Below are 113,796 nucleotides of genomic sequence, written 5' to 3'. Positions count from 1 at the left end.
GATCATCGCCCTGCTGGCCGTGGGTCAAGCGGTGCAGCATGTCTTCTATGAGCGGCCGGTCGCGCGGCGCCTGCTGCCGCGCCGCGACGGGCCGAAACCGGGTGGTTCGGACTTGGCGGCCCGCTTTCCGGGTCTGGTCGCCCGTGCGCTGATGACGGCGGTCGGCATGGTCCTCGCCAGCCTGATCGCATTCGGGCTCGCCACCGCGCTGATCCCGGATCCGACGCCGATGACCGAGAAGACCGTCATCCTCGTCGGAGTTGGATATCTGCTGGTCTGGGCCATCAGCCTGTTCTGGCGGCTGGTGCTGCCCCCCGGCGTCGATCGGCTGCGGCGCGCCCTGACCGCCAGCGGTGCCGTCGGCGTCGCCCTGATGACCGGCACCATCTGGCTGGAGGCGCTGGGGATGCCCGCCGATCCCCATGCGGTTCTGGTTGCGCTGTTCGGGCTGCTGACCGTGCTGGCGACGGTCGGCGCACTCTATGTCCACCGGCGGACGGTCGACAGCGTCCTCCTTGCCGGGCGCGGCGCCGAAACGCTCGCGCCGCTCGAACGGCTGGGCCTGCGCTTGTGGTTTCCCGTGGTGGTCGCCTATTTCGCCTGCGCGTGGGCAGCGCTGGTCAACCGCCTGATCCTGGGCTGGCCGACCGAACTGCCGCTGCTGCTCGGCGCCTATGCGGTCGCCGGGGCTATTTTCGCCGTCTATGCCACCGTCACCTACGCCACCCATCGGCTGTTCCACCCGCGGCGCGCCCTGCCCTCCTCTCCCCCGCCGGTCTCTGCGCTCGACAGTTACGAGGCGCTGGCCCGGCGGGTGGCGGGCATCCTGGCCGCCGCCGCCGGGGTGACCGTGACCCTGTCGGTGTGGAACATCCCGCGCATGCAGGGCGATGCGGCCGACCACCTCATCAGCATCATGACGATCTGCCTGATCGGCTACGTCCTCCACCAGAGCATCCGCATCTGGATCGACCGCCGGATCGCCGAGGAGGGGCCGGTGCCCGGCACCGTTCCGGGCGACGAGGGGAGCGGCCATGGCTCGGCCAGCCGGCTGGCGACGCTGCTGCCGCTGGTGCGCAACTTCGTCCTGCTGTCGATCGTCGGCGCGGTGCTGGTCAGCGTGCTGATGGATCTCGGGGTCAACATCGCGCCGCTGTTCGCCGGGGCGGGCATCGCCGGCATCGCCATCGGTTTCGGCGCGCAGACGCTGATCCGCGATATCTTCTCCGGCGCCTTCTTCCTGATCGACGACGCCTTCCGCAAGGGCGAGTACATCGAGATCGGAGCCATCCGCGGCACGGTGGAGAAGATTTCTGTGCGGTCGATGCAGCTTCGCCATCATCGCGGCCCCCTGCACACCGTGCCCTTCGGCGAAATCCACCAGTTGACCAACTATTCGCGCGACTGGGTGATCATGAAGCTGCCGCTGCGCATCACCTACGACACCGATGTCGAGAAGGTCCGCAAGCACATCAAGCAGCTTGGCCAAGCCCTGCTGGAGGATCCCGAACTGGGGCCGAAGTTCCTGCAGCCGCTGAAATCACAGGGAGTCATCCAGATGGAGGATTCGGCGATGATCCTCCGCGTCAAGTTCATGACCCGCCCCGGCGACCAGTGGGACGTCCGCAAGCGGGTGTTCCAGGAACTCCACGCCCTGTTCCGCCGCGAGGGCATCCGCTTCGCCCATCGCGAGGTGACGGTCCGCTTCGCCGGCGAGGCGACGGTGAACGGCCCCGCCGGTGCACCGCCAGGAGAGGATGCCCGGAGCCTGGCCGCCGGTGCCGTCCTGCACAGTCTGGACGAGGACGCGCCGGACGCCGGGGCTGCAGCCGGCCGGCACAAGAGTGCGCTGTAGGCGGCGCTCTTCCCGGTTCACGATCGCCGATCGGCCGGTTCCGGCGGAATGATCGGCAACAGGATGCGTATCGTGGTCCCCTGCCCCACGCCGCTGTCCGCAAGGATGTGGCCGCCCCAGCCGGCGACGATGCCATGCACCACGGGGAGACCCAACCCTGTGCCATGTCCCACCGTCTTGGTGGTGAAGAAGGGATCGAAAATCCGGGCCAGCGTCGCCGCATCCATTCCGCACCCGGTGTCGCGGACGGTCAGGGCGGCATAGCGGCCGGCCGGGTGCGGCCATGCCCCGTCCGTCGCCGCATCGAGCTGAACCGCGTCTGCCGCGATCTCGATCGCTCCCCTCGATTGCCCGATCGCATCGGCCGCGTTGCGGATCAGGTTTATCAGCAGCTGCGCCATCTGCGTCTCGTCGGCGCGGACCATCAAAGGGGTGGTGGCGATCCGCCAGACGAGTTCGACGTTCCGGGGGACCAGCACGTCGACCATGTCGGCCACATTGCGCAAGGCGGATCCCAGTTGCAGCGGACCGGTCGCAGTCGGATCGGAATGGCTGAAGGTCAGCACCTGCTGGGTGATCCGCTGGGCGCGCTGCGCGGCTTCGATCACCCTGGAGAGATTCTTCTGTGCCTGGCAATCCGGCGGCACATCCTCCATGACCAGTTCGGTCAAGCCGACGATCGGTTGCAGCATGTTGTTGATCTCATGCGCCAGACCGCCCGCCAGACAGCCCAGAGCCTCCAGCTTCTGGGCCTCCCGCAGTTGACCCTCCAGCTCCGCGCGGGTTTCGGCCGCGCGGCGGCGCTCTTCGGCGAAGCGCAGTTCCGCCTCCCGCAGGCTCAGCACTTCGGTCACCGCTTCCCGCTCCTCCGTCGCCTGCCGGACGGCATCCAGCAGATCGTCGACCGCGGAACCCAGCGGATCGGCGGCTTGGGTGGCGATCTGCTCGGTGTAGGCGCCGATCTGCTTGACGCGTCCATAGAGCGTGCCGGGGGCGTCGCCGCGACCGACCAGATCGCGGATCAGGCGCTGCCGCAGCCGGTTCAGCATGCGCAACCGGGTGTTGCGGGCGCGATGGAAATAATTCTGGAAGTGCCCGTAGTGGATCGGAAAGCGGGCAACGTAATCGTCACGGAATACGCCATGTCCCGCCGAATCTCCCTCGCCGTCGTCGGTGAAGAAGAAAATCGCGGAAAGCGTCTGGTTGACGTTGATGCCCAGGATTTCGCCGAAGGTTGAAAAGCCTGCCACCGGAAGATCGTCGAAAACCGTCATCCCCGTCAGGTTCGGCCCGTTGTTGATCCGCCGCAGGACACAGTCATTGAGAATGCCTCCGACCGGTCCGGGCTTGTCGCGGAGAAAAGCCGCGAAATCGCTTTTCGTCTGCCCGATGAAATCGGTGGCCTCGACCAGAAACAGCTCGTCACCGGCATTGACGTCGCAGAAAAAGGAGACCCGTCCCTTCGCCCGGTTGATTCCCGCCACCGAGCGCACGAAAAGCCCGCTGTCCAGCTCGACGGCGAAGGTGTGGGAGACCAGCAGGCGCTCAAGCTCGTCGGGCCGGCACTGGAGGCTCCGGCACAGGGCCTCGATGAAGCCGGTGACCTCCAGGTTTTCGGGATCGATGACGCTCGTCACCGTGCGCCGGATCGGATCACAGTCCAGGATGGTGAAGGACAGCCCGGTCTTGCGGAAATTCTGCGATTTGAAGACGCCGTAGCGCTTGCCTGGAGCCATCCGCAGGAAGGCGATGACCGCGTGATTGTCCAGCACCCGGCTGCCGTCATAAACCCATGTGTTGAGGAAATCCAAAGTGCCGCCGGCGGAACCGCCGACGAACAGCACCGGGAAACGGCCGGAGGCATAGATCGCCTCCATCAGGCAGCTCTCGCTGGCGGACAGCCCGTCGATGAACAGCAGCGCCACCGTGTCGTGACAGTCGAGCGGGAATGCCGGCTCGATGGCCTCCAACTCCCGGCGGATCGCGTCGACGCGCTGTTCATGGGAGAGGCGTATGCTGCCGGTGCGGATGTCCTCGCTGTGCAGGGGAACGCTGTGGATGCTGACATCGGCGAACAGGTCGCTGCTGAAGGCCTGGAGGACGATGCCGTCCCGCCGGTCTCCGGGATGGTAGAGGCCGCCGGGCACTCCCGAACACAGCTCTCCCGCCGTCGACACCAGCACCAGCCTGCTCTCCCGGGGAAGAACCGAGCGCAGGTCCTCCGCGACATTCGCGAAGGGAAGCGCCGGCGAGACGAAGCCGAGGACGAAAGCCGGCGGATCGTCATCGAAGGCGAGCAGCCTTGGAGCGTCGCAGAGATCGGCGGCATCGGTGGCAAGGGTTTTGATGAACCTGTTCGAACGTCCGATGGCACCCGGCATGGTGGAACCTCCTGTCCTGAGAGATCACCACGGAACGATTGCGGTCGGGCCGGCCGTCAGCGTGGCCGGCCGCATGTCAGCGCACGGACTCCCGCAGGAACAGGTCCTGCCAGCCGAAGCGCAGCATGTGCTGGGGGATTTCCCCGGCGCGGCCGATCCGGTCGCCGGCGATCAGCGTGGTCCCGGCCGCCCGTGCCGCGACCGCGAGGCTGGTCGAGGTGATGCCGACGATGCAGGTCTTCAAATTCGCCCGCTCCGCCGCCGCGACGAAGCTGTTCATGTCCTCCATGATCCTGGCCTCGGTGCCGCGGTCGGACGAGATCATGGTGGTGAGGCCGGTCAGGCCGGTTCCCGACAGGCTTGCAAAGCTCTGCTGCCGGCATTCCACGCGCAGGAAAGTCCAGCGGCAGAACGGCCGCACCTCGTTGACCAGCTCGCTCATCCGGCCGCTGGGCACGCCGGCGGGAAAGCGCAGGAACTCGAAGATCAGAAAGGGGCGCAGGTAATCCGGCACCGATTGGCAGATCGCCAGATACTCCTGCCGGGTCCGGCGCGCCGCCAGCGTCTCGAAACAGACGGGAACCGACACCATCAGCCGGAACTTGTTGCGGAACAGCTCGTCCAGGATTTCCACCGTGTCGGCCAGCGTGTCGATGTCGACCTTGGCCAACTGCTGCGGTTCGCTGACCCCGGACAGCGCCAGCATCCCTTCGACCGAGGTTCCATCGGGAAAGCGGCGGACCGGCGTGCACATGTAGGTGGAGATCACCTGCCGGCCGACATCCCACAGCGGGCGGTACATGGTGCCGATCTGCGCCATCTCCAACTGTGACAGCTTCAGCTTGCGCGGCTCCGCCGCACCGGCCGCGGCGGTCGGCGGGGGCGGGGCCGTCGAAGCGGCAGCCTGCTCCTCCGGGTCGTTCGCCTCCACCGTCTGCTCGACGGCCGACAGGAGATCCGCGACGGAGGCGTGTTCGAACAGCAACTTTCCATCCACCGCGCCGACGGCCGTGGAGACGGTGATCTCGGCCAGTTTGGGATCGCCCAGGAAAAGCCGGTACAGTTCTTCGGCGATCTTGGCGCAGACGAGCGACGCGGCCTGCCGGCTCAGCGTCGCGAAGACGATGATGTATTCGCCGTCACCACTGCGGAACTGGACGTCCTTGCCGTCGATGTGGCGGTTGATGATGCGGTCGGCAGAGCTGTGAACGCGGTCGCGCAATTCATCCCAGGCGGGGCCGAGGCTCGCACGCAAGGTGTCGAGGTTCAGCATATGGATGCGGCCGGCGGAGAGCAGTTGCGGCTGGGCCAGCAGAACCTTCAGCCGCCGCTCCAGCGCTCTCATCCGCTCGACATCCGTGTCGTTCGCCGTTTCGCTCCGCGACGAGGGGGCGGTTGCGGCAGGCTCCTCTTCGACGAACCAGTTGCGGAGTTTCTCCCCCAACGACAGTCCAAGCATGACCATATCCTCTCAGAGCCGCCGTCACCTGGGACGTGCGGAACGGGCGATGGGGTGTCCGGGCAGGCAGGCGGAGACCACGGTCAGCAGTTGATCCCGGGTGAAGGGTTTGCTGAGGACGTGGTCCGCCCCCATCTGCTCGGCGACCTTCAGCAGTTCCATGGCGTGACTGCGTCCACCACCGGAAATGGCAATGATCTTCATGGCCGGCATCGAGCGGCGGATGTTCAGGATCGTGCCGATGCCGTCCGCCCGCGGCATGATCAGATCGCAGATGACCAGATCGACCGCATTGGCACGCAACAGGCGCAAGCCCTCTTCGCCGTCCTCCGCCTCGATGACGGTCATCGACTGGCGCTCCAGAAACTGGCGGAGAACCGAGCGGACCATATCCTCGTCGTCGATCACGAGTACCGTGGGCATCATCGCCTCCCCTTGCAGGCGAGCGTGCAGTCGTGCTCGACAAAAGAATGCAGGTCGGGCCGTTACCAGAGCATTAACGTCTAAACTAGGGTGCTGCCGGTGGTTGCGCTCTGCCGGAGCGGTTCCGCCTGCCGGCCGGCGCGGAGCGGAACCGGTGGAGGCGAAGCCCGGCATCGCGGTGCCTGCCGGGCTCGCCACCCTCCTCGGGCCATGTGAAGATTTCCCGGACGCCGGCCGGCCCGATCAGTTGGATGCGGCGCAGAGCTTCTCGCGGGAGGTCTGCTTCGCGGCTTCGGCGGAGAAGCCGTAGGGTTCGATGATCTTGGCGAACTCGCCCGACGCCTTCATCTCGGCCAGCACCTTGTCGAAGGCATCGCGCAGCGCGGTGTCCTGCTTGCGGAAGGCGGCGCCGTCGCAATAGACCGGGGCGCCCTTGACCGGGGCGACCACCTCGATGTTCGGGTCGTTGGCCTTGCCGACCAGATCATGGATCGACAGGACCGGCAGCGAATAGACGTCGATCCGGCCGTCCTGCAGCATCTTCAGGCCGCTCTGCGGGTCGGGGACCACGATCACGCGGTCGCGCGGCACGCCGGCCTGCAGCGCCAGCTTCTCCTCGGTGCCGCCGCCGGGGGCGCCGATCTTGGCGTTGGGGTTCTTGGCGATGTCCTCGTAGGAGGTCAGCTTCAGCGGGTTGCCCTTCTTCAGGGCGAAGGATTCGGCATCGCAGAGGATCGGTTCGGAATAGGCGACGGCCTTGCAGCGCTCCGGCTTCATGAACAGGCCGGCGGTGACGACGTCGAAGCGGCGGGCCTGCAAGCCGGGGATCATCGCGCCATATTCGGAGATCGAGGCGACGACGTCGTTGACGCCCAGCTTCTTCATCACTGCGCGGGCGACGTCGGGGGCGGCGCCCGACACGGTGCCGTCCGGCTTGACGGCGGTGTAGGGCGGTTCGTTGGCGATGCCGATGCGGGCGAAACCCTGTTCGCGCAGCGTCTCCAGCGTGTCGGCGGCGAAGGCCGGCGCGGCGAGCGTGAGGAGCGCAGCGGCGATGCCGAGGCTTTTGGCGATCTTGACGTGTTTCATGTCGGCCGTCCCTCTTTCGTGATTTGGTGAGTGCCCGGCCGGCGTTCCCATCGGGGCGCCGGCCCCTGTTTCGTCGGTGTCGTTACCGTTCTTGCAACATGCCCGCCTTCTGCCGAGGCGGGTTCCAAAAGGCGGCGGTCAGTCCTCGACCGTTCCGACCACCGCGATGCAGTCGCCGGCCTTGACGAGGCCGGGGAAATGGCGGGCCGCCAGGATGCCGTCCAGCGCCGCCCGGTATTCGGAAGGCGCCAGCCCGGTGCGGCCGATGGGGTGGATGCGGGCGAGCAGATCGCCTTTGCGCACCGGATGGCCCAGATCGACGCAGGCCTCGATCAGGCCGCTGTCCTCGGCGAAGCGGAAACAGTCGGCCGACGGCATGTCGAGCCAGCGGCTGGCTTCCGCCGGTTGACCGTCCGACGCCTGACCATCCGTCAGGATACCGGCGTGGCGCAGGACGTTGCAGACGCCGCGCTTGGCGATGGCGATGGTCTCCGCCCGGCCGGTGCCGCCGCCGCCGAGTTCGGTGGTGACGAAGGTCTTGCCCAGCTCCTCCGCCGCTGTGTCGTACATGCCGACCGCGTCGATCTCCAGCATGCGCATGGAATAGGGCGCGGCGAAGGCGGCTACGGCAGCGAAACAGCGCGCCTCCTGGTCCTTGTCGGGCAGAATGTGGGCGGCGGCGAAGGGAACGAAGTCCAGCGTCCGGCCGCCGGAATGGATGTCCATCACCAGATCGGCCAGCGGCAGGAGTTCGCGGGCGAAGTAATCGGCGATCTTCTGCGTCACCGTGCCGTCCGGGCGGCCGGGAAAGCTGCGGTTCAGGTTGCCCTTGTCGATGGGCGAGGTGCGGGTTCCCGCCTGGAAGGCCGGGTAGTTCATCGCCGGGACGATGATGACGCGGCCGGCGACCCGGTCGGCGTTCAGAGTCTGGGCGAGGTCGAACAGGGCGACCGCGCCCTCATACTCGTCGCCATGGTTGGCGCCGGTCAGCAGGGCGGTCGGCCCGCTGCCGTTGCGCACCACGGTGATGGGGATCATCACGGATCCCCAAGCCGAATCGTCGCGGCTGTAGGGCAGCCGCAAAAATCCGTGCTGCACGCCGTCGCGGTCGAAATCGACCGTCGGGGTTATCGGGGACGGGGCAAGTGTGACGGGCGCCATGGTCAGGACTTCACGAACAGCTTGCGCGGCACATTGGCGAGGCATTCGACGCCGGAGTCGGTGATGGCGATGCTCTCGGTGATCTCCAGCCCCATATCCTCCAGCCACAGGCCGGTCATGAAGTGGAAGGTCATTCCGGGCTGGAGTTCGGTGCGGTCGCCGGGGCGCAGGCTCATGGTGCGCTCGCCCCAGTCCGGCGGATAGCTGAGGCCGATCGGGTATCCGGTGCGGTTGTCCTTGGTGATGCCGTAGCGTTTCAGGACGGCGAAGAAGGCGTGGGCGATGTCCTCGCAGCTGTTGCCCGGCTTGGCGGCGGCGAGTCCGGCCTCCATCCCCTCCAGCGTCGCCTTTTCGGCATCGAGGAAGGCCTGGGTTGGCGTGCCGAGGAAGACGGTGCGCGACAGCGGGCAGTGGTAGCGTTTGTAGCAGCCGGCGATCTCGAAGAAGGTCCCTTCCCCCAGCTTCATCGGCCGGTCGTCCCAGGTCAGGTGCGGCGCCGAGGCGTCGGCCCCCGACGGCAGCAGCGGGACGATGGCCGGATAATCGCCGCCGAAGCCGTCCGCCCCGCCGATGCCGCGGATGCCGGCGTCGTAGATCTCGGCGACGAGGTCGCATTTGCGCATCCCCGGCTCGACCCGTTCGACAATGCGGGCGTGCATCGCCTCGACGATGCGCGCGGCCTTGCGCATGTAGTCGAGTTCCTGCGGGCTCTTCACCGCGCGCTGCCAGTTGACCAGCGCCGTGGCGTTTTTGAAGCGGGCGTTCGGCAAATGGGTGGTCAGCGACTGGTAGGCGGCGGCGGTGAACCAGTAATTGTCCATCTCGACGCCGATGGTCAGCCCGTCCCAGCCGCGATCCGCCAGGATCGTCGACAGCAGGTCCATCGGGTGGCGTTCGGTCGACTGCACGTAGTGGTCGGGGTAGCCGATGATGTTGTCATGGGCCAGATAGGCAGTGCGCTTGGCGCCGTTTGCGTCCTGGCCGCGGCCGTACCAGATCGGCTCGCCGTGCGGCGGCACGATCACGCATTGGTGGACATAGAAGGACCAGCCGTCATAGCCGGTCAGCCAGGCCATGTTCGACGGATCGGTGACGATCAGCAGCTCGATGCCGGCCTTGTCCATGGCGGCACGGGTCTTGTCGAGCCGTGCGGCATATTCGGCCCGGCTGAAGTTCAGCGTCGGTTCCAGCATGTCGGGAGTCTCTCTCGTAAGAGGAGGGGCATGGGAAAAGAAGGATCAGGCGTCGAAGGCGGTGCCGGCGCCGGCCGCCAGGGCCCGGCCGCGCGCCAGCGTGGCGATGGCGGTGTCCTGCACCCCGGTTCCGGTGAGGTCGCAGACGGTGATGGCATCGGTGGACGGACGGCCCGCGGCCTGCCCGGCGATGACGGCGCCCAGTTCAGGGAACTCGCGGTCGGCGGCAACCGTGCCGGCGGCAATCGCGTGATGCAGTTCGCCCAGCCGGCGGGTCTGTGTCAGGCGGTCGGCGACATAGAGGTTGGCACGGGACAGGATGGCGGGATCGAGTTCGTTCTTGTGCTCGGCGTCCGACCCCATGGCGGTGACGTGCTGTCCGGGTTCGAGCCAGTCCGCCATCAGGATCGGCCGGTCGGCCGGGGTGGTGGTGACGACGATGTCGGCGCCGGCGACTGCCGCCCTGCCCTCCTCCGCGGCGCGTACGGGGAAGCCCAGCCGTTCCGACAGGCGGGCGGCGGTCGCGGCGGCGCGCTCGGGCTGGCGCGCCCAGATGCGGGCCTCGCGGATCGGGCGGACCAGGGTCAGCGCCTCCATCTGCAACGCCGCCTGCACGCCGGCGCCGAAGATCGCGGCGACGGTACTGTCGGGGCGCGACAGATGCTTGGCTGCAACCGCTCCCGCCGCGGCGGTGCGCACGTCGGTCAGATAGCCGTTGTCGAGCAGCAGGGCCTCGACCAGACCGGTCCGGCTGCTCAGCAGCACCATCAGGCCGTTGACGCTGGGCAGGCCGAGCGCCGGGTTGCCGAAGAAGCCGGGGCTGATCTTGATGGCGAAGCCGTCGAGGCCGGGGACATAGGCGGTCTTGACGTCGACCTCGCCCCGAAATTCCGGGATGTCGAGCCGCAGGATCGGCGGCATCGCCACCGGGCGGGTGGCAAGCGCCAGGAAGGCGTCCTCGACGCAGGCGACGGCATCACGGTCGAGCGGAACGATCCGCCGTAGCTCCGCCTCGGTCAGGATGGTCATGCGGGGCATGAATAGGCTCCGGTGATGATGCGGCGGTGCAGGTCCATGGCGATGTTGCGGCCGGACAGCAGCGCGATCGTGGGGCCGCGCGGCGTCACCTTGCCGGCGAGCAATGCTGCGATGCCGACGGCGCCGGCGCCCTCGACGATCTCCTGCTCGGCGGAATAGGCGTGCTCGATGCCGGCGGCGATCTCCGCCTCGGTCAACAGGACCACGTCGTCGAGCAGGCTGGCGGCGATGCGGTGGGTGTAGCGGTTGTCGAGGCTGATGCCGCCGCCGAGCGAGTCCGCCAGCGTCTCCAGCTCCTCGACCTGGACCGGGCGTCCGGCCTTCAGGCTGGCATGCATGGCGGCGCCGCGTTCCATCGAGACGCCGATCACCCGCAATCCAGGCCGCAGAGCCTTGGCCGCCAGCGCCACGCCGGCGATCAGGCCGCCGCCCGACAGCGGCACCAGCAGCAGTTCGGCGTCGGGAACCGCCTCGATGATCTCCAGCCCCAGCGTGCCCTGCCCGGCGATGACGTCGGCATGGTCGAAGGGCGGGACGGTGGCGAATCCCTCCTCGCGGACCAGCCGGTCGACCTCGACCTGGGCGTCGTCCTGGGAGCGGCCGACGATGCGGATCTCGGCGCCCAGCGCGCGGATGCCCTCGACCTTGTTGGATGGTACCAGCGCCGACATGCAGACGACGCAGCGGATTCCGGCCTGCGCGGCGGCATGGGCGAGCGCCCGGCCGTGGTTGCCGGTGGACGCCGCCGCGACCCCCGTCGCCAGCGCGTCGCGCGGCAGGGCCGACAGCGCGTTGGTGGCGCCGCGCAGCTTGAAGCTGCCGGTGGTCTGGCGGGTTTCCAGCTTGAGGAATACCGGTGCACCGCAGTGGGCGGTCAGGCTGGGCGAGGCGACGGTCGGCGTCGCCGCGATCCGCCCGGCCAGCCGCGCGCGGGCGCGGAAGACATCCTCCAGGCCGATGTCCTGCCCGCTCATGACCAAGCCTCTGCCGGCAAGGGAAGGGTCATCAGCCGCCCGCTTTCCGGCCGGGGCCGGTCGTCGCCGCACAGGCGCAGGGTGGCCCAGGCGGTGGCCTGGTTGCTGGTTACGAGGGGGCGGCCGATGGCGGCCTCGATCTCGGCGGCGACGCCGGCCGAGCGCAGGGCGGTGCAGGAGATGAACAGCGCGTCGGCATCTGGCGCCATCGCGTCGATGGCGGCGCGGACCAGACTGGCCGGCGCGACGCGCGCCATCTCGCGGTCGTCGTCCAGCCCGAAACAGGTGAAGCGTGCGATGTCGAAGCCATGCTCGGCGAAATAGGCGGCCATCGGCCGGCTGGTCTGTTCGGTGTAGGGGGTCAGCACGGCGATGCGCCGGGCGCCGAACGCCGTCAGGGCGCGGCGGGCGGCGGCGGGCGGCGTGATGACGGGAACGCCCGGCTTTGCCGAAGCAATGGCCTTCTCGATGGCGTCGTCGCCCATGACGACGCTGGCCGAGGTGCAGGAATAGCAGATGGCGTCGAGCGGCTCGTCGGGCAGGATCAGCGCCGCCCCTTCGGCGAGGCGCGGCTGCATGCGGCGCAGATTCTCCGGCGTCGTCGGGTTGGCGTAGGCAATGCGCGCGGTGTAGACGCCGATGCGTTCGCTCGCGACCATGCGGCGGAAATCCGGCTCGGTCGTGTGGTCGGTCGCCAGCACGACGAGGCCGACGCGCTTTTCGACCGGGCGGTCGTCGAAGGCCAGTGCGGTGGCCGAGCGCAGGATGGGAATGGAGGACATGGCTCGGGAACTCCAGAGTCAGCGTATCAGCGGGTCGGCCGGAACCGGCGTTCCAGCATGTGCAGGGCGGGCACGGCGATCAGGCTGATGCACAGGAACAGGATGCCGACCAGCGTCATCGGCTCCAGATAGCGGTAGTTGCTGTTGGCAACGCTGCGGGCTTCGCTCATCAGTTCGATCACCGTGATGGCGGAGAGCAGCGGCGTTTCCTTGAACATCGCGACGAAATAGTTCGCCAGCGCCGGGATCATCGGCGGGATCGCCTGCGGCAGGATCACATGCCGCCAGGTCTGGTAAGGCGTGAGATTGCAGGCCTTCGCCGCCTCCCACTGGCCGCGCGGCGTGTTGTCGATGCCGGCGCGGAAGACCTCCGACGTGTAGGTGGCGTAATGGAGCCCCAATCCGACCACTCCGGCGGTCAGCGGCGACAGCAGCAGTCCCAGTTCCGGCAGCACGTAGAACAGGAAATACAGCTGCACCAGCAGCGGCGTGCCGCGGATGAACTCCACCACGAAACCGGTCGTGCGCGCCACCGCCCGGCTCTTCGACCGGCGCAGCAGGGCGAAGCCCAACCCGGCGGCGGCGGCGAGGATGGAGCCGAGCAGCGTGGCCAGCAGCGTGATGCGCAGGCCGTCCAGCAGCGTCGGCATGATCTCGCGGACGAACTCCCAATCCCATTCCATGGCGGGTTTCCTTAAGTGCGCAGCCCGTCGAGGCCGCGGGTCATGCGGCGCTCCAGGGCCTTCATGCCGAACGAGATCAGGCTGGCATAAGCGAAGTAGATGACCAGGACGGTCAGGAAGGGCATGGCGGTGCTGCCGGTCTGCGAGCGGACGACCTGCGCCTGGAAGGTCAGGTCGCTGAGCGAGATCAGCGACACCACCGAGGTCGCCTTCAGCAACTCGATGGCGTTGTTGCAGAAGGTCGGCACCATCACCACCGCCGCCTGCGGCAGCAGCACGTGACGCAGGCTCTGCCAGCGCGTCAGGTTCAGGGCGACGCAGGCCTCGTGCTGTTCGCGGCCGATGGACTGCACCGCCGACCGCACCACCTCCGCGCCATAAGCGCCGACATTCAGCCCCAGCGCCAGCACGCCGGCCTGCAGCGGCGTCAGCGTCACCCCCATCAGCGGCAGGACGAAATAGGCCCAGAACAGCTGGACGAAGATCGAGGTGCCGCGGAAGAACTCGATATAGGCGACCGACGCGGCGCGTATGGCGGAGAAGCGCGACAGCCGGCCCAGTCCGGCGAGGAAGGCGGCCGGCAGTGCCAGCGCGCAGCCGAGCACGGTCAGCTTCGCCGTCACCAGCGCGCCGTCCAGCATCAAGCCCATATAGCCGGCCCAATCAGCCATGAAGCCGAGATCTCCTGCGTTCGGGGAAAAAGCGGTAACGGACGCCGTCAGATGCGCTGGCCGGCGGCGATGATCTTTTTCAAAAAGGCCTGGGTCCGCTCATGCGACGGGTTGGTGAAGAGGACGTCGGGCGGCCCCTCCTCCACGATGCGGCCGCGGTCGAAGAACAGCACGCGGTCGGCGAAATCGTGGGCGAAGCTCATCTCGTGGGTCACCAGCAGCATGGTCATGTCAGTGGTGGACCCCAGCATCCGCATGACGCTCAGCACCTCTTCCACCAGTTCGGGGTCGAGCGCCGAGGTCACCTCGTCGAACAGCATGATCCGGGGCTGCAACGCCAGGGCGCGGGCGATGGCCACCCGCTGTTTCTGGCCGCCGGACAGCTGGGCCGGCATGGCGCGGGCCTTGTCGGCGAGGCCGACGAGGTCCAGCAGTTCCATCGCCCGGCGTTCGGCATCCGCCTTCCTGACGCCCTTGGTCAGCATCGGCGCCAGTGTGACGTTGTCCAGCACGCACTTGTGCGGGAACAGGTTGAACAGCTGGAACACCATGCCGATCTTGGTCCGCATCCGGTGCAGATGCGCCTCGTCGGCGGGGACCAGACGGCCGTTGCGTTCCATCTGGAACAGGTGCTCGCCATCGATGCGGATGGTGCCGCTTTCGATGGTCTCCAGCGTCATCAGCGTCCGCAGGATCGTGGTCTTGCCGGAGCCGGACGGGCCGATCAGCGCCAGCTTCTCACCCGGCCGGACTGAAAAGCACAAGTCTTTCAGCACGGTGTGCGAGCCGTAGCGCTTCGTGACGCAGTCGATGTCGATGATTGTGTCGGTCACACCGGTCTTCCCTTGCAATGGTTGGCGACCGTGGATGTGTGTGAACGATGCGGGACCGCTTAAATCATGTCAATCCGGAAAATAAAATCATGACAATTCTGGAGAGTCTTACCTCTGCTCTCTTCAGATCGCCAGCAGCACCGGCTCCGGATCGCTGTTCAGCAGATTGACGATCACGCGCAGGCCGGCGTGAAGCTCCGCCTCGGTGGTGGAGCCGATGGAGACGCGCAGCGCGTCCGGCCGCGTGCCGGGGCCGATGGCGAAGGCCGATCCGGGCGCCAGCGCCACCCCCTGATGACGGGCATGCGACACGAAGGTCGCCTCCGGCCGTCCTTCGCCCAGCGGCAGCCACAGATGCAGCCCTTCGGGATGGCTGCGGTGGGGGATGCCCTTCAGGATCTCCGCAGCCAGGGCGTGGCGGCGGTGCAGCGCCTTGCGCTGCCACTCCACCATCTCCATCGCGAATCCGCTTTCGACCCAGCGGGTGGCGATCTCGGCGACGATGGGCGTCGCAATCCAGTTGGTCACCAGATGGCGGTTGGTGACGGCGGCGAGCAGCCGGTCGGGAACCACCAGATAGCCGGTGCGCAGGCCCGGCATCACCGTCTTGGTGAAGCTGGTGACGTAGAGCGTCCGTTCCGGCGCCAGGGCCGCCAGCGGCGGTCGGCGGTCGCTCAGCAGGGGGCCGAGCGGGTCGTTCTCGACGATCGACAAATTGTGGCGCTGGGCCAGCCGCGCGATCTCGGCCCGCCGGGCCTCGCCCATGTGGGTGGCGGTGGCGTTAATCGGGTTCGGCATGACGAATAGCGCCTTCGCCGTGCCGTCGCGGCAGGCGGCGTCGAGCGCGTCGGGACGGATTCCCTCCTCGTCGATGGCGACGCCGCGCAGCTTGATGCCGAGATAGGAGGCGAGCGGCAGCAGCGTGTGGTGCCCGACCTCCTCCGTCACCACGGTCGATCCCGGTGGGGCGGCGGCCATCAGGGCGATGGTCATGCCGGCGGTGGCGCCGTTGGTCAGGGTGACGTTGGCCGCCGTGGTCTCCACCCCGCAATGGCGCAGCCAGGACACCGCCGTCGCCCGGTGGCGGGCGAACAGGGTGTTGGGACGGAAGGACAGCACCACGGCGGGCGGCAGGCTGGCGGACAACTCCACCAGCGCCTGCCGCATCGCCTCCACATGCAGCGGCTCGCACACCGGCTTCAGGATCGACAGGTCGATCACCTCGTCGGTGCGCTGAGGGATGTAGGGCGGATCGACTTCGGTTTGCGCGGCGCGGATGAAGGTGCCGCGCCCGGTCTCCCCGCTGATCAGGCCGCGCCGGATCAGCTCCTCATAGGCGCGGCTGACGGTCTGGACGGAAATGCCCAATTCGTCGGCAAGCTGCCGGTGGGTGGGCAGCTGGTCGCCGACCGCCAGTTGGCCTTGCGTGATCGCCCGCTGCACCTGATCGGCCAGCGAGAGATAGACAGGCCTGCTCAAAGCCGATGCATCGGGGTGCCACTTTGTCATGCAACATTTCTGCTGGAAATCATCACATTTGACAATCCCGGAAAGCATGGACATCGTCGGTTGTCACTTTTCCAGAGGCGGCCGGCCCCATGCCTGACCTGAAGCTCGATCCCATCGACCTGCGCATCCTGTCGGAAATCCAGCGTGACGGCCGCATCACCAAGCTGGCGCTGGCCGACCGGGTGGGGCTGTCGCCGACGCCCTGCTGGGTGCGGCTGCGCCGGTTGGAGGAGGCCGGCATCGTCACCGGCTATCACGCCCGGCTGGCGCTGCGGCAGGTGACACCCTTCGCCATGGCGCTGGTGGAGGTGACGCTGGGCAGCCACCGGCAGGCCGATTTCGACCGGTTCGAACGGGCGGTGCGGGCGGAACCCGGCATCGTCTCCTGCTGGTCGGTCGGCGGCGGGCTCGATTACGTCCTGCGGGTGGTGGCGCGCGACGTCGATGCCTATCAGCGGATCATCGACCGGCTGCTGGAGGGCGATGCCGGGATCGACCGCTATTTCACCTACATCGTGACGCGGACGGTGAAGGACGATGCGGCGATGCCGCTTGAGGCGCTGATGGAGGAACCGGGCGGGTCCGTTTCGCCCTGACGGAGACTTTCTCTTCCACCCTGCCCCGGCAAAGAGACACTCTCCGCCACACCGGCCCAGTTCGGACACAGTCTCCACCGCATCACCGCTAGACTCCGGAACACCGGCGCTTCGGCGCCCAACCTGTTTCCCGGAGGTGTCCATGACCGCGCAGCTGTCCCGCCTGGACCGTCACGACGCCGTCAGCCGCCTGACCGACCGCCGGCTGCTGCGCGAGCTCGCCTATATCGGCGGACGCTGGACCGCGGCACCCGACGGCGCCACCTTTCCGGTGACCGATCCTGCCAGCGGACGGACGCTCGCCCAGGTCGCGGCGCTGGACGCCACCCAGGCCACCGCCGCCGTCACCGCGGCATCGGCGGCGTTCCCGGCCTGGAGCGCCCGGCTGCCGCAGGACCGCGCCGCCCGCCTGCGCGACTGGTTCGACCGCATCACCGCCGCCAAGGAGGACCTCGCCCTGCTGATGACGCTGGAGCAGGGCAAGCCGCTCGCCGAATCGCGGGGGGAGATCGACTATGCCGCCTCCTTCGTCGAGTGGTACGCGGAGGAGTCCAAGCGGGTGGGCGTCGAAAGCATCGCCAGCCACCTGCCCGGCGCCGAAATGCTGCTGCGGCGGGAAGCGCTGGGCGTGGTCGGCATGGCGACGCCGTGGAACTTCCCGTCGGCCATGCTGACGCGCAAGGCGGCGGCGGCGCTCGCGGCGGGCTGCACCGTGGTGGCGCATGCGTCCTCCGAGACGCCGCTGTCGGCGCTGGCGCTGGCCGAACTGGCGGAGCGGGCGGGCATCCCGGCCGGCGTGTTCAATGTCCTGACCGGCGATCCGGAGCCGCTGGTCGGCGCGCTGTGCGACGACGCCCGCGTCCGCGCCATGAGCTTCACCGGCTCCACGGAAATCGGCAGCCGCATCGCCGCGCGTTGCGCCCCGACCATGAAGCGACTGGTGATGGAGTTGGGCGGCCATGCGCCGCTGCTGGTCTTCGCCGACGCCGACCTGCAGCGGGCGGTGGACATCGCCATCGACGCGAAGTTCGCCACCTCCGGCCAGGACTGCCTCGCCGCCAACCGCATCTATGTGCAGCGCCCGCTCTACGACTCCTTCTGCGCCGCCTTCACCGCCCGCAGTGCCGCATTGCGCGTCGGGCCGGGGCTGGAGTCGGAGGTGCAGATCGGACCGCTGATGAACGAGCGTGCGGTCGTCAAATGCGCACGCCACGTCCGCGATGCGGTGGATCGCGGCGCCCGCTGCCTGACCGGCGGCGAGGTTGATCCCGCCGGCCCGCTGTTCTATCGCCCGACCGTGCTGGCCGACGTGGCGCCGGACTCGCTGATCCTGCGCGAGGAAACCTTCGGCCCGGTTGCCGCGATCCTGCCCTTCGATGACGAGGCGGAGGTGGTGGCCCGCGCCAACGACACCGAATACGGCCTCGTCGCCTATCTGGTGACCCGCGATGCCGGCCGGATCCTGCGCCTGTCGCGGGCACTGCAATACGGCATGGTGGCGGTCAACCGGGTGAAGATCACCGGCGCGCCGGTTCCCTTCGGCGGCATCAAGCAATCCGGCCTCGGCCGCGAAGGCTCGCGCCATGGGCTGGAGGCCTTCACCGAGCTGAAATACGTCTGCCTCGACGCCGCCTGAACCAAGACTCATATCGGGAAAGAAACGTCATGACCGACCTGACCAACGAGCTGACCGCCTGGGACCGCGACCATTTCTTCCACCCGTCGACCCACATGGCGGCACATGCCCGCGGCGACACGCCGACCCGCGTCGTCACCGGCGGCGAAGGCGTCTACATCTCCGACCGTGACGGCAAGCGCAGCCTGGACGCCTTCGCCGGCCTCTATTGCGTCAATGTCGGCTATGGCCGCCGCGAGATCGCCGACGCCATCGCCGAGCAGGCCGGCAAGCTCGCCTATTACCATGCCTATGTCGGGCATGGCAGCGAGCCGTCGATCACGCTTGCCAAGATGATCATCGACCGCGCGCCCGCCGGAATGTCCCGCGTCTATTTCGGCCTGTCGGGATCGGACGCGAACGAGACCAACATCAAGCTGGTCTGGTATTACAACAACATCCTCGGCCGGCCGGAGAAGAAAAAGATCATCTCGCGCTGGCGCGGCTATCACGGGTCGGGGGTGATGACCGGCAGCCTGACCGGGCTGGAGCTGTTCCACAAGGCCTTCGACCTGCCGCGCCCGCCGGTGCTGCACACCGAAGCCCCCTATTACTTCCGCCGCACCGACCGCAGCATGAGCGAGGAGCAGTTCTCCCAGCATTGCGCCGACCAGTTGGAGGCGATGATCCTGGCGGAGGGGCCGGAGACGGTCGCCGCCTTCATCGGCGAACCTGTGCTGGGCACCGGCGGCATCGTCCCGCCGCCCGCCGGCTATTGGGAGAAGATCCAGGCGGTGTTGAACAAGTACGACATCCTGCTGATCGCCGACGAGGTGGTGACCGGGTTCGGCCGGCTCGGCAGCATGTTCGGCTCCGACCATTACGGCATCAAGCCCGACCTCATCACCATCGCCAAGGGCCTGACCTCCGCCTATGCGCCGCTGTCGGGCGTGATCGTCGGCGATCGGGTGTGGAAGGTGCTGGAACAGGGCTCCGACCAGCTTGGACCGATCGGCCATGGCTGGACCTATTCGGCCCATCCGCTCTGCGCCGCCGCCGGGGTGGCGAACCTGGAACTGATCGACACGCTCGATCTGGTGACCAACGCGGGCGAGACCGGCGGCTATCTCCGCGCCGCGCTGACCGACGCGCTGGGCGGACATCCGATGGTCGGCGATGTGCGCGGCGAGGGCATGCTGGCGGCGGTGGAGTTCGTCGCCGACAAGGATGACCGCCGCTTCTTCCCCGCCGAGGCGAAGGTCGGGCCGCGCCTGTCCGCCGCACTGCTGGAACGGGGCGTCATCGCCCGCGCCATGCCGCAGGGCGACATCCTGGGCTTCGCCCCGCCGCTCTGCCTGACGCGGGAGGAGGCCGACATCGTGGTGTCCGCCACCGCCAAGGCGGTGAAGGCGGTCGCGGCCGAACTCTGACGGAAAAGATCGGGGGGCTACTTCCGCCGGGCGAGCCCCTCCATCTCCTTGGCCCATCCGCTGTAATTGCGGTGGTAGTCACGCAAGGCCGGATCGTCCTTCGTCCGCTCCGCCATCGCCCGGAACAGCGGGGCCTGGGCGGCGGCGATGTCCACGGCATCCGGCCGGCGCGTGGCGGTGAGGAAGGAGGACAGGCTGGTGACCAGATTGCCGCCGGTCGGCTTGCCCGCCAGCTTCGCCAACTCGTCGACGATCCACGGCATGTATTTCAGCATATAGTCGGCGTAACGCTGGATCGCCGGTGCCTGGTCGAGCAGATCGCTCCGCTCGCGGTCGAAATCCGTGCGGTCGAGGATCGCGTGATCGGCATAGACGACCGGCGCCGTGGCCGAGGTGTCGCACTGCCAGCCCTTGCGCGGGATCAGCAGGTCGGCCTGATCCTTCTCCTCGCGGTAGGGGTAGAAGGGCATGGTGCGGCAGCGCGACGGCTTGGTCTCATGGATGCCGCACAGCCCATCGTCCTGCAGTTCCGGACAGGGGAAGGAGGTCGGCAGATAGGCGGTCGGCACGATCAGCACCGCCACCGTCTTGCGGTTGGGCAGCCGCACCGTGGCGCCCAGCCGGGTCGCCAATTCATAGGACCGGGCGTTCGACCGCACCGGCGTCCACACCATCGCCAGCGGGAAGCGGCCGGCATGGGCGACGGCATCCGACAGCGTCAGCGGCAGCCAGCCGTGGCAGCATTTGCCGCAGGCGGTGCAGGAGAAACGCGGTTCCATGGCGGCGCCCCTCCGGTCACTTGCCGCAGCAGGCTTTGTATTTCTTGCCGGATCCGCAGGGGCAGGGCTCGTTGCGCCCGACCTTGACCACGCGGCGCGGTTCGCCCTTCGGGTTGACCTCGCCACTGACATAGAGCCACCGCCCATCCTCCCGGCGGAAGCTCGCCCGCTCGTGGTGGCGCATGTCATTGCCGTCCTTACGGAAATGGATCTGGAACTCCACCACCCCGCTGTCGCCCTCCTCGCTGGCGCGCAGGATGTCGAGCCGCTGCCACTCCGACTCCTCCGCCACCCGCTCCGCCTCGCCGCGGTTGAAGTCGTCGCGGATTTCCGGAGCATGGGTGCGCTCGACATGGTCCAGCTCGTGGCGGACGAAGGCGGTGTAGCGGGACCGCATCAGCGCTTCGGCGGTCGGCGCCGGCTCCCCGGCCAGAATGGGGCCGCAGCAGTCTTCGAAGGAACGGCCGGAGCCGCAGGGGCAAGACGACATCGTTGGTCCTCGGTTAAAATGCAGCGAAGCTATCAGAAGGCGACCACCAGCGCCACGTAACGGGCCGCCTTGCCGATGGTCACCAGCAGCAGGAACACCCAGAAATTCTCCCGCAGGATGCCGGCGACCAGGGTCAGCGGGTCGCCGATGAAGGGCGCCCAGGCCAGCAGCAGCGACCACACCCCCCATTTCTGATACCAGGCGGTGGCGCGGTCGATCAGCGAGGCCTTGACCGGAAACCAGCGGCGGTCGCGGAAGTGGATCAGGTAGCGGCCGAGCAGCCAGTTCACCACCGACCCCAGCACATTGCCGGCGGTGGCGACCAGCACCAGCGTCGACGCCGAATGGGTCCCGGCCATATGCATGCCGGCCAGAATCACCTCCGACTGGGCCGGCAGGATCGTCGCCGCCACCAGCGCGGCGCTGAACAGGCCGGCCAGACCGGCGAAATCATCCATAAGACCTCCGTCGGATCGGCGGGTGCGGATGCCCGGCCCGCGCGTCACCGAGGCGATCCTATCCAGGGGGATAGAGCAAGATCAGGGGCGCGGTCAACTCCGCCCGACATGCTGCGCCATCAAAGCACAAGCAGCGGATCGGCCGGCGCCGTCATCGGCCTTGCCATATCCTATCCGGGGGGATACCATTTCGGCATGAGCACTCACCACAGCCACCCCGACATCTTCAAGCGCCTCAAGCGGGCGGATGGGCATCTGCGCGGCATCATCGAGATGATCGAAGCCGGCCGGCCCTGCCTCGACCTCGCCCAGCAACTGCATGCGGTGGAAAGCGCCGTGCGCGAGGCCAAGAAGGTGCTCATCCACGACCATCTGGATCACTGCCTGGACGCGGCGGTCGACGCCACGCCCGCCGAGGCGCGGGCATCGATCGCGGAGTTCAAGGCGATCACGAAATACCTGTAGAGACCCGCGATGCCCGAGTTCTCCGCCCTTCTGCAGCAAGGCGCCGCCAATGCCTGGCTGTTCATCCCCAGCGCCATCCTGCTTGGCGCGCTGCACGGGTTGGAGCCAGGCCATTCCAAGACGATGATGGCGGCCTTCATCGTCGCCATCCGTGGCACCGTCGGCCAGGCGGTCCTGCTCGGTCTGGCCGCGACGGTGTCGCATACGGCGGTGGTGTGGGCCGTGGCGCTGGGAGGGATGTGGATCGGCCGCGGCTGGAATGCCGAGACGACCGAGCCCTATTTCCAGCTCGCCTCGGCGGTGCTGATCGTCGCGGTGGCGCTGTGGATGGCTGCGCGGACATGGCGGGACCAGCGGCACGAGACGGCCGGACATGCTCACCATCATCATGGCCATGACCATGAGCATGCTCATCACGGTCACAGTCACAGCCACGGCGGGCATACCCATGCTCCCGCCGGCGCACTGGACCTCGGACAGTCAGGCTATCAGGACGCGCATGAACGGGCGCATGCCAGCGATATCCAGCGCCGCTTCGCCGGCCGGCACGTCACCACCGGACAGATCGTGTTGTTCGGCCTGACTGGTGGACTGATCCCCTGCCCGGCGGCCATCACCGTTCTGCTGCTGTGCCTCCAGTTGAAGGAGGTCACGCTCGGCGCCGCGCTGGTCGTCTGCTTCAGCATCGGTCTGGCCCTGACCCTGGTGGCCGCCGGGGCGGTGGCCGCGCTGGGCATGCGCCATGCCGAACGGCGCTGGTCGGACGCCTTCGGCAAATTCGCGCGGCGTGCCCCCTACCTGTCCAGCGCCGTCATCATCCTGGTCGGGATCTATGTCGGCGTCCATGCCCTGCAGGGGCTCGGGCTTACGCTGGCCTGGGCCGGGGGATCGCACCTGTCGTGACGTCCTCTACATCGCCCAGCCGCCGTCGATGATGTGGATCTGGCCGGTGGTGTAGGTCGCGGTCGCGAGGTGAAGCGCCAGTTCGGCGATCTCCTCGGGCTGGCCGATGCGGCCGATCGGCTGGCGGGCGATGAAGGCGGCGCGGGCGGCCTGGTAATCGCCCTGGGCCGACAGCCGCTCCTGCAGCGACGGTGATTCGACCGTGCCCGGACAGATGGCGTTGCAGCGGATGCCCTTCGCCACATAGTCGGCCGCGACCGACTTGGTCAGCCCGATGACCGCCGCCTTGGTGGTGGTGTAGGCGAAGCGGTTGGGCACCCCCTTCACGCTGGATGCCACCGACGACATGTTGATGATGCAACCGTCGCCGTGTTCCAGCATGGCGGGCAGCACCGCTCTCGTGGTGCGGACCAGCGCCTTGACGTTGAGGTCGAGGGCGAATTCCAGCTCATCGTCGGTCATCTCCAGAATCGTGCCGTTGTGGACCACACCGGCGCAATTGAACAGGATGTCGACGCGGCCGATCTCGCCCAGGACCGACCGCACCGCCTGATCGTCAAGCACGTTCAGCACCCGCGTTTCGATCCCCTGCCCTGCCAGTTCGGCGAGCTTGGCGCCGTTGACGTCCGTGGCGACGACGTTCGCGCCTTCGCGGGCGAACAATTCGGCGGTCGCGCGGCCGATCCCCTGGGCCGCGCCTGTGATGACGGCGGTCTTGCCGGTCAGCTTTCCGGTCATGGTCCAACTCCTGAAAACGGGACGTGATGCGTGGGGTAACGATTCTTGTGGAAGGATGGTCGCGGCGTCAGTCCACCGGTGTCGCCCCGACCGGCATCAGCGGGGTGTCGGCACGGTTCGTCTCCGCCAGTCCCTGGCCGAATCGCTTGTACCAGAGGCCGGTGATGATCGGCACGGCGACGGAGGTGACGATGATGCAGATCGCCACCAGCACGGTGGCATCGGCTGCCGCGGGGGCGAATTGCGGGGCGACGGCGGCGATCGCCACAGGGTTGGCGGCAGCCGCGCCGGCGGTGGAGGAGGCGGCGATGCCGGCGGTGCCGGTGCCGCGGCCGATGATCTTGTCGGCCAGGATCAGCGGAATGCCGGTCAGCACGATGACGCCGAGCGCCAGCAATACGCCCAGCCCGAGCAGCGGCGAGAACAGCGTGCCGAGATTGATGGTGTTGCCGAGCGCAAAGGCAAAGAACGGGATCATCAGCTGGCCGCCCGGCGCGAACAGGGCGCGCAGCTTCGGATCCAGATTGCCGAGCGCGAAGCCGACCAGGAAGGGCAGCACGGCGCCGATGAAGATCTGCGGTTCGAAATGCGCGGCGCCGGACGCGCCGAGGATGATCATGCTCATCAGCGGACCGGATTCGATGGAGGTCAGCACGAAGGCGCCGGCCTCCTCCTTGGTGCCGTAGGTCTGCATCAGCGAGGCGTAGAGCCCGCCGTTGGTCATGTCCATGGCGCAGACGATGGCCAGGATCGACAGTCCGGCGAAGAATCCGGTGTGAATGCCTTCGGGCGGGATGAACTGCGACATCACCAGCACGATGATCCAGGCGGCGATCAGCTTGGTCAGGACCAGCGTGCCGGATTTGCGCAGCACCGTTCCGGTGGCGCTCAGCTTGATCGACGCGCCCATGCAGAAGAACCACACCGCCAGGATCGGCACCACGCCGGTCATGATCCCCTGGGTGAAGCCTTTGAAATAGGCGGGCGCCTCCGGCACGAAGGTCTTGCACAGTGCACCGAGCAGCAGCGGCACCAGCATCAGGCCGCCGGGAATCCGATCCATTCTGTCTTTTATGTTCATGGGGCGTGTCCTCCACAAATCCCGGCCACAAACCTTGGCCACAAATCTCGGATGGATGAGCGGGCGCAATCCCGCGCTACGGCGAGTTCCCGCTTTCTGCATTGACTGGAATGGCGGCGATGGGACGCCGAAAGGCCGGGACGGGCGGGGTGGCCGAACTGGAGACCGAACCCGCGCGTCGCCGGAAAAGAAGGACCGCGACGGATCGCGGCCCGGATGTCAGGTCAGGTGGCGGCGACGCGCTGGTTCTGCACGCCCAGCCCCTGGATTTCGACGCGGATGCTGTCACCCGGCTTCAGGTAGCGCGGCGGCTTCATGCCCATGCCGACGCCCGGCGGGGTGCCGGTGGTGATGACGTCGCCCGGCATCAGCGTCATGAACTGCGAGATGTGGGAAACCAGGAACGGCACCTGGAAGACCATCGTCCGGGTGGAGCCGTTCTGCATGGTCTGGCCGTTGACCGACAGCGTCATAGCAAGGTTGTGGACATCCTCCACCTCGTCCTTGGTGACAAGCCAGGGGCCGAGCGGACCAAAGGTCGGACAGCCCTTGCCCTTCGTCCATTGCCCGCCGCCGCGCTCCAGCTGATAGCCGCGCTCCGACACGTCGTTGCACACGCAATAGCCGGCCACGTAATTCAGCGCGTCGGCCTCCGACACGTAGGAGGCGCGCTCGCCGATGACGATGGCGAGTTCGACCTCCCAGTCGGTTTTCTCCGACCCCGGCGGGATCAGCACGGTGTCGTCCGGGCCGACGATGCAGGACGGCGCCTTGTTGAACAGCACCGGCTCCGCCGGGACCGGCATGCCGCTTTCCGCCGCATGGTCGGCATAGTTCAGGCCGACGGCGATGAAGTTGCCGACACCGGTCACGCACGGTCCCAACCGCACCGCGCCCGAGACCAGCGGCAGGTCATCGGCCGCGATGGACCGGAGCCTCTCCAGGCTGCTTTTATTCAGAGAAGAACCGTCGATGTCCTTGACAACCGACGACAAGTCCCGGATGGAACCGTCCTTGTCGATCAGGCCCGGCTTCTCTTCTCCCGGAGCCCCGAAGCGAACGAGTTTCAAAACGTCGTCTCCTTGCGCCGACCAGCTTTGTGGTCATCTTTTCAGGATTGCTGCGTTAACATACAGTTTCCACGGATCATATATGCTGTCAATGGTTTTCGAATGAGGATAGGATTTTCGAAAATGTGGGTGCCGGTTTGGAGGGAGCAGTCATGAAGGACCGTGCCGAGGCACGCACACTGGCGGGCGATGCCTATGCCGTCATTCACCGGGCCATCCGGTCCGGCGTGCTGCAGCCCGGCCAGCGCCTGCGCTTCGCCGAATTGCAGGCGCTGTGCGGCATGAGCGTTTCGCCGGTGCGCGAGGCCCTGGTCCGGCTGACCGCGGAAGGCTTCACCGTCTCGGACGATCACCGCGGTTTTTCGGTGGCCCCGCTATCGGTCGCCGATCTGCTGGACATCGTCGCCACCCGCAAGCTGCTGGAGGGCGAGGCGCTGCGCCTGTCGATCGAACTGGGCGACTCGGAATGGGAAGGCCGGCTGCTGGCGGCACACCACATGATGTCGCGCCTGCCCCGCGAACGCGACGACCTGCCGACCGTCATCCGCGAGGATTGGGACCTGCGGCATGCCGATTTCCACCGCATCCTGATCTCGGCCTGCGGGTCGCCGATCCTGATCGAACTGTGCGAGAAGCTGTTCGTCCGGGCCGACCGGTACCGCCGCCTGTCGGTCAGCGTGCCCAAACAGGACCGCGATGTGGTTCGCGAGCATGAGCGGATCATGACCTGCGCGATAGACCGCAATGCCGAAGAGGCGGTGGCGGCCCTGAGGGATCACTACCAGCGCACTGCCGACGCCGTTCAACAGCTGTTCGAGATGCAGGAGGCGCTCTGAGCCGTCCCATGTTCAAGTGACAGGTTCACGTGAAAGGCAAGGAGACCATGGCCATATACAGCCACCACATCCTGCCCCGGCTGATCAACTGGGTCATGGGGCAGGCGCTGCTCGCGGAGGCCCGCTCCAGGGTCGCCGGGGAGGCGCGCGGGCGTGTTCTGGAGATCGGCATCGGGTCCGGCCGCAACCTGCCCTTCTATGGCGCGGCGGCCGAAGAGATCGTCGGAGTCGATCCCTCCGCCGAACTTCTCGCCATGGCCCGCCACGCCGCGGCGCAGTCGCCCCGTCCGGTGAGTTTGGTGGAACAGACGGCGGAACGCTTGCCGTTCGAGGACGACAGCTTCGACACCGTGGTCGTGACCTGGTCCCTCTGCAGCATACCCGACCCGTCCGCCGCCCTGACGGAGGCGCGCCGGGTGCTGAAGCCGGCCGGGGAGTTGCGCTTCGTCGAGCATGGCCTTGCCCCGGCTCCCGCCGTTCGGCGCTGGCAGCATCGCCTGACGCCGCTGTGGTCGCGCTGTTCGGGCGGCTGCCATCTGGACCGCAAGATGGACGACCTGATCCGCGCGGCCGGTTTCGAGATCACCAACCTGACGGAAAGCCATCTGCCGGGCCCGAAGATCATGACCTTCATGTATGAGGGAACGGCGGTGCCGTCAGGCGGCGCAACGCCTCCACCGCCGCCGCGGGCGTGGTGAGCACCGGGACGGCCAGCAGCGGCTGCAGCCTCGCCTGGGCACGCGCCATCGAAAACTGGCCGAGGATGACGACATCGCAGCCCGCCAGCTGCCCGGCGGTCTGAGCCACACGGTCGTCATGGTCGTCGCCGTCACCGCTTTTCAGTGCGGCCAGCGCGCCGTCGGCGATGGCGACGGTGACCTCGATCCGGCGGCCGGCGGCTTCGGCCATCGCCAGCAGCTCGGTGCGCAGCGAGTCGGCGGAGGGGCCGAAGCTGACGACGATGCCGATCCGGCTGCCGATCGCTATCGCCGCCTCGAATGCCGACTCGTTCGGCCGCAGAACCGGGATCGGCAGGCGCGGCTTGACCGCGTCGATGGCCGGGGCGAAGGCGGAGCAGGTGAACAGAATCCCCGCCGTCCGCCCGCCCGCTCCCACCGTGCCGGCCGCATAGTCGGCCAGCGTCCGGAAGCGCTCCATCATCGCCTCGTCGAGCCGGCCGGCCTCGGCCAGATCGACGGCGAGCGAGGTGTCGAGAAAGTCGAAGATCCGCGCCTCCGGCCAATGCGCGCGGAAGGCGGCCCGCGCCGGAGCCACCGATTCCTCCAGCGCATGGATCAGCGCGATGCGCGGCCCTTGCGAGCTTGCCGTCCTATCGGCGGTCGTCTCGGCATTCATGCGCTCTCTCCCTCTTGTGCCTTCCGTCGGGCAGGTACGGACATGACGTGCGACGGCACTTGACCTCAGCCCGCTCTCGTCTCAATATGATGCATCATACAGCAAAAGCGGACGACGGGTGAAGGGCAGACGATGAGCGGGTTCGACCTCACCCTTCTTGAACACGACAATCTCGGCAGCACGATTTACCAGCGGCTGTGCGAGGCTCTGATGAAGGGCGTGTTCAAGCCGAACGATCGGCTGAAGATCCGCGATCTGGCCGAACGGCTGGGGACGAGCGTCACCCCGGTGCGCGACGCCATCCTCCGTCTGGTGCAGGATCAGGCCCTGGTGCTGCGCTCGCCGCGCGACATCCGCGTTCCGATGCTGACCCGCGCCGCCTATCTTGAGATCCGGGATATCCGCGTCAACCTCGAAGGGCTCGCCGCCGCGCGCGCCGCGGAAAAGGCCACGCCGGCCGAGATCGCGCTGTTGGAAGCCCTGCTGAAGCACAATGAGGATGCGATGACCGCCGGCGACACCGCGCGGGCCACCGAACTCAACCAGATCTTCCATTTCAAGCTGTCGGAAATCGCCGACATGCCGGTGCTCGGCGACATTCTGCGGCGGCTTTGGCTCCAGATGGGACCGCTGATCGCCGATGTTTATGGCGGCGCCGGACGCACGATGATCGACCACCATTACCCGCTGATGGAGGCCATCCGCCGTCACGACGGCTTGGCCGCCGCCCACGCCATCCAGGCCGACATCCTGCTGGCCAGCGGCCCGATCCTGGAGCGGATCGACGGCGCGACCGCCAATCCCGCCCCTGCCCCTGCCCCTGCGCGCAGGGCGCTGGTTTCCTGAAGCCTTTCCCCATTTATCGGTTACCGAGGCCGGTTCGTTCATGACGATGATGCATCAAACATTGAAAGCTTCGAGCAACGAGGAGAGTGCGGTCATGACGCAGCCTGATGTTCTGACCACCGCCGCACCGCCGATCTCCGCGATCGAGGCCGGCGCCATGATGCAGCGGTGCTTCGGGGTGACCGGCAGCATCCGCGAACTGAGCAGCGAGCGCGACCGCAACTTCCACATCATCACCCCCGATGGGAAAGGGTATGTGCTGAAGTTCACCAACCCGGCGGAACCGGCGCTGGTCACCAGCTTCCAGACCGGGGCGATGCAGCATGTGGCCGTCCGCGACCCGGCCCTGCCGGTGCCGCGCGTCGTGCCGACGCTGGATGGAGAGGCGCAGGCGACGGTCCGGGTCGACGGCCACGCCATGATCCTCCGCCTGCTGACCTATCTCGACGGCACGCCGCTCCACGCGGCGCCGGCCTCACCGGGGCAGATGCGGGCGCTGGGCACGACGCTGGCCCGGCTGGATCTGGCGCTGGCCGACTACGAGCATCCCGGCTCGGAGCGCGACCTGCTGTGGGACATCACGCGCACCGCCAGCGTCGCCGACCGGCTGCATTATCTGGCGGACGGCCCGCGCCGCGGGATGGTGGAGCGCTTCATCGCCCGCTTCGCCGATCAGGTGGCGCCGCGGCTGCCCACCCTGCGGCATCAGGTGATCCACAACGACCTCAACCCGCACAACGCGGTGGTCGATCCGGTCGGGCATGAGGAGGTCACCGGCATCATCGACTTCGGCGACGCGCTGAGGGCGCCGCTGGTCAACGATCTGGCGACGGCCCTCGCCTACCACGTCACCAGCGGCGAGACGCCCTTCGGCTCCGTGGTCGAGATGACCGGTGCCTACAGTGCCGTGCTGCCGCTGACGGCGGACGAGGTGGAGTTGCTGCCCGATCTGGTGGCCGCCCGCCTTGCCCTCACCATCGCCATCACCGGCTGGCGGGCTGCCGAATATCCGGCCAACGCCGCCTACATCCTGCGGAATGCCGAACGCGCCTTCGCCGGCCTGGAAAAGCTGACCGGCGACGAGGCCGCCACCGCGCGTCGTCTGCTCCATCGCGCCTGCCAGAGAGTGTGACCCGTCATGACCATGATCAACGCCTATGCGCCCGACTCCGCCGGTTCCCTGCCGGAGCGCGAGCGCGCCCTGATCGCCCGCCGCGAAAAGCTGCTCGGCCCGGCCTACCGGCTGTTCTACGCCGACCCGATCCATGTGGTGCGGGGGGAGGGTTCGTATCTGTTCGACGCGGACGGCAACCGCTATCTCGACGCCTACAACAACGTCGCCTCGGTCGGGCATTGCCGACCGGAGGTGGTGGAGGCGATGGCGAAGCAGGCGGCCGTGCTGAACACCCACACGCGCTATCTGACCGACGGCATCCTCGACTTCGCTGAAGCCTTCCTGGCTGAGTTCCCGGCGCCGCTGTCGCATCTGATGCTGACCTGCACCGGCAGCGAGGCCAACGATCTGGCCCTGCGCGTCGCCCGCCATCACACCGGCGGCACCGGTGTCGTCATCGCGCACAACGCCTATCACGGCGTCACCTCGGCGCTGGCGGAGATGTCGCCGTCGCTGGGCGGTGCGGTGAAGCTGGGCGACCATGTCCGCGTCGTGCCGGCCCCGGACAGCTACCGCATCCCGGAGGCCGAGATCGGCGCCGCCTTCGCCCGTTCGGTCGAGGAGGCCATCGCCGATCTGCGCGAGAAGGGCATCGCCCCGGCGGCGCTGCTGGTCGACACCATCTTCTCCAGCAGCGGCGTCTTCACCGATCCGGCCGGCTTCCTCGCCCCGGCGGTGGAGGCGATGCGCAAGGCCGGCGGCATCTTCATCGCCGACGAGGTCCAGCCCGGCTTCGGCCGGCTCGGCACCCACATGTGGGGCTTCGCGCGCCATGGGCTGGTGCCCGACATCGTGACGGTCGGCAAGCCGATGGGCAACGGCCATCCGGTGGCGGGGGCGGTGTTCCGGCCGGAGGTGATCGAGGCGTTCGGCCGCAGCCAGCGCTATTTCAACACCTTCGGCGGCAACCCGGTGTCCTGCGCCGTGGCGCTCGCCGTGCTGCGCGTCATCAAGGCGGAACGGCTGCAGGAGAACGCCCTGACCGTCGGCACGCAGATGATCGAGGGCCTGCGCGCGCTCGCCGCCAAGCACGAACTGATCGGCGACGTGCGCGGCAGCGGCCTGTTCATCGGCGTCGAGATGGTGCGCGACCGCAAGCTGAAGACTCCCGCCCCGGAGGAAACCGCCCGCGTGGTTAACGACATGCGGCGCCGCCGGGTGCTGATCAGCGCGACCGGACAGGAGGGGCACATCCTGAAGATCCGGCCGCCGCTGGTGTTCTCGGCCGACGACGCCCGGCTGTTCCTCGCCACGCTGGACGAGGTGCTGGCGGCGCTTTAGCCGGCCTCACTCGCGGTTGCGGTATTCAACCGGCACCCAACGATAGGCCTCGCCGTCGCGCCGCAGACGGCCGAGGCCGGGGAAGCTGAGATGGGCGGCGGCGGTCAGTTGGCCGCTGTCCGCCTCCTGGGCGAAGCGCTTCAGACGCTGTGCGCGTGCGGCGTCCTGGTCGATGTCGAAGGCGACGGTGGCTTCCGGATGCGGGAACTGCACCGGGCCGACATGGATGATATCGCCCCAGAACTCGATGGTCTCGCCGCGGCTGGTCACCCGGTAGAAGGCATGGCCGGACGTGTGGCCGGGGGTGGGAATCGCCGTGACCCCCGGCAGGATTTCGGATTGCCCGGTGAAGGGCTTGACCTTGCCGGCCTTGACATAGGGGCCGACGGTGGCGACCGCCTCGTCATAGTGTCGGGGCTGCAAACCCTTGGCCGTGTTGTCGCGGTTGAGGAAGAAGTCCAGATCGGCCTGCCCGACATGAAGGGTGGCGTTCGGAAACACCATCCGCCCGTCCAGCGCCAGCCCGCCGGAATGATCGGTGTGGATGTGGGTGAGGAGGATGTCGGTCACCTGATCCGGTCGGTAGCCGGCCGCGGCCAGACTGACCGGAAGCTTGCCGCCATAGGGTCCGAACAGCTGGCCCGCCCCAGTATCGACCAGCAGCAGGCGCGACCCGGCGTCGATCAGGAAGGCGTTGATGGAGGTTTCCAACGGATCGCGCTCGAACCGTTCAGCCAACAGCGCGTCGATGCGCTCCAGCGGCAGCCCCTTGACCAGCGGCTTGATGCCGAGAGGTAGCGTGCCGTCGCTGAGCGCGGTGATGCGGAGATCGCCGACGGTAAAGCGGTAGACGCCGGCCGCGGCGGGTTGGGCTGCCGATTGGGTGACCGACTGTGTGGCTGCCGTCTCGGCGGCATGGCCGGTAGGGATGGCGGCGAACAGCAGGCCGGCGGCCAGCAGAAGCATTTTCGAATTCATCGTGGCTGTCCTTGGTGCGATCCGGGTGTCTGGTGCTGCGGCGGCGTTCATTTCCACCGCTGCACAGGACCATCACCTAGCACCGGCCGGACGGCTTGATTACCCGCCGGCTTTGGGCAACATTGTGCCGAAATCCTATCCAATCGGCAGGCGCGGATGCAGGACCTGGGCGACACCATCGCCTTCGTGAAGGTGGTGGAGGAAGGCAGCTTCACGAAGGCCGCCCAGCGGCTGCGGCTGCCCAAGACGACGCTGAGCCGCAAGGTGCGCGACCTCGAAAGGCGGCTCGGCATCCAGCTTCTGCACCGGACCACGCGCCGCATCGGGCTGACCGAGGCGGGGACCGTCTATTTCGAGCGCTGCCGGCGCATCGCCGACGAACTGGAACAGGCCGAGAGCGCCGTCGCCCAGCTTCGCGACGCGCCGCGCGGCTGGCTGCGGGTCACCACCCCGCCATCCTTCGGGATGAAGGTCATCGCACCGCTTCTCCCCGCCTTCCGGACCCGGTATCCCGATGTCCGGATCGATCTGGTGCTCAGCCACCTGAATTTGGATCTGGTGGCGCGGGACATCGATCTGGCGATCCGGATGGGGGCGCTGCAGGACTCCGCCATGGCGGCCCGCAAGCTGGGCGTCCTGCCGCGCCATGTCTACGCCGCCCCATCCTATTGTGCTGCCCATGGCACGCCGGCCCACCCCGAAGAGCTGGTCCGGCATCTGACGCTGGCGAACATGACCGCCCGGCGCTCCTCCGGCTATGGCTGGCGCCTGTTCCGAACCGAAGGGGGCCGCGATGCGGAGGAGCTTGATGTCGTCATCGATCCGGTGATGGCGGCCGACGATCCGGAAATGCTGGTCCCGACGCTGCTGGCCGGTGGCGGGCTGGCGCTCGCCACCGACTTCGCCATGCGGCCGTACCGGTCGGCCGGGCAGGTGGTGCGGGTGTTGGACGGCTGGAAGGGATCGGATGTCGACCTGCACGCGGTCTTTCCCGGCGGGCGGATCCAGCCGCCGAAGGTGCGGTCCTTCCTGGATTTCCTGGTCGAGCGCATCGACCTGGAGGACGGCAGCGGTCAGGGCTGAGCGCTGCCCGTCACTCCCTCACCACATAGGTGAAGTAGCGGATCACACCCTTCGCGTCGGTCTCGCGGTACAGGCCCTGGATTTCGTTGTCGAAGCCGGGGAAGCGGTTGGCGCTTTCCTGGAAGACCTTCAGGTAGTCGATCATCGGCTTGGCCCGCTCGTCCAACCTTTCGCCGGGAACGATGGTGGCGATGCCCGGCGGGTAGACGACCCACAGGGTGGTGGCGATGCGGCCGGCGATCTCGTCGATCGGCAGGTAATCGACAGTGTTGCGCACCAGATGGCGCGTCGCCTCGCGCGGCGGCATCGCCATGGTCGGCAGATGCTCCGGCCGGAAGATGGCGCGCTGCAGGGCGCTGGTGTTCTTCTCCCGATAGAAGGCGTGCATCTCGGCGCAGAGGTCGCGCAGGCGCCGGCCCAGATAATGGGCGCGCCGCTTGGCGACGAATTCGGGGATGACCTCCTCCAGCGGGGCATTGTCGTCGTGCAGTCGCTTGAAGGCGACCAGACCGCTCAGCAGGGTGCCGGCCTTGCTCGATTCCACGCCCGGCGTCAGCAGGAACAGCAGCGAGTTCAGGTCGTTCTTTTCCGGAACGATGCGGTTCTCGCGCAGATATTGCGCCACCACCGGCGCCGGAATGCCGTGGTCGCCGTAGGCACCGCTGTGACGGTCGAAGCCGGGGGTCAGCAGCGTCAGCTTGTTGGGGTCGGTCATGGCATAGCCCGGCCCGACATGCTGGAAGCCGTGCCAGTCGGCGCCGGGGGCGAATTCCCAATGGCGCACATCGGTCGCCAACTCGTCGGTCGGCACCTCCTCCCACGCGGTCGGGACGCCGTTGCGGGTGACGCGGTCGGGCACGAAGGGATCGAAGAACCAGCGCTTGGCCGGGTCGCTCTCGCGCTCTTCGAACTCGCGGCGGATGGCGCGGATCTTCTTGCGCAGCTCGATGCCCAGCCGGATCGTGTCGTCCCACAGCACCTCGCCCGACCGCCCCTTCATCATCTGCGCGCCGACATCCAGCGAGGCGAACAGCGGGTAGAAAGGTGAGGTCGAGGCGTGCAGCAGGAAGGTCTCGTTGAAGCGGCGATGCTCCACCCGGCGGCGCTGGCCCTTGATGTGGTTGTCCTTCACATGGATCTGCGAGGCCTGCGAGAAGCTGGCCAGCTGCTTGTGGGTGGACTGGGTGGCGATGATGCCGGGATGGCCGTCGTTCAGCCCTTCCAGCCCCATGGCGAAATGGCCCTTGAACAGCGGGTGGAATTTCAGGAACCCGGCCCAGGCCTCGTCGAACAGGATGTAGTCGCAGAGCTTGCCGATCCGCTCCAGCATCATCTGGGCGTTGTAGATGGTGCCGTCGTAGCTGCATTGCTGGATCACCGCGGCGCGGAAGGGGCGTTCGCGCTTCCAGGCGTCGGGGTCCTTGACCAGCGGGTTGCGGCGGATGCGCTCGCGGATCACCTCTTCGTCCAGCGCCTGCGGGTCGATCGGGCCGATCAGGCCATGGGCGTTGCGCTCGGTCTCCAGGAAGATCGGAATGCCGCCGCCCAGGAACAGGCCGCCGTGATGGGCCGCCTTGTGGTTGTTGCGGTCGAACAGCACGAGGTCGTCTTCCGCCACCAGCGCCGACAGCACGATCTTGTTGGAGGCCGAGGTGCCGTTCAGCACGAAATAGGTGCGCTCGGCCCCGAAGATGCGGGCGGCCTCCTTCTGCGCCTGGAGCGCCGGCCCCTCATGGACCAGCAGGTCGCCCATCTCCAGCACCGAATTGTCGATGTCGTCGCGGAACACCGCCTCGCCCAGATGCTCGACGAAGATGCGGCCGATCGGGCTGCGGCTGTAGAAGATGCCGCCATTGTGGCCGGGGCAGGTCCAGAGCTGGTTGCCCTCCTCCGCGTAATCGACCAGCGCGCCGAAGAAGGGCGTCTTCAGCGTGTCGGCATATTGCTTCAGCCGGCTGACCAGATTCTTGGCGATGAACTCCGGCGTTTCCTCCGCCAGGAAGATGTAGCCGTCGACCTGATTGAGCACGTCGACCGGGATGTTCTCCAGCCGCTGGCGGCGGACCAGCAGGATGATCGGCATCTCCAGCCCGCGCTGGCGGGCGAAGGCGATCAGCGAGGCCTGCTTGCCGTCGGCGCCGCGCTTGCCCCAATCGACGATCATGCAGCCGATGGCGGCATCGGTGCGGATCGCCAGCTCGGCATCCTCGACCCGGCGGGCGCGCACCACCTCGAAGCCCATCCGCTCCACTTCCGACAGGATCTGCTGAAGCCGCATGCCCTCCAGTTCGTCCACCTCGAAGGCGGGGGCACAGACAAGGAAGTTGAAGCGGCGGAAGAAATCCATGCGACGGGTCTCCGGAAGGACTTGGCGGATCGGCCCCGCCGGACGATCGTCCGGCGTGGGCCGCCTCGCGCCGGCGCGTCACGCTACAGCAGCACCGTGACAGATGTATGACGCCCGGACCGGATGGACCGCTCAGGCAGCCCGGATGGAGGAGAGGAAAGCGGCGACCTGGGTATGCAGCGACGACGCCTCGCCGGACAGGGCGGCGGCTGCGGTCTTGACCTGATCGGCCGCCGCCTCGGTGTCGCGGGCCGCCGCCTCCACACCGCCGATGTGGGTGGACACCTGGCTGGTTCCCTGCGCCGCCTCCTGGGTGTTGCGCGCGATCTCCCGCGTCGCCGCGCTCTGCTGCTCGACGGCGGCGGCAATGGTGGCGGAGATCTGGCTGATGGAGCGGATCGTCGTCCCGACATTGCGGATCGCCGCGACCGTCTCGCCGCTCACCGCCTGGATTTCCTGGATCTGCGCGGTGATCTCCTCCGTCGCCCGCGCGGTCGAGGTGGCGAGGTTCTTCACCTCCTGGGCGACGACGGCGAAGCCCTTGCCCGCCTCTCCCGCCCGCGCGGCCTCGATGGTGGCGTTCAGCGCCAGCAGGTTGGTCTGGCTGGCGATTTCGGTGATCAGATGGGCGACCTCGCCGATCCGGGCGGCGGCGGCGGACAGTCCCTCGACGGTCGTGTTGGTCTGCATCACCTGCTGCACGGCCTCGCCGGCGACGCCGTTGGCCTGCTCGATCTGGCGGCTGATCTCGGCAATCGACGCGGTCAGTTCATCGGCGGCGGCCGCGACCGTCTGCACGTTACCGGACGCCACCTCGGAGGCGTTGGCTACGGCGGCGGTGCGCTCGTGCGTCGACTCCGCGGTGCGGTTCATCAGCTGGGCGGTCTGCTGCATCTGGTCAGCGGCATTGGTCAGCACCGTGAGCTGCCCGGTGATTCCGTTCTCGAAATTGGCGATCAGCCCGTCGACGGCCTGCCGGCGCCGGTCCTTCAGCGCCGCCTCCTCATGCTGCTGCGCCTCCAGACGGCGCATCTCGCGCGCGTTGTCGCGGAAGATGTGGAGCGCGTGCGCCAGCGTGCCGACCTCGTCGCCGCGCCCCTGGTCAAGGGCCTCCAGCTCGACCTCCAGATCGCCGCGCGACAGCCGCTCGGTCGCCGAGGTCAGGCGGGTCAGCGGGCGGGAGACGTGACGCTGGACGATCCAGACCAGCAGACCCAGAGACAGCGCGATGCCGAGCACCGATCCCAGCGATTGCCAGAACAGGGCGGCGTCATAGACCGCATCGCCGCTCCGTTGGGCGGCCTGCATCTCCTCCTTGGCGGCGGCGACCAGCTTGTCCGACTCGCCGTTGATCTTGAAGCGCACGTCGCGCATCTCGCCGAAGATCACCTGGAAGGCCTCGTCCTTCTTGCCTTCGGCCGACAGGGCGATGGCCCGCTGGGCCAGCCGGTCGTAATCGCCCGACAGGTCCTGGATGTCCTTTGCCGGCTTTGCGATGGCCGGCGTCGGGTTGGTCTCCAGAATCCGCTTCGAATAATCCAGCACGGCGGCCAGACGCTGCTGGTAGCGTCCGCGGATGGTCTTCACGTCCTCCGCCTTGGTGGCGAGCACGGCGTTGGATGTGGCGATCGCTGTGACGTTCAACTCGCTGTTCAGGCGCAGCGCCATCTCCAGACGTGCCGCATCACGCTCGACCAGCTGAACGTTCCGTTCATGCAGGGTGGAGAGCGACGCCAGGCCATACACCGCGATCCCGACGGCGATGGCGGCCAGCAGCAGCGACGGCCCCATGATCTTGGTGACGAGGCGCGTGCGGATGGGCGACACGGAGGTTAGCGACACGGACATGGGGGTGCACCTTTTTGAACTCGATCGACCGGACGATTGCCGTGCGGGCTACGCACTCTGATGTCAGTGTCTAGTCCAATTATTGCGGCCCGGTTTACATATGGCGGTATTTTAGGAAATTTGGGTGCGGTCGCTGCAGATGGAAGGCCGGACGACGCTGGTCCTGCGCCAACAAGCCGCACATTGGACAGGAGCCGCGCCGGGAGGGCCGCGTGACGTCGCATGGACGCCCAGCCCGAATGATCGGCACCACACGCGGAGTCGGGCCGATTCGATCAGCCCGAGTCCAAGGCCCGTCCTCGGGTCAGCGAGACGGGTTCAGCGTCGGCATGGTCAGTTCGGGCCCCTTCGCGGCATCGGCGATGGTGATGGCGGCCGGCCCCTGGGGTCCCAGCGTCACCGTCACCGGACGGCCGTTGTTGTAGTTCTTCCACATCTGGTACAGGGCCAGCACCGCATACATCTTGGCGTCGCGGCCGGTGTTGTAGGACCATTCCTGGGTCGGCACGACCCGAAGGGCGCCGTTGCCGGCCTGGTCCACCTTGTCGGCGAAGTGGTAGCCGAGACGCTCGCCGATGGTCGCGACCAGCCCGTCAAAACCGGGCGACAGCCGCTCGAACCCGGCCTGCGCCGGTGCCGCCTCCCCACCACCCAGCGTGCTGGCGGTCTGCCGCTTGACGAGGTCGGAGAACAGCCAGCCCTCTTCCCCGGTGCGCAGCACCCGGACGCCCAGCCAGTTGCCTTCCCGCCGCAGCTCGACCACCTCGCCGCCGCGCGCAACGGTGGACCGCACCGCCGCATCATCGGAAGGGCCGGCGCGCAGGTTCACCTTCTCCCCCACCACCGCATGGACGTCGCCGGATGCGGCAAGCGCCGGCATTCCCGCCAGTCCGAGTGCCGCAACCAGGACCATGATCGTCTTGCGTGACATGACCGTTCCTCCCGCTGTTGTGCCGGTACGCTCCGTTTCGCGAACAACACCCGGCAAGGCGCGGATGATCCATTGGCCGTTCGCCGGTGAGGTCCGCAAGCCGCGGAATTCGCGGCGGCGTTCCGGCATTTTCGCTTGACCTGAAGTTCACTTGAGGTTTTATGCTGGTTGCGTTGGATCTGGTATACCAAGCGCCAGAACCCTTCCCCACCGACGAACTTTTCAGGCAGGTAGATGATGAACACCCTTCAGCCGGAGACACTGCAGCGCCCGCCTTCGAAGACACGGACGCTGCGCGTGCATCGTCTGGAGCGGGTGGCGCCGCAGGTCATGCTGGTGGAACTGCGCGACCCTGACGGGCAGGTCCTGCCGCCGGCGGAGCCGGGTGCGCACATCGACATCCATCTGCCGGACGGGGCGGTGCGGTCCTATTCGCTGTGCGGCAATCCGGCGGACTGGCAGGCCTACAGCATCGCCGTTCTGAACGTCCCCGGGGGGCGGGGATCGCGTTTCGTCCATGGCGAACTGGAACCCGGCGCCGCCGTCGCCATCGGCCTGCCGCGCAACAATTTCCGCTTCGACGAGGCGCCGCGCTATCTGTTCATCGCCGGCGGCATCGGCATCACGCCGCTGCTGCCGATGATCCGCGCGGCGGCCGGCCGGGGCGCCGACTGGACCCTGCATTATTGTGTGCGCAGCGCCGCGGCGGCGCCGTTCCTCGGCGAACTCCGGGCCCTGCCCCATGGCCATATCGAGGTCCATGCCGCCGACGAGGGGCGGAAGCTGACGGTGGACGCGCTGCTCGCCGCGACTCCCGTCGATGTCCCGATCTACTGCTGCGGTCCGCAACGGCTGATGGAGGCGGTTGCCGCAGCGGCCCGGCCGGCGCAGGATGTCCGCTTCGAATGGTTCACGCCGCGGGTCGAGCCCGTTCGCGAAGATGGAGCCGCCGACAGCGTCAAGGACGACAGCTTCGAGGTGGTCTGCGCCCGGTCGGGCGTGACGGTTACGGTACCGCCGGGGACCAGCGTGCTGGAGGCGCTCTATGCTGCCGGCGTCACGGTCGACTCGTCTTGTGAACAGGGCATCTGCGGCACCTGCGAGACGACGGTGCTGGAGGGCGAACCCGACCACCGCGACAGCGTGCTGTCCGACGCCGAACGGGCCGCCGGCAAGACGATGATGCTGTGCGTGTCGCGTGCCCGCAGCGCAAGATTGGTGTTGGACCTGTGAGTCCGGGACACTCAACGACGACAATTCAACGATGAAGGGGAGAGCACGCATGACCGAGAACGACCTGCAACGGCTGGGGCTGGCGCTGCTGAACAGCCCGGCCGAGGCCATCGCCTATTCCGACCGCGAGGGCATCATCCGCTTCTGGAACGCCGGTGCCGAGCGGGTGTTCGGCTTCACCGCCGAAGAGGCATTGGGCCAGTCGCTCGACATCATCATCCCCGAACGGCAGCGCCAGCGCCATTGGGACGGCTATGACGAGGTGATGAAGTCGGGGGTCAGCCGCTACGGCAGCGGCGACCTGCTGTCGGTTCCGGCGACCCGCAAGGACGGCAGCCGCATCTCGGTGGAGTTCACCGTCGTGCCGCTGAAGGACGCGGACGGCGCCATGCTGGGAATGGCCGCCGTCATGCGCGACGTCTCCGCCCGCTTCGAGGAGCTGAAGGCCCTGCGCCGTCAGGCGGCCGGCCGCTGACCGGCCTTCCCCTGCACTACGCGCCGCCGGCCAGACGCGCCCGCAACTCGCGCTTCACCACCTTACCGTAGTTGTTTTTCGGCAGCGCCTCGACGAACAAGTAACGCTTGGGCCGCTTGAAGCGGGCGATGTTGGCGTTGCAATGGGCGTCGAGGCTGTCGGGCGAAATCTCGCGGCCGGCCTCGGCGACGATGAAGGCGACGACGATCTCGCCCCATTCCGGATCGGGCTGGCCGGTGACGCAGACCTCGGCGACGTCCGGGTGGCGCAGCAGCACCTCCTCGACCTCGCGCGGGTAGATGTTGGTGCCGCCGCTGATGATGACGTCCTTCGAGCGGTCGCGCAGGGTCAGGTAGCCGTGCCGGTCGAACGACCCCATGTCGCCGGTGTAGAGCCAGCCGCCGCGCAGCGCCTCGGCCGTCGCCTTGGCGTTGTTCCAATAGCCCGCCATCACCACGTCGCCGCGGCAGACGATCTCGCCCACCTCGCCGGGCGGCAGCGGGCGGCCGTCGGCATCCACCACCGCCACCTCGACGCCGCTGCGGGCGAAGCCGACCGATCCCAGCACCGCATCGTCGTCCCCGGCATGATCGCGGCGGAGCAGGGAGGTGATGGTCATCGGCGCCTCGCCCTGGCCGTAGATCTGGACGAAGACCGGCCCGAAGACCGCCAGCGACCGCCGCAGTTCCTCCACATACATCGGCCCGCCGCCATAGACGATGGAGCGCAGATTGGCCGGCCGTCGCCCGCCGCGCTCCGCCTCCAGCCGCAGCCTCTGCACCATAGTGGGGGCCAGGAAGGCGCCGCAGCCGGGGTGGCGGTCGCAGAGATCGAGGAACTCCGCCGGTTCGAAGGCCGACGAGGCCGGAACCACCTGCCGGGCGCCGCGGGCGACATAGGCCGCCATGTAGAGGCCGGAGCCGTGCGACATCGGCGCCGCGTGGAGCAGGCTGCACTCCTCGTCCACCGCCTCGACATCGGCGAGATGGGCGATGGTCATGGCCAGCAGGTTGCGGTGCGACAGCATCGCCCCCTTGGACCGGCCGGTGGTGCCGCTGGTGTAGAACAGCCAGCCCAGCGCCTGCGGATCGGGATCGACCGGCCCGGTCCACTCCTCCACCGCCGTCAGCGCCGCGTAATCGCTCCCGCCGATGACGATCCGGCGGCAGGAGGCTGCCGGCGATCCGTCAAGCGCCTGTTCCAATCCGGGGGCCAGCTTGGGCGAGACGAAGACGGTGGTCGCGGCGGAATCCTCCAGGATCTGCACCAGCTCGCGCGGATGCAGCTTGGCGTTCACCGGCGTCGCCGCCATGCCGGCCGCCCAGATGGCGAAGAATAGCTCGACATATTCCGGCACATTCTCCGTCGCGATGGCGATGCGGTCGCCCGGCTGCCCCGAGGCCCGCAGCCCGGCGGCGATGCGCAGCGCGCGCGAGCGCAGCTCCGCGAAGCTGTGGACCGGCTCGGTGCCGCGGAACACCGCCCCGCGGTCGGGGAACCGGGTTGCCGCCTGATCCAGAAGGGAGAAGAGATTCACCGGGGCTGTTCCTTTTACGGCTGATCCGCTTGAACAGCCGATTGTAGGATATGGGAACCGGTTCGGGCAGCCCCCGTTATCGACCGGCTCCCATGACAGCCTCGATGCCGCCGGGTCTATTGGACCAAGCGATCCAACAGCTCCAGGGCATCGGCGGGCAAATCCAGTTCCGCTGCCGCCAGATTTTCCCGCAGGTGACCGACCGAAGAGGTTCCCGGGATCAGCAGCACATTGGGCGCCCGCTTCAGCAACCAGGCGAGCGCCACCTGCATCGGTGTCGCGCCGAGCCGGCGGGCGACTTCCGACAGCTGGTCCGACTGCAGTGGCGAGAAGCCGCCGAGCGGGAAGAACGGCACATAGGCGATCCCCTTGCCGGCGAGGTCGTCGATCAGCGCGTCGTCCGCCCGGTGCACGAGGTTGTAGTGGTTCTGCACGCAGAGGATCTCGCAGATGCGTCGGCCTTCCTCGACTTGGCCCGCCGTGACGTTGCTGAGGCCGATGTGCCGGACCAGCCCCTGCCGCTGCAGGTCGGCCAGCACGCTCAGTTCCCGTTCGAGCGAGCCCTCGGCAGGGGAGTGGCCATGGTCGCCCCACAGCCGCAGATTGACGACGTCGAGCACGTCCAGGCCGAGATTGCGCAGATTGTCGTGCACGGCCTGCCGCAGCTCGTCGGGCGAGGCCGCCGGCAGCCAGGACGCATCGTCGCCGCGCCGGGCGCCGATCTTGGTCACGATCAGCAGATCGTCCGGATAGGGCGCCAGCGCCTCGCGGATCAGGCGGTTGGTGACATGCGGACCATAGAAGTCGCTGGTGTCGATGTGGTTCACGCCAGCTTCTATTGCATGCCGAAGCACGGCAATCGCCGCGTCATGGTCCTTCGGCGGGCCGAACACGCCGGGACCGGCAAGCTGCATGGCGCCGTAGCCGAGCCGCCTTACGGTCTTGCCGCCGAGGGTAAAACTGCCGGATTTATCGAGCTTGGATTTGTCTAGGATGGACATGATGGCCTCCGTTTTGGTCTCGGCAAATCTAGTCGCCATCGCCCTGTTCGATTAGTCTGCACAGTGTGGACGGCCTGTGCGGATCGGCGAACAATGCAGCATGACCTGGGGGACCTGAACGCCTTCGTCGCGGTGGCCCGCGCCCGTGGCTTCCGCGAAGCCGCCCGCGCCAGCAACGCCAGCGCCTCGGCCCTCAGCGAGGCCGTGCGGCGGCTGGAGGCGCAGCTGGGCGTGAGGCTGCTCAACCGGACCACGCGCAGCGTGGTGCTGACGGAGGCGGGGGAGCGTCTGCTGGCCCGGCTCGCCCCCGCATTGCGCGAGGTCGATGCCGCGCTCGACGTGGTGAACGGCTTCCGCGACCGGGTGGCGGGGACCCTCAGGCTGAATGTGCCGGTCAGCGTGGCGCGACTGGTCCTGCCGGCGATCCTGCCGCGCTTCCTCGCCGCCTATCCCGAAATCCGGGTGGAGGTGATGGCGGAAGACAGCTTCATCGACGTGCTGGCGGCCGGCTGCGACGCCGGCATCCGCTATGACGAGCGGCTGGAACAGGACATGATCGCGGTTCCAATCGGCCCCCGCGTCCAGCGTTTCGCGACCGCGGCCTCGCCCGCCTATCTCCGAGCGAGAGGACGGCCGGAGCATCCGCGCGACCTGATGGCTCATGCCTGCCTGCGCGGGCGCTTTGCCAGCGGCGCCTTTCCGCTGTGGGAGTTCGAGCGCGATGGGGAGGTGATCCGGCTCGATCCGCCCGGTCCGCTGGTGGTGGGTCCGGGAGGTGGCATGGAACTCGCGATCGACGCGGCGGTGTCCGGCGTCGGGGTGGTCCATCTGTTCGAGCAATGGCTGCGCCCGCATCTGGACAGCGGCGCGCTGGAGCCCGCTCTCGAACCCTGGTGGCAAAGCTTTTCCGGCCCCTTCCTCTATTATGCCGGGCGTCGTCTGGTGCCGGCTCCGCTTAGGGCCTTCCTCGATTTCATCAAGACCGCGGACGGGACCCGCTGATGGCTCCCCGGATGGTCAGCTTTCTTGGAACCGTCGCGGCGTGCCAGGGTTAAGCTGGAAAGCAAATGCAGGGAGCGAATCACTCATGCCGAACGAAAGGACCCGTGCGCTGCGTCTCGCGGCGATGTTGGGCGGATGCCTGGCCCTGGCCGGCTGCGGCGGTGGGGCGACGGGGCTCGGCCTCAACCTCGTCTCGCAGGAACAGCTCGCCGATCTGGGCAAGCAGGACTGGCAGCGCCTGGTCTCCTCCACGCCGGCCACCACTAACCAATCCTACCAGCGCCGGGCCGAGGAGGTGTCGGCGCGCCTGCTGCGTGCCGCCGGCCTCGACGCCTCGAAATGGGAGGTCCGCGTCTTCCAAGGTGAGGAGGCCAATGCCTACGCCCTCCCCGGCCAGAAGATCGGCGTCTATGAAGGGCTGTTCCGCTACGCCAAGAATGATGCGCAGCTGGCCGCGGTGGTCGGGCACGAGATCGCCCACAATCTGGATGCCCACGCCGCCGAGCGGGTCAGCACCCAGATGGCGTCGGAGGCGGGAGCCGGCATCGTCGGTGCCGCGCTGGGCGCAGGCGGCGTTCCCGGCAGCCAGCAGATCGCCGCGGCGCTCGGCACCGGTGCGCAATACGGCCTGATCCTGCCCTACTCGCGCAACCAGGAGTTGGAGGCCGACCGCGACGGGCTGATGCTGATGGCGCGCGCCGGCTACGACCCGCGCGAGGCCGTGGCGCTGTGGGGCAACATGCGGCAGGCCGGATCGGAACCGCCGGTGTTCCTGTCCACCCACCCCGGCATCGACGACCGCATCGGCCAAATGAACCGCCTGATGCCGGAGGCGCTGAAACTCTACGCGCCGAAATGACGACCCATCCGACGCGTCATTCCGGCAGCATGACCGTCAGGCAATCGGCGATCTGTTGGGGGGAGAAGGGCTTGCGCAGCAGGCGCACCGCCTCCCCAAAATCCGGCGTGTCGGCATAGCCGGTGACGATCAGCGCCGGTATTCCGGGGCGCAATTGCCGGGCGCCCCGCACCACGGCGGCGCCGTTCATGCCGGGCATGGCGAAGTCAGTGACCAGGGCGTCGATCTCCGCCCCGTCGCTGAGAACCGCCAGGGCCTCCTCGCCGCTGTCCGCCTCGATGACCCGGTGCCCGAGGTTCTCAAGCAGCGCCATCGTCCCCATCCGCACGATCGCATCATCCTCCACCAGCAGGATGGTGCGCCCGGCGCCGGGTTCGACCTCGGCAGCGGGCGCATCCGGCATGGCGGTGCCGGTGGAAGCGCTGGGCAGGTACAGGGTGATCGCGGTTCCGGCGCCCGGCGTGCTGTCGATGTGGATGCCGCCGCCGGACTGCGTCGCCATGCCATGGACCATCGACAGGCCGAGCCCCGATCCCTTGCCGATCGGCTTGGTGGTGAAGAACGGCTCGAAAACATGCGGCATCACCGTCGGATCGATCCCGCTGCCGGTATCCTCCACCCGGATCGCCACATAGGTCCCGGACGCCAGTTCCACCGGTATCGTCCCATTGCCGTCACTGCCGATCTCAGCGACGAATGCCGTCATCGACAGCCGCCCACCCGCAGGCATCGCGTCGCGTGCATTGATGACGAGGTTCGGGATGGCGGATTCGAACTGGGCCCGGTCGATCAGCGCCGCGGGAAGTCCGGGCGGCACCTCGATCATGACGGCGATCTGGCCGCCCAGCGTGCGCTCCAGCAGCGAGCCCATGCCGGAAAGCAGCTTCCCCAAATCGGTAGCCTCGGGCATCAGCATCTGGCGCCGCGCGAAGGACAGCAGCGACTGCGTCAGCCATGCCCCCCGCTCGATCGAGCGGTTGGCCGCCTCGAACAACTGGCGCGGAGTGCCGTCGGGCACCGTGGGCTCCAGAGCGGCAAGGCAGCTGACGATGCCCTGCAGCAGGTTGTTGAAATCATGCGCCACACCGCCGGTCAGCTGCCCGAGCGCCTCCATTTTCTGGGCCTGGACCAGGGCCGATTCGGCCCGCCGCCGGTCGGCCATCTCAGTCTGCAATGCCCGTGTCCGGTCGGCGACCCGCTCCTCCAGATGACTGGTGGCCTTGGTGATCTCTTCCAGATGGCTGCGGGTCCGGTACTGGCGCGTCCGGCTGCGCAGCGCGGCCTGGGCAGCACTCTGCAGCGCCTCACGGTGCAGCGGCCGGTCGAGCAGCGTGACGTTGCCGAGCGATTGAAAGAACTCCTGACGGCCGCGGCCGGCCCTCCGGCTGCCGCGCGAGGTCAGGATCACGATAGGCAGGTCCGACCAGGGGGATTGGTCCTCCAGCCACGCCGCCAGGGGATCGACATCGCCGAGCGCCCCTTCCGACAGCATCAGCGCCGTGGTCCGATCGCCAAGGCTTCGGCAAAGCGCCGCCATGTCCGCGCAGGATTGCGTTTCCATGCCGATCTCGCCGAGGACCGAGCCGATCACTTCGGCATCCCGCCCTTCCGGGGCCAGGACAAGGATGGATGTGCGCATCGGCGTCGATCACCCGCCCTCTGCATGGCCGCGGAGCAGAGGTTCCACCGGGCCGTCATAGTGCGGCACCCCCGTCAGCACGCCGCGGAATTCCATCAGCTGCGGGCCGACCTGCATGCCGTCCGGGAACAGCCGGAACTCGCGGATCGACAGTTCGTGGATGCCAGTGCGCTTCTTGACCACCGAAATCGCCTTGCGCACCTCGCCCCCGGCTTCGAAGAAGCGCAGCAGGACCACGGTGTCGCTCATGAAGGAGAGGTCGACGGGGTTCTGCACGTCGCCGATGATGCCCTGCTGGGCCAGGACCAGGATGGTCACCACGCCCTTGTTGTTCAGATAGGTCAGCAGTTCGTGCATCTGCAGGATCAGCGCCTGCTCCTCCGGCATGGTGCTGAGGTAGGAGTTCAGGCTGTCGATCACCACGATGCGGGCATCGCGATCCTCGACCTCGCGGCGGACCTGCCAGACGAACTGGCCCGGCGACAGGCGGGACGGGTTGGCGCGCTGCCAGCCGACGTGCTTCCGGTGCACGGCCTCGACGATGTCGATCCCCAGCGCGATGCTGCGCAATTCCAGCGTCTTGAAATTCTCGTCGAACGAGAAATAGGCGGCATGTTCGCCGCGCCTGACCGCCGCCGCGACATATTGCAGGGCGATGGAGGATTTCCCGACCCCCGACGGCCCGACCAGCATCGTTGTGGTCCCCTGAGTCAGCCCGCCGCCCATCAGCGCGTCCATGGCCGGCAGTCCGCTTTCCATCCCCTCCGGCTCGAAGTCGCTGCGATGCTCCTCCGCGATCAGGCTGGGGAAGACCAGGACATTGCGTTCGGTGATGGCGAAGTCGTGCCAGCCGCTCTGGTACTCGGCGCCCCGCATCTTGGCGATGCGCAGGCGGCGGCGAGCCGCGCCGTAGGAGCGTTCGCTCTGCTCCAGCGCGATCACGCTGTGCACCAGACTGTGCAGTTCCGTGGTGCTTTCCTGATGGGTCAGGTCGTCGAGGATCAGGGTGGTGCAGCGGCGGCCCTGCAGGTACTGCTTGAGCGCGAGGATCTGCCGGCGGTAGCTGAGTTGATCCTGGGTGAGCAGCCGCAGTTCCGACACGGTGTCGATCACCAGCACTTCGGGGTTCTGCTCCTCGATACGGTCGATGATCAGGCTCACCGTCTCGCCCAGTTCCACTTCGGACGGGTAGAGCACGCTCTGCTGGCGATCCAGCTGCGCTTCGATCGGCACGATGTCGAATACCGGGATGCCGTCCAGCGACCAGCCGTGGCTGGCGGCGGTCGCCTCCAGTTCCGGCGCGCTTTCCGACAGCGTGATGTAGAGACCCTTCCTGCCCTCTTCCCGCGCCTGCAGCAGAAGCTGCAAGGCGATGGTCGTCTTCCCGGTGCCCGGTGCGCCTTCCAGCAGATGTATTCGGCCGCGCGGCAGACCACCGCGTAAAATCAGGTCGAACTCCGGAATTCCGGTCTGCACTTTATCAATCGGGATCGGCTTAGGCACCAACGGCTCCTTCACTTTCATGTCTGCAGACAAACACGGCGCAGGCGAAATGTTCCGTCGGTTCTAATGTACGGCTCGAAAATTGGCTGGGAGTGTCATTGCTCCCACCGATAACTCAGAGGTCCGCTGACGGTCGACCGGCGCCGTCGGCGACCGCTGTTCGGTCTTCGCCATCGCTCCCCGCCAGATGCCGGTTGAGCGCCGCGGCCAGCGTGCGCGGGGTGACCGGCTTGTGTAGCAGGTGGAAACCGTATCTGAGCGCATCGTTCTGCGGTTCGGTGCCGATCTCCCCGGTGACGATCAGGCCGGGAATGCCCGGATCGTGCATCGCGCGGATGCGCAGGATCGCCTCCGTGCCGATGCGCTTGTCCCGCAGGCGATAGTCGACGATGAGGATGTCCGGCCGCCGCCCGTCCCGTTCCAGGCTCTCCACTGCATGGTCGGTGGAATCGGCGGCGATCACGTCGAAATTCCAGGCGTGAAGGATGCTTTCCATTCCGGCCAGGACGATGGGGTCGTCGTCGACGACCACCGCCAGCCGCGTTTCCCCCCGCTCCGGCGGTGCTGGCGCCGCTTCGGCGGGCTGGGGTTCCGCGGCGCGGTCTTCGGTGGCGAGCGGCACGGCGATGCTGAACAGCGACCCCTGCCCGGACTGTGAATGCACGGTGACGGGATGATCCAGCAGGTCCGACAGGCGGCAGACGATCGCCAACCCCAGCCCCAGCCCCTGGTTGCGGTCCCGCTCGGGATTCTCGATCTGATACAGTTCTTCGAAGACGCGGTGGATCTGATCGGCCGGGATGCCGCATCCGCTGTCGCGAACCCCGATCAGCAGATGATCGGCCTGCAGGGTGCATTCGACCGTGACCCCACCCCGGTCGGTGTAGCGGATGGCGTTCTCCACCAGATTGCGCAGCATGCGGCCGAGCAGGACGCGGTCGCTGCGGATCGCCGTGTGGCAGGGCACCACCCGCCAGTCCAACCCCTTTTCCTGGGCGAGCGGCGCATAGGCGTCGTCCAGGCTCCTCAGCAGATCCGACGCGCGGAACTCCTCCAGCTGCGGCGCCACGATGCCGGCGTCCAGACGGGAGATGTCGAGCAGCCCGTCCAGCAGCCCCTTGAGAATTTCCAGACCATGCTGGAGACGGCCCAGCGCGTCTAGTCCGGGGCCGTCGGTCAGGTGCGGGCGCAGCACCTCGGCGAACAGCAGGATCGACTGCATCGGCTGGCGGAGATCGTGGCTGGCGGCGGCGAGAAAGCGGCTCTTGCTGCGGCCGGCTTCCTCCGCCGCGTCACGGGCGCGGTGGATGTCGTGGATGTCGACCGCGCCGCCATACCAGGCGACGATCCGTCCGCCCTGGTGGATCGGATGGGTGCGGCTGAGATGCCACCGGTAGGCTCCGTCGGCCCGGCGCAGTCGCAGTTCGTATTCGTGCGGCGCGCCGACGGCGATGGCGCGGGCGCGGATCGCCTGGACATGCCCGACATCGTCCGGATGGAGGTCTTCCATCCGGTTGGCCTCGGTCGTCATGCGGCCGGTGTAGGCGCGGAAGGCAGCGTTGACGAACTCCAGCGTGCCGTCCGGATGGTTCACCCACATCATGTGCGGCGCGTTTTCGACCAGGGCGCGGAGCCGTTCCTCGCTGGCGCGCAACGCGACGGACGCCGCCTCGTTGGCTTGCATCTGCCGGTCGAGGTCTTCGGCCAGCGCATCGAACGACAGCCCGAGCCGGCTCATTTCCGGGCCGTCCACCGCGCCGACGCGGGCGGAGCGGTCACCGGAACGCCAGCGTTCGGTCGCTGCGATCAACGCCGTCACCGGCTGATGGATATGGCGTTTGGCGATCAGGTACGCCGCCAGCAGGCCCAGCACCAGCGTGGCGGCGATCCAGATCAGCGACCGTTCCAGCGCGTCGTCGATGCTGCCCATCGCAGCGTCATGGTCGATGCCGATGGCCACGAAGATATGCCGGACCCCGGCGGACAGCGGCACATAGGCGAACACCCGCTCGACGCCGTCGATCCCCATCATTTGGGCAGTGCCCACGGCATCGGCGTCCAGCAGGGGGCGGAACCGCTGCGGAAGTACGGTGCCGACAAGTCCGGTACTTGCCGGCACGTGGGCCAGCACGGTGCCGTTGCCGTCGGCCACCAGCAGCGACGCATTGTCGGGAAGGGGATGTTCGGAAAGATAGCGTTCGAGCCAGCCGAGATCGATCAGCGCCGTGACCACGCCGATCGGCGGACCATCGGCGCTGTTGCGGCGGATCGGCAGGCCGAACGGCATGGCGGGCTTGCCGTTGTGCCGCTGCCGGATGAACTCGCCGACGGTGAAGCCGCCGCTTTCCAGGGCGGCGCGCACATGCATCCGGTCGGCGATGGTCCGTCCGGCCAGGGCCGCGTTGGTGGAGCAGAGGATGACCCCGTCCGTGCCGGTGAGGTTGATCGACAGGTAATCCGCGATCCGTGCGCCGGTGCGCGTCAGCAGCGCCTGACAGGCCGACGCATCGAGAGCCTGCGCGGCCGACGTCTCGGCCAGCAGTTCCAGCATCTGGCGCACGCCTTCGACGAGGCGCTGCTGCTCGCCGCCGAGCAGGCTGAGAAGCTGCAGCGCATGCTCGTGGATTTCCTCCGAACGCTGGCGGCGCAGGTCGATCTGGTTCCAGACCTCCAGGGCGCAGACCGGTACCAGGGCCAGGAACACGAGCAGCAGCAGGCGGATCAGGAAGCTCATGGCGCTCCAATCCCGGCCTTGGTGCTGTGGGTTGCGACCGTCATTGCTCCGTCTCCCGTCCGGCCCCGCTCAATCCTTAACCGTCAGGGATTGCCGAACGCTGCCATGCGATCGCCATTTGCGGCCCGGCAGGTTCGTTGGGAAATCGACGGAGCACAACAGATCAGAAGAGGGAGCGATCGGGTTGCCCCGCACACGCGCAGGCCGCCCCCGGCCGTCACCCCGCCGCGATGGCGCTGTTCAGCGAGGCGATCAGGATGTGGGCGTCCACCGGCTTGCCCAGCACGTCGCGGGCGCCGCCGCCGATGGCCCGCGCCCGCGTGGTCTCGTCGGCATAGGAGGTCATGAACAGGATCGGCGGATGTCCACCGCCGTCGGCGTTCAGCCGCTCCTGCATCTCCAGCCCGGACAGGCCGGGCATGCGGACGTCCAGGATGATGCAGTCGATATCGCCGCGGTCGGCGCTGGTCAGGAATTGCGCCAGGAAATCCTCGGCGGAGACGAAGGACCGGCAGCGGAAGCCGACGGACCGCAGCAGGTCGTCCAGCGCCTCGCGGATCGCCTCGTCGTCATCGACCACCGCTATCAGGGGTGCGTTGGACAATTCGTGATGCCTCGACCGGATGGTGGCGCCGTTCCCTGGCGCCACGCGCATCCTAGCCGGACGGGACCGCGGGGAGATACCACACCTAGGTCTACCCGTCGGGGGCCTATTCCTCCGGGTCCAGCACCTCCGCCTTGCGGACGAGGTCGGCGACCGAGCGCACCTGCATCTTCCGCATCACCTTGCCGCGGTGAAGCTTCACCGTCACCTCGCTGATGCCGAGATCGCCGGCGATCTGCTTGTTCAGCCGGCCCTTGACCACCTCGGCCATCACCTCGCGCTCCCGCGGGGTCAGGGTCGCGGCCAGCGATTCCACCGTCATCGCAGCGGCCCGATCGCGCCGCCTGGACCGGTCGCGGGCGATCGCGGCCTCCACCGCGTCCAGCATGTCCTGGTCGCGGAAGGGCTTGATGAGGAAATCCGTCGCCCCCGCCTTCATCGCCCGCACCGACATCGGCACGTCGGCGAAACCGGTCATGAAGACGATGGGCAGCGCGATGCCCAGGCTGTCCAGCCTGGTCTGGAACTCCAGCCCGCCCAGGCCGGGAAGCCGCACGTCCAGGATCAGGCAGCCCAGCCGGTCGGGAACCGCCGCCGCCAGCAGTTCGGCCGTGCTGCCGAAGGCGAGGCTTTCGATGCCGACCGACCGCAGCAAATCGACCACCGCCTCCCGCATGCCGGCATCGTCATCCACGACGAGAACCAGCGGGTCGTTCGTGAGAGGGGATGGGGCGGGGCTTTGTGGCATGGCGGTCAGTCCTCTCGTGCCGGCGCCGGCGGAACGGCCGGCGATGCGGAAAACGCGGGCAGCGGCCTGGAAGATGCCGGGGGCTCGGGCAAAGCCGCGGGTATGGTGAATTCGAACACCGCCCCACCTTCCGCATGGTTGTGCGCGGTAAGCGTGCCGCCGCAGGATTCGACGGTGGACCGGCAGATCGACAGCCCCATGCCCATGCCGTCCGGCCGGGTGGTGAAGAAGGGATCGAACAGGCGGGCGCGGCTGGCCTCGTCGATGCCCCGGCCGCGGTCGCGGACAGCCACCCTCACCTCGTTGCCGTCCCCCGCACGCTCGACAGTGACGGTCAGTTCGCGGCGCGGGCTCCCCGCCTCCGCCATGGCGTGCAGGCCATTGGTGACGAGGTTGACCAGCACCTGCTGCAAGCCGACCCGATTGCCCCGCACCGTCGGCACGTCGGGCGCGAACCCGGTGACCAGCACCGTCGCGGCGGCCGACAACTCGCGCTCCAGCAGCAGCGCCACCTCCTCCACCAGTTGGCGCAGGTCGATGGTCTCGTCGCAGCGGGTGTTTTTGACCAGCATGCCGCGGGTCCGCTGGACGATGTCGGCGGCGCGCTTGCCGTCGCGGACGATGCGGTCCGCCGCCTTGACGGCGGTCTCGACGTCCGGCGGGTCTCGGCGCAGCCAGCGCAGGCAGGCCTGCGCGTTCAGCACGATGGCGCCCAGCGGCTGGTTCAGCTCGTGGGCGATGGAGGCGGACAAAGCGCCCAGCGTGGCGGCGCGCGCCGCGCGGGCGAGTTCCGCCTGCGCCGCCAATAGCGCCTCCTGCGTGCGTTCGCGCTGGGTGATGTCGACGACGCCGACCACGACCCGGTCGAAGCCGACACCGTCGTCCGGAAAGCTGATGCCCAGCAGCACCGTCAGGGTGCGCCCGTCGGCGGCGATCAGCTGCGCCCGCCCCTCGAAGCGGTCGCGCCGCTCCCAAAGCGCCAGGAGTATCTGCGGCAGCGCCGGATCCTCGGCGGGAAGGAAGCGTTCGAGCGGCCCCAGCACCTCCGCCCGTGCGGTGGCGCCCAGCAGTTCCAGGGTGGCGTCGTTGACGTTGGTGGTGACGACCGACGCCCCCATCTCCCGCGCCCAGCCGGGATTGGCCTGCGCATGGGCGGCGATGTCCGTCACCCCGTCCGCCCGCAGCGCGTCGAGCGCCGCCGTCACGGCGGTGAAATCCTGTTCCCACAGCGAGATGCGCGCCTGCTCGAACATGCCGCGATAACGCCGTTCGCTGCGCGCCAGCGCGTTGTTGGCCCGGACCAGCAATGCCCGCGAGTCATGGTCCCGCACCAGCAGCGCACCGGTGATCAGGATGGCCGCCAGCGAAACGCCGCAGCGCAGCACCGACGACAGGTCCATGTCGTGCCAGTGCGACAGGAAGAAGGACAGCACCGCCAGCAGCGCGCAGCCGGCCGCCACCCGCAGGATCCCCCGCCGGGACAGCGCGGTGGCCGCCAGGAGAAGCACCAGGACATACAGGACCGCGATGGCGCTTTCGATGTCGGTGAAGGTGTCGATGACGAACACGGTCAGCGCCAGCGGAATCGCCAGCACGCCCAGCCGCCGCTCGGCCGCCCGGCCCGCCGCCTGCGAACCGCTCCACTCCGCGCCCGCCCAATCCGCGCCCATGCGCCCGTCTCCAACCTCGGGATGTGCCGTTCCCATTCCCGCAGCTTGCCTGCCGATGCATCCCGCTTCTTGAACGATCTGGACGTGCCGGCACCAGTCATACCTTGGGTTGGTTGAGAAGGCCGCGGAACCGGCGCTACCATCCTTCCCCACGCCTTTCCCCAACGAACGCATCAGGCCGCAGGAGCCCGCCATGGTCGACGCCATCATCATCGGAGCCGGCCAGGCCGGACCGCCGCTCGCCGAACGCCTCACCGCCGCCGGCATGAGCGTGGCCGTCATCGAACGCAAGCTATTCGGCGGCACCTGCGTCAACACCGGCTGCACCCCGACCAAGACGCTGATCGCCAGCGCCCGCGTGGCGCGGATGGCCCAGCGCGCCGCCGAATATGGCGTGATGCTGGACGGCCCGTTGCGCATCGACATGGCGCGGGTCAAGGCGCGGAAGGACGCCGTCTCCGGCCGCTCGCGCCAGAATGTCGAGCGCTGGCTGCGCGGCATGCCGAACTGCCGCGTTCTGCAGGGCCATGCCCGCTTCGAATCGGCCAACAGCGTGCGCGTCGGCGACGAGCTGCTGACGGCCGAGCGCATCTTCCTCAATGTCGGCGCCCGTGCCGCGGTGCCGGACATGCCGGGCATCCATGACGTCGATATTCTCACCAGCGGCACCATCCTCGACCTCGACCATGTGCCGCGGCATCTGGTGGTGGTCGGCGGCAGCTACATCGGCCTGGAATTCGCCCAGATGTACCGCCGGTTCGGCGCCGAGGTGACGGTGGTGGAGAAGGGGGAGCGTCTGATCGCCCGCGAGGACCCCGACGTCTCCGACGCCATCCGGGAGCTGCTGGAGAAAGAGGGGGTGACCGTCCGCCTGTCGGCCGACTGCATCCGCTTCGCTCCCCACGCCGACGGCATCGAGGTCGGGGTGAATTGCACCTCCGGCAGCCCGTCGGTGGTGGGAAGCCATGTGCTGCTGGCGGTCGGGCGCACGCCCAACACCGGCGACCTCGGCCTCGACCGCGCCGGGGTGGCGATGGATTCCCGCGGCTATGTCACGGTGGACGACCGGCTGCGCACCAACGTGCCGGGCATCTGGGCGATGGGCGACTGCAACGGGCGCGGCGCCTTCACCCACACCGCCTACAATGATTTCGAGATCGTCGCCGCCAACCTGCTGGACGAGGATCCGCGCAGCGTCGACGACCGCATCCAGGCCTATGCGCTCTACACCGACCCGCCGCTCGCCCGCGTCGGCATGACCGACGAGGCGGTCCGCCGCTCCGGCCGGCGGGCGCTGGTCGGCCAGCGGCCGATGACCCGCGTCGGCCGCGCGGTGGAAAAGGGCGAGGCCGACGGCTTCATGCGGATCGTCGTCGATGCCGACAGCCAGGAGATCCTCGGCGCTGCGATTCTCGGCCCCGGCGGCGACGAGGCGATCCACGGCGTCCTCGACATGATGTACGCCAAGGCGCCCTACCCCACCCTGCAACGCGCCGTCCACATCCACCCCACCGTAGCCGAACTGCTGCCGACCCTGCTGGGCGAACTGAAGCCGCTGGAGTGACGGAAAGGCTCAGGCCGGAAAGCCGGCTGCCGTCATCCGCTCCTGAAACACCTCGTGCAACAGGGCCAGGAAGGCGCGCACCGCCGGGTTGGTGTGGCGGCTTTCCGGCCAGAGCGCCGTGATGTTGTTCCGCTCGACCGCGAAGTCCGGCAGGACCGGGACCAGCTCGCCGCGCGCCACCAGAGGGCCGGCGATGAAGGTCGCGGCCATGCCGATGCCTCCGCCGGCCGCCAGTGCTGCGACCAGCGCGTCGCTGACGTCGACAACGATGCCGGCCGGCGGCACGACCTCCACCAGCCGTCCGCCGATGAGGAAGGGCCAGCGCAGCGCCTGCCCCGTGCTCTGAAAGCGCAGAAGGACGGTGTCATGCCCGTCCAGCTCGTCGGGGTGCATCGGCATGCCGCGCGCCGCCAGATAGTCCGGCGAGGCGAAGCAGCAGAGCCGGTACGGCGCCAGCCGGCGCGACAGCAGCCCTGAATCCGCCAGCTCGCCGATACGCACGGCGACGTCGATCCGCTCCTCGACGATGTCGACCATGCGGTCGTTCAGGCGCAGATCGACCGTCACCTTTGGGTGAAGCTTGCGGAAGGCGGGCAATGCCGGCGCGATCACATGGACGCCGATCGGCAGTGGAGCCGCGACCCGCAGGGTGCCGGACGGCTCGGATCGCGCCGCCATGGCCGCCTGCTCGATCTCCTCCGCGTCGCGCAGCAGTCTTACCGCGCGTTCATGCAACTCACGCCCCTCCGGCGTCAGGCTCAGCGAGCGCGTGGTGCGGGTGAACAGCGAGACCCCGAGCCGCTGCTCCAGCCGCTGCACGCTCTTGCTGACGGCGGAGGGTGAGATCGACAGAGAGCGGGCGGCGGCGGTGAAGCTGCCCAGCGATCCGGCGCGCGCGAATGCGATCAGCCCGGTCAGCCGTTCCAGGCCAATTTGTTCCTTCATGGCATAATTGAACCGATATCCAGGCCGATTATCAATCACGAACCGCCGATCATATGCTCGTCCAGGTCCGATCCTCTCCCAAGGAGTCTGAGATGAGCGAAATGATGAAAGCGGTGCGGCTGCACGCCTTCGGCGGTCCGGAGGTCCTGGTCTATGAAGACGCGCCGAAACCCCGGGCGAAAGCGGGCGAGGTCCTGGTCCGTGTCCACGCGGTGGGCCTCAATCCCCCCGACTGGTATCTGCGCGACGGCTACCGGATGCTTCCGTCCGAATGGCGGCCGAAGGTCTCCTTCCCCATCATCCCCGGAACCGACATTTCTGGCATGGTCGAAGCGGTCGGCGATGATGTCGGGACCGTCGCGGTCGGCGACGAGGTCTATGCGATGGTCCGCTTCCCCGTCGGCCTCGCCGGCGACAGCCGGGCGTATGCCGAGTATGTCAGCGTCCCGGCATCGGAGGTCGGGATCAAGCCGCCGGGCATCGACCATGTGCATGCCGCCGCGGCGCCGATGTCGCTGCTGACCGCATGGCAGTTCCTGGTCGATCTCGGCCATGACCAGCCGAATCCGCTCCAGCCGGATCAGCATCGGCCGGTGCCGCTCGCCGGCAGGACCGTACTGGTGAACGGCGCCGGCGGCGGCGTCGGGCATCTGGCTCTGCAGATCGCGAAATGGAAGGGTGCGCACGTCATCGCCGTGGCTTCCGGCCGGCACGAGGCGCTGCTGCGCGATCTCGGCGCCGACGAGGTCATCGACTACACCAGGACCAGGCCCGAGGACGTCGTGCGCGGGGCCGATCTCGTCATTGACGCGGTCGGCGGCCCGGCCAGCCGCCGTTTCCTGCCGACGCTGAAGCGCGGCGGCGCCCTGTTCCCGATTTTCCCGCTGGGCTTCGACGCCGGTAGGGAAGCGGCGGAGCTGGGCGTCACCGTGTCGGCCACCCAGGTCCGGTCGAACGGCGCCCAGTTGACGGAAATCGGAAAGCTCCTCGACGACGGCACCATCCGCGTGGTCATCGACAGCGTCTTCCCGCTGGCCGATGCACGGAAGGCGCACGAGCGCGCCGCCGATGGCCATGTCCAGGGCAAGATCGTCCTCACCGTCGGCTGACTACGCAGCACGGCAGCCACGCCCAAGCTGGCCTTGCAACCTCCTCCCCATCCGGACCATCCTGCCGACGGGACCGGAACAAAGAGGAAGAATCGTGCAGCCGGAGATCATCGAGATTACCGAAGAAAATACGGCGTCGGCGGTGCCGGCCCTGCAGGTGCTTTGGCCGAAATACGATGCGGCCGAGATGACCCGCATCATCGACACGATGCTGCGGCCGAACGGCTATCGCCTCGCCGGCATCATCCCCGAAGCGGGCGGGCCGGCCGCCTGCGTCATGGGATTCCGCCTGCAATATTCCCTCTGGCTGGGCAAGTCCTTCTACATCGTCGACATGGCGACCCTGCCGGAGCATCGTGGCCGGGGCTATGCCTCCCTCATCCTCGACTGGGCGAAGGCCGAGGCCGAAAGGCTGGACTGCAAGGCGCTGCACCTCGATTCCGGCGTCGGTCCGGAGCGCAGCGATGCCCACCGTGTCTATATGGGCAAGCGCTATCGGATCGGCTGCCACCACTTCGTCCACAAGCTGGACTAGCGGTTCTGCCCCGCCGCCGCGCGGTAGGGGGCGAACCAGCGCAGCCCCTCCAGCGTGGCGGCCCTCGGCCGGTACTCGCAGCCGACGAAGCCGCCATAGCCCAGCCGGTCCAACTCCCCGAACAGGAAGGGCCAGTTCAGCTCCTCGCCGTCCGGCTCGTTGCGCGACGGAACCGAGGCGATCTGGACATGGCCGGTCAGCGGCATCAGCCGGCGCAGCGCCATGGTCACGTCGCCATGCAGGATCTGACGGTGGTAGAGGTCGAACTGCAACCGGACATTGGGCAGGCCGGAGTCGGCGATCAGCCGCTCGGCAAGACCGAAATCGTTCAGGAAATATCCCGGCATGTCGCGGCCGTTGATCGGTTCCAGCAGCAGTTCGATTCCGCGCGCCGCCAGCGCCTCGCCCGCGTAGTCCACGGCGCGCCGGTACGCCTTGACCGCCACCGGATCGGCGGGATCGGCCAGCCCGGCCATCATGTGCAGCCGTCGGCAGTCCGTCGCCGCCGCATAGTCCAGCGCCTTGGCGACCCCGGCGCGGAACTCCTCGAACCGCTCCGGCAGGGCGGCCAGCCCGCGGTCTCCGGCGGCCCAGTCGCCGGGCGGCATGTTGAACAGCGCCTGGGTCAGCCCGTTGCGTTGCAGCCGCCGGGCCACCTCGTCCGGCGCATGGTCGTACGGGAACAGATACTCGACTGCCCGAAATCCGGCATCGGCGGCGGCGTCGAAGCGGTCCAGGAACGGCCACTCCGTGAACATCATCGTCAGGTTGGCGGCAAAGACGGGCATGGTGCGGCTGGGCTCCCTGATGGCACGGACGGCCCGAAACTGATAAGGGACGGCAGGCGAAACGAAAAGACCGGAGAGAACGGCCAATGACGAAGCCCATGATGACGAACGCGGTGCTGAATGCGGTACTGACCGGCAAGGCGGTGCCGTTCGGCCGGCCGGACACGCTCAGCGCAATCGGCAAGCATCCGACCGACGCCGCGGTCGCCATCGGTCCGATCGGGCTGGAGGGCGACGAGCAGGCCGACCGCCGCAACCATGGCGGGCCGGACAAGGCGATCCACCATTACCCCTTCGACCATTATGCCGCCTGGCGCGCCGACCTGCCCGCCCCCACCCCGCTGCTGGATGCGGTCGGCGCCTTCGGCGAGAACCTGTCGACCATCGGCCTGACCGAGGAGACGGTCTGCGTCGGCGACGTCTTCCGCATCGGCACGGCGGTTTTGCAGGTCAGCCAGGGCCGCCAGCCCTGCTGGAAGCTGAACCACCGCTTCGGCGTGAAGGACATGGCGCGGCGGGTTCAGTCCACCGGCCGGACCGGCTGGTATTATCGCGTGCTGGAGCCGGGCATCGCTGCCGCCGGCGACGAAATCTCCCTGATCGAGCGCCCCTTGCCCGACTGGCCGCTGGCCCGCATCCTGCGCGCCTTCTACCACGACACCGGCGACCTCCCGACGCTGGCCGGCATCGCCGAGCTGGAGCCGCTGGCGGCCGGCTGGCGCACCCTGGCTCAGCGCCGGGTCGAGAGCGGCCGGGTGGAGGATTGGACCAACCGCCTCGGCGAATGATCCGCCACGTTCGGATTTCCGGACGCTCAATGGCGGGCGCATTCGGAAATCCGAACGATCGCGGCTCTCACCAGCAATCATACGCAGAAAGATCAATGGCTTAGACCGCGACGTCATGCCCGCCTGCGCTGGCATGGCGGTTGCTCCTTACCGGTTGCGCCCCGCGAAGACGGGGCGGTCTCAACCAAGGGAGCGAAACGTCCGATGTCTGCAGCAACAACGCGCACTGAACATGACCTGCTGGGTGACCGCGAGGTCCCGGCCGACGCCTATTACGGCGTCCACACCCTGCGCGCTGTCGAGAATTTCCCGATCACCGGCACGCCGATTTCCCACTATCCCGATCTGATCCGCGCGCTGGCCGAGATCAAGATGGCAGCATCCCGCGCAAACCATGAACTGGGTCTGCTGAACGGCGAGCGGGCCGACGCCATCGCCGCCGCCTGTCGCGAGATCCGCGCCGGCAAGCTGCACGACCAGTTCGTCGTCGACGTGATCCAGGGCGGGGCCGGCACCTCGACCAACATGAACGCCAACGAAGTGATCGCCAACCGGGCGCTGGAACTGCTGGGCCATGGCCGCGGCGACTACGCCCAGCTGCACCCCAACGAGCACGTCAACATGAGCCAGTCGACCAACGACGTCTATCCGACGGCGCTGAAACTGGCGACCTACACCGGCATCTTCCGGCTGGTGGAGGCGATGGGTCATCTGCGCGCCGCCTTCCAGCGCAAGGCCGACGAGTTCCGCGACATCCTGAAGATGGGCCGCACCCAGCTGCAGGACGCCGTGCCGATGACGCTGGGCCAGGAATTCTCCACCTACGCCGTCATGTTGGCCGAGGACGAGGAGCGGCTGAAGGAGGCCGCCCTGCTGATCCGTGAGATCAATCTGGGCGCCACCGCCATCGGCACCGGCATCAATGCCCATCCCGACTATGCGGCGCTGGTCTGCCGCCGTCTGGCCGAGATCAGCGGGGTCCCCGTCGTCACCGCCCCCAATCTGGTGGAGGCGACGCAGGATTGCGGCAGCTTCGTCCAGCTGTCGGGCGTGCTGAAGCGGGTGGCGGTGAAGCTGTCCAAGACCTGCAACGACCTGCGCCTGCTGTCCAGCGGCCCGCGCGCCGGCTTCGGCGAGATCAACCTGCCGGCGCGGCAGGCCGGCTCCTCGATCATGCCGGGCAAGGTCAACCCGGTGATCCCCGAGGTGGTCAACCAGATCGCCTTCGAGGTGATCGGCAACGACATGACCGTGACCTTCGCCGCCGAGGCCGGACAGCTGCAGCTGAACGCCTTCGAGCCGATCATCGCGCACAGCCTGTTCAAGAGCATCACCCACCTGCGCCAGGGCTGCCTGGTGCTGGCCGACCGCTGCGTCGACGGCATCACCGCCAACCGCGACCATCTGGAGGCCGCCGTGCGCAACTCCATCGGCATCGTCACGGCGCTCAACCCCTACATCGGCTACGCCAACGCCACCGAGGTGGCCGCCGAGGCCCACCGCACCGGCAAGGGCGTCGCCGAGCTGGTCGAGGCGCGCGGCCTGATGACCGCCGCCGCGCTGGCCGAGGTGCTGCGGCCGGACGTGCTGACCCGGCCGCGGCTGCTGGCGACCGCCGGCTGACCCGTTCCGCCACCCGGTCCCGACCCGTTCGGGGCCGGTCTTCCCATCGACCGCAACCCGGCCGGCGCATCGAGGCGGGCGGGAAAGGTGAGGTAACAGGACCATGAACAAACAGACGACGCTGATCATCGTCGCCATGCTGCTGGGCATCGTCACTGGCTATGTCTGCAACAGCCTGTTCGACGCGGCGGCGGCCAAGGAGATCGCCGGCTATTTCGCGATGGTGACGGACATCTTCCTGCGCCTGATCAAGATGATCATCGCGCCGCTGATCTTCGCCACCCTGGTCGCCGGCATGGCCGGCATGGGCGATGCCCGCACAGTCGGCCGCATCGGCGGCAAGGCGGTCGGCTGGTTCCTGATGGCGTCCTTCGCGTCGCTGTTCATCGGGCTGATCTTCGCCAACCTGTTGCAGCCGGGGGCCAATGTCGGCGTGCCGCTGCCCGATGCCGGGGCCAGCGCCGGCCTGAAGACGTCCGCCCTGAACCTGAAGGATTTCCTGACCCACCTGTTCCCGCGCAACTTCTTCGAAGCGATGGCGAACAACGAGATCCTGCAAATCCTGATCTTCTCGGTCTTCGTCGGCCTCGCCATCGGCCAGCTGCGCGACACCAAGGCCGGCCTGCTCGCCCGCTCGATCGAAGAGGTCGTGCCGGTGATGCTGAAGGTCACCGACTATGTCATGCGCTTCGCTCCGATCGGCGTCTTCGCCGCGGTCGCCAACGTGGTGACCACCCAGGGACTCGGCGTGCTGGCCGTCTACGGCAAGTTCATGGGCAGCTTCTATCTGACGCTGGCGGTCCTGTGGGCGACGCTGGTCTTCGCCGGCTTCGTCGTGCTGAGGGGCGACGTGTTCCGCGTCGTGAAGGCGATGCGCCAGCCGATGCTGCTGGGCTTCTCCACCGCGTCCAGCGAATCCGCCTATCCCCGCGTGATGGAGGAGTTGAAGACGCTGGGCGTGAAGGAGCGGGTGATCGGCTTCGTCCTGCCGCTCGGCTATTCCTTCAACCTCGACGGCTCGATGATCTACACGACCTTCGCGTCGCTGTTCATCGCCCAGGCCTATGGCATCCCGCTGACGCTGGAACAGCAGATCGTCATGCTGCTGGTGCTGATGGTGTCGAGCAAGGGCATCGCCGGTGTTCCGCGCTCCTCCCTGGTGGTGGTCGCCGCCGTGCTGCCGATGTTCCATCTGCCGGAGGCCGGCGTGCTGCTGATCATGGGCATCGACCATTTCCTCGACATGGGCCGCACCGCCACCAACGTGCTGGGCAACGCCATCGCCACCACCGTCGTCGCCAAGTGGGAGAACGCCATCGGCACCGAGCAGGACGAGGAAGAGACCGGCTCCGCCCTGCCCGCCCCGGCCGCTGCCGAGTGACGGGCTGACATCCTGACCGATATCCCGAGGGACCAGTCCGGAAGACGGGCGGGCCATTGGACGGGGGTTTCTGCTATGATGCAGCGGCCCCCGTCCCTGCCCGCCTTTTTCATGCCATTAGCCAGACGCCTCCGCACCATCGGCCTTCTGCTGCCGGCGCTCGCCGGTCTGGCCCTGCTCGCTGGTGTCGTCGGCTTCCGGGTCAGCGAGGGAATGGGGCTGACCGCTCTGCAGGAGACCGGGCACCACCGGCTCGACCTCTATGCCGAGAGCCTGGAACGCGAGATCGACAAATACGCCTATTTCCCGGCGACGCTGGGGCTGGAGCGCGACGTCCTCGACCTCGTCACCGGCAGGGCGCCGCTGGCCTGGGGGCTGAACCGCTATCTGGAGCGGCTGAACGAGCGGGCCGGCACCCTGTCGATCTATGTGCTGAACCGCCAGGGCCGGGTGCTGGCCGCTAGCAACTGGAACCGCCCCGACAGCTTCATCGGCGAGGATCTGTCCTACCGCCCCTATTTCGTCGAGGCCGCCGCCGGCCGCCAGGGCCGCTTCTTCGGCGTCGGCACCACGCGGGGGCAAGCCGGCTATTACCTGTCCTCGCCCCTGTCGGAGGATGGCGCCATCGTCGGCGTCGCGGTGGTGAAGGTCAGCCTGGAGCAGTTGGAGCAAAGCTGGTCGACGGTGGAGGCGCCGGTGCTGGTCACCGACGAAAACGGCGTGGTGATCCTCGCCTCCGTCCCCTCCTGGAAATTCACCACCCTGCGGCCGATGGACGAGCCGACCCGCCGGCATTTCGACCAGACCCTGCAATACAACGCCCGACCGCTGCCGCCGCTGGGCCTGACGTCGGTAATCCGGATCGTCGACGACGCCGAACTGGTCCGCCTCCCCCGCCCGGCCGAGGGGAAGCTGGAGGAAACCGTCTTCCCGGTGTCCGGCGGCTTCCTGGCCCAGACCGCGCCGCTGCACGGCACCGGCTGGACGATGACCGTGCTGTCGCCGGTGGATCAGGTGACCGGCATGGCCTGGACCCGCGCCGCGCTGGCCGCGGTCGGCAGCGCCTTCCTTGGCATCCTGCTGCTGATGTGGGTGCAGCGCCGCCGCCACCTGCACGAGCTTGAACGCAAGGTGGAGGAGCGCACCCGCAACCTGCGCGCCGCCCAGGATGAGCTTGTCCATGCCGGCAAGCTGGCGGTGATCGGCCAGCTCTCCGCCGGTCTGGCGCATGAGCTGAACCAGCCGCTGGCGGCGCTCCGCACCCTGTCCGGCAACAGCGTCAAGTTCCTCCAGCGCGGCAATCTCGACGCGGCGAAGGGCAATCTGGAGCGCATCGCCAGTCTGGTGGACTCCATGGGCGCCCTGACCAGCCAGCTGAAATCCTTTGCCCGCAAATCCTCCGGCGCTCCTCGCCCGGTGGCGGTGCGCCGGCCGATCGACAATGCGCTGTTCCTGCTGGATCAGCGGCTGCGGCGGTCCGGTGTCGGCGTTCATCTCCACGTGCCGGAGGAGGTCGTGGCGCTGTGCGACCCCAACCGGCTGGAGCAGGTGCTGGTCAATCTGGTCGCCAATGGCCTGGACGCGCTGGCCGGGCGCGAGGGGGGCATACTGACGCTCACCGCCCGGACCGAGGACCGCCGGGTCCGCATTCAGGTGGCCGACAACGGCCCCGGCCTGTCCGCCGACGTGCTGCCCCGCCTGTTCGAGCCCTTCTTCACCACCAAGGAGGCGGCGAAGGACGGAGCGAAAGAGGGCGGTGGCGGGCTCGGCTTGGGACTTGCCATCTCGGCCGGGATCGTGCGTGACTTCGGCGGCGCCCTGACCGGGGCGAATGGTGCGGATGGCGGAGCGGTCTTCACCATCGACCTTCCCGCCGCCACCCTGCCCACCGACCAGACCGCCGTCCAGGCCGGAGAGTTTCCATGTCCGACGCTGCCGCCAACGCTCTGAAGGTCCTCATCGTCGAGGATGACCCGAATGTCAGCCTCGGCTGCCAGCAGGCTTTGGAGCTGGAGGACATCCCGACCCAGGCGGTGGACAGCGCGGAGAAGGCCCGCCGGCTGGTGGCCGACGGCTTTCCCGGCATCGTCGTCACCGACATCCGCCTGCCGGGCATGGACGGGATGGCGCTGCTGGCCGAGCTGCTGGCTGCCGACCCCGACCTGCCGGTGGTGCTGATGACCGGCCATGGCGACGTGGCGATGGCGGTGCAGGCGATGAAGCTCGGCGCCCACGATTTCATCGAGAAGCCCTTCTCCCCCGACTATCTGGTCGAGGTGGTGCGCCGCGCCCTGGAAAAGCGCCGCCTGACCCTGGAGGTGCGCGACCTGCGCGCCCGCCTGCAGAACCGCGACAGCATCGAGGCGCGGCTGGTCGGCGGATCGCCGCAGATGGAGCGGGTGCGCCGACTGATCGGTGAACTCGCCAACTCGGCCGCCGATGTGCTGATCCACGGTGAAACCGGCTCCGGCAAGGAGCTTGCCGCCCGCTGCCTGCACGACGCCAGCCCGCGCCGCGCCGGAAACTTCGTCGCCATCAACTGCGGCGGCCTGCCGGAAAGCCTGATCGACAGCGAGATCTTCGGCCACGAGGCCGGCGCCTTCACCGGGGCCGGCAAGCGCCGCATCGGCAAGGTGGAGCACGCCAACGGCGGCACCCTGTTCCTCGACGAGATCGAGAGCATGCCGATGCCGGTACAGATCAAGTTCCTGCGCGTGCTTCAGGAGCGCACTCTGGAGCGGCTGGGCTCCAACACCCCCGTTCCTGTCGATTGCCGGGTGATCGCCGCGACCAAGGTGGACTTGCGCGAGCTGGCCGACCGCGGACAGTTCCGCGCCGACCTCTATTACCGCCTGAACGTCGCCAACCTGCCCTTGCCGCCGCTGCGCGACCGGCGCGAGGACATCCCGCTGCTGTTCGAACAGTTCACCCTGCAGGCCGCCGCCCGCCACGGCCGCCCGGTCCCGCCACCGGATGCCGAGCGCATGCGCCGCCTGATGGCTTACGACTGGCCGGGCAACGTGCGCGAGCTGCACAATGTCGCCGACCGCTGCGTCCTGGGGATCGAACAGGGCTTCCCGCCCTTCGCCAGCACCCACCCCGCCACCGGCCGCCCGCTGGCCGAGGCGGTGGAAGCCTTCGAACGCGCCCTGATCGCCGACACCCTGCGCCGCACCAACCACAGCCTCGCCCGCGCCGCAGAGGAACTGCAGGTCGCCAAGACCACGCTGCACGACAAGATCAGGAAATACGGGCTGTCGTGAAGCCGGTGTTCGGGAGCCGTAACTCTACCCGTTGGATGTTCTGAGGTCCGGCGGAATGGCAGCGAGTGCCCAAGCGGGAAGATCTGAGGCCAGCTTGGTTGTCCGGTCCATTTCGCGCTTCAGCAGCAGGCGCCGTTGTCCGCCGGAATTGTCGAAGACCCAGGTTCGATGGGCGATGGCAACCGCTTCTGCCAGAGCCGCCATGCTGCGCCCATAGCGACGAAGAATGGCCTCCCTCGGTACGTCATGACCGCCCAGGAGAACGCGCGTCCGAACGCGCGCGACGGAGATCGCAACATTACCGATGCCGACAAAGATGAGATTGACTTTATAACCGGCTTCCCGCGCTTGGCGCATCAAAGCCAACTCGCTGTTGCCGGTCAGCGTTGTTTCCATGGCGAAGGTTTCATTCCGACGCAGGAAACCTCCGCGAAGCTCCAAGGCAAGACGGCCGGCCCGCATGTGAGCCGAGATGCTGTTCACATCGTCCCGATTGAGATCGCGCGCGATGTCGTCGGCATTCACGAACGGAATTCGTCCGATAACGAAGCGACGGGCGATGGTCGACTTGCCCGCACCGTTCGGCCCGGCAAGCACCCAGATCTGCGGTCGGATCATGCCGTGAGCAGTGAAACCAAGCGTTCGTCGCCGGTCGAGAAGTCGACCAGCTCTTTCCGCCCTCCCGGATATTCCTTGATGACGCAGCCCGGCGGCGTGTCGTCCCGGGTATAGTAGACCGGAACACCGGCGCGGAGCACCCGCCGCATTTCCGTCCCGTCATCCTGCTCCAGTTGGGATTCGAAATGACGTTCCTGTTCGGGCGTCATCTTGTCCAGCATGCCGGGGGTAGAGTCCATCGATTGCTTATCCAAGCCAGTCCTTCATCGATACCGAACAGTAGGACCGTTGGGGCAGGATGACAAATCACATTCTGAAAAGGCTGCGCCCTCCCATCAGATGGAAGGGCGCAGCACCGGTCAGGCGGCAGTGCCGAGATGAGCACCGTCGGCACCGCCATGGTCATGCATCTGTCCATGGCCGTGGTCGAGGTGCAGCGACTGGACGGTGTCGGCGAATTCGTCGACCGCCGCGACCACGCCGGCGTTGCTGGTGACCGCGCTGTCGCCGGAGGCATAGTGGTTCAGGAAATGCTGCCAGATGGCACTGCCGCTGTCGGCCCCACCCTGGCTGCCGGCGGCATCCGTCGAGCCTGCGGTGCCGGAGCCGTCATGCTGGGCGATCAGACGGTCGTGCCAATGCGGGGCGTTGCCGGTCTTTGCGTCGTCCGTCGCCGTGGAGGTGTTTTCCGTGACGGTGGAGGTGCCCGTGGACGACTTGGCGTCGGCCGTCGTGTCAGTCGTCCCGGCATGGCCGGAATTATGGCCGGAGGCGTCGGTCAGGTGTTCCTGGTGCAGCACGGCGCGAACCTGCTGCAGCACGCCTTGAACGGTGGCGGTGGTTTCGCCGGTGGCGTCGGCCAGAACCTTCACCAGCGGACCGGCCGGCGGCTGGTGCGTGGACGAGTCGGCGGTCTTATGGCTGGCCGCATCGGTGGGCGTCTTGTCGGTCGAGGCAGTATCCGTGGCTGCCGTATCCGTGACCGCCTTGTCCGTACCCGTCGTGTCGGTCGTGCTGCCGGTCGTGCCGCTCTTGGCCTCGGCAATGGCGTGTTCGACCGCGACATAGGCGGCCTTCAGTTCGGCGATGGCGCTGTCGGACAGCGTCGGCGTGCCATGCTGGGCGGTGGTGTCGGTGGTGCCGCCGGTGGAGGCGTCGCCCTGGGTATCCTGGTGCAGAGGCTGGTGGGCTCGGAACTCGGCAACTGCGCTGTCGGAGGTCGCGACGGAAGAGGTCGGGCCGGTGGCAGCCTTGGACATCACGGACTTGAGCGAATCAGTGGCGAAGTTGTTAGCCATAAGTAGTCTCCAAGCATTTCAGCTGATTGCCACCCGGGATTTCAGCGCCAATATTTCCAGCACAACCGGATGGCTACCGGCCGTCATCATTGACGGCGTTCAGCTCTCGTCTGCAGTCGTCATCGGACCGCCTGGAGACAATAGGCAGCGACTTTATGCGAAATGAACTGGATTCTGTCCTGTACCCACTCTTTGCCACCGCCTGTGACGATGAATGGTCATTTGGGAGTCACGAAGCGGTTATTTATGAATTTTATTTCATACTCTTCAGCAACGACACACGTCCTCACCAGTGATACGTGCGGGACCGGGATTCCTGCGCGTAAAATTCCCGGCCCCACGTTGGTCACATCCTCGCTTTGGGATCACCCCCGCAGCGCAGATTCGATCCCGGCGGCGATGCCCAGCAGGCTGCGATCGCTGCCGCGCCGCCCCATCGCCATCAGCCCGACCGGCAGGCCGTCGGTCGGCACCGGCAGGGAAATGGCCGGCAGGTCGAACAGGTTGGCGATGCGGGTGTTGCGCAGCAGCGCCAGATTGACGCGGTGGAAGGTCGCGTCGTCCAGCACGTCGGCAATGGCGGGGGCCGTCATCGGCACGGTCGGCAGCAGCAGGACCGGATGCCGGGTCAACCGCTCGTCCATCAGCCGGATCAATTCGGCGCGGCGGCGTTGCATCCGGACAAAGTCGGCGGCGGGTGCCTTGCCGCCGGCCTCGATCCGCGCGCGGGTCTTCGGATCGATGCCGTCGAGCGCCGTGATGCCGAGATCGGCCAGCGTCGCCGCCAGCTCGATGGCAGTGAAGACGCCGATGCGGTCCAACTCCGCCAGCGCCTCCAATTCCGCCTCGATGGACCCGTCCGCGATGTGGGCACCGGCCGCGCGCAGCCGGTCCAGCGCCGCCTCGAAGGCAGCGGCGACCGCAGGCTCGACACCGTCGAACAGCCGGCCGCGCGGCACCAGGAAGGACTGTCCGGCAACCGGCAGCGCAGCCAGCGGCGCCGGGTCGCCGTCGGAAAGCACGCTGTCCAGCAAGGCCGCATCGGCGACGGTCGCGGCAATCGGCCCGATGACGTCCAGCGTCGGCGACAGCGGGAACGCCCCCTCGGCCGGCAGGCGCCCGGCCGAGGGCTTGAAGCCGAGGGCGCCGGACAGCGCTGCCGGAATGCGCAGCGAGCCGCCGGTGTCGCTGCCCAGCGCGATCTCCGCCATGCCGTCCACCACCGAGATCACCGCCCCGGAGGAGGAGCCGCCCGGCACCCGCGAGCGGTCATGCGGATTGCCGGGATTGCCGTAATGGGGATTGATGCCGACGGCGGAAAAGGCGAATTCCGTCATGTGGGTCCGGCCGACGATCACCGCACCCGCCGCGCGTAGCCGGGCCACCGCCCGGGCGTCGCGCGCCGCAACCGGCCGGCCGCGCAGGATGGCGGACCCGGCTGCCGTGGTGTCGCCCGCCACGTCGAACAGCGTCTTGACCGAGACGATGCGCCCGTCGAGCGGCCCCAGCGGCCGGCCCTGGGCGGCGCGGTGGTCACTGGCCATGGCGGCGGCGCGCGCCTCCTCCGCATAGACCTCGGTGAACACCAGGGAGCCCTGCCGCTCCGGATCGGCAATCCGGGAGAGAGCCGCCTCCAGCCGGTCGGAAGCGGAAGAGCGGGCGGTGGACGGCACGGGCATGGCAGCCTCCTGACGGGACATGGGACGACGTGCGCATCGGCGGTGCGCGCCATCGCATGTGCCACATCCGCGCCGGATTGGCGACCTCGATGATGGCGGCGGGGTGGAGGCCATGGCAAACGCCGCGGCCCCCTCCCCAGGCCACATCACGCCGCGGCGGCGTTCGCGTGGACGACCGAGCGGGAGAAGCTGCGGCGTCCGCCGACCGCCACGGGGGCCGCGCCGGCGACCGTCACGCGGCGGACGACGCGCGGCTGGTCGTCATAGTCGTCGACGGCGCGGTGCTGGGTGGTGCGGTTGTCCCACACAGCCACGTCGCCGGGGCTCCAGCGCCAGCGCACCACATTCTCCGGCCGGGTTGCATGACCCTGGAACAGATCCAGCAGCAGGCGGGAATCGGTGCTGGTCAAGCCGACGATCCTCTGAGCGAAATGGCCGAGAATGAGCGCCTTCACCCCGCTTTCCGAATGAACATGGACCAGCGGATGCTCCGTCTCGTAGCGGGTGGAGGTGAAGACGGTCTGGTAGCGATGCAGCGCCTGCTCCGACCGGTTCTGGCGGTCGCCGACATAATCGTAGACGTTGGAATGCACCACCCACAGCTTCTCCGCCAGTTCGCGCAACGGCTCCGGCAGTTCGTTGTAGGCGGACACGTTGTCGGCCCACATGGTGTCACCGCCGCGCCCGGGCGCCACGACGCTGCGCAGGATGGAAATGGACGGGTAATCCGGCACGAAGGTGACGTCGGCATGCCAGGAGCTGGCGCGCTCGCCCCGGCTGCCGTCGACGTCCAGCACATGCTCCGTCCCGGCCAGCGACGGCACCGTGGGGTGGGAAACCAGATCGCCGAACAGCCGGCCGAAGGCCTCCTGCTCCGCCTCGTCCAGATGGGTCTGGCCACGGAAGAACAGGACCTTATGCTCGGTCAGCGCCTGCCGGATGGCACGGACGGTGGCGGGCTGCAGGTCGCCGGACAGGCGGAAGCCATGCACCTCCGCGCCGATGCGTCCGCCGATGGGACGGATGTCGAGGCCGAAACCGGCCGGCGAGGTCTCGGAAAGGGTGGCGATGTCGGCCGTCAGAGTCGTCATGATGAGATGATCCTTGTGGTTGGTTGTCTGTCTTGTGGTTCGGACTTGTGATTGGGCGGGAATTACGCGGGTCAGGCGGCTCGCCGGACGGGCGTCTGTGCATGTCCGGCGCCGAGTTCGGCCAGCACGGCCTCGCGCAGGCGGACGAAGGTCGGATCGGCGCGATCGTGCCCATGGCCATGGTGCGGGCTGCCGCTGCCATCCTCCGCCGCAGGCAGGCGGCCGGACGGGATGATGCTGGCGATCCGGCCGGGACGCGGGTGCATGACCACCACGCGGTCGCCCAGATACAGCGCCTCCTCCACGTCGTGGGTGACGAGGATGGCGGTGATGCCCTCCGCCCGGACGATGCGCAGAAGTTCGGCTTGCAAGTGGCTGCGGGTCAGCGCGTCGAGCGCGCCGAAGGGCTCGTCCAGCAGCAGGATGCGCGGGCGGTTGACCAGGGCGCGGGCGATGGCGACCCGCTGCGACATGCCGCCGGACAACTGCGATGGATAGGCCCCGGCAAAGGCGCCCAGCCCCACCAGCTCCAGATGTTCCCGCACCAGACGGCGCTTGTCCGCGGCAGGGCGGGGCGATTTCAGCAGACCCAGCGCGACATTCTCCTCGGCCGTCAGCCAGGGGAACAGGCGGTGTTCCTGGAAGACGATGGCGCGGTCCAGACCCGGTCCGGCGATGGGACGGCCGTCCAGACGGATGTCGCCGTCGAACTGCCGCTCCAGCCCGACGATCAGCCGCAGCAGGGTCGACTTGCCGCAGCCGGACGCGCCGACGATGGAGACGAACTCACCCGGCGCCACCGACAGGTCGATGTCCTGCAAGGCGGTGAACGGAGTGCCGGACACGCGATAGCGCTTGGTCAGTCCGCGGATCTCCAGCGCGCCGCGTGCCGTGGCGTGGTGGACGGAGTGATGGCTTGGTCGAATGATGTCGGCCATGACGGGAACGCTCCTTATCAGGCTCAGGGACTTAAGCTCGGCGGCGCCAGCGCAGGGCGCGCGCTTCCAGCCGGGTGGCAAGGGTGTTGAGGGCGAGGCCGATCAGCCCCAGCAGCAGGACGCCGAGCAGGACGAGGTCCATGTGGAAATGCTCGCGCCCTTCGGTCATCAGCCCGCCGATGCCCGGACCGACGGTCATGAAATATTCGGCGCCGACGGTGGCGAGCCAGGCATTGATCAGGCCCAGATGCAGCCCGGCGAAGATGGCGGGCTGCGCCGCCGGCAGCGTGACCAGCCGCAAGGTCCGCCAGCGGCCGAACTCCAGCACGCGGGCGACCTCCGCCAGCTTTGGCGGCGCGGCGCGGGCACCTTCCCATGTGTTGACCACGACGGGCGTGAAGGCGGCGAGCGCGATGAAGGCGATCTTCGCCTCCTCCCCCACCCCGAACCACACCGAGATCAGCGGGATCCAGGCGAAGATCGCGATCTGCTTGACGGCGTTGAAGCTGGGGCCGATCAGCCGGTCGGCCAGCCGCGACAGGCCGAGCAGCAATCCGACCAGGATCCCGGCGAGGCTGCCGATGGTGAAGCCGGCGATGTCGCGGGCCAGGCTGGCCGCCACATCGACGACAAGCCGCCCCTCGGCCAGCTCCTGCCCCGCACGCCCGGCGACGGTCATCAGCGACGGCAGAAGCTTCGGATCGACAAGGCCGCTGCGGCTGGCGGCTTCCCACCCCGCCAGCAGGGCCAGCACGGGCATCAGACCATGGAGACGGCGCGAGACGCGGGAAGCGGCGGGATGGTCGAGCGTGCTCATGATCCGGCCAGCTCCCAGCGTTGCAGGCGGCCTTCGACCCAGGAAAGGGTCCAGTCCAGTGCAAAGCCGATCAGCCCGACCACCAGCATCGCGGCGATCACCATGTCCAGCTGGAACAGCTGGCGGCCCCACACCATCAGGTATCCCAGCCCCTCCGACGAGGCGAGCAGCTCCACCGCCACCAGCGCCAGCCACGCGCTGGTCAGGCCATAGCGTATGCCGGTGAAGATCGACGGCACCGCCGCCGGCAGGACGATCCGCGTCAGCGTCGCCCAGGGGCCGAAGGTCAGGACCGACCCGACCTCACGCAGGCTGTCGGGAACGTTGCGGATGCCCTTGTGGGTGTTCAGCGCCACGGGGATCAGCGCCGCCTTGGCGATGATGAGCAGCTTCAGCCCCTCGTCGATGCCGACCAGCAGCATCAGAACCGGGATCCAGCCCAATGGCGGCACCTGGGCCAGCGCGGTGAAGAGCGGCTCGACGGTCCAGCGCACCCGCTGCGACAAGCCCATGGCGATGCCCAGCAGCAAACCCGCCGCTCCGCCGAGGGCGAAGCCCTCCACCACGCGCAGCAGGCTGATCCGGGTGTGGAACCACAGGTCGCCGCTGTCGGCGAGATCGGCCAGCGTGGCGGCCACCTGATCCGGTGCCGGCAGGATCTGGGCCGGCAGCCAACCGAAATGCGACGACAGCGTCCACATTCCCAGCAGGGCCGCCGGGAAGACCAGGGCCGAAAGGGCGGTCAGCGTGGGCCGCAGGACGGCGGCGGCCGGCTTCGGGTTACCATTCACCCGCAGGTCGAGGCGTCCGTTGCCGGCGATCCGGGCGGCTTCATAGGCGCCGCGGCTCATTTCGAGGTTCGTCATGGGGCGAACTCCTTCGATCGGTGGGGCGTTACTTCGCCGCCGTCTGCTGATGCCCCTTGGCGTCGTAGCGCTTCCAGGTGCCGGCCAGCCCCAGCTCGGCCACGGCGCGGTCGACATAGGCGGGCTCGAACCAGCCGTCGATCTGCACGTCGCCGCGCACCAGCCGGTAGCCCTTGGCCCGTTCCGCCTGATCGCGGTAGGCGGCGACGAGGAAGTCGTCGATCAGCGGGCTGTTGCGGTAGCCCAGCGCCTGTCCTTCGAAATCGGCGCGGAAGGTCTCGGCCGGAACGCCTGATTTGGCCCATTCCCCGAACACCGCCTCGCGGTTGGCCTCGTCCGACGCCCAGGCCGCCGCCTTCACCAGCGCCTTCACCACGCGGTAGGTGATATCGGGATGCGCCTTCTCGAACGCCTCCGTCACCAGCAGGTGGGAATGGCGGGTGAAGGTCGGATCGTCGCCGCGGGTGCTGTAGACGACCTTGGCGACGCCCTGGCCGTCGAGCGCCAGAAAATCGGCCTGCCCGAACGCCGCGTCGATGTCGCCGGTGGCGAGCGCGGCCGTGGCTGTGGCGAAGTCCATGTTGATGAATTTCACGTCGCGCTCGGTCAGGCCATGGGCGGCCAGCACCTTGTCGGTCGCCAGCTGCAGGTTGGTGCCGCGGAACTGCGCCACCTTGTGGCCTTTCAGGTCGGCGATGGACCGGATGCCTGCTTTCGGCGTCACCGCCAGATAGAGGTTCGACCGCAGGCCGCTCGCCGCCAGAATCCTGGTCTTCAGCCCGTTCGATCGGCCGACCAGCGACGGCAGGTCGCCTTGCAGGGCGAAATCGAGCTGATCATTGGCGATCGCCTCGTTCACCGCGGGACCGGCGCCCTTGAAGAAGGACCAGTCGAGTTTGACGTCGGGATCGTTTCTGAACTCCTCCGCCAGGAGTCCTCTGGAATGCAGGATTGCCGCGGTGTTGCCGCTGCCGAACTGGCGGTTGCCCACCCCGACCTGGGCGAAGCCGAAGCGGATGGTGACCGGTTCGGCCACGGCGCTTCCGGCGACGGTGACGGCCGTCAGCACGGCGGCAGCGGCCAGGACCGAGCGGGCGATCCGTTTTGTGAATTGTTTCATGGACTGACCACCTTTAAAATCGGTGCAGGTCTCCCGGTGCGGCGCAAAGGATCGCGCACGCCGTCACGGCAAAAGCCGGGGGTAAGCACAGCCGCGGGAAGCGGGGCTGCGTCCGGGAACCGGGAAGGATTGGATCGGCGGGGCGCCCGGCGTCAGGCGCTCACCATCAGGCCCGTCGCGTCAGGCGCGACAGGTACAGCGCGCCATCGGCGCGGCCGAAGCGACAGGCGGCATGATGGAAAACTGGAATGCGACCATGGACATATCCGGTCACTCCTTCGACGAATCCACGATCGGGATCGTGGCGCTTTAGCGTTTGGTGACGCGGCGCAAGCTGCGATTCAAATTGCCGCGGCGGCTCCGGAAGCGGGCTCGCCCCTATTCTCTACATTTCTAGTGGACTATGAGTCAACGCGGAAAACTCGATCTGTGTGAAAATAAATTGAATCCTACTTTGGTAATGGTATTTGCCGTTCGGCCGATGGCGCGTGTCCGGACCCTGTGATATGCAGGAGGGAACGAAGCGGACCGAGCAGACACACGGCCGACGCGAAACCCCACACCCGATCACGGATTGACGGACCTGGGGAGCAGCCGCCAACGGCCGGCCTTTTCCGGAATGACTCACGGAAGGACGGACTTCGATGCCTGCAACGCCTCACTTCCCTCCGCCCGGCGGCGGCGCGCCGGACAGCCTCCACCAGCCCCGCCAGATCGCTGTCGTCGGCGCCGGCTTCACCGGCAGCCTGCTGGCGGCCCATCTGCTGCGCGGCGCCCGGGCGCCGCTGGTGGTCCATCTGATCGAATACGGGCACCGGCCGGGAACCGGGGTCGCCTATTCGACCCCGAACGGCACGCATGTGCTGAACGTCCGCGCCTACAACATGAGCGCCTATCCCGACGACCCGCGCCATTTCCTGCGCTGGCTGTGGAGCCGGGCGGATGGGCCGCTGCCGGACCAGCCGCCCAGCGGCCATGCCTTCGTCTCCCGCGCGCTGTATGGCGCCTATATCCAGGATGTCCTGGCGGAGGCACAGGCAGAGGCTCCCGCCCATGCCCGCCTGAACCAGATCCGCGGCGAGGCGGTGGACGTTCGCACCGAGACCTCCTCCGGCAACCGGCCGGCGGTGCATGTCCGCCTTGGCGACGGACGGGTGGTCAGCGCCGACACCGCGGCCCTGTGCATCGGCAATTTCCCGCCCTCTCCGCCCTGTCTGGCATCCCCGACGGCGGCGGAGGCCTTCGCGTCGGACCGCTTCATCGGCGACCCGTGGGATGCCGCCGCCATCGCCAGGATCGACCGGGAGGCCACCGTCGCGATCCTCGGCACCGGCCTGACCATGGTGGACACGGTTCTGACGCTGCTCGACCAGGGGCACCGCGGTCCGATCACCGCCGTGTCGCGCCGTGGCCTGCTGCCGCTGCGGCATGAGGAGACGCGGCCCTACACCTCGTTCCTCCATCCCGACGTGCTGCCCAGCACGGTTCTGGACGTGCTGATCGCCCTGAAGGCCGACGCGCGTCGGGCTGCGGCTGCCGGCTATGACTGGCGGTCGGCCTTCGACGCGCTGCGGCCTCACCACCACCGCATCTGGGCGCATCTACCGATGGAGGAACGCCAACGCTTCCTCCGCCACGCCCGTCCCTTCTGGGAGGTGCACCGCCACCGCATGGCGCCGCAGGTCGCCGACCGCATCGCCGCCGCCCGTGCCGGCGGACAATTGAGCATCCTGCCCGGCCGTTTGAAGGACGCGGCACCCACCGCCGAGCGGCTGGAGCTGACCGTCGTCGAGCGCGGCGGCGGGAGGGAGCGGCTGCTGGCGGCGGGCGCGCTGATCAACGCCACCGGCACCAACTGCGACTACACCCGCATCCGCCATCCCCTGGTGCGCTCGCTGCTCGACCGTGGCATTGCGCGGCCGGATGCCTTGCGGCTGGGGCTGGACGTGACGGAAGGCGGTGCGGTGATCGCCGCCGACGGCACCCCCTCCCCGCGCCTGCTCGCCTTTGGTCCGGTCGCCAAGGCCCCCTTCTGGGAGATGACCGCCGTGCCGGAACTGCGCAGCCAATGCGCCGAAGCCGCCCGCCGGATTCTGGACGGGCTGGATACCGGAGCGATGGCCGGCCAAGCGGCTCTGCCCGGCATGACGACGCCTGAGTTCCCGGAACCGCGACGGGTTTGAGCGGGCGGAAGAGGGTCACCGGCGAGTTGCTCGGCACTGTCCGCCACGGATAAAGCCGGGCGATTGAGCAAAGCATGAAAAAGCCCCGGCCTCATCGGAGGACCGGGGCTTTTCGTCAGACCGGCTTCCTTGGGACCAGCGGTCAGACCCGCAATCCCGCCGAGGCGTTCAGCGAGTCCTGGATCTCGCCGGCCAATTGATCGGCGATCGGGCCGACGATGACCTGGACCGAGTTGGCCGTCGGCTTCACCACGCCGCGCGCACCGATCCGCTTCAACGCCGCCTCGTCGATGCGGCCGGCATCGGCAACGCTCAGGCGCAGGCGGGTGGTGCAGGCCTCCACCGAGCGCAGGTTGCCGGCACCGCCCAGTGCGGCGACATAGGCGCCGGCCCGGTCGCTGGTCACCGCGACCGGCGCGACGGCGGGACGGACGCCCTCGGCGGCCGGCGGCTGACCGGCGGGAACGGCGACATCGTCGCGGCCCAGCGTCTTCAGATCGAAGCGCTGGATGACGAAGCGGAACAGCCCGTAATAGACGGCGAAGTACACCGCCCCCACTGGCAGAAGCAGGATCGGGTTGGTCGCCTTGCCGTAATTCAGCACATAGTCGAACAGGCCGGCCGAGAAACCGAAGCCCAGCTTCACGTTCAGCACGTCCATCAGCACCATCGACAGGCCGGCCAGCACGGCATGGACGGCGAACAGCACCGGCGCCAGGAACATGAAGGCGAATTCCACCGGCTCCGTCACGCCGGTCAGGAAGGCGGTCAGCGCCATCGACAGCAGCACGCCGCCGACCGCGGCGCGGTTCTCCGGCTTGGCGGTGTGGTACATGGCGAGGCAGGCGGCCGGCAGGCCGAACATCATCACCGGGAAAAAGCCCGCCATGAAGGCGCCGGCCGTCGGATCGCCCTTGAAGAAGCGGTTCAGGTCGCCGGTGACGCCCTGGTAATCGCCCAGCAGGAACCATGCGATGTTGTTGATGATGTGGTGCAGGCCGGTGATGATCAGGATGCGGTTCAGCACGCCGTACAGGAACAGGCCGAACTCGCCCAGCCCCAACACGCCGGTGGTCAGCGCACTCAGGCCCGAATCGACGATGGGCCAGCCATAGCCGAAGACCAGCGCGATCCCCAGCGCCGCCAGACCGGTGACGATGGGCACGAAGCGCCGCCCGCCGAAGAAGGCGAGATAGTCCGGCAGCTTGATGTCCTTGTATTTGTTATAGAGCTGGCCGGCGATGATGCCGATCAGGATGCCGACCGGAATGCTGATGCGGCTCGACATCTTCGCCACCAGCTCCGGCGCGACGCCGCTCAGCACCACGGCACCTTTCACCGCCACGAAATACCCCACCGCGCCGGCCAGACCTGCGGCGCCGTGGTTCTCCCGCGCGAAGCCGATGGCGATGCCGACGGCGAACAGGACGCCCAGGTTGGAGAAGACGGCGTCGCCCGCCGCGGCGATGAAGGCGATGTTCAGCAGGTCGGGCTGGCCGATGCGCAGCAGCAGCCCGGCGATGGGCAGCACGGCGATCGGCAGCATCAGCGCCCGCCCAAGCCTCTGGACGCCCGAGAAGCGGTCGCCCGGCAAACGATCAGCAGACATTCGGACGTCTCCCAGTGAAGCGGGCTCCGGCCTCAGGGTGCCGGGCCTGTCGTGTTGGTCATCATCAAGTGGTCGATTTGGCACGCTCCATCGCCCGGCGCAGGTTGCCGCCGGTCTCGCTCAGCAGCCGGTCGATGTCGGCCCCATCCAGCCCGGCCAGCCCCAGCACGGCGCGGCGCACGTCGCCATGCCGCTCCAGCGCCCCACCGGCAGCATCCTCGTCAACGCCGACTATGCGGGCGACCATGACGGTGCAGCGGCGGCGGAGCTTGGCGTTCTCCGGCCGGACATTGATCATCAGGTTGTCGTAGACGTTGCCGAGCGCCGTCATGACGCCGGTCGAAAACAGGTTCAGCACCACCTTCTGCGCGGTGCCGGCGCCGAGCCGGGTGGAGCCGGCGATCACCTCCGCCCCCGTCGCGGTCAGCACCGGATGCTCCACCGCTTCCAGCAGGGGCGATCCGGCGCTGCTGGCGATGCCCATGGTCAGCGCCCCCGCCTCCCGCGCGGCGCGCAGGACGCCGACGGTGTAGGCGCTTGCCCCGCTGGCCGACAGCCCGACCACCACGTCGGCGGCGGAAAGCCCCGCCCGTCCGGCATCGGCCCGCCCGGCCCCTTCGTCGTCCTCCGCCGCCCCGGCCAGCCCGCGCGACAGGTCGAGCCCGCCGGCGATCAGCAGCAGCAGACGTTCCGCCGGCCAATCGAAGGTCGGCCCCAGGTCCAGCCCGTCGAGCGCCGCCACCATTGCCGACGATCCAGCTCCGGCATAGACCAGCCGCCCCTGTCCGCCGGAAAGACGTGCCGCCGCGGCCTCCACGGCAGCGGCGACCATCGGCAATACCGGAACGCAGGCGGCCAGCGCCCGCGTCTGCCCTTCCCATAGCGCCGTCATCAGTTCGGCGGCCGGCCACACGTCCAGCCGGCTGTACCGGTTCGCCGCATCCTCGGTGCCGCCTGCCATTCCTCCGGCTCCGCTGTCGCTCCGGCGCATGGACCGGAGGTTGGTGGTATTAGATTGGACTGTATGTGCAGAATACCAAAATCCGGACATTCCGCAATCTGAAACTGGTCATAATCGTGCGCGGCAGCGCCGGCTGCCGTCCGGCCCTGTTGCCCAAAGGCCTTTCAGTGGTATCATGCCGGTCCCGGAGCACTGGAGTGGTTGCCGATGTCCACCGCCGCCGCCGCGGCCCCGTTCGACCCCGCCGCCCTGTCGGATGCGCTGCCCCTGCCGCTCTATCTGCAGTTGGCGCGGCATCTGCGGACGCTGATCGTCGAAGGCCGGCTGACCGACCAGGACGCCCTGCCCGGCGAACGGGAACTGGCGGAAGTCTTTGGCGTGTCGCGTGTCACCGTGCGCAAGGCTCTCCGCGAACTGATCGCGGAGGGACTGCTGCATCAGCGCCAGGGCGCCGGCACATTCATCAACCGCAGCCCCCATGTGGAACAGCGGCTGTCCGCCCTGACCAGTTTCACCGAGGATATCGGCGGGCGCGGCCTGAAGCCGGATTCACGTTGGCTCAGCCGCTCCGTCGCCACCGCGACCCCAGAGGAGGCGATGGCGCTGGGTCTGCGGCCGGGGGCGGAGGTGGTGCGGCTGCACCGGCTGCGGCTGGCCGACGGCACCCCGCTCGCCATCGAGCTGAGCGCCCTGCCGACCAGTTTCCTGCCCGACCCGGATCTGGTGCAGGGATCCCTGTACGAGACTTTGCGCGCGCGCGGCTATCCCCCCTTCCGGGCGCTGCAACGCTTGTCTGCCATTCGCCTGCCGACGGATCAGGCGACGCTTCTGGGGGTTCCGGACGGCGCCCCCGCCCTCTACATTGAGCGCCGCACCTTCCTGGAGAACGGAACCCCGCTGGAGTTCGTCCGTTCCCACTACCGCGGCGATGCCTATGACTTCGTCGTGGAGCTGTCGCTGGTCTGATCCCTCCAGACCAATCCTCCCGCAAAGTAATATCCGACGAGAGCGCGCGATGAAGCCTGCCCTTGATACCCCGTTCCGTGTCCGCGCCATCCTGTTCGACATGGACGGCACCTTGATCAACACCAAGGGTCCGGTGGAGCGCTCCTGGCGCAGTTGGGCCGCCCGGCACGATCTGGACCCCGACGCGATCCTGGCCGTCTGCCACGGCGTCCGCAGCATCGAGACCGTCCGCCGCTTCGCCCCCGCCGGCGCCGACATCGAGGAAGAGGTCCGGCTGGTGGAAGACTGCTACACCAACGACACCGAAGGGGTGCGCGCCGTCCCCGGCGCGCTGGAGATTCTGCAGTCGCTGCCGCGCCACCGCTGGGCGGTGGTGACCTCGGCTCCACAGGACATGGCGAGGAAGCGCATCGCCCAGGCCGGCCTGCCCCTGCCCGACCTGCTGATCGGCGCCGACATGGTCACCCACGGCAAGCCCCACCCCGAAGGCTACCGCACCGCCGCCGAAAAGCTGGGTTTCGACCCGCGCGAAACCGTGGTGTTCGAGGACGCCCCGGCAGGGCTGGAAGCTGGCCGTGCCGCCGGCGCCCTGGTGATCGCGCTGACCACGACGCTGCCGGCGCATGAGCTGGACGGCAACCTGTGCCTGCCCGACCTGACGGCTCTGCGGGTGCGGGTGGAGGAAGATGGGCTGGAGATCGTGGCAGTGGGGGGCTGAGAAGGGCTTCCCCTACAAGGCAATCCGGGTGGAGATCGCGTCGTATGGCGCGCTCAGCCCGGTGCCGTCCTCCTCGCGGTCGACAAGGCCGGCGGCGACCAGCGCCTCGACATCCTCATGCACACGGCGATAGTCCCGGCCCACTGACTTGGCAAGCGCATTGATGCTGGCTGCCGGCGTTCGGTGAAGATGCCGAAGCAACTCCAGCCGCTTCGGAGTCAGCGCGCGGGCCAGCGTCTCGAAGCTGTCGAACGACAGATGCCGCTCGTTCACCGCTTCTCCCCGCTCGGCCCGGTGCCATGCATCCGCGAAGCGGGTGGCGAAGTCATCGGCAGTGTCGCCGACATGGATCTGTAGGTCGCTCATACCTCGCCTCCCGCAGCCCTGACATCGGCCAGAAAGTCCATGACCAGCTGTTCCGGCGAGGTGAAGGAATAGGGTTCCTCGCGCGGACCGTAATGCCGATGGTCACCCTTGCCCCGCTCATTGTCGTAGCCGACCACCCGCTCACCGTTCACAATGTAGACGAGCGAGTATTTCAGCGGATGCCGGGAGGGCGGAACTGGCGTCGGGACTTTCCAGATCTTCGCCTCCATGACGGCGCCTCCGGCCAGCTCACGGCGGTCCTTGTAGAGCAGTTCGGCCTTCGGCACGGAGCGGCACGTTCCCGTCATTGTGGCAACAAACTATGGCATTGAATGACATATGCCGTCAAATGCCATAATGCGAGAAGTGTGGTCGGCCTCACTCAGCCGCCCGCCATCCCCCCTCGACCCAGGTGCCCTTCACCGTGAGATCCGACCGCAGCAACACCAGATCGGCCCGCCAGCCCGGCAAGATTCTTCCGCGCTCGCCGTCCATCCCCAGGAACTGCGCCGGATAGAGCGATGCCATCCGCAGCGACTCCTCCAGCGGCAGGCCGATCAGCGTACCGGCATTGCGCACCGCCGTCGCCATGTCCAAATCCGCTCCGGCCAGCGTCCCGTCGGCCAGCACCAGCCGCCCATCGCGCCGATAGATCGTCCGTCCGTTCAGCTCGAAGCTGTCGGCATCGGTCCCCGTCGGCGGCATGGCGTCGGTCACCAGCATCATCCGCCCGCGCGGCCGGGCCGCTAGCGCCGCGCGCATCATCAGCGGATGGACGTGATGGCCGTCGGCGATCAGCCCACACCAGGGCCGCCCGTCGCCCAGCGCCGCACCGGCCGGACCCGGCTGGCGGTTGGCGATGCCGGGCATCGCATTGTAAAGATGCGTCACCCCGCGCACGCCGAGATCGAAGACCTCGATCACCCGCTCGGCGCTCGCCATCGTGTGGCCGACCGACAGGATCACCCCGGCCGCCATCAGCCGCGACAGCGCCGCATCCTCCACACATTCCGGCGCCAGGGTCAGCAGCACCCGCCCGCCCGGCATCCGCGCCGGCAGCCCGCAGATAAAGTCCAGATCGCCCTCGTCCGGCGCGCGGACGAAGCGCGGATCATGCGCACCGACCCGCTGCGGGCTGATGAACGGCCCTTCGAAATGGATGCCCAGTATGCCGCTGCCGGGCTGAGCCACCGCTTTCACCGCCGCCTCGGCGGCGGCGCGGTGGCAGTCGGGGGTGTCGGTGATGATGGTCGGCAGCAGCCCGGTGGTGCCGAAGCGCCGGTGCGCCGCGGCGATGGCCAGCGCCCCCTCCGCCGTCGGCCGCTCGTTGAACAGCACGCCGCCGCCGCCATTGACCTGGATGTCGAGGAAGCCGGGGGCCAGTAGGTCGCCCGTCTCCAGCGCCACCGTCCGGTCGACCTCCGGCGGGGTGCGGCCGGGGGCGACGATGTCGAGGATGCGGCCATCGCCGACCAGCAGGCTGCGGCCGTCGAGGATGGTCTCGCCCGTGAAAATCCGGGCACCGGTCAAGAGCTGTCGCATCAGACGGTCTTCGTCACTTTGGCAAGGTTGGGCGGGCTGTCGGGGTCGATGCCGCGGGCCAGCGCCAGTTCATAGACCGCGCCATAGAAGCTCTGCAACGCCGCCAAGGGTGCGGCCTCCGGCGCGATCCCCGGCAGGCTGGGCAGCAGGGTGGTTCCGGCAAGCCCCGCTTCGGTGGTGGCGACCGCCGCGCCCAGCCCGACGATGCGTTCCACCACCGCGCGGGTGTGGGGTTCCGCCGCATCGGCCTGGGTCAGGGCCAGCACCGGAAAACCGGGGCCGACCAGCGCCAGCGGACCATGCACGACCTCCGCCGCACTGAAGGCCTCGGCATGCAAACGGCAGGTCTCCTTGAACTTCAGCGCCATCTCCAGCGCCGCCCCGAAGCCGACTCCGCGCCCCAGCACATAAAGGTTCTGCGCGGTGGCGAGCGGCATCAGCGCCGGTTTCCAGTCCAGCGCCTGGGCTGCCGCCAGCGTGCCAGGCAGGGCCGCCAGAGTCGCCTTCAGCGCCGAGTCATCCTGCCAATGCGCCACCAGCTGCAGGTAGGCGGCCAGCGAGGCGATGCAGGATTTCGTCGCGGCGACGCTGCGCTCCGGCCCGGCCGCCAGCGGCAGGAAGTGGTCGCACATCTCCGCCAGCGGCGAGTCCTCCGCATTGACGAAGCCGACCACCAGCGCGCCGCCGGCCTTCGCCGCCTCCACCAGCCGCAGCAGGTCCGGGCTGCGCCCCGACTGCGAGACGGCGACGAACAGCGCCCCCTCCAGGCTCAGATGCCCGCCATAGACCGAGGCGATCGACGGCCCGATGGAGGCCACCGCCCGGCCGATCCGCGTTTCGATCAGGTATTTGCCGTAGGCCGAGGCATGGTCGGAACTGCCGCGGGCGCAGGTGACGACGAAGCGCGGCGGCTCGCGGCGCAGGCGCGCGCCCAACTCGGCGAAGCCGGCGCCGCAACGCGCGATCTGCCGGGCCACCGCGGCGGGCGCCTCCGCCGCCTCCACCGCCATCAGGGGAGTGGTGCGGGACGGCTTGAAATCAGGATTGCCCGGATCGGTCATGGCGGCGCTCGCGATTGGCTGATATAGATACCAATGTAAGACCTTCTTGCGCCGGAGGCCAGCGTCCATTGGTGGAATCGCATCACGACGACAGCCGCAATGCGGAAAAGAAAAGCGGCACAACCCGGATAAGGTCGTGCCGCCCGATAAAACCAGTCGAATACCATGCAGAGAGTGGCCTATTCCGCGGCGCGCCGTCCGCCCGGCAGCATGCCGGTCATCGCACCGGCCAGCGCGTCGGCGTCGTTGCCGACGATCAGGTCGATGCCGTTGGCGCCCAGCCCCATCACCGCGCGCACGCCGGCCCGCTTCAGCGCCTCGCTATTCGCCTTGCCGGCGTCGCCCAGTTCGACCCGCAGGCGGGTAGTGGCGAAGGCGGCCAGCGTCTTGATGTTGCCGGCCCCGCCCAACGCCTCGGCGATGTGGGTGGCACGCTCGGTCGGTACGGGCGCCGCGGTCGATGCGGCAACCGGCGCCGCCCCGACCGGTGCCGCCACGGCGGCCGGCCCGTCGGCTTCCGAACCGGCGGAGTGCAGATACTCCTGCATCTCCGTCTTCAAATTCTCCGACAGGGTGCCGAACACCGCCTGCACGCTGTCGCGCACCCGCAACACGCCCGACGCGCCCATGTTGCGCAGCTTGCCCTCATCGACGCGCCCCGGATCCTTCACCACCACGCGCAGGCGGGTGATGCAGGCGTCCAGATTGCTGATGTTGCCCCGCCCGCCGAAGGCCAGCACGAGGTCGCGAGCCCGCTCGCTGCCGGTCGCGGTGCTGACGGCTTCCTCCGTCGCATCCTCGCGGCCGGGAGTCTTCAGGTTCAGCGCCTGGATGGTGTAGCGGAACACGACATAGTAGATCGCCGCATAGACCGGCCCCAGGATCAGCACCAGCCACCATTTCTGCGAATAGGGGCTGAGCACGTTGAACAGCACGAAGTCGATGCCGCCCTGGGAGAAGGTGAAGCCCATATGGGCGCCCAGCGAGTTCATGATGAACTGCGAGGTCGCCGCCAGCACCGCATGGATCAGGTACAGAACCGGCGCCAGGAACAGGAAGCTGAACTCGATCGGCTCGGTGATGCCGGTCAGGAAGGAGGTCAGCGCCGCGGAGATCATAATGCCGCCGACCCGCACCCGGTTCTCCGGCTTGGCGGCATGCCACATGGCGATGGCCGCGGCCGGCAGGCCGAACATCTTGAACAGGAAGGCGCCGGACAGGATGCCGGCGGTGGGGTCGCCGGCGAAATAGCGGTTGATGTCGCCATGGACCACCTGCCCCGTTGCATCCTGGAAGGAGCCGATCTCGAAGAAGAAGGGCACATTCCAGATATGGTGCAGGCCGAAGGGGATCAGCAACCGTTCGACGAAGCCGTAGATAGTCGCGGCCAAGCGCGGGTCGTTCACCGCAGCCCAGTGCGAGAAGCTGTTGATGCCGCCCTGGATCGGCGGCCAGATCACCGACAGGACGACGCCGAGCACGATGGCGGCCAACGCGGTGATGATCGGCACGAACCGCTTGCCGGCGAAGAATCCCAGATAGGCCGGCAGCGCGATCTTGTAGAAGCGGTTGAACATCGCCGCCGCCAGCCCGCCGGCCAGAATGCCGCCGAACACGCCGGTTTCCATCGACTTGATGCCCATGATGGTCTTCGGCTCCATGCCCCAGACCCCGGTCATCACGCCCAGCGTGGCGAGCATCACCACATAGCCGATGGTGGCGGCGATGGCCGACACGCCGTCATTCTCGGTATATCCCAACGCTACGCCGATGGCGAAGATCAGCGGCAGATTGCCGAAGATCACGTCGCCCGAATTCTTCATCAGCATCGACAGCAGCGGCGGCATCCATTCGAAATTCGCCGCGCCGATGCCCAGCAGCAGACCGGCGACGGGCAGAACCGCCACCGGCAACATCAGCGACTTGCCGATTTTCTGTAGAAACGCAAAGGGGTTCAATGCCATGGCGGCTCTCCCGCAAATTGTCCGGCGGCGGCGACATCGTTTGCTCAGGACGGAATTACAACCTGACCCATGCTCTGGTTTCACGACATAGGCGACATAGTGAATCGGGCAAGCTTGCGGCTTATCCCCGATGCGTCGGCTGGGGCGCGGATTGGCCGCAGGCTTCCGCCTTTCCCGGACAGGATCTTTCGATAACATATGATGAGAATTCCGCTTGGGCTATGCGGCGTCTGCGCACAGACGGCGTCCGACATGGTGACGCCCGCTCCGGTCCAAGCGATAAGAAAAGAGGATCGAACCATCATGACCGCGATCACGCTTGCAGCCCCGCTGGCCGGATGGGCCATGCCGCTGACCGAGGTGCCCGATCCCGCCTTCGCCCAGGGGCTGGTCGGAACCGGCATGGCCATCGACCCGACGGTGAACGAGCTGCGCAGCCCCTGCGACGGCGTCGTGCTGTCGGTCCACCGCGCGCGCCACGCCTGCACCGTCCGCACCGCCAGCGGGGCGGAGGTTCTGCTGCATCTGGGTGTCGACACCGTCGGCCTGAACGGCGAGGGCTTCACCGCCCATGTGCAGGACGGGCAGTCGGTGAAGACCGGCGACCGCCTGATCAGCTTCGACATGGATCTGGTAGGAAGCCGGGCGCAGAGCCTGGTCAGCATGATGGTCGTGGTGAATGACGGCTACACCGTCGACGGCCAGTCGGTGAACCGCGAGATTGCGGCCGGCGACGCCGCAATGACCGTCCATGGCGGCAGCGGCGTCGATGCCGTCCCCACCCCGACTGCGGCTCCGGCCGAGTCGGGCGAGACGGCCGAGCGCACGGTGGCGCTGCGCATCGCCCACGGCCTGCACGCCCGCCCGGCCGCCGCCCTGGTCGCCGCCGCCAAGGCGCATCCCGGCACCGTCACCATCCTCTGCCGCGACCGCAGCGCCAATGCCAAGAGCGTCGTCGCCCTGATGGGGCTCGGCACCGTGCTGGGCGACCGGCTGACCATCCGCGCCACCGGCACCGGCGCGCAAGGCGTGGTGGAGAGCATCGCCGGCCTGATCGACAGCGGCCTTGGCGACCCCGTCGTCGAAGGCGTCGCCGCTCCGGCCCCCGCTCCCGCCGCCGTCACGACCCCGGCCCAACCGGCCGCCGAGGAAGACATCGGCCCGCCCTTCGCTCCCGGTCAGGAGGCGCTGTTGAAGGGCACCATCGCCGTGCCGGGACAGGCGGTCGGCAGCGTCGTCCGCCGCTTCCGCAGCGGCATGCGCGTGACGGAACAGGGCGCCGGACCCGAGGTCGAAGAGCCGCGATTGCATCAGGCGCTGGAGCGCGTGATCTCCAGGCTGGCAGAGTCGGCCAAGCGCATGCCGGACCACGCCGCCATCTTCCAGGCCCACCGCGAAATCCTGGACGACCCCGAACTGCTGGACGCCGCCCTGACCGACATCCGTGCCGGCAAGAGTGCGGAATGGGCGTGGCAGCGCACGGCGCAGATGCAGGCCGACGCGCTGGCCGGTCTCGCCGATCCCCGCATGGCCGAACGCGCCGCCGACCTGCGCGACCTGGAACAGCAGGTGCTGACCGCCCTGTCCGGCAAGGAACCGTCGGCCGGGCTGGCGGACCTGCCGGCCGGCAGCATCGTGCTGGCCGACGAGATCCTTCCCTCCGACCTCGCCGGGGTTCCGGCCGGGCGGCTGGCCGGCATCGGCATGGCGCATGGCGGCCCGACCTCCCACGCCGTCATCCTGGCCGCCGCGCTCGGCGTGCCGACCGTGGTGGCGCTGGGCCGGCAGGCGGAGCGGGTGCCGGACGGCGCCCCCGTGGTGATCGACGGCAACCGCGGCGAGCTGCTGGTCTTCCCGCCGGAGGACATGCTGGCGACCACCCGCACCGCCGTCGCCGCCCGTGCCGCCCGGCGCGAGGAGAACCGCCGCACCTCCCGCGAGGACTGCCGCATGGCCGACGGCACCCGGATCGAGGTGTTCGCCAATCTCGGCCGGGTCAGCGACGCCCCCGGCGCGGTGGTGGAGGGGGCGGAGGGCTGCGGCCTGCTGCGCACCGAATTCCTGTTCCTGGAACGCCAGTCCGCCCCGACCGAGGATGAGCAATACCAGCAGTACCAGCAGATCGCCGACGCGCTGGAAGGCAGGCCCCTGGTGATCCGCACGCTGGATGTCGGTGGCGACAAGCCGCTGTCCTACCTGCCGCTGCCGAAGGAGGAGAACCCGGTGCTGGGCCTGCGCGGCGTCCGCGTCGGCCTTCGCGAGCCGGAGCTTCTGCGCGCGCAGATCCGCGCCATCCTGCGGGTGAAGCCGGCCGGCATCTGCCGCATCATGGTGCCGATGATCGCCTCGCCGTCCGAACTTTCGGCGGTGCGGACGATGGTGGACGAGGAGCGGGCCAAACTCGGCCGCGCCGAACCGGTCGAGCTGGGCGCGATGATCGAGGTTCCGGCCGCCGCCCTGATCGCCGACCGCATCGGCGCGGTGGCGGATTTCCTGTCGATCGGCACCAACGACCTGACCCAGTATGTGCTGGCGATGGACCGCGGCAACCCGCATGTGGCGGCCCAGCTCGACGCGCTGCATCCGGGCGTGCTGCGGCTGATCCGCCTTGCGGTGATGGGGGCAAAGACCCACGACCGGGTGGTGGCGGTGTGCGGCGGCTCCGCCTCCGATCCGATGGCGGCGCCGCTGCTGATCGGGCTTGGCGTGACGGAACTGTCGGCCACCCCGGCGGTGATCGCCGACCTGAAGGCCTTCATCCGCACCCTGCGCCTGGAGGATTGCCGCCGCGTCGCTGAAGCCGCACTCGGCACCGACAGCGCCGCCGAAGTCCGCCGTCTGGTCGCGGAGGCGTGGCCGGGGCTTTGAGCGATTGATAGCCGCATAAGACTCCCTCTCCCGCCCCGGGAGAGGGCGCTTATCGCATCACACCCGCCCGACCCTGAGCATCACCGCCGCCTGCCGTCCACCGTGCCAGCGGGCGGCGGCCCGTCCCGCGGCACGCATCGCCGCGATGCCGATAAGCGACGCAGCGACGAACAGTCCCGGCTCCAGATCGCCACGCACCAGCAGCGCCGCCCCCATCCCGACGATCAGCACCCGGTAAACCGTCTCGCAGAAACCCAGCCCCGCAAGGAATCCGTCGGTGCAGCCGAAGCTGTCCGCGCCGGCCAGCCGGGCGAGTTGCAACCGCCCGCCGATGACGCTCGCCGGCCCGGTGGCGCCCACCGCGATCATCGCCGCCAGCGCCGCGACCCCGGCCAGTGCCATCGCCCCAATCAGCGGGTTCAGCAGCACCAGCACCGCCAGCTGCACCGGCGCCCAGACCGCCTCCAACACCCACAGGCGCTCCAGCCATCCGGCCGCCGCACCTGGCACCACACCCGGAGCCACCAGCCGCGCCAGTTCGCGCGATTGGCCGAAGTCCAGCAGTGCATGCAGGGCGAACAGCCCCAGCGCAACGGCGACCAGCAGAAGCAGGCTGCCCTCGTCGGCCCCCACCCACAGGGCGTCCTGCAGCGGCCGGGCATAGAGCGCGGTGCCGGCCACCAGCAGGTTGGCCGCCGCCCCGAACAGGATGTTGCGGATCAATGCCGACCGGGTGATGGCGGCGTAACGGGCGATGGACGACGCCATGTCGGACGCTCGCGTTCGAAAGGGAAGGACCGAAGACGGGTTCCGCTTTCCATGCCCCCCGACAGGGTTGGGAGCATCCCCGCGGGCGGGCTGGCAAGCAGGCTGGTCGATCGATGACAGGCTCATGCGGGCTACGGCCGGACGGCCGCTCCTGACCTTGGGGAAAGCTTGGGGACCTTGGTGGTCCTCGTGGAACTGCGCAGCGACGGCGGCCGTCACATGCCCGGCATCATGCGTGGGAAAATTTCCCACATCAAGCGAAAAGGTGATTCCCTTTCGGCCCCGCCGCGCTATTGTCGCATCGGCAATAGAGACAGCCCCAACCGCCGGAGTGTCAGGCGCGTGCCCACCCGCAGCCCCCAGTCAGACCGCCCCAGCGAGGCGGGCGTCACCGGGGCGGCGCCGCCGCCGGCGCTGCTGTCGGCGGTGCGCCGTGTGCTGGTCCCGCTGGTGCGGACGCTGATCGGCTTCGGCATTTCCTGGCCGATGCTGGCGACCCTGCTGAAGTCGGTGTATGTCGAGGTGGCGGAGCGTGGCTTCGCGCTGCCCGGAAAGCCGATGACCGACAGCCGGATCACCCTGCTGACCGGCGTCCACCGCAAGGACGTCAGCCAGATCCGGGGCGCTCCGCCGGCCGCGGAAGCCGCCGCCGCCGCTGCGCCGTCGCTGGGGTCGCAGGTGCTGAGCCGCTGGCTGACCGATCCCGGCTTCCTCGATCCCGACGGCCGCCCGCGCGCCCTGCCCCGCGCTTCCGCTTCGGACGGCGCGCCCAGCTTCGAGACGCTGGTGACCGGCATCAGCAAGGACATCCGCCCGCGCGCCCTGCTGGACGAACTGCTGCATGCCGGGCTGGTGACGGAACGGCCCGACGGCCTGCTCGACCTTGCCGAGGCGGCACATGTGCCGCGCGGCGACCTGGACAAGCTCGCCTATTATTACGGCCGCAACCTCGCCGACCATCTGGCGGCGTCCGGCCACAATCTGGCGGGCGGCACCCCGCCATTCCTGGAGCGGGCGCTGGCCTATGACCGGCTCAGCCCCGACTCCATCACCGCCCTGCGCCGCGAGGCCGACCGGCTGGGCATGGCGATGCTGGTCGAGCTGAACCGCATGGCCGCCGACCTCGCCGACGGCGATGCCGGCCGCGACGACGCCAGCCACCGCTTCACCGCCGGCCTCTATCTCTATGACGAGGACGAGGCGCCCGTTCCTGCGCCGCAAACTGCCGGCTCCGGCGGGGGAGCAGGCGCATCGTGACCCTCCAGCCCCTCGCCCGAATCCTGCTGCTGACGCTGCTGCTGGCCGCCGGCTGCGGTCCCACCCCCTCCCCTGGCCGGGATGACGGGCTGGCGGACCGCGGCATCGGCGGCACCGGCGTGTCCGTCGCCGACCGCGGCATCGGCGGCACGGGTATCGTCGGCACGGTCACCGCGTTCGGCAGCGTCTGGGTCAACGGCCTGCGGGTCGATCTGCCGCCGACCACCGCCGTGCGGATCGAAGGCCGTCCGGCGCAGACCGGCGATGTCCGCATCGGCCAGACCGTCGCCATGACCGCCGCGCCCGGCGGGCCGACCGGCCTGACCGCGCAAACGCTGGACGTGCGCTTCGCCGTCGCCGGTCCGGTGGACCGGACGACGGCCGGCGGCGCGCTGGTGCTGGGCCAGAGCATCGACCTCGCCGAGGCCGAGGGCACCACCGCGCTCACGCCCGGACGCTGGGTTGCCGTCTCCGGCCTGCGCCGTCCCGACGGCGTGATCGACGCCAGCCGTGTCGATCCCTGGGATCCGGCGCGCGGCTGGGTTCTGCGCGGCCGGCTCGATGCCGTCACGCCGAAGACGCTGACCGTCGCCGGCCTGACGCTGTCCCGCGGCCGGGGGCTCGACGGAGCTTTGCCGGAGGTCGGCGGTATGGTGCGCGTCACCGGCGCTGCCGCCGGAAAAGCCGATGGCGGTGCGGCGCTGACGGTGGAGCCCGATCCCTTCAACCCCTTCGGCACCACGGTCAGCGCGCTTTCGGTCGAAACCTATGTGGACGGCTCCGGCCAGACCGTCGCGCCGGAGGGACCGCGCATCGACCGGGCAAACGGCATCGCCGCGCCGGCACGGGTGGTGATCGACAGTGTGGTCACCTCCAGCGGCGGGTTCGGCGGCGGACGGGCCTTCGGCGCGCCGCATCTGGGCGGCCGGTCGTTGCCCGGCACCAATCCCGCCGCCCGCGCCGCCGGTCTGGGCGCGGGCATGCGGCCGGAAGGCATGCGCTCCGACGGAATGCCGGGACCGGATGCGCCCGGCATGGAGGGGCCGGATGGTCCGGTCGATGGCATGCGCTCCCGCCCCGGAGCGGCGCCGCCTCCCGGCCCCGTTGGCGGTCCCGCCGGTCCGGGCGGTGCATTCAGCGGTCCCGGCGGTTCTCCGCACAGCGGCCCCCGTGGTGGATTCGGCGGCGGCTTTGGCGGCGGGCCGGGCGGTGGTTTCGGCGGCAGGGGCGGGCATCTCTGACCGCGTGCGGAAGCCCCGACGTGTCAACATAAAGCTGCACATCCACCGAAGTTCTTCGTTTCATCAATTTTTATTTTAAAATCCGATCAAATACTTCCAAAATTCTCATGCGGCATTTTGATCCATGCTTCGAATTTATCTGCATTCTCAAATCACACGGTCTTAGCATATTAATATATCAACGCCGGAGAGATGCCGCCACGGACCATGCTGACCGCTGTCAATAAGGGCTGAGCCGAACGCACGATTCGGTTTCCATCAATGTCTTTGGCCCAGATCCCGTCCGGCTTCCAAACAGCGCCCGTTCCACACGGTTCGAACTCTTCGCACAAACAGGAATCGACCATGATCACGCTCCTCTCACGGCTGTCGATCCGCGCCACCCTTGGACTCGTCGTCGCCGCGCTGGGCCTGCTGCTGATCGCCACCAGCAGCCACATGCTGGTCGACGTCGTGGACCGCACCCGCAACGCCCATCGCGTCGCCACGCTCAGCGAAACCAGCCGCAACCTGCTGCGCACGCTGCTGGCGATCCGTCTGGAGCGCGGTCTGGTCGGCCCGGCACTGGGGGCGGAGGAGCCGGCCGGTGATGCCGAACTGCGCGACATTGCCGCCAACCGCGCGGTGGCGGAGGCTGGTTACGCCGCCATTGCTGCCAAGCTCGCCACTCTCGATCTGCCCGGCCTGCCCTCCGCGGCCGACAGGCTGCGCGCCACCCACGACACGCTGACCGCCCTGCGCCAGCAGGCCGATGGCGCGGTGCGCCAGCGCAAAGGCACGCGCGATCCAGCGGTGGCGGAGGCCTGGGCAACGGCGCCGGTCGCCTATCTCGACGCGCTGACCGCCGCAACCGACCTGCTCGACGGCTCGCTGAAGCTGGCCGATCCGGTGGTCGACCATCTGCTGGGCATCAAGCGCGCCGCGTGGAACACCCGCCTGAACGCCGGTGGCATGGCGCTGCGCATCCAGACCGCCGTCGCCACCGGTCAGGCCTGGACGCCGGCCGACGCGCAGGCGGTGGCGGAGGCCATCGGCCGCACCGTGCAGGCCTGGGCCCTGGTCAAGGAATCGGCCGCCCGCCCCGACACGCCGGACTCCATCCGCGAGGCGGTCGAGAAGGCCAAGGTGAATTTCGAAGGCCCGCTGGTCGACCAGCGCAAGGCCGTGCTCGCCGCGCTGGCCGAAGGCCGTCCCTCACCGGTGGAGATCGGCACGCTGCGCCGGCAGGACACCGCCAGCCAGGGCTACATCGTCGATGCCGCGCTGGCGGCGGTGGACCGGATGGTCGCCCGTTCCGAATCGCAGGCGGCGCGCGCGACCCGCGACGCCGTCATCGCCGGCCTGCTGGTGCTGGCCGCCGTGCTGCTGACCGTCGCCGGCCTGATCGTCGCCAAGCGCCGGGTCAGCGACCCGATCCGTTCGATGACCGAGGCGATGCGCCGTCTGGCCGACCGCGACATGGCGGTGGCGATCCCCGGCCTGGGCCGCGCTGATGAGATCGGCGGCATGGCGGCTACCGTCACCGTCTTCCGCGACAGCATGATCACCGCCGACCGTCTGGCGGCAGAACAGGCTCGCGAACAGGTAACCAAGGAGGCGCGGGCCGCCCGGCTGGAAGCGCTGATGCGCGATTTCGACGCCAAGGCGATGCACATCGTGGAGACCGTCGCCTCCGCCGCGACCGAGATGCAGGGCACCGCCGGCGCCATGTCCACCACCGCCACCCAGGCGAGCGCGCAGGCGACCGCCGTCGCCGCGGCCTCCGAACAGGCGTCGGCCAACGTGCAGACGGTGGCCTCGGCGACGGAGGAGCTGTCGGCCTCCATCCTGGAGATCGGCCGTCAGATCGCCGCCTCCACCCGCATCTCGGGCGAAGCGGTGACCCAGGCCGAACGGACGAACAGCACCATGCGCTCGCTGGTGGAAGCGGCCGACCAGATCGGTCATGTGGTGGAGATGATCAACACCATCGCCGCGCAAACCAACCTGCTGGCGCTGAACGCCACCATCGAAGCCGCGCGTGCGGGTGAAGCGGGCAAGGGCTTCGCCGTCGTGGCGGGCGAGGTGAAGGCGCTGGCCAGCCAGACCGCCCGCGCCACCGACGAGATCCAGGCCAAGGTGAAGGAAATCCAGCAGGCCACCGGCGGCGCCCAGGACGCCATCGCCGGCATCGGCCAGACCATCGGCCGCATCAGCGAAATCACCACCACCATCGCCGCCGCCATCGAGGAGCAGGGCGCCGCCACCCGCGACATCGCCGGCAACGTGACGGAGGCGGCGCGCGGCACCACCGAGGTCTCCTCCACCATCGTCGGCGTCAACCACGCGGTGCTGGAAACCGGCTCCGCCGCCACCGAGGTGCTGGACGCCGCCAGCAGCCTCGCGCGCGAGGCCGAAACCCTGCGCGGCGAGGTCACCAGCTTCATCACCGCCGTTCGCGCGGCGTGACGCCCATCCAGGAGACCATGCTGGCCGGAGCGGGTCAGGGACGGCCCGCTCCGGCCAGCATGGTCTCCTGCACCGCCATCACCGCCGCCCCGATCACCCCGGCGCTCTCGACTTCCGGCACATACTGGATGTCGAGATGCCGGGTGGAGAGGGCGAGGGAGCGCTGATAGACGCTCTGCCGAATCGAGGCCAGCAACAGCGGCCCGATCCGCGCGACGCCGCCGCCGATGAAGATGTGCGACGGGTTGAAGAAATTGACCACCGCCGCCAGCATCCGCCCGATATGGCCCCCGGCCTGCTGGACGATGGCATTGGCCGCTGCATCGCCCGCCCGGCTGGCATTGCCAAGATCGACGGTGGTCAGCGTGCCGTTGCGCTCCAGCATTTCCATCAGCCGTGGACTCTCGCCGGCGCGCGCCGCGTCCTCCGCCATGCGGGCGATGGCCGGGCCGGCCGCCATCGCCTCGACGCAGCCGGCATTGCCGCAATGGCAGACCGGCCCCTGCGGATCGACGCAGATATGCCCGACGTCGCCGGCCGAGCCGTCCCGCCCGCGATAGACCATGCCGTGGCAGATGATGCCGCAGCCGATGCCGGTGCCGATCTTGATGACCAGAAAGTTCTGAAGCTGGCCGCGCAGGCGCCAATGGGTGCCCAGCGCCATGATGTTCACGTCGTTGTCGACGAAGACCGGCGCGGCATACTCCTCCGCCAGACATTCGCGGATCGAAAACGTCTCCCATCCCGGCAGCAGCGGCGGGTTGACCAGCATGCCGCTGCCGAAGGCGACCGGCCCCGGCACGCCGACGCCGATCCCCAGCACCCGCGCCGGCCCGATCCCCAGCCGCTCCCGCGCCTCGCGCAGCAGCGTCCGCACCCGCCCGAACACCGCCGCCGGCCCGTCGCGCACGTCCGCCGGTTCCGACCGGTGGTCCAGCACCGTCATGTCGGGGGCGAGCAGCGCCACGTCGATGCTGGTGGCGCCGATGTCGATCCCTGCCAGCACCCCCATCCGGTGGCTCAGTCGCAGCACCTCCGGCCGCCGCCCGCCCGAGGACGGCTGCACCCCGCCCTCCTCGATCAGTTCGCGGCCGATCAGGCTGGAAATGGCGAGGTTGGCCTTGCTCTTGGAGAACTCGACCGACGCCGCCAGTTCGCCACGCGACAGCCCGCCGGCCCAGAACAGCCGCTCCAGCAGGGCGCGCTCGCCGTCCGACAGACGTTGCCAGTCAACCATCCAGGGGTGCCTTTCCGATGTGCTTTGCCCCCTCCCTAACCCTCCCCCACCTTTGGTGGGAGAGGGAACTGCCGCCGCTTCGCATTAAGCACCCTCTCCCGCGAAGCGGGGGAGGGTTGGGGAGGGGGCATCGGAGTGGAAGCCACCCCACCTAATCCCTACCACACCTCGCCCACTTTCTCCAAATTATGTTCGAAGTCGTCCATTGTCTGTCCAAAGCGGCGGGCTTACCATCCGCTCAACGGACGAAGCGGCGTCTTACGGGACGACACGCTCCGCAGTGGGAGAAACGTCATGGACGGCATCCGCCCCGCCGCAGGCTTGCGGCCGGTGGAAAGGCCGTCAGGGGGTGCGGAGCCATGAGCCTGCATGTTGCCTTCGACGGCATCACCAAGGAATTCGGGTCCGTGCGCGTCCTGCACGGCGTCGGCTTCGACCTGCATCCGGGCCGGGTGCATGGGCTGCTGGGCGAAAATGGCGCCGGCAAATCGACGCTGATGAAGATCCTCGCCGGCTACCACGCGCCGACCTCCGGCACGGTGCGCATCGACGGCGAGCCGGTGACTTTTCGAAACTCCCGCGACGCGGAAAAGCGCGGAATCGTGCTGATCCACCAGGAACTCAGCCTCGCCGACGACCTCACCGTCGCCCAGAACATGTTCCTCGGCCACGAGATCAAGCGCGGCTGGCTGCTCGATGACCGCGCCATGCGCGACCGGGCGGCCCAGGCCCTGCGTCAGGTCGGCTTCGACGGTGACCCCGACACCAAGGTGCGCGACCTGATCGTCGCCGAAAAGCAGCTGGTGGAGATCGCCAAGGCGCAGCTGCGCAACGCCCGCCTGCTGATCATGGACGAGCCGACGGCCAGCCTGACCCCGTCCGAATGCGACCGGCTGTTCGGGCTGATCAAGCGGCTGCGCCGGGACGGCGTCACCATCGTCTACATCTCCCACAAGCTGGACGAGGTGGAGCGCATCACCGACGAGGTGATCGTGATGCGCGACGGCCGCTTTGTCGCCCGCGCCCCCACATCGGAAACGCCGCGCCAGCGCATGGCGACGCTGATGGTCGGCCGCGAACTGACCGACATGTTTCCGGAAAAGCACATCCCGGCTCTCGGCAAGCCGCTGATGGCGGTGCGCGGCCTGACGGTTCCCGGCTGGGCGGAGGATGTCAGCTTCGACCTCCACCCCGGCGAGATCCTGGGCTTCGCCGGTCTGGTCGGCGCCGGCCGCACCGAACTGTTCGAAGGCATCCTCGGCCTGCGCCCGCGCAGCGCCGGAACCATCGAGATCGACGGCCGCCCGCTCCGCTTGCGCAACCCCCGCGAGGCGATGCGCAACGGGCTGACCTATCTCAGCGAGGACCGCAAGGGCAAGGGCCTGCATGTCGGCATGAGCCTGCGTGACAACCTGACCCTGATGACGCTGCGCCACCACGCCCACCCGCTGCTGTCGCCGTCCTCGGAGGACCGGGCGCTGGAACATGCGGTGACCAGCTTCGGCATCCGCGGCGATCCGCAGGGAAAGGCGTCGTCGCTGTCCGGCGGCAACCAGCAGAAGCTCGCCATCGCCAAGTTCCTGGAGCCCGACCCGCGCGTTTTCGTGCTGGACGAGCCGACGCGCGGCGTCGATGTCGGCGCCAAGCGGGACATCTATTTCCTGATCGCGCGGCTGGCCGCCGAAGGGCGCGGCGTGATCGTCATTTCATCGGAACTGATCGAACTGATCGGGCTCTGCCACCGGGTGATCGTGATGCGCGGGCGCCGGGTGACCGCGACCGTGCCCGCCGACCGGCTCAGCGAAGAGGAGTTGATTGCCCATGCCATCGGGACAGATGCCAGCGGGACCGACATCAGCACCCACACCCGCCACTGAGGTTCGGGGCGAACGCGCGGCGCCGCGCAAGGCGAACCGCCGTTTCGACCCGCACCGCTTCGGCCCGGTCGTCGGACTGGTGCTGCTGCTGGTGATCGGCACGGCGCTGAACCCCGATTTCGCCACCTGGGGCAACCTGATGAACGTGCTGACCCGCACGGCCTTCATCGGGATCATCTCAATCGGCATGTGCTTCGTCATCATCTCCGGCGGCATCGACCTGTCGGTCGGGTCGATGGCGGCGCTGATCGCCGGCAGCATGATCCTGGTGATGAACGCGCTGGCCGCGTCGGTCGGCTCCCCGGTTACGGTGGTGGTGCTCGGCGTTTTGTTCGCGCTGCTGCTCGGCGGCGGCTTCGGGCTGGCGCACGGCTACCTGATCACGCGCGGCCGGATCGAGCCCTTCATCGTCACACTGGGCACGCTCGGCATCTTTCGCGCGGTGCTGACGTGGCTGGCCGACGGCGGCGCCATCACGCTGGACAACGACCTGTCCGACGCCTACGGCCCGGTCTATTACGGCAGCCTGCTGGGCCTCCCGGTTCCGGTGTGGGTCTTTCTGGTGGTTTCGATCGCCGGTGCCGTTCTGCTGAACCGCACCGCCTTTGGTCGCTATGTCCAGGCCATCGGCTCCAACGAGCAGGTTGCGCGCTTCGCGGCGGTGGATGTCGACCGGGTGAAGCTGCTGACCTACGGCCTTCTCGGCGTCTGCGTCGGCATCGCCACGGTGCTGTATGTGCCACGCCTGGGTTCCGCCTCCCCCACCACCGGACTGTTGTGGGAGCTGGAAGCCATCGCCGCGGTGATCGTCGGCGGCACCTCCTTCAAGGGGGGAGAGGGCCGGATCGCCGGGACGGTAATCGGTGCGGTCCTGCTGTCGGTCATCAGCAACATCCTGAACCTGACCAGCATCATCAGCGTCTATCTGAACGCGGCGGTCCAAGGCTGCGTCATCATCGCCGTCGCCTTCCTGCAGCGCCGGCGCCCCTAAAAAACGATAAGGAGGAGAAACGTCATGTCGGAAGTTGCGCGTTACACTCGACGTGTTGTGCTGGGCACGGGCTTGGCCATGGCGGCGACGGTGGCCCTCGGCGGCGGCTTTGCCTTTGCGGCTGAGACGGTGAAGCTGGGCGTCAGCATCCCGGCCGCCACCCACGGCTTCACCGGCGGCATCGTCTGGTGGGCCAATCAGGCGAAGGCGGAGCTGGAAAAGGCCCATCCCAACCTGAAGATCACCGTCAAGACCGCCAGCGGCGCGCCGGAACAGGCGAACCAGCTTCAGGATCTGGTGACGGTGACCGGCATCAATTCGCTGGTCATCTTCCCCTTCGAATCCGCCGCCCTGACCCAGCCGGTGATGCAGGCCAAGAAGAAGGGCGTCTATGTCACCGTCGTCGACCGCGGCCTGACCGACACCAGTGCGCAGGACGCCTACATCGCTGGCGACAACACCGCCTTCGGCCGCATCCCGGCCGAATACATCGCCAAGAAATACAACGGCAAGGCCAACATCGTAGCGCTCCGCGGCATCCCGACCACGCTCGACAACGAGCGGTGGGAGGCCTTCACCGGCGTGCTGAAGCAGTATCCCGACATCAAGATCCTCGACGGCAAATACGCCAACTGGAACCGTGACGACGCCTTCAAGGTGACGCAGGACTTCCTGACCCGCTTCAAGGACATCGACGTCATCTGGGCCGCCGACGACGACATGGCCTTCGGCGTGCTGAAGGCCATCGAGCAGGCCAAGCGCACCGACATCAAGGAGGTGTTCGGCGGCGCCGGGTCCAAGACGATGGTGAAGACCATCCTCGACGGCTCCAACCCGCTGATCCACGCCGACGTGTCCTATTCGCCGAAGTTCATCTACGACGCCATCAAGATGACCGCCGAAGCCCGCCTGAAGGGCGACAAGCTGCCGGCGACCCACATCATCCCGTCGGCGCTGATCACCAAGGAGAACGCCAAGGAGTTCTACTTCCCGGATTCGCCGTACTGAGCATCAGCGTCGGCGGCCCCCTCCCCGACCCTCCCCCGCTACGCGGGAGAGGGCGCCTTCTGCGAAGCGGCGGCAGCCCCCTCTCCCTCGAAGAGGGGGAGGGTTAGGGAGGGGGCATTCGCCAGCCAACACCTCCCCCCATCAGGGAGCCCAAACCCATGAAGACCATCAAAGGCCCCGCGATCTTCCTCGCCCAGTTCGCGGGCGACGCGGCCCCCTTCAACTCGCTGGACGCCATCGCCCGCTGGGCCGCCGGCCTCGGCTTCAAGGGCGTGCAGATCCCCAGCTGGGACCGCCGCCTGTTCGACCTGCACAAGGCCGCGACCAGCCGCACCTACTGCGACGAGGTCAAGGGCACGCTGGCCGATGCCGGGGTCGAACTGACCGAGCTGTCCACCCACCTGCAAGGCCAGCTGGTCGCGGTCCACCCCGCCTACGACGCGCTTTACGACGGCTTCGCCCCGGCGGAGGTCCACGGCCGCCCCGACGCGCGCCAAGCCTGGGCGGTGGAGCAGTTGCACCTCGCTGCCAAGGCATCCACCAACCTCGGCCTGACCGCCCACGCCACCTTCTCCGGTGCGCTGGCCTGGCCCTACCTCTATCCCTGGCCGCAGCGCCCGCCGGGCCTGATCGAGACCGCCTTCGACGAGCTGGCGAAGCGCTGGCGCCCGATCCTCGACGCCTTCGACGAGGCCGGCTGCGATCTCTGCTATGAGATCCACCCTGGCGAGGACCTGTTCGACGGAACCACCTTCCAGATGTTCCTCGACCGGGTCGGCGGGCATGAGCGCTGCAACATCCTGTACGACCCCAGCCATTTCGTCCTGCAGCAGCTGGACTATCTCGGCTACATCGACGTCTTCCACGACCGCATCCGCATGTTCCACGTCAAGGATGCGGAGTTCAATCCGACCCCCTGGCAGGGCGTCTATTCCGGCTATGCGCCGTGGAAGGACCGGGCCGGGCGTTTCCGCTCGCTGGGCGACGGGCAGGTCGATTTCCGCGGCATCTTCTCCAAGCTGACCCAGTACGGCTTCGACGGCTGGGCGGTTCTGGAATGGGAATGCTGCATCAAGCATCCGGAGCAGGGGGCCGCCGAGGGCGCCCGCTTCATCCAGGACCACATCATCCGCGTCACCGACCGCGCCTTCGACGATTTCGCCGATGCCGGCACCGACGAGGCGGCCAACCGCCGGATTCTCGGTCTGGGGAAAGGGGCAGCATGAGCCCGGATCAATTGCCACCCCACCCACCGGCCTCCGCGAGGCGCTTGCGCCTGGGCATGGTCGGCGGCGGCCAGGGCGCCTTCATCGGCGCCGTCCACCGCATCGCCGCCCGCATCGACGACCGCTATGAACTGGTCGCCGGCGCGCTGTCCTCAGACCCAGAGCGGGCGCGGGCCAGCGGCGCGGAGCTGTTCCTCGCCCCCGACCGCTGTTACGACGATTTCCATGCCATGGCGAAAGCGGAGGCCGCTCGCCCTGACGGCATCGACGCCGTCGCCATCGTCACGCCGAACCACCTGCATTACCCCGCCGCCAAGGCCTTCCTCGAGGCCGACATCCACGTCATCTGCGACAAGCCGCTGGTCCATACCGTGGAAGAGGCGGAGGAACTGGCAGTGCTGGTGCGCAGCCGCGACCTCGTCTTCGTGCTGACCCACAATTACAGCGGCTATCCGATGATCCGGCAGGCCCGCGCCATGGTCGCGTCCGGTACGCTCGGCAAAATCCGGGTGGTTCAGGCCGAATATGCGCAGGACTGGCTTGCGACCGATCTGGAGGCCAGCGGCCAGAAGCAAGCCTCCTGGCGCACCGATCCGGCACGGAGCGGCATCGCCGGCTGCATCGGCGACATCGGCACCCACGCCTTCCATCTGGCCGAATTCGTCACCGGCCTCCGCTGCACTGACCTCGCCGCCGACCTGACCGCCTTCGTGCCCGGCCGGCGGCTGGACGACAACGCCCACATCATGATGCGTTTCGACGGCGGCGCCCGCGGCATGCTATGGGCGAGCCAGGTCAGCCCCGGCACCACCAACGGCCTGCGCCTGCGCGTCTTCGGCGAGGCCGGCGGCCTGGAGTGGCAGCAGGAACAGCCCAACGAGCTTCGCTTCACCCCGCTGGGCGAGCCGACCCGCACCCTGCTGCGCGCCGGTGCCGGCAGCCTGCCCGCGGCGAGCGGCATCGCCCGCACCCCGGCCGGCCATCCGGAGGGCTATCTGGAAGGCTTCGCCCAAATCTACCGCGACGCCGCCGACCGCATCGCCGCCCGCCTGGACGGCCGCCCGGCCCCCGCCGACGTGCCGTTGCCGACGGTGGAGGACGGTGTGCGCGGCGTGCGCTTCATCCACGGCGCGGTGGAGTCCAGCCGGCGCAATGCCGCGTGGGTGTCTTTGGCGGGATAGTTCCCTCTCCCGCCCCGGGAGAGGGAGGGGACCCGCGCCGAAGGCGTGGGGAGGGTGAGGGGTGATCCAAAAATCCCGAAGCGCATGGCTTCGTGCCCACCCCCTCACCCTTCCCATGCTCCGCATGGGCCCCTTCCCTCTCCCGGGGCGGGAGAGGGAGATTAACCGCCCTCAAAAAGCCGGTCCTCTCGCAAGAGGGCCGGCTTTTTGCGTTCGCAGCGGCGCAATGCGCAGAACCGGCAAAAGCCGTTCCGAAGAGGCAATCTCCCTCTCCGCCCTTTCCGTACCATCCGTTCATCAAGACAGCCGGAGCCGGTCCCGCCGGCCCGGCCAGGAACGGACTACGCATGACCATCCAGGACTTCCATCCCTCCCGCCGGACGGTCCTTTCCGGCAGCGCCGCCCTCGCCATTGCGGGCAGCGGCCTGCTGGGCGCGCTCCCCGGCACCGCCGCCGCGGCCGAAAAGACGGCCACCCGTCAAGACCCGACCAAAGGAACGAAACCGATGCTCCAGGGCAGCTACGTCACCACCAAGGACGGCGTCCAGATTTACGTCAAGCAGTGGGGTCCGCAGACCGGCCAGCCAGTGGTCTTCAGCCATGGCTGGCCGCTGACCGGTGATGCATTCGAAGACCAGATGATGTTCCTGGCCCAGCACGGCTACCGCACCATCGCCCATGACCGCCGCGGTCATGGCCGCTCGTCGCAGCCGGGCTTCGGCAACGATCTCGACCATTACGCCGACGATCTGGCCGCGGTGACCGAGGCGCTTGACCTGAAGAACGCCGTCCATGTCGGCCATTCCACCGGCGGCGGCGAGGTCGCCCGTTACATCGGCCGCCATGGCGTCTCGCGTGTCGCCAAGGCCGCCCTGATCGGCGCCATCCCGCCGATCATGGTCAAGACCGACTGGAACCCCGACGGCGTGCCGATGGAGGTGTTCGACGGCATCCGCGCCGGCGTGAAGGCCGACCGCTCGCAGTTCTTCAAGGACCTCGCCCTGCCCTTCTACGGCTTCAACCGTCCGGGCGCCAAGGTTTCGCAGGGTGCGATCGACAGCTTCTGGATGCAGGGCATGATGGGCGGCCTGCTGGCCGAGTACGAGTGCGTCAAGGCATTCTCCGAGACCGACCAGCGCGAAGACCTGAAGAAGATGATCGTCCCGACGCTCGTCCTGCACGGCGACGACGACCAGATCGTCCCGATCGCCACCTCCGCCAAGGCCGCCGTCAAGCTTCTGCCGAAGGGCACGCTCAAGGTCGTCGCCGGTGCGCCGCACGGCATGTGCACCACGCACAAGGACGTCGTGAACGAGGAACTGCTGGCCTTCATCCGGAGCTGAGCCATGACCTACCTGTCCCGCCTCGACCTGCACGACGTGGTGCGCAAGGAAGCCGCGGCGCTGCTCCAGGCCCGCCTGTCCGACGCGCTCGATCTGGAAGCCCAGACCAAGCAGGCGCACTGGAACGTCAAGGGGCCGCATTTCCTGCAACTGCACGAGCTGTTCGACCGCGTCCATGACGAGGTCGAGGGCTTCGTCGACCTGATCGCCGAGCGCATCACCACCCTGGGCCACATCGCCGACGGCCGGGTGCAGACCACCGTCGCCCGCAGCGCGCTTTACGAATATCCGCTGCAGGCGGTCGACGGCGTGGCGCATCTGAAGGCGCTGGCCGGCGCGCTGGCCCAGTTCGGCGCCCGCGTGCGGGCCGACATCGAGACCGCCACCGGCGTGGGCGATGCCGACACCGCCGATCTGTTCACGCAGGTCTCGCGGGAGTGCGACAAGCAGCTGTGGATGCTCGAAGCCCATCTGGTGACCGGCGACTCCGCCGCCTGATCCTCACCATCATTGTCTTTTACACCGCAACAGTCATGTTCAATCACACATGATTGTTGACCATCCTTCACCATGAGAAGGTCCCTGTCAGACGGCGCCGACGACGCACCGGCGGCAGGCGACCCAATCCCTTGAAACCCACACCGAACAGGAAAAGATCATGACCTTCCCGGCCAAGTCGCTCATCAATGCCGACGACACCGCCTTCATCTTCATCGATCACCAGCCGCAGATGTCCTTCGGCGTGGTCAACATCGACCGCCAGCAGCTGAAGAACAACACGATCGCTCTGGCCAAGACCGCCAAGCTGTTCGGCGCCCCGACCATCCTGACCGCCGTCGAGACCGAGAGCTTCTCCGGCTACATCTGGCCGGAGCTGATGGACGTCCTGAAGCAGGACCCGATCGAGCGCACCTCGATGAACAGCTGGGATTCGGAAGAGCTGGTGGCCGCCGTCAAGGCGACCGGCAAGAAGAAGCTGGTCATCGCAGCATTGTGGACCGAAGCCTGCCTGCTGTTCCCGACGCTGTGCGCCATCGAGGAAGGCTTCGAGGTCTACATCGTCACCGACGCCTCGGGCGGCACCTCGCAGGAAGCCCACGACGCCGCCATCCGCCGCATGGAGCAGGCCGGCGCCCATTCCATCACCTCGGTCAACGTCCTGCTGGAACTGCAGCGCGACTGGTCCAAGCGCGGCACCTATGACGGCGTGATGAACATCGTCCGCGAGCATTTCGGCGCCTACGGCATGGGCGTCGATTACGCCTACACCATGGTCCACAAGGCCCCGCAGCGCGGCGAATATGCCCACAAGGTGGTCGGCGCCGCCGCGCATGAGCACGCCTGACGGGCACGCCTGACGACCACACCGGCGCCCGCTCCATCGCGGGCGCCGGTCCCCCAGTCCAGAGCGGGAGACGGCACCATGATGCCCTATCTTCTTTCGGCCGGCGCCGGCATCCTGGTCGGCGTGATCTATGCGCTGCTCGGGGTCCGTTCCCCGGCGCCGCCGACCATCGCCCTGATCGGTCTGCTCGGCATGCTGGTGGGCGAACAGGTGGTGCCGGTCGTCAAGCGGCTGGTGGCCGGCGAGCCGGTGCTCGCCTTCATTCAGACGGACTGCGCCCGCCATGTTCTGGGGCCGCATGCCGCTGCCGAGCCGCCCGAGCCGCCTACGCTCGCCAAGGCCGAGACCACCGGAGGGGAAAAGGCGTGAAGCCGGTCACCCGCCGGAAGGCCATGGCGGGAAGCGCCGCCGCGTCGTTGCTGGCATCGATGCCACTGTCCACCCTCGCCACCAGATCCGGGAATGCCGCCATGCCCAACACCGCCGCCCAGACGTCAGCCGCCGGCGACCTGATCCTCGTCAACGCCAAGGTCACCACGCTTGACCGCGCCAATCCGCAGGCCAGCGCCATCGCCATCCGCGACGGCCGCTTCCTCGCCGTTGGCACGGAGGCCGAGGTGCGCGCCGCGGCGCCGCAGGCGACGGTGATCGACGCCAAGGGCCGGCGCGTGATCCCCGGGCTGATCGACAGCCACATGCACATCATCCGCGGCGGCCTGAACTACAACATGGAGCTGCGCTGGGACGGCGTGCCGAGCCTCGCCGACGCCATGGCGATGCTGAAGCAGCAGGCGGCCGTCACCCCGGCGCCGCAATGGGTCCGCGTCGTCGGCGGCTTCACCGAACACCAGTTCGCCGAAAAGCGCCTGCCAACCATCGAGGAGCTGAACGCCGCCGCCCCCGACACGCCGGTCTTCATCCTGCATCTCTACGACCGCGCCCTGCTGAACGGTGCGGCCCTGCGCGCCGTCGGCTACACCAAGGACACCCAGAATCCGCCCGGCGGCGAGATCGTGCGCGATGCCGCCGGCAATCCGACCGGCCTGCTGCTGGCCCAGCCCAACGCGACGATCCTCTATTCGACGCTGGCCAAGGGGCCGAAGCTGCCGCCCGAATATCAGCTGAACTCCACCCGCCATTTCATGCGCGAGATGAACCGGCTGGGCGTGACCGGGGTGATCGACGCCGGCGGCGGCTTCCAGAACTATCCCGACGATTACGCCATCATCGAAAAGCTGCATGCCGACGGCGAGTTGACCCTGCGCATCAGCTACAACCTGTTCACCCAGAAGCCGAAGGAAGAGCTGGCCGATTTCGCCGGCTGGGCCTCCAAGGTCAAGCCCGGCGACGGCGACGACAGCTACCGCCACAACGGCGCCGGCGAGATGCTGGTCTATTCCGCCGCCGACTTCGAGGATTTCCGCGTCGCCCGCCCCGACATGCCGCCGAACATGGAAGGCGATCTGGAGCCGGTGATCCGCCTGCTGGCCGAGAACCGCTGGCCCTGGCGCCTGCACGCCACCTACGACCAGACCATCAGCCGCGCGCTTGACGTGTTCGAGAAGGTCAACCGCGACATCCCCTTCGACGGGCTGCACTGGTTCTTCGACCATGCCGAGACGATCAGCGACCGCAACATCGACCGCATCGCCGCGCTCGGCGGCGGCATCGCCATCCAGCACCGCATGGCCTACCAGGGCGAATATTTCGTCGAGCGCTACGGCACCAAGGCGGCCGAACGCACCCCGCCGATCGCCAAGATGATGGCGGCCGGCCTGCCGGTCGGCGCCGGCACCGACGCCACCCGCGTCGCCAGCTACAACCCGTGGGTCTCGCTGTCCTGGCTGGTGACCGGCAAGACGGTCGGCGGCCTCGGCCTCTATCCTCAGGCCAACCTGATGGACCGCGAAACCGCTCTGCGGCTGTGGACGGAGGCCAACACCTGGTTCTCCAACGAGCAGGGCAAGAAGGGCCAGATCAAGGCCGGGCAGCTGGCCGACCTCGCCGTGCTGTCCGACGATTTCTTCTCGGTCTCCGAGGACCGCATCGCCCACCTGAACTCGGTCCTGACCATCCTCGGCGGTGCCGTGGTGCATGGCGAGGGCGATTTCGGCCCGCTGGCGCCGCAACTCCCCAAGCCGATGCCGGACTGGTCGCCGGTGCGGACCTTCGGCGGCTATTACAAGTCGGCCGACAACGCCTCGGGCGACCAGCGCAAGGCGCTCGCCTCGGCCTGCGGCTGCGCCACCGGCTGCGGCGTCCACGGTCACGACCATGCCGCCGCCTACGCCACCGACGTCCCGGCCGCCGACGTGCAATCCTTCTGGGGCGCGCTCGGCTGTGGCTGCTGGGCGGTGTAACCGCCTCTCTCCCCTAAAGCGGATCCCCTCTCCCCCCTGGGGAGAGGGTTAGGGTGAGGGGGTCGCGCGGCGAGGTTCTTCAAGAATCGCGCACTCTCCGCTCCCCACCAAATCCACCCTGTGCATCCCCCTCACCCCGCCCCTCTCCCCGGGGGAGAGGGAGAATCCCGCTATTCCCCCCAACCCGGAACTCCCCCGCCATGACCCTCCGCTCCTTCGAACGCCCGGCAGAGCGCATCGTCGACCGCATCCTCGACTGGGACGGCACATGGCTGCTGGCCCGTCTGGCGCTGGTGGGTGCCTATCTGCTCGGCGGACTGGTGAAGCTGACCGACTGGCCGGGCGCCGTCGCCGAACAGGCGCATTTCGGCCTCACGCCCCCGGCGCTCTGGGCGGCCCTGACCATCCTGGTCGAACTGGTCGGCCCGCTGCTGATCCTGCTGGACCGCGCGCTGTGGCTTGGTGCCGGCGCGCTCGGCGTCTTCACCGTTCTGGCCGCCCTGATCGCCAATGATTTCTGGACGATGGCGGGACAGGAGCGCTTCATGGCGACCAACGCCTTCTTCGAGCATGTCGGGCTGGCCGGCGGCTTCGTCCTGGCGGCGATCATCTCGCGGATGCGCCGCCGCCTCGGCCCGAACGACTGAAAAAGGGGAAGCACCATGCCCCCGTCCTCTCCCCCCGTCGCGGCCCCGCTGCCCTGGCTGCTGATGCTGCTGTCGGTGACGACCGGTCTGGTCGACGCCACCAGCGTGCTCGGCCTCGACAAGGTGTTCACCGCCAACATGACCGGCAACATCGTCTTCCTCGGTTTCGCCGCCGCCGGCACACCGGGTTTCGACGTCGCCCCCTATCTAACGGCGATCTGCGCCTTCCTGATCGGCGCGCTGGTCGCCGGCCGCACCGGCAAGGCCCATGCCGGCCGACCGCTGCGCCGCTGGCTGCTGAGCGCCGCCGCCATCGAGGCCGGACTGCTGTGGCTGGCGGCCCTGCTGGCATGGCTGCGCCAGACCGGGGAAACCTCACCGGCCAGCCACTCGGCCAGTTTCTATGGCATCATCCTGCTGACCGCGCTGGCGATGGGCTTCCGAAACGCGACGATCCGACAGCTGAAGGTGCCGGACCTGACCACCACGGTGCTGACCCTGACGCTGACCGGTCTGGCGGCCGATTCCCGGCTGGCCGGCGGGTCCGACACCAACTGGATCCGCCGCATCGGCAGCGTCATTGCCATCTTCATCGGCGCCGCCATCGGCGCCGTGCTGGTGACGCACAGCAGCCTCGCCGCACCGCTGCTGCTGGCCGGCGCGCTGGGACTGATCGGCACCGCCGCCTGCGCCCTGCATCCCGCCGCCGCCACCCCGGCCGCCGCCTGATCCCCACGACCATTCAGAAACAGAACAGCGGACTCCCAGCATGTCGCCATCCGGTCAGTTCGAACTCGTCCTTGGCCTGATGGCGGCGATCATCGTGCTGGAATTGGCGGCCAAGCGTCTGCGCATGCCGCCGTCGGCCGTCCTGGTGCTGGGCGGCATCGCGCTCGCGCTCATCCCCGGCCTGCCGGAGATCACGCCCGATCCCGACCTGACGCTGCTGCTGTTCCTGCCGCCGCTGCTGTTCGCCAGCGCCTATTTCACGGTGTGGAGCGATTTCCGCGCCAACCTGCGCATCATCCTTCAGCTGGCGGTCGGCGCCGTCGCCTTCACCACGCTGGCGATCGGGGTGGCCGCCCATCTGGTGATGCCGTCGCTGCCCTGGGCGGCCTGCTTCACGCTGGGCGCCATCCTGTCGCCGCCCGACGCGGTGGCGGCCAAGGCGGTGCTGAAGGGTTTGCCGCTGCCGCCGCGCATTGTCACTTTGCTGGAGGGCGAGAGCTTGGTGAACGACGCCACCGGGCTGGTGCTGTTCCGCATCGCCATCGCCGCCGGGATGACCGGCACCTTCGACGCCGCCGACGCCTCGCTGGAGTTCCTATGGCTGGCGATCGGCGGGGTGGCGGCCGGCGTGGTCTTCGGTCATATCGCCGCGCTGCTGCTGGGTCGCCTGCGCGACGTGCCGCTCAGCATTGTCGGCGGCTTCCTCGCCGCCTGGGCCAGCTATCTGGGCGGCGAGGCGCTGCTTGTGTCGGGCGTGCTCGCCACCGTCGGCTGCGGTCTGGTGATGGGCCGGCGCCAGCACGACCTCTTCACCGCCCAGCTGCGCACCCACGCCAACGCGGTGTGGGCGGTGGCGGTGTTCCTGATGGAATCGATGGTCTTCATCATCATCGGCCTGTCGCTGCGCGGCGTGTTGGGCCGGCTGGCGGAGGCCGGGACCGGCCTGTTCGACCTATTGCCGATGATCGTCGCCGTTACCCTGGCGATGATCCTGTCGCGCTTCGCCTGGCTCTTCCCCTCGACCTACCTGCCGCGCTTCCTATTCCCCGCCTTGCGCCGCCGCGATCCCTACCCGTCGGTGGCGGTGCCGGTGATCATGGGCTGGGCGGCGATCCGCGGCGTGGTCAGCCTTGCCGTCGCCCTGTCGGTTCCCGTGGAGTTCCCCGGCCGCGACATCATCCTGGCGACCACATGGGCGGTGATTCTGCTGTCGATCCTGGGACAGGCGACCACGCTGGCCCCGCTGATCCGCAAGATGCGGCTGGGCGGCTTCACGCTGGAGCGCCGGCCGACCCTGTCGGACTCGGAAACCCGCATCCGCATGGCCCGTGCGGCGCTGGAGGCGGTGCGCAAGCGCTCCGGCACGCCGGACGGCCGCCAGCGCCACCCCCGCCTACTCGAACAATACGCCCACCGCGCGACGATGGCCGAGCGCTTCCACGAGAGCGAAGGCATGCTGCAAGAGGACCGGCGCGAGCATTTCGCCGCCGTCCTGGCCGCCAACCGCGCCGCCCGCGCCGAGATCTTGGGCCTTCACCGCGGCGGCCGCATCCACGACACGGTGCTGCACCGCCTGGAAGCGGAACTGGACCTTGAAGAACTCAGCGCGGAGCAAGCGCTGGCGGAGGGGGAGGCCGGGGGGTGAGTGTGCTATATATCCAAACGGACGATCTCCGGCCGTCATCCCCGCGAAGGCGCACTGCTGTCCGGGATTTTCAGGGCTCCGCCAGGGGCAGACTAAGTTGACGGTCTGGCGGTCTTTTTTGCGGTGGCCGTGGTCTTGTCGGACAATGATTGGTGGTGTCGAAAGGTTCGAAGAGTGCAACCTTGAGCCTGATCTTCAGGGCCTTCGCACCGCCGACATGGTTTTTGGCGTAGGTGTTCTGGAACAGCCGCAACAAGCAGAAGGCAATCAATGCCGTGTAGATCTGAATTCTGACGGCATTCTCCGAGCGACCGAAGAATGTCTTCAGCTTCAGGTTCTGTTTGATCCACTTGAAAAACAACTCAATCTGCCAACGCTCCTTATAAAGGTCGGCGATCTCCTGAGCAGTCCGGTCAAGATCATTGGTGATCAGATGGAGTGGCTCCTTATCCGGACGCGCCACCACCACTTCACGAAGTTCGGCGTCGTAGAGTGGGTTGGTCGCGCCGCCACGCGGCTTTTTGTGGCCGACCTTCACCCGGCGGTCCGCCACGATGTTGTCGCCAACCGCCTCCACGGTTCGCTCTACACGGCGGTGTGCATTGGCCTTCAGCCGGGTCACGAACAGCGCCTGCGCCATGGTGATCTCATGCCACCAGCGGTAATCCGTGTATCCCTTGTCAAAGACATAGGTGGCCCCGGCAGCGAACGGCAGGCGTCGCGCCATCTTGATTTCGCTGAGCTTGGGCGTTTCCACGGCAAAATGCACCGGCGTGGCTGTCCGCGGATCGTAGACCAGATGGAGCTTCAGGCCACGGCAGCGCGAATCGGCTTCGGCCCAGTTGAAGCGGCGGTCCCGCAACATGATCGCAGAGCCGTCGATCAGCCGCACCAACTCCCGGCTTTCCTGACGCGCCGATCGGGCCAAGCCGCCCATGACCTGTTCGGCAATCTCCCGGAACACCGCCGCAGGCCGGGCCGCCGAGGCATCGCTGAGCGTGCTCTTGCTAACCGGCCGCAGCCCGGTGTGGTAAAGCCCTGCCGGTTGGGCCGCCAACCCCTCCGCAATCTCGCGAAGGCTCTTCAGCCCGGCGAACTGGGCGAAAAGCATCGCCTTCAGGTGCCGCTGGCACGTCCAGCCCTTGTCACCACTCCCAACCCCATGATTGCCACGGTGCCGCGCCACAATCCCGTTCACCACACGACGGTCCAGAGGTTCCACAAGGCGCAAAAATCCGCTAGCTTGGAACGGCACGGCAGACCTCAAAATCTATGTTTGGCGACTGCGATTTTGGGCCAGAACTCTGGCTTTGTCTGCCGTGCAGCTTCAATCCATCCAAAAATCCCGGACAGCAGTGCGCGAAGGCGGGGATCCAGGCTACCAGTCCAAGCCCTTGGAAATGTTGGATTCCTTGGACTCACGGCACAAGCGCAACACCTGCTAAGGTGTTGTTGCGATGGGAAAACAATACAATCAGCTCAGCCTTGTCGAGCGGATGAAGATCGAGCTTTTGCGGGAGCAAGGGCTGTCTTTGAGAGAGATCGGCGCGCAATTGGGGCGGTCGGCGTCGACGATCAGCCGTGAGATACGTCGGAATGCGCAGCCGACCAACCAGTGGCGGGGGTGCTACGATGGGGAGCGGGCCGATCAATTGGCAGCCCGGCGGCGACGGTGGGATGCACGCTTCAAGCTGGCGTGCCAGCCTGGCCTGCGTGCCACGGTGCGAAAACACCTTGCGATGGGATGGTCTGCCAATCGCGGCCATTGTGGGACTCTGGAACATCGCCCTGGAGCTTGATGAGCTGGGCATGGTCCACGTCCCCGCCGAAGGCTCCTTCCACCGCTTCCGGATATGCTTCGTGCCCGTCCGTGGTGATCTGCACCCGGTTGTCAGCCGGCTGCGCAGGTCGTCCATGAGCACGATGGCGGACTGCCTAGGGGCCCTTTGGGCATGGCTCAATTCTCTTCCCGGCCGCCGTCAGGCAACGGCTCTTTGACAACGTCTCCCGTCTCGATATCAATGATCTGCACTTCGTTATAGATGCCTTGTTGGCGGAGTTCGTTGGCCTTCTTAAGCGCACCTTCGAGGGTGTCCCGCTTCAGGCCCAAAACGCCAACTTGAGAACTCCCAGTGATGTGATAGCGCATTCCCGCATCCTCCACCGTTATGCTTCCCGTTAAGCATACAGGAACGTGCAGCCGGATGCGAACGCCCTTCGCGCCACGTTCGCCTACGAACGAAATTCAAACTGAGACACTACCGGGCATCGCAGGGGTCCCTTCGCGCCGGGATCGCAGCCTGCCCGAATAGCCCCTCCTCCACAAACAGCCACCCCCGCCCCTCCCCGATTGTTCGTCCCGGCTGAATTCTGTTCCCAGCCGCAGCGGCTTTATCCCACCCGGACGCTTGCACATTATTGCTCTTGCCGCATTGCAGGAGGGGCGCCAGGGCGCCGGGTCGAGATGGAACGTTCACGCACGTCGCTGAAGGTGGAGGGCCGCGAGGTCCCGCTGTGCCTGTATCGGCCGGCGGATTCCGGGCCGTTGCCGGGCGTGCTGTATTTCCACGGCGGCGGCTTCACCTCCGGGTCGGTCGAGGATGTCGAGGTGCCGGCCATGGCGCTGGCGGAGAGCATTCCGGCGCTGGTGGTGGCGGTCGGTTATGCGCTCGCTCCCGCCCATCCCTTTCCCGCCGCGGTGGAGGATGCCCATGCCGCAGCCCTCTGGCTGGCGGAGCGGGCTGGGCCGCTGGGCGTCGCCGGGCATGATGCCGGCGGGCATGTCGCGGTGTCGCTCACCCTGCTCGCCCGCGACCGCGGTGGGCCGGAGATCGCGGCGCAGGCGCTGCTCGGGCCGATGCTCGATCCCAGTTTGACGCGGGTCGCCCATGGTGAAAAGGGCGGAGAAGGCAGCGTGACGGACTGTGCGCGCTGTTACCGCGCCTATCTGCCGGAAGCGGCGCTGCGGCTGCATCCCTATGCGGCGCCCCTGGAGTCGCGCCGGCTCGGCCGGCTGCCGCCGATCATGATCGCCACGGCGCAGAACGACGTGCTGCGGCCGGAGGCGGAAAGCTATGCCGCCCGCCTGATCGACGCCGGGGTGCCGACCGAGGTCACCCGCTTTGCCGGCGTCACCCATGCCGGCCTCGCCCAACACGCGCCGGCGCTGGCCGCCGCCGCCGATTTCTTCCGGCGCCGCCTGACCGGCGCCCATCCCGACACTTCGAGCCACAGGTAAAGCCCCATGTCCCGCAAGACACTTTCCCTATTGATCGCGGCCGGCGTTTCCGTGGCGGCACTAACCGGCGCCGTCACTCTGCGCAGCCCGGCCGAGGCGCAAACGGCCTCCGAAACTCCCGCCCCGCCGCCGGCCGAGGTGGATGTCGCCACCGTTCTGGCCCAGCCGGTGACGGACTGGCAGTCATATTCCGGCCGGCTGGAGGCGGTGGACCGCGTCGATATCCGGCCGCAGGTCCCAGGATCCATCGTCGCCGTGCATTTCCGCAACGGTGCTCTGGTGAAGAAGGGCGACGTGCTGTTCACCATCGACCCCCGCCCCTATGAGGCGGAGGTGGCGCGGGCCGAGGCGCAGGTCGCCGCGGCGCAGGCGCGGGTGCGGCTGACCGCGGCCGACCTCGACCGCGCGCAGAAGCTGGTGCGCGACGACACGATCTCGCGCAGCACCATGGACCAGAAGGACAATGCCGCCCGCGAGGCGACCGCCAACCTGAAGGCGGCGCAGGCGGCGCTGGAGATCGCGCGGCTCAATCTCGGCTACACGCGGGTGACGGCGCCGGTGTCGGGCCGGGTGTCGCGAGCGGAACGGACGGTCGGCAATGTGGTGGCCGCCGGGGCCGCCGCGGAGCCGCTGACGACCCTGGTGTCGGAATCGCCGATCTACGCCTCGTTCGACGTCGATGAGCAGACCTATCTGCGCCACATCGCGCCGATGCGCGATTCAGGCAAGATCCCGGTCCGGCTCGGCCTCGCCAATGAGGAGGATTACTCGCGCGACGGCATGGTGGAGTATGTCGACAACCGACTGGACAGCGTGTCCGGCACCATCCGCGTGCGCGCCCGCTTCGACAATGACGATGGCGTGCTGGTGCCGGGGCTGTATGCGCGGGTGAAGGTGGGGGGCACCAAGCCCTATGACGCGCTGCTGGTCGATGACCGCGCCATCGGCACCGACCAGGACAAGAAGTTCGTCCTGGTGGTGACGCAGGAGAACAAGGTGGAGTACCGGCCGGTGAAGCTCGGCGCGCTGCAGAACGGGCTGCGCGTGGTGACCGACGGGCTGGCGGCCGGCGAGCGCGTGGTCGTCAACGGCACCCAGCACGCCCGGCCGGGCATGGCGGTCACGCCGAAGATGGTCGCCATGGGGACTGAGAAGACCCAGACGGCGGCACGGTAAGACACGAACAAGGGGCATGCGCGTTGGCTGGCCCTCCTCGCCTAGTGCGGGGAGGGA

101 protein-coding genes and 1 pseudogene (1 of these 102 running past the window's edge) are annotated in these 113,796 nt (G+C 68.1%); 47 read left to right on the top strand and 55 right to left on the bottom strand.

What is annotated here, in order from left to right; translation table 11 throughout:
- A protein-coding gene (locus M5E06_RS27560; RefSeq protein WP_252140975.1) for a mechanosensitive ion channel domain-containing protein crosses the window boundary here: on the top strand, positions 1 to 1,855 show its 3' portion. It extends 356 nt beyond the left edge of the window; 1,855 of the gene's 2,211 nt are visible here — the last part of the coding sequence; its start codon lies beyond the left edge, outside the window; its stop codon occupies positions 1,853 to 1,855.
- 17 nt (positions 1,856 to 1,872) lie between these two features.
- Here M5E06_RS27560 and M5E06_RS27555 read toward each other — a convergent pair whose 3' ends face one another.
- From M5E06_RS27555 to ehuR, 13 genes are all read right to left on the bottom strand, one after another.
- Positions 1,873 to 4,236 carry an FIST N-terminal domain-containing protein gene (locus tag M5E06_RS27555; protein WP_252140974.1) on the bottom strand — a complete coding sequence of 788 codons (2,364 nt, stop codon included), beginning with the start codon at positions 4,234 to 4,236 and terminating at the stop codon, positions 1,873 to 1,875.
- A gap of 76 nt (positions 4,237 to 4,312) precedes the next feature.
- Entirely contained in the window at positions 4,313 to 5,695 is a 1,383-nt protein-coding gene (locus M5E06_RS27550; protein WP_252140973.1) for a hypothetical protein, read from the bottom strand.
- 24 nt (positions 5,696 to 5,719) lie between these two features.
- A complete protein-coding gene (locus tag M5E06_RS27545; protein WP_252140972.1) occupies positions 5,720 to 6,103 on the bottom strand; it encodes a response regulator in 384 nt (127 codons plus the stop codon).
- A gap of 258 nt (positions 6,104 to 6,361) precedes the next feature.
- On the bottom strand, positions 6,362 to 7,207 hold the full coding sequence (ehuB, locus tag M5E06_RS27540) for an ectoine/hydroxyectoine ABC transporter substrate-binding protein EhuB (protein WP_252140971.1): 846 nt from the start codon (positions 7,205 to 7,207) through the stop codon (positions 6,362 to 6,364).
- 138 nt (positions 7,208 to 7,345) lie between these two features.
- On the bottom strand, positions 7,346 to 8,368 hold the full coding sequence (doeB, locus tag M5E06_RS27535) for a N(2)-acetyl-L-2,4-diaminobutanoate deacetylase DoeB (RefSeq protein ID WP_252140970.1): 1,023 nt from the start codon (positions 8,366 to 8,368) through the stop codon (positions 7,346 to 7,348).
- A 2-nt stretch (positions 8,369 to 8,370) separates the two neighbouring features.
- Complete coding sequence (gene doeA / locus M5E06_RS27530) at positions 8,371 to 9,561, bottom strand: ectoine hydrolase DoeA (RefSeq protein ID WP_252140969.1); 1,191 nt, start codon at positions 9,559 to 9,561, stop codon at positions 8,371 to 8,373.
- A 45-nt stretch (positions 9,562 to 9,606) separates the two neighbouring features.
- Positions 9,607 to 10,599, bottom strand: a complete 993-nt coding sequence (gene eutC, locus M5E06_RS27525) for an ectoine utilization protein EutC (protein WP_252140968.1) — start codon at positions 10,597 to 10,599, stop codon at positions 9,607 to 9,609.
- Positions 10,587 to 11,573 (bottom strand): hydroxyectoine utilization dehydratase EutB, encoded by a 987-nt coding sequence (eutB, locus tag M5E06_RS27520; protein ID WP_252140967.1) that lies wholly within the window; start codon positions 11,571 to 11,573, stop codon positions 10,587 to 10,589. Before eutB ends, eutC begins: the two co-directional genes overlap by 13 nt.
- Positions 11,570 to 12,355: an ectoine utilization protein EutA gene (gene eutA / locus M5E06_RS27515; protein ID WP_252140966.1), complete on the bottom strand. Its 786-nt coding sequence runs from the start codon at positions 12,353 to 12,355 to the stop codon at positions 11,570 to 11,572. The genes eutB and eutA overlap by 4 nt, the downstream gene beginning before the upstream one ends.
- Positions 12,356 to 12,381: 26 nt before the next feature.
- The gene (gene ehuD, locus M5E06_RS27510; RefSeq protein ID WP_252140965.1) at positions 12,382 to 13,038 is read right to left on the bottom strand and encodes an ectoine/hydroxyectoine ABC transporter permease subunit EhuD; all 657 of its coding nucleotides are present in this window, start codon (positions 13,036 to 13,038) and stop codon (positions 12,382 to 12,384) included.
- An 11-nt stretch (positions 13,039 to 13,049) separates the two neighbouring features.
- On the bottom strand, positions 13,050 to 13,709 hold the full coding sequence (gene ehuC, locus M5E06_RS27505) for an ectoine/hydroxyectoine ABC transporter permease subunit EhuC (RefSeq protein WP_252140964.1): 660 nt from the start codon (positions 13,707 to 13,709) through the stop codon (positions 13,050 to 13,052).
- Between the two features lie 47 nt (positions 13,710 to 13,756).
- Positions 13,757 to 14,542 (bottom strand): ectoine/hydroxyectoine ABC transporter ATP-binding protein EhuA, encoded by a 786-nt coding sequence (gene ehuA, locus M5E06_RS27500; RefSeq protein WP_353654368.1) that lies wholly within the window; start codon positions 14,540 to 14,542, stop codon positions 13,757 to 13,759.
- Positions 14,543 to 14,665: 123 nt separating this feature from the next.
- A complete protein-coding gene (ehuR, locus tag M5E06_RS27495; RefSeq protein WP_252140963.1) occupies positions 14,666 to 16,051 on the bottom strand; it encodes a MocR-like ectoine utilization transcription factor EhuR in 1,386 nt (461 codons plus the stop codon).
- Positions 16,052 to 16,140: 89 nt separating this feature from the next.
- Between ehuR and M5E06_RS27490 the strand changes: the two genes are divergently transcribed.
- From M5E06_RS27490 to M5E06_RS27480, 3 genes are all read left to right on the top strand, one after another.
- The gene (locus M5E06_RS27490) at positions 16,141 to 16,647 is read left to right on the top strand and encodes an Lrp/AsnC family transcriptional regulator (RefSeq protein WP_252140962.1); all 507 of its coding nucleotides are present in this window, start codon (positions 16,141 to 16,143) and stop codon (positions 16,645 to 16,647) included.
- A 142-nt stretch (positions 16,648 to 16,789) separates the two neighbouring features.
- A complete protein-coding gene (locus tag M5E06_RS27485; protein WP_252140961.1) occupies positions 16,790 to 18,283 on the top strand; it encodes an NAD-dependent succinate-semialdehyde dehydrogenase in 1,494 nt (497 codons plus the stop codon).
- A 29-nt stretch (positions 18,284 to 18,312) separates the two neighbouring features.
- Entirely contained in the window at positions 18,313 to 19,692 is a 1,380-nt protein-coding gene (locus M5E06_RS27480; RefSeq protein WP_252140960.1) for an aspartate aminotransferase family protein, read from the top strand.
- Positions 19,693 to 19,709: 17 nt separating this feature from the next.
- Here the strand turns inward: M5E06_RS27480 and M5E06_RS27475 are convergent, their stop codons facing one another.
- Genes M5E06_RS27475 through M5E06_RS27465 form a run of 3 tightly spaced genes read right to left on the bottom strand, consistent with a single transcriptional unit; the run spans position 19,710 to position 21,419 of the window.
- Complete coding sequence (locus M5E06_RS27475; RefSeq protein ID WP_252140959.1) at positions 19,710 to 20,471, bottom strand: YkgJ family cysteine cluster protein; 762 nt, start codon at positions 20,469 to 20,471, stop codon at positions 19,710 to 19,712.
- A 16-nt stretch (positions 20,472 to 20,487) separates the two neighbouring features.
- Positions 20,488 to 20,961, bottom strand: coding sequence for a YchJ family protein (locus tag M5E06_RS27470; RefSeq protein ID WP_252140958.1), 474 nt, complete (start codon positions 20,959 to 20,961; stop codon positions 20,488 to 20,490).
- A 32-nt stretch (positions 20,962 to 20,993) separates the two neighbouring features.
- The gene (locus tag M5E06_RS27465) at positions 20,994 to 21,419 is read right to left on the bottom strand and encodes a YqaA family protein (RefSeq protein ID WP_252140957.1); all 426 of its coding nucleotides are present in this window, start codon (positions 21,417 to 21,419) and stop codon (positions 20,994 to 20,996) included.
- A gap of 195 nt (positions 21,420 to 21,614) precedes the next feature.
- Here M5E06_RS27465 and M5E06_RS27460 point away from each other — a divergent pair, with 195 nt between their 5' ends.
- Entirely contained in the window at positions 21,615 to 21,884 is a 270-nt protein-coding gene (locus M5E06_RS27460) for a metal-sensing transcriptional repressor (protein ID WP_252140956.1), read from the top strand.
- Positions 21,885 to 21,893: 9 nt separating this feature from the next.
- Positions 21,894 to 22,787, top strand: a complete 894-nt coding sequence (locus tag M5E06_RS27455; protein ID WP_252140955.1) for a nickel/cobalt efflux transporter — start codon at positions 21,894 to 21,896, stop codon at positions 22,785 to 22,787.
- Positions 22,788 to 22,793: 6 nt separating this feature from the next.
- Here M5E06_RS27455 and M5E06_RS27450 read toward each other — a convergent pair whose 3' ends face one another.
- From M5E06_RS27450 to M5E06_RS27440, 3 genes are all read right to left on the bottom strand, one after another.
- Positions 22,794 to 23,525: an SDR family oxidoreductase gene (locus M5E06_RS27450; protein ID WP_109156305.1), complete on the bottom strand. Its 732-nt coding sequence runs from the start codon at positions 23,523 to 23,525 to the stop codon at positions 22,794 to 22,796.
- A gap of 67 nt (positions 23,526 to 23,592) precedes the next feature.
- Positions 23,593 to 24,588: a 2-keto-3-deoxygluconate permease gene (locus tag M5E06_RS27445; RefSeq protein ID WP_252140954.1), complete on the bottom strand. Its 996-nt coding sequence runs from the start codon at positions 24,586 to 24,588 to the stop codon at positions 23,593 to 23,595.
- A 242-nt stretch (positions 24,589 to 24,830) separates the two neighbouring features.
- On the bottom strand, positions 24,831 to 25,676 hold the full coding sequence (locus tag M5E06_RS27440) for a fumarylacetoacetate hydrolase family protein (protein WP_252140953.1): 846 nt from the start codon (positions 25,674 to 25,676) through the stop codon (positions 24,831 to 24,833).
- A 152-nt stretch (positions 25,677 to 25,828) separates the two neighbouring features.
- Here M5E06_RS27440 and M5E06_RS27435 point away from each other — a divergent pair, with 152 nt between their 5' ends.
- Positions 25,829 to 26,512 carry a GntR family transcriptional regulator gene (locus M5E06_RS27435; protein WP_252140952.1) on the top strand — a complete coding sequence of 228 codons (684 nt, stop codon included), beginning with the start codon at positions 25,829 to 25,831 and terminating at the stop codon, positions 26,510 to 26,512.
- 47 nt (positions 26,513 to 26,559) lie between these two features.
- Complete coding sequence (locus M5E06_RS27430) at positions 26,560 to 27,210, top strand: class I SAM-dependent methyltransferase (protein WP_252140951.1); 651 nt, start codon at positions 26,560 to 26,562, stop codon at positions 27,208 to 27,210.
- Here the strand turns inward: M5E06_RS27430 and M5E06_RS27425 are convergent.
- Entirely contained in the window at positions 27,143 to 27,868 is a 726-nt protein-coding gene (locus M5E06_RS27425) for an aspartate/glutamate racemase family protein (RefSeq protein ID WP_252140950.1), read from the bottom strand. The two genes, M5E06_RS27430 and M5E06_RS27425, sit on opposite strands and share 68 nt — an antisense overlap.
- Before the next feature lie 132 nt (positions 27,869 to 28,000).
- On the opposite strand from M5E06_RS27425, the gene M5E06_RS27420 reads away from it, so the two are divergent.
- The 3 genes from M5E06_RS27420 (at position 28,001) to M5E06_RS27410 (ending at position 31,169) form a co-directional block, all read left to right on the top strand.
- Entirely contained in the window at positions 28,001 to 28,714 is a 714-nt protein-coding gene (locus M5E06_RS27420) for a GntR family transcriptional regulator (RefSeq protein ID WP_252140949.1), read from the top strand.
- A gap of 94 nt (positions 28,715 to 28,808) precedes the next feature.
- On the top strand, positions 28,809 to 29,846 hold the full coding sequence (locus M5E06_RS27415) for a phosphotransferase (RefSeq protein WP_252140948.1): 1,038 nt from the start codon (positions 28,809 to 28,811) through the stop codon (positions 29,844 to 29,846).
- A gap of 6 nt (positions 29,847 to 29,852) precedes the next feature.
- Complete coding sequence (locus M5E06_RS27410) at positions 29,853 to 31,169, top strand: aspartate aminotransferase family protein (RefSeq protein ID WP_252140947.1); 1,317 nt, start codon at positions 29,853 to 29,855, stop codon at positions 31,167 to 31,169.
- 6 nt (positions 31,170 to 31,175) lie between these two features.
- Here the strand turns inward: M5E06_RS27410 and M5E06_RS27405 are convergent, their stop codons facing one another.
- The gene (locus M5E06_RS27405) at positions 31,176 to 32,147 is read right to left on the bottom strand and encodes an MBL fold metallo-hydrolase (RefSeq protein ID WP_252140946.1); all 972 of its coding nucleotides are present in this window, start codon (positions 32,145 to 32,147) and stop codon (positions 31,176 to 31,178) included.
- Between the two features lie 156 nt (positions 32,148 to 32,303).
- Here M5E06_RS27405 and M5E06_RS27400 point away from each other — a divergent pair, with 156 nt between their 5' ends.
- On the top strand, positions 32,304 to 33,230 hold the full coding sequence (locus M5E06_RS27400; RefSeq protein WP_252140945.1) for a LysR family transcriptional regulator: 927 nt from the start codon (positions 32,304 to 32,306) through the stop codon (positions 33,228 to 33,230).
- Between the two features lie 10 nt (positions 33,231 to 33,240).
- On the opposite strand, the gene M5E06_RS27395 is transcribed toward M5E06_RS27400, so the two are convergent.
- The 3 genes from M5E06_RS27395 to M5E06_RS27385 form a co-directional block, all read right to left on the bottom strand.
- Positions 33,241 to 35,577, bottom strand: coding sequence for an Orn/Lys/Arg family decarboxylase (locus M5E06_RS27395; protein WP_252140944.1), 2,337 nt, complete (start codon positions 35,575 to 35,577; stop codon positions 33,241 to 33,243).
- A gap of 132 nt (positions 35,578 to 35,709) precedes the next feature.
- A complete protein-coding gene (locus tag M5E06_RS27390; RefSeq protein ID WP_252140943.1) occupies positions 35,710 to 37,425 on the bottom strand; it encodes a methyl-accepting chemotaxis protein in 1,716 nt (571 codons plus the stop codon).
- 304 nt (positions 37,426 to 37,729) lie between these two features.
- A complete protein-coding gene (locus M5E06_RS27385; RefSeq protein WP_252140942.1) occupies positions 37,730 to 38,356 on the bottom strand; it encodes an SH3 domain-containing protein in 627 nt (208 codons plus the stop codon).
- Between the two features lie 234 nt (positions 38,357 to 38,590).
- Between M5E06_RS27385 and M5E06_RS27380 the strand changes: the two genes are divergently transcribed.
- Complete coding sequence (locus M5E06_RS27380) at positions 38,591 to 39,589, top strand: PDR/VanB family oxidoreductase (protein ID WP_252140941.1); 999 nt, start codon at positions 38,591 to 38,593, stop codon at positions 39,587 to 39,589.
- Positions 39,590 to 39,638: 49 nt separating this feature from the next.
- Positions 39,639 to 40,064: a PAS domain-containing protein gene (locus tag M5E06_RS27375; protein ID WP_252140940.1), complete on the top strand. Its 426-nt coding sequence runs from the start codon at positions 39,639 to 39,641 to the stop codon at positions 40,062 to 40,064.
- Positions 40,065 to 40,080: 16 nt separating this feature from the next.
- Here the strand turns inward: M5E06_RS27375 and M5E06_RS27370 are convergent, their stop codons facing one another.
- Together M5E06_RS27370 and M5E06_RS27365 are read right to left on the bottom strand one after the other, a co-directional pair.
- Positions 40,081 to 41,601: an AMP-binding protein gene (locus M5E06_RS27370; RefSeq protein ID WP_252140939.1), complete on the bottom strand. Its 1,521-nt coding sequence runs from the start codon at positions 41,599 to 41,601 to the stop codon at positions 40,081 to 40,083.
- Between the two features lie 116 nt (positions 41,602 to 41,717).
- Positions 41,718 to 42,602 carry an aldo/keto reductase family oxidoreductase gene (locus tag M5E06_RS27365; protein WP_252140938.1) on the bottom strand — a complete coding sequence of 295 codons (885 nt, stop codon included), beginning with the start codon at positions 42,600 to 42,602 and terminating at the stop codon, positions 41,718 to 41,720.
- Between the two features lie 93 nt (positions 42,603 to 42,695).
- Here M5E06_RS27365 and M5E06_RS27360 point away from each other — a divergent pair, with 93 nt between their 5' ends.
- Together M5E06_RS27360 and M5E06_RS27355 are read left to right on the top strand one after the other, a co-directional pair.
- The gene (locus M5E06_RS27360; RefSeq protein WP_252140937.1) at positions 42,696 to 43,604 is read left to right on the top strand and encodes a LysR substrate-binding domain-containing protein; all 909 of its coding nucleotides are present in this window, start codon (positions 42,696 to 42,698) and stop codon (positions 43,602 to 43,604) included.
- An 85-nt stretch (positions 43,605 to 43,689) separates the two neighbouring features.
- On the top strand, positions 43,690 to 44,463 hold the full coding sequence (locus M5E06_RS27355; protein WP_252140936.1) for a M48 family metallopeptidase: 774 nt from the start codon (positions 43,690 to 43,692) through the stop codon (positions 44,461 to 44,463).
- A 16-nt stretch (positions 44,464 to 44,479) separates the two neighbouring features.
- On the opposite strand, the gene M5E06_RS27350 is transcribed toward M5E06_RS27355, so the two are convergent.
- From M5E06_RS27350 to M5E06_RS27325, 6 genes are all read right to left on the bottom strand, one after another.
- Entirely contained in the window at positions 44,480 to 46,102 is a 1,623-nt protein-coding gene (locus M5E06_RS27350) for an ATP-binding protein (protein WP_252140935.1), read from the bottom strand.
- 9 nt (positions 46,103 to 46,111) lie between these two features.
- Positions 46,112 to 47,605 carry a DUF7125 family protein gene (locus M5E06_RS27345; RefSeq protein ID WP_252140934.1) on the bottom strand — a complete coding sequence of 498 codons (1,494 nt, stop codon included), beginning with the start codon at positions 47,603 to 47,605 and terminating at the stop codon, positions 46,112 to 46,114.
- A gap of 115 nt (positions 47,606 to 47,720) precedes the next feature.
- Positions 47,721 to 50,339 (bottom strand): ATP-binding protein, encoded by a 2,619-nt coding sequence (locus M5E06_RS27340; protein WP_252140933.1) that lies wholly within the window; start codon positions 50,337 to 50,339, stop codon positions 47,721 to 47,723.
- Between the two features lie 217 nt (positions 50,340 to 50,556).
- The gene (locus M5E06_RS27335; protein WP_136701843.1) at positions 50,557 to 50,943 is read right to left on the bottom strand and encodes a response regulator transcription factor; all 387 of its coding nucleotides are present in this window, start codon (positions 50,941 to 50,943) and stop codon (positions 50,557 to 50,559) included.
- 106 nt (positions 50,944 to 51,049) lie between these two features.
- Positions 51,050 to 51,691, bottom strand: a complete 642-nt coding sequence (locus tag M5E06_RS27330; RefSeq protein WP_252140932.1) for a response regulator transcription factor — start codon at positions 51,689 to 51,691, stop codon at positions 51,050 to 51,052.
- Positions 51,692 to 51,696: 5 nt separating this feature from the next.
- The gene (locus tag M5E06_RS27325; protein WP_252140931.1) at positions 51,697 to 53,361 is read right to left on the bottom strand and encodes a sensor histidine kinase; all 1,665 of its coding nucleotides are present in this window, start codon (positions 53,359 to 53,361) and stop codon (positions 51,697 to 51,699) included.
- 193 nt (positions 53,362 to 53,554) lie between these two features.
- Between M5E06_RS27325 and M5E06_RS27320 the strand changes: the two genes are divergently transcribed.
- The gene (locus M5E06_RS27320) at positions 53,555 to 54,925 is read left to right on the top strand and encodes an FAD-containing oxidoreductase (RefSeq protein ID WP_252140930.1); all 1,371 of its coding nucleotides are present in this window, start codon (positions 53,555 to 53,557) and stop codon (positions 54,923 to 54,925) included.
- Between the two features lie 9 nt (positions 54,926 to 54,934).
- Here M5E06_RS27320 and M5E06_RS27315 read toward each other — a convergent pair whose 3' ends face one another.
- Entirely contained in the window at positions 54,935 to 55,870 is a 936-nt protein-coding gene (locus tag M5E06_RS27315) for a LysR family transcriptional regulator (RefSeq protein WP_252140929.1), read from the bottom strand.
- A gap of 92 nt (positions 55,871 to 55,962) precedes the next feature.
- Between M5E06_RS27315 and M5E06_RS27310 the strand changes: the two genes are divergently transcribed.
- Positions 55,963 to 56,979 carry an NADP-dependent oxidoreductase gene (locus M5E06_RS27310; protein WP_252140928.1) on the top strand — a complete coding sequence of 339 codons (1,017 nt, stop codon included), beginning with the start codon at positions 55,963 to 55,965 and terminating at the stop codon, positions 56,977 to 56,979.
- Positions 56,980 to 57,073: 94 nt separating this feature from the next.
- Positions 57,074 to 57,514: a GNAT family N-acetyltransferase gene (locus tag M5E06_RS27305; protein ID WP_252140927.1), complete on the top strand. Its 441-nt coding sequence runs from the start codon at positions 57,074 to 57,076 to the stop codon at positions 57,512 to 57,514.
- Here the strand turns inward: M5E06_RS27305 and otnI are convergent.
- Positions 57,511 to 58,302: a 2-oxo-tetronate isomerase gene (otnI, locus tag M5E06_RS27300; RefSeq protein WP_252140926.1), complete on the bottom strand. Its 792-nt coding sequence runs from the start codon at positions 58,300 to 58,302 to the stop codon at positions 57,511 to 57,513. The two genes, M5E06_RS27305 and otnI, sit on opposite strands and share 4 nt — an antisense overlap.
- 86 nt (positions 58,303 to 58,388) lie before the next feature.
- Between otnI and M5E06_RS27295 the strand changes: the two genes are divergently transcribed.
- From M5E06_RS27295 to M5E06_RS27275, 5 genes are all read left to right on the top strand, one after another.
- The gene (locus tag M5E06_RS27295) at positions 58,389 to 59,090 is read left to right on the top strand and encodes an MOSC domain-containing protein (RefSeq protein WP_252140925.1); all 702 of its coding nucleotides are present in this window, start codon (positions 58,389 to 58,391) and stop codon (positions 59,088 to 59,090) included.
- A gap of 204 nt (positions 59,091 to 59,294) precedes the next feature.
- Positions 59,295 to 60,713 (top strand): aspartate ammonia-lyase, encoded by a 1,419-nt coding sequence (gene aspA / locus M5E06_RS27290; RefSeq protein WP_252140924.1) that lies wholly within the window; start codon positions 59,295 to 59,297, stop codon positions 60,711 to 60,713.
- A 103-nt stretch (positions 60,714 to 60,816) separates the two neighbouring features.
- Positions 60,817 to 62,094: a dicarboxylate/amino acid:cation symporter gene (locus M5E06_RS27285; protein WP_252140923.1), complete on the top strand. Its 1,278-nt coding sequence runs from the start codon at positions 60,817 to 60,819 to the stop codon at positions 62,092 to 62,094.
- 111 nt (positions 62,095 to 62,205) lie between these two features.
- Positions 62,206 to 64,044, top strand: a complete 1,839-nt coding sequence (locus M5E06_RS27280; RefSeq protein ID WP_252140922.1) for a sensor histidine kinase — start codon at positions 62,206 to 62,208, stop codon at positions 64,042 to 64,044.
- On the top strand, positions 64,017 to 65,357 hold the full coding sequence (locus M5E06_RS27275; protein ID WP_252140921.1) for a sigma-54-dependent transcriptional regulator: 1,341 nt from the start codon (positions 64,017 to 64,019) through the stop codon (positions 65,355 to 65,357). Before M5E06_RS27280 ends, M5E06_RS27275 begins: the two co-directional genes overlap by 28 nt.
- A gap of 24 nt (positions 65,358 to 65,381) precedes the next feature.
- Here the strand turns inward: M5E06_RS27275 and M5E06_RS27270 are convergent, their stop codons facing one another.
- The 9 genes from M5E06_RS27270 to M5E06_RS27230 form a co-directional block, all read right to left on the bottom strand.
- Positions 65,382 to 65,975: an ATPase gene (locus tag M5E06_RS27270; protein WP_252140920.1), complete on the bottom strand. Its 594-nt coding sequence runs from the start codon at positions 65,973 to 65,975 to the stop codon at positions 65,382 to 65,384.
- Positions 65,972 to 66,196 (bottom strand): hypothetical protein, encoded by a 225-nt coding sequence (locus tag M5E06_RS27265; protein ID WP_252140919.1) that lies wholly within the window; start codon positions 66,194 to 66,196, stop codon positions 65,972 to 65,974. The genes M5E06_RS27270 and M5E06_RS27265 overlap by 4 nt, the downstream gene beginning before the upstream one ends.
- 138 nt (positions 66,197 to 66,334) lie before the next feature.
- A complete protein-coding gene (locus M5E06_RS27260; protein ID WP_252140918.1) occupies positions 66,335 to 67,273 on the bottom strand; it encodes a hypothetical protein in 939 nt (312 codons plus the stop codon).
- A 365-nt stretch (positions 67,274 to 67,638) separates the two neighbouring features.
- A complete protein-coding gene (locus M5E06_RS27255; protein ID WP_252140917.1) occupies positions 67,639 to 68,952 on the bottom strand; it encodes an amidase in 1,314 nt (437 codons plus the stop codon).
- A 146-nt stretch (positions 68,953 to 69,098) separates the two neighbouring features.
- Positions 69,099 to 70,043 (bottom strand): TauD/TfdA dioxygenase family protein, encoded by a 945-nt coding sequence (locus tag M5E06_RS27250; RefSeq protein ID WP_252140916.1) that lies wholly within the window; start codon positions 70,041 to 70,043, stop codon positions 69,099 to 69,101.
- 71 nt (positions 70,044 to 70,114) lie between these two features.
- Complete coding sequence (locus M5E06_RS27245) at positions 70,115 to 70,981, bottom strand: ABC transporter ATP-binding protein (protein WP_252140915.1); 867 nt, start codon at positions 70,979 to 70,981, stop codon at positions 70,115 to 70,117.
- Between the two features lie 31 nt (positions 70,982 to 71,012).
- A complete protein-coding gene (locus M5E06_RS27240) occupies positions 71,013 to 71,798 on the bottom strand; it encodes an ABC transporter permease (protein ID WP_252140914.1) in 786 nt (261 codons plus the stop codon).
- A complete protein-coding gene (locus M5E06_RS27235) occupies positions 71,795 to 72,664 on the bottom strand; it encodes an ABC transporter permease (RefSeq protein WP_252140913.1) in 870 nt (289 codons plus the stop codon). Before M5E06_RS27235 ends, M5E06_RS27240 begins: the two co-directional genes overlap by 4 nt.
- A gap of 28 nt (positions 72,665 to 72,692) precedes the next feature.
- The gene (locus tag M5E06_RS27230) at positions 72,693 to 73,784 is read right to left on the bottom strand and encodes an ABC transporter substrate-binding protein (protein ID WP_252140912.1); all 1,092 of its coding nucleotides are present in this window, start codon (positions 73,782 to 73,784) and stop codon (positions 72,693 to 72,695) included.
- Between the two features lie 644 nt (positions 73,785 to 74,428).
- Here M5E06_RS27230 and M5E06_RS27225 point away from each other — a divergent pair.
- A complete protein-coding gene (locus tag M5E06_RS27225) occupies positions 74,429 to 75,967 on the top strand; it encodes an FAD/NAD(P)-binding protein (protein ID WP_252140911.1) in 1,539 nt (512 codons plus the stop codon).
- A 142-nt stretch (positions 75,968 to 76,109) separates the two neighbouring features.
- Here M5E06_RS27225 and nagE read toward each other — a convergent pair whose 3' ends face one another.
- Positions 76,110 to 77,576 (bottom strand): N-acetylglucosamine-specific PTS transporter subunit IIBC, encoded by a 1,467-nt coding sequence (gene nagE / locus M5E06_RS27220; RefSeq protein WP_286208988.1) that lies wholly within the window; start codon positions 77,574 to 77,576, stop codon positions 76,110 to 76,112.
- A gap of 64 nt (positions 77,577 to 77,640) precedes the next feature.
- A complete protein-coding gene (locus M5E06_RS27215) occupies positions 77,641 to 78,537 on the bottom strand; it encodes an N-acetylmuramic acid 6-phosphate etherase (RefSeq protein ID WP_252140910.1) in 897 nt (298 codons plus the stop codon).
- A gap of 207 nt (positions 78,538 to 78,744) precedes the next feature.
- Between M5E06_RS27215 and M5E06_RS27210 the strand changes: the two genes are divergently transcribed.
- Positions 78,745 to 79,503, top strand: coding sequence for a GntR family transcriptional regulator (locus M5E06_RS27210; RefSeq protein ID WP_252140909.1), 759 nt, complete (start codon positions 78,745 to 78,747; stop codon positions 79,501 to 79,503).
- 49 nt (positions 79,504 to 79,552) lie between these two features.
- Positions 79,553 to 80,221, top strand: a complete 669-nt coding sequence (locus M5E06_RS27205; protein WP_252140908.1) for an HAD family hydrolase — start codon at positions 79,553 to 79,555, stop codon at positions 80,219 to 80,221.
- Between the two features lie 12 nt (positions 80,222 to 80,233).
- Here M5E06_RS27205 and M5E06_RS27200 read toward each other — a convergent pair whose 3' ends face one another.
- The 5 genes from M5E06_RS27200 to ptsG all read right to left on the bottom strand — a co-directional run bounded on the left by M5E06_RS27200 (position 80,234) and on the right by ptsG (position 85,154).
- A complete protein-coding gene (locus tag M5E06_RS27200; protein ID WP_252140907.1) occupies positions 80,234 to 80,587 on the bottom strand; it encodes an HVO_A0114 family putative DNA-binding protein in 354 nt (117 codons plus the stop codon).
- Positions 80,584 to 80,874: a toxin-antitoxin system TumE family protein gene (locus M5E06_RS27195; protein WP_252140906.1), complete on the bottom strand. Its 291-nt coding sequence runs from the start codon at positions 80,872 to 80,874 to the stop codon at positions 80,584 to 80,586. The genes M5E06_RS27200 and M5E06_RS27195 overlap by 4 nt, the downstream gene beginning before the upstream one ends.
- 91 nt (positions 80,875 to 80,965) lie before the next feature.
- On the bottom strand, positions 80,966 to 82,129 hold the full coding sequence (gene nagA / locus M5E06_RS27190; RefSeq protein ID WP_252140905.1) for an N-acetylglucosamine-6-phosphate deacetylase: 1,164 nt from the start codon (positions 82,127 to 82,129) through the stop codon (positions 80,966 to 80,968).
- Complete coding sequence (locus M5E06_RS27185) at positions 82,129 to 83,190, bottom strand: SIS domain-containing protein (RefSeq protein WP_252140904.1); 1,062 nt, start codon at positions 83,188 to 83,190, stop codon at positions 82,129 to 82,131. The genes nagA and M5E06_RS27185 overlap by 1 nt, the downstream gene beginning before the upstream one ends.
- Before the next feature lie 179 nt (positions 83,191 to 83,369).
- A complete protein-coding gene (gene ptsG, locus M5E06_RS27180; RefSeq protein ID WP_252140903.1) occupies positions 83,370 to 85,154 on the bottom strand; it encodes a PTS glucose transporter subunit IIBC in 1,785 nt (594 codons plus the stop codon).
- A gap of 303 nt (positions 85,155 to 85,457) precedes the next feature.
- Here ptsG and ptsP point away from each other — a divergent pair, with 303 nt between their 5' ends.
- Positions 85,458 to 88,022: a phosphoenolpyruvate--protein phosphotransferase gene (gene ptsP / locus M5E06_RS27175; protein WP_252140902.1), complete on the top strand. Its 2,565-nt coding sequence runs from the start codon at positions 85,458 to 85,460 to the stop codon at positions 88,020 to 88,022.
- A gap of 57 nt (positions 88,023 to 88,079) precedes the next feature.
- Here ptsP and M5E06_RS27170 read toward each other — a convergent pair whose 3' ends face one another.
- A complete protein-coding gene (locus M5E06_RS27170) occupies positions 88,080 to 88,790 on the bottom strand; it encodes a hypothetical protein (RefSeq protein ID WP_252140901.1) in 711 nt (236 codons plus the stop codon).
- Positions 88,791 to 89,132: 342 nt separating this feature from the next.
- Between M5E06_RS27170 and M5E06_RS27165 the strand changes: the two genes are divergently transcribed.
- The 3 genes from M5E06_RS27165 to M5E06_RS27155 all read left to right on the top strand — a co-directional run bounded on the left by M5E06_RS27165 (position 89,133) and on the right by M5E06_RS27155 (position 93,736).
- The gene (locus M5E06_RS27165) at positions 89,133 to 90,047 is read left to right on the top strand and encodes a DUF6502 family protein (RefSeq protein ID WP_252140900.1); all 915 of its coding nucleotides are present in this window, start codon (positions 89,133 to 89,135) and stop codon (positions 90,045 to 90,047) included.
- A complete protein-coding gene (locus M5E06_RS27160; protein ID WP_252140899.1) occupies positions 90,044 to 91,288 on the top strand; it encodes a DUF5666 domain-containing protein in 1,245 nt (414 codons plus the stop codon). Before M5E06_RS27165 ends, M5E06_RS27160 begins: the two co-directional genes overlap by 4 nt.
- A gap of 345 nt (positions 91,289 to 91,633) precedes the next feature.
- Entirely contained in the window at positions 91,634 to 93,736 is a 2,103-nt protein-coding gene (locus tag M5E06_RS27155) for a methyl-accepting chemotaxis protein (protein WP_252140898.1), read from the top strand.
- Positions 93,737 to 93,770: 34 nt separating this feature from the next.
- Here M5E06_RS27155 and M5E06_RS27150 read toward each other — a convergent pair whose 3' ends face one another.
- Positions 93,771 to 94,973, bottom strand: coding sequence for an ROK family protein (locus M5E06_RS27150; RefSeq protein ID WP_252140897.1), 1,203 nt, complete (start codon positions 94,971 to 94,973; stop codon positions 93,771 to 93,773).
- Between the two features lie 359 nt (positions 94,974 to 95,332).
- Between M5E06_RS27150 and M5E06_RS27145 the strand changes: the two genes are divergently transcribed.
- The 13 genes from M5E06_RS27145 (at position 95,333) to M5E06_RS27085 (ending at position 109,325) form a co-directional block, all read left to right on the top strand.
- Positions 95,333 to 96,850, top strand: a complete 1,518-nt coding sequence (locus M5E06_RS27145) for a sugar ABC transporter ATP-binding protein (protein ID WP_252140896.1) — start codon at positions 95,333 to 95,335, stop codon at positions 96,848 to 96,850.
- On the top strand, positions 96,795 to 97,841 hold the full coding sequence (locus tag M5E06_RS27140; protein WP_252140895.1) for an ABC transporter permease: 1,047 nt from the start codon (positions 96,795 to 96,797) through the stop codon (positions 97,839 to 97,841). The genes M5E06_RS27145 and M5E06_RS27140 overlap by 56 nt, the downstream gene beginning before the upstream one ends.
- Before the next feature lie 24 nt (positions 97,842 to 97,865).
- Positions 97,866 to 98,849 carry a substrate-binding domain-containing protein gene (locus tag M5E06_RS27135; RefSeq protein WP_252140894.1) on the top strand — a complete coding sequence of 328 codons (984 nt, stop codon included), beginning with the start codon at positions 97,866 to 97,868 and terminating at the stop codon, positions 98,847 to 98,849.
- A 158-nt stretch (positions 98,850 to 99,007) separates the two neighbouring features.
- Positions 99,008 to 100,075 carry a sugar phosphate isomerase/epimerase family protein gene (locus M5E06_RS27130; RefSeq protein ID WP_252140893.1) on the top strand — a complete coding sequence of 356 codons (1,068 nt, stop codon included), beginning with the start codon at positions 99,008 to 99,010 and terminating at the stop codon, positions 100,073 to 100,075.
- Positions 100,072 to 101,256, top strand: a complete 1,185-nt coding sequence (locus tag M5E06_RS27125; RefSeq protein ID WP_252140892.1) for a Gfo/Idh/MocA family protein — start codon at positions 100,072 to 100,074, stop codon at positions 101,254 to 101,256. The genes M5E06_RS27130 and M5E06_RS27125 overlap by 4 nt, the downstream gene beginning before the upstream one ends.
- Positions 101,257 to 101,603: 347 nt before the next feature.
- Positions 101,604 to 102,599, top strand: a complete 996-nt coding sequence (locus M5E06_RS27120) for an alpha/beta fold hydrolase (RefSeq protein WP_252140891.1) — start codon at positions 101,604 to 101,606, stop codon at positions 102,597 to 102,599.
- A 3-nt stretch (positions 102,600 to 102,602) separates the two neighbouring features.
- The gene (gene dps, locus M5E06_RS27115) at positions 102,603 to 103,097 is read left to right on the top strand and encodes a DNA starvation/stationary phase protection protein Dps (protein ID WP_252140890.1); all 495 of its coding nucleotides are present in this window, start codon (positions 102,603 to 102,605) and stop codon (positions 103,095 to 103,097) included.
- A gap of 160 nt (positions 103,098 to 103,257) precedes the next feature.
- Positions 103,258 to 103,944, top strand: coding sequence for a hydrolase (locus tag M5E06_RS27110; protein ID WP_252140889.1), 687 nt, complete (start codon positions 103,258 to 103,260; stop codon positions 103,942 to 103,944).
- A gap of 78 nt (positions 103,945 to 104,022) precedes the next feature.
- Positions 104,023 to 104,313 (top strand): XapX domain-containing protein, encoded by a 291-nt coding sequence (locus M5E06_RS27105; RefSeq protein ID WP_252140888.1) that lies wholly within the window; start codon positions 104,023 to 104,025, stop codon positions 104,311 to 104,313.
- Positions 104,310 to 106,304 (top strand): amidohydrolase, encoded by a 1,995-nt coding sequence (locus M5E06_RS27100; RefSeq protein ID WP_252140887.1) that lies wholly within the window; start codon positions 104,310 to 104,312, stop codon positions 106,302 to 106,304. The genes M5E06_RS27105 and M5E06_RS27100 overlap by 4 nt, the downstream gene beginning before the upstream one ends.
- Positions 106,305 to 106,504: 200 nt before the next feature.
- On the top strand, positions 106,505 to 106,951 hold the full coding sequence (locus M5E06_RS27095) for a DoxX family protein (RefSeq protein WP_252140886.1): 447 nt from the start codon (positions 106,505 to 106,507) through the stop codon (positions 106,949 to 106,951).
- Positions 106,952 to 106,966: 15 nt separating this feature from the next.
- The gene (locus M5E06_RS27090) at positions 106,967 to 107,680 is read left to right on the top strand and encodes a YoaK family protein (RefSeq protein WP_252140885.1); all 714 of its coding nucleotides are present in this window, start codon (positions 106,967 to 106,969) and stop codon (positions 107,678 to 107,680) included.
- Between the two features lie 40 nt (positions 107,681 to 107,720).
- A complete protein-coding gene (locus M5E06_RS27085; protein WP_252140884.1) occupies positions 107,721 to 109,325 on the top strand; it encodes a Na+/H+ antiporter in 1,605 nt (534 codons plus the stop codon).
- 70 nt (positions 109,326 to 109,395) lie between these two features.
- Here the strand turns inward: M5E06_RS27085 and M5E06_RS27080 are convergent, their stop codons facing one another.
- Positions 109,396 to 110,580, bottom strand: coding sequence for an IS4 family transposase (locus M5E06_RS27080; protein ID WP_252137514.1), 1,185 nt, complete (start codon positions 110,578 to 110,580; stop codon positions 109,396 to 109,398).
- A gap of 202 nt (positions 110,581 to 110,782) precedes the next feature.
- Here M5E06_RS27080 and M5E06_RS36115 point away from each other — a divergent pair, with 202 nt between their 5' ends.
- On the top strand, positions 110,783 to 111,124 hold the full coding sequence (locus tag M5E06_RS36115) for a helix-turn-helix domain-containing protein (RefSeq protein ID WP_502802014.1): 342 nt from the start codon (positions 110,783 to 110,785) through the stop codon (positions 111,122 to 111,124).
- Here the strand turns inward: M5E06_RS36115 and M5E06_RS36110 are convergent.
- Positions 111,060 to 111,253, bottom strand: a pseudogene (locus M5E06_RS36110) (IS1 family transposase); the annotation flags it as partial. The gene M5E06_RS36115 and the pseudogene M5E06_RS36110 overlap by 65 nt on opposite strands.
- A gap of 29 nt (positions 111,254 to 111,282) precedes the next feature.
- Positions 111,283 to 111,474 (bottom strand): hypothetical protein, encoded by a 192-nt coding sequence (locus tag M5E06_RS27070; RefSeq protein ID WP_252140883.1) that lies wholly within the window; start codon positions 111,472 to 111,474, stop codon positions 111,283 to 111,285.
- 315 nt (positions 111,475 to 111,789) lie between these two features.
- Between M5E06_RS27070 and M5E06_RS27065 the strand changes: the two genes are divergently transcribed.
- On the top strand, positions 111,790 to 112,563 hold the full coding sequence (locus tag M5E06_RS27065) for an alpha/beta hydrolase (protein WP_252140882.1): 774 nt from the start codon (positions 111,790 to 111,792) through the stop codon (positions 112,561 to 112,563).
- 6 nt (positions 112,564 to 112,569) lie between these two features.
- The gene (locus M5E06_RS27060; RefSeq protein WP_252140881.1) at positions 112,570 to 113,739 is read left to right on the top strand and encodes an efflux RND transporter periplasmic adaptor subunit; all 1,170 of its coding nucleotides are present in this window, start codon (positions 112,570 to 112,572) and stop codon (positions 113,737 to 113,739) included.
- Positions 113,740 to 113,796 lie beyond the last annotated feature (57 nt).

This window comes from Azospirillum sp. A1-3 (assembly GCF_023806445.1).
In the GTDB taxonomy this organism is placed as follows: Bacteria; Pseudomonadota; Alphaproteobacteria; order Azospirillales; family Azospirillaceae; genus Azospirillum.
Note: the sequence above shows the minus strand (reverse complement) of the source record. Positions and strands in the feature narration are given on the sequence as shown.

Coding starts and splice junctions, on each gene's coding strand:
- ptsP (WP_252140902.1), top strand. CDS start 85,458: ATGACCGCGATCACGCTTGCAGCCCCGCTGGCCGGATGGGCCATGCCG.
- M5E06_RS27185 (WP_252140904.1), bottom strand. CDS start 83,190: ATGACCGATCCGGGCAATCCTGATTTCAAGCCGTCCCGCACCACTCCC.
- M5E06_RS27225 (WP_252140911.1), top strand. CDS start 74,429: ATGCCTGCAACGCCTCACTTCCCTCCGCCCGGCGGCGGCGCGCCGGAC.
- doeA (WP_252140969.1), bottom strand. CDS start 9,561: ATGCTGGAACCGACGCTGAACTTCAGCCGGGCCGAATATGCCGCACGG.
- M5E06_RS27360 (WP_252140937.1), top strand. CDS start 42,696: ATGCAGCATGACCTGGGGGACCTGAACGCCTTCGTCGCGGTGGCCCGC.
- M5E06_RS27140 (WP_252140895.1), top strand. CDS start 96,795: ATGCCATCGGGACAGATGCCAGCGGGACCGACATCAGCACCCACACCC.
- M5E06_RS27265 (WP_252140919.1), bottom strand. CDS start 66,196: ATGCTGGACAAGATGACGCCCGAACAGGAACGTCATTTCGAATCCCAA.
- ptsG (WP_252140903.1), bottom strand. CDS start 85,154: ATGGCATTGAACCCCTTTGCGTTTCTACAGAAAATCGGCAAGTCGCTG.
- M5E06_RS27105 (WP_252140888.1), top strand. CDS start 104,023: ATGATGCCCTATCTTCTTTCGGCCGGCGCCGGCATCCTGGTCGGCGTG.
- eutA (WP_252140966.1), bottom strand. CDS start 12,355: ATGTCCTCCATTCCCATCCTGCGCTCGGCCACCGCACTGGCCTTCGAC.
- M5E06_RS27155 (WP_252140898.1), top strand. CDS start 91,634: ATGATCACGCTCCTCTCACGGCTGTCGATCCGCGCCACCCTTGGACTC.
- M5E06_RS27145 (WP_252140896.1), top strand. CDS start 95,333: ATGAGCCTGCATGTTGCCTTCGACGGCATCACCAAGGAATTCGGGTCC.
- M5E06_RS27455 (WP_252140955.1), top strand. CDS start 21,894: ATGCCCGAGTTCTCCGCCCTTCTGCAGCAAGGCGCCGCCAATGCCTGG.
- M5E06_RS27255 (WP_252140917.1), bottom strand. CDS start 68,952: ATGCCCGTGCCGTCCACCGCCCGCTCTTCCGCTTCCGACCGGCTGGAG.
- M5E06_RS27200 (WP_252140907.1), bottom strand. CDS start 80,587: ATGAGCGACCTACAGATCCATGTCGGCGACACTGCCGATGACTTCGCC.
- M5E06_RS27340 (WP_252140933.1), bottom strand. CDS start 50,339: ATGAGCTTCCTGATCCGCCTGCTGCTGCTCGTGTTCCTGGCCCTGGTA.
- M5E06_RS27110 (WP_252140889.1), top strand. CDS start 103,258: ATGACCTTCCCGGCCAAGTCGCTCATCAATGCCGACGACACCGCCTTC.
- M5E06_RS27260 (WP_252140918.1), bottom strand. CDS start 67,273: ATGGCTAACAACTTCGCCACTGATTCGCTCAAGTCCGTGATGTCCAAG.
- nagE (WP_286208988.1), bottom strand. CDS start 77,576: ATGTCTGCTGATCGTTTGCCGGGCGACCGCTTCTCGGGCGTCCAGAGG.
- M5E06_RS27090 (WP_252140885.1), top strand. CDS start 106,967: ATGCCCCCGTCCTCTCCCCCCGTCGCGGCCCCGCTGCCCTGGCTGCTG.
- M5E06_RS27285 (WP_252140923.1), top strand. CDS start 60,817: ATGAACAAACAGACGACGCTGATCATCGTCGCCATGCTGCTGGGCATC.
- ehuR (WP_252140963.1), bottom strand. CDS start 16,051: ATGACAAAGTGGCACCCCGATGCATCGGCTTTGAGCAGGCCTGTCTAT.
- M5E06_RS27095 (WP_252140886.1), top strand. CDS start 106,505: ATGACCCTCCGCTCCTTCGAACGCCCGGCAGAGCGCATCGTCGACCGC.
- doeB (WP_252140970.1), bottom strand. CDS start 8,368: ATGGCGCCCGTCACACTTGCCCCGTCCCCGATAACCCCGACGGTCGAT.
- M5E06_RS27280 (WP_252140922.1), top strand. CDS start 62,206: ATGCCATTAGCCAGACGCCTCCGCACCATCGGCCTTCTGCTGCCGGCG.
- M5E06_RS27070 (WP_252140883.1), bottom strand. CDS start 111,474: ATGCGCTATCACATCACTGGGAGTTCTCAAGTTGGCGTTTTGGGCCTG.
- M5E06_RS27150 (WP_252140897.1), bottom strand. CDS start 94,973: ATGGTTGACTGGCAACGTCTGTCGGACGGCGAGCGCGCCCTGCTGGAG.
- M5E06_RS27450 (WP_109156305.1), bottom strand. CDS start 23,525: ATGACCGGAAAGCTGACCGGCAAGACCGCCGTCATCACAGGCGCGGCC.
- M5E06_RS27415 (WP_252140948.1), top strand. CDS start 28,809: ATGACGCAGCCTGATGTTCTGACCACCGCCGCACCGCCGATCTCCGCG.
- M5E06_RS27365 (WP_252140938.1), bottom strand. CDS start 42,602: ATGTCCATCCTAGACAAATCCAAGCTCGATAAATCCGGCAGTTTTACC.
- M5E06_RS27395 (WP_252140944.1), bottom strand. CDS start 35,577: ATGGATTTCTTCCGCCGCTTCAACTTCCTTGTCTGTGCCCCCGCCTTC.
- M5E06_RS27125 (WP_252140892.1), top strand. CDS start 100,072: ATGAGCCCGGATCAATTGCCACCCCACCCACCGGCCTCCGCGAGGCGC.
- M5E06_RS27420 (WP_252140949.1), top strand. CDS start 28,001: ATGAGCGGGTTCGACCTCACCCTTCTTGAACACGACAATCTCGGCAGC.
- M5E06_RS27130 (WP_252140893.1), top strand. CDS start 99,008: ATGAAGACCATCAAAGGCCCCGCGATCTTCCTCGCCCAGTTCGCGGGC.
- M5E06_RS27250 (WP_252140916.1), bottom strand. CDS start 70,043: ATGACGACTCTGACGGCCGACATCGCCACCCTTTCCGAGACCTCGCCG.
- M5E06_RS27490 (WP_252140962.1), top strand. CDS start 16,141: ATGCCTGACCTGAAGCTCGATCCCATCGACCTGCGCATCCTGTCGGAA.
- M5E06_RS27390 (WP_252140943.1), bottom strand. CDS start 37,425: ATGTCCGTGTCGCTAACCTCCGTGTCGCCCATCCGCACGCGCCTCGTC.
- M5E06_RS27480 (WP_252140960.1), top strand. CDS start 18,313: ATGACCGACCTGACCAACGAGCTGACCGCCTGGGACCGCGACCATTTC.
- M5E06_RS27215 (WP_252140910.1), bottom strand. CDS start 78,537: ATGGCAGGCGGCACCGAGGATGCGGCGAACCGGTACAGCCGGCTGGAC.
- M5E06_RS27435 (WP_252140952.1), top strand. CDS start 25,829: ATGAAGGACCGTGCCGAGGCACGCACACTGGCGGGCGATGCCTATGCC.
- dps (WP_252140890.1), top strand. CDS start 102,603: ATGACCTACCTGTCCCGCCTCGACCTGCACGACGTGGTGCGCAAGGAA.
- M5E06_RS27555 (WP_252140974.1), bottom strand. CDS start 4,236: ATGCCGGGTGCCATCGGACGTTCGAACAGGTTCATCAAAACCCTTGCC.
- M5E06_RS27465 (WP_252140957.1), bottom strand. CDS start 21,419: ATGGATGATTTCGCCGGTCTGGCCGGCCTGTTCAGCGCCGCGCTGGTG.
- M5E06_RS27320 (WP_252140930.1), top strand. CDS start 53,555: ATGGTCGACGCCATCATCATCGGAGCCGGCCAGGCCGGACCGCCGCTC.
- M5E06_RS27410 (WP_252140947.1), top strand. CDS start 29,853: ATGACCATGATCAACGCCTATGCGCCCGACTCCGCCGGTTCCCTGCCG.
- eutB (WP_252140967.1), bottom strand. CDS start 11,573: ATGAGCGGGCAGGACATCGGCCTGGAGGATGTCTTCCGCGCCCGCGCG.
- M5E06_RS27325 (WP_252140931.1), bottom strand. CDS start 53,361: ATGGGCGCGGATTGGGCGGGCGCGGAGTGGAGCGGTTCGCAGGCGGCG.
- M5E06_RS27235 (WP_252140913.1), bottom strand. CDS start 72,664: ATGACGAACCTCGAAATGAGCCGCGGCGCCTATGAAGCCGCCCGGATC.
- M5E06_RS27385 (WP_252140942.1), bottom strand. CDS start 38,356: ATGTCACGCAAGACGATCATGGTCCTGGTTGCGGCACTCGGACTGGCG.
- M5E06_RS27295 (WP_252140925.1), top strand. CDS start 58,389: ATGACGAAGCCCATGATGACGAACGCGGTGCTGAATGCGGTACTGACC.
- M5E06_RS27375 (WP_252140940.1), top strand. CDS start 39,639: ATGACCGAGAACGACCTGCAACGGCTGGGGCTGGCGCTGCTGAACAGC.
- M5E06_RS27230 (WP_252140912.1), bottom strand. CDS start 73,784: ATGAAACAATTCACAAAACGGATCGCCCGCTCGGTCCTGGCCGCTGCC.
- M5E06_RS27135 (WP_252140894.1), top strand. CDS start 97,866: ATGTCGGAAGTTGCGCGTTACACTCGACGTGTTGTGCTGGGCACGGGC.
- M5E06_RS27210 (WP_252140909.1), top strand. CDS start 78,745: ATGTCCACCGCCGCCGCCGCGGCCCCGTTCGACCCCGCCGCCCTGTCG.
- M5E06_RS27350 (WP_252140935.1), bottom strand. CDS start 46,102: ATGCGCACATCCATCCTTGTCCTGGCCCCGGAAGGGCGGGATGCCGAA.
- M5E06_RS27120 (WP_252140891.1), top strand. CDS start 101,604: ATGACCATCCAGGACTTCCATCCCTCCCGCCGGACGGTCCTTTCCGGC.
- M5E06_RS27460 (WP_252140956.1), top strand. CDS start 21,615: ATGAGCACTCACCACAGCCACCCCGACATCTTCAAGCGCCTCAAGCGG.
- eutC (WP_252140968.1), bottom strand. CDS start 10,599: ATGCCCCGCATGACCATCCTGACCGAGGCGGAGCTACGGCGGATCGTT.
- ehuD (WP_252140965.1), bottom strand. CDS start 13,038: ATGGAATGGGATTGGGAGTTCGTCCGCGAGATCATGCCGACGCTGCTG.
- M5E06_RS27425 (WP_252140950.1), bottom strand. CDS start 27,868: ATGAATGCCGAGACGACCGCCGATAGGACGGCAAGCTCGCAAGGGCCG.
- M5E06_RS27065 (WP_252140882.1), top strand. CDS start 111,790: ATGGAACGTTCACGCACGTCGCTGAAGGTGGAGGGCCGCGAGGTCCCG.
- M5E06_RS27245 (WP_252140915.1), bottom strand. CDS start 70,981: ATGGCCGACATCATTCGACCAAGCCATCACTCCGTCCACCACGCCACG.
- otnI (WP_252140926.1), bottom strand. CDS start 58,302: ATGCCCGTCTTTGCCGCCAACCTGACGATGATGTTCACGGAGTGGCCG.
- M5E06_RS27315 (WP_252140929.1), bottom strand. CDS start 55,870: ATGAAGGAACAAATTGGCCTGGAACGGCTGACCGGGCTGATCGCATTC.
- M5E06_RS27170 (WP_252140901.1), bottom strand. CDS start 88,790: ATGGCGTCGTCCATCGCCCGTTACGCCGCCATCACCCGGTCGGCATTG.
- M5E06_RS27240 (WP_252140914.1), bottom strand. CDS start 71,798: ATGAGCACGCTCGACCATCCCGCCGCTTCCCGCGTCTCGCGCCGTCTC.
- M5E06_RS27550 (WP_252140973.1), bottom strand. CDS start 5,695: ATGCTTGGACTGTCGTTGGGGGAGAAACTCCGCAACTGGTTCGTCGAA.
- M5E06_RS27330 (WP_252140932.1), bottom strand. CDS start 51,691: ATGCCACAAAGCCCCGCCCCATCCCCTCTCACGAACGACCCGCTGGTT.
- M5E06_RS27470 (WP_252140958.1), bottom strand. CDS start 20,961: ATGTCGTCTTGCCCCTGCGGCTCCGGCCGTTCCTTCGAAGACTGCTGC.
- M5E06_RS27270 (WP_252140920.1), bottom strand. CDS start 65,975: ATGATCCGACCGCAGATCTGGGTGCTTGCCGGGCCGAACGGTGCGGGC.
- M5E06_RS27355 (WP_252140936.1), top strand. CDS start 43,690: ATGCCGAACGAAAGGACCCGTGCGCTGCGTCTCGCGGCGATGTTGGGC.
- M5E06_RS36115 (WP_502802014.1), top strand. CDS start 110,783: ATGGGAAAACAATACAATCAGCTCAGCCTTGTCGAGCGGATGAAGATC.
- M5E06_RS27275 (WP_252140921.1), top strand. CDS start 64,017: ATGTCCGACGCTGCCGCCAACGCTCTGAAGGTCCTCATCGTCGAGGAT.
- M5E06_RS27445 (WP_252140954.1), bottom strand. CDS start 24,588: ATGGATCGGATTCCCGGCGGCCTGATGCTGGTGCCGCTGCTGCTCGGT.
- nagA (WP_252140905.1), bottom strand. CDS start 82,129: ATGCGACAGCTCTTGACCGGTGCCCGGATTTTCACGGGCGAGACCATC.
- M5E06_RS27205 (WP_252140908.1), top strand. CDS start 79,553: ATGAAGCCTGCCCTTGATACCCCGTTCCGTGTCCGCGCCATCCTGTTC.
- M5E06_RS27400 (WP_252140945.1), top strand. CDS start 32,304: ATGCAGGACCTGGGCGACACCATCGCCTTCGTGAAGGTGGTGGAGGAA.
- M5E06_RS27430 (WP_252140951.1), top strand. CDS start 26,560: ATGGCCATATACAGCCACCACATCCTGCCCCGGCTGATCAACTGGGTC.
- M5E06_RS27060 (WP_252140881.1), top strand. CDS start 112,570: ATGTCCCGCAAGACACTTTCCCTATTGATCGCGGCCGGCGTTTCCGTG.
- ehuB (WP_252140971.1), bottom strand. CDS start 7,207: ATGAAACACGTCAAGATCGCCAAAAGCCTCGGCATCGCCGCTGCGCTC.
- M5E06_RS27475 (WP_252140959.1), bottom strand. CDS start 20,471: ATGGAACCGCGTTTCTCCTGCACCGCCTGCGGCAAATGCTGCCACGGC.
- ehuC (WP_252140964.1), bottom strand. CDS start 13,709: ATGGCTGATTGGGCCGGCTATATGGGCTTGATGCTGGACGGCGCGCTG.
- M5E06_RS27380 (WP_252140941.1), top strand. CDS start 38,591: ATGATGAACACCCTTCAGCCGGAGACACTGCAGCGCCCGCCTTCGAAG.
- M5E06_RS27405 (WP_252140946.1), bottom strand. CDS start 32,147: ATGAATTCGAAAATGCTTCTGCTGGCCGCCGGCCTGCTGTTCGCCGCC.
- M5E06_RS27310 (WP_252140928.1), top strand. CDS start 55,963: ATGAGCGAAATGATGAAAGCGGTGCGGCTGCACGCCTTCGGCGGTCCG.
- M5E06_RS27485 (WP_252140961.1), top strand. CDS start 16,790: ATGACCGCGCAGCTGTCCCGCCTGGACCGTCACGACGCCGTCAGCCGC.
- M5E06_RS27085 (WP_252140884.1), top strand. CDS start 107,721: ATGTCGCCATCCGGTCAGTTCGAACTCGTCCTTGGCCTGATGGCGGCG.
- aspA (WP_252140924.1), top strand. CDS start 59,295: ATGTCTGCAGCAACAACGCGCACTGAACATGACCTGCTGGGTGACCGC.